Source organism: Gillisella vitis, assembly GCF_021559775.1.
In the GTDB taxonomy this organism is placed as follows: domain Bacteria; phylum Pseudomonadota; class Alphaproteobacteria; order Rhizobiales; family Rhizobiaceae; genus Allorhizobium; species Allorhizobium ampelinum.
Genome location: NZ_CP056047.1, coordinates 973861 through 1089203, shown reverse-complemented (window position 1 = coordinate 1089203; position 115343 = coordinate 973861). Strand labels below are relative to the sequence as shown.

At 57.3% G+C, this 115343-nt stretch carries 103 protein-coding genes and 7 tRNA genes (2 of these 110 only partly in view); 34 read left to right on the top strand and 76 right to left on the bottom strand.

Annotated elements, in window-relative coordinates; genetic code table 11:
* The 16 genes from rpoC to AVCG78_RS04940 all read right to left on the bottom strand — a co-directional run.
* Positions 1-3841: the 5' portion of a DNA-directed RNA polymerase subunit beta' gene (gene rpoC / locus AVCG78_RS05015; protein ID WP_060715708.1), read on the bottom strand. Its footprint begins 371 nt before the window's first position; the window shows 3841 of its 4212 coding nt (coding positions 1-3841); the start codon lies at positions 3839-3841; its stop codon lies beyond the left edge, outside the window.
* A 184-nt stretch (positions 3842-4025) separates the two neighbouring features.
* Positions 4026-8165, bottom strand: coding sequence for a DNA-directed RNA polymerase subunit beta (gene rpoB, locus AVCG78_RS05010; protein WP_015915731.1), 4140 nt, complete (start codon positions 8163-8165; stop codon positions 4026-4028).
* Positions 8166-8418: 253 nt separating this feature from the next.
* Positions 8419-8793: a 50S ribosomal protein L7/L12 gene (gene rplL / locus AVCG78_RS05005; protein WP_015915730.1), complete on the bottom strand. Its 375-nt coding sequence runs from the start codon at positions 8791-8793 to the stop codon at positions 8419-8421.
* A 68-nt stretch (positions 8794-8861) separates the two neighbouring features.
* The gene (gene rplJ / locus AVCG78_RS05000; protein WP_071204432.1) at positions 8862-9380 is read right to left on the bottom strand and encodes a 50S ribosomal protein L10; all 519 of its coding nucleotides are present in this window, start codon (positions 9378-9380) and stop codon (positions 8862-8864) included.
* A 344-nt stretch (positions 9381-9724) separates the two neighbouring features.
* Positions 9725-10420, bottom strand: coding sequence for a 50S ribosomal protein L1 (gene rplA, locus AVCG78_RS04995; RefSeq protein ID WP_015915728.1), 696 nt, complete (start codon positions 10418-10420; stop codon positions 9725-9727).
* 2 nt (positions 10421-10422) lie between these two features.
* Positions 10423-10854, bottom strand: coding sequence for a 50S ribosomal protein L11 (rplK, locus tag AVCG78_RS04990; RefSeq protein ID WP_015915727.1), 432 nt, complete (start codon positions 10852-10854; stop codon positions 10423-10425).
* Positions 10855-11000: 146 nt separating this feature from the next.
* The gene (gene nusG, locus AVCG78_RS04985) at positions 11001-11531 is read right to left on the bottom strand and encodes a transcription termination/antitermination protein NusG (protein ID WP_015915726.1); all 531 of its coding nucleotides are present in this window, start codon (positions 11529-11531) and stop codon (positions 11001-11003) included.
* A 16-nt stretch (positions 11532-11547) separates the two neighbouring features.
* Positions 11548-11748 carry a preprotein translocase subunit SecE gene (secE, locus tag AVCG78_RS04980; protein WP_015915725.1) on the bottom strand — a complete coding sequence of 67 codons (201 nt, stop codon included), beginning with the start codon at positions 11746-11748 and terminating at the stop codon, positions 11548-11550.
* A gap of 182 nt (positions 11749-11930) precedes the next feature.
* Positions 11931-12006, bottom strand: a tRNA-Trp gene (locus AVCG78_RS04975).
* A 121-nt stretch (positions 12007-12127) separates the two neighbouring features.
* Positions 12128-12781 (bottom strand): hypothetical protein, encoded by a 654-nt coding sequence (locus tag AVCG78_RS04970; protein WP_071204429.1) that lies wholly within the window; start codon positions 12779-12781, stop codon positions 12128-12130.
* A gap of 137 nt (positions 12782-12918) precedes the next feature.
* On the bottom strand, positions 12919-13776 hold the full coding sequence (locus AVCG78_RS04965; protein ID WP_071204427.1) for a 3-deoxy-manno-octulosonate cytidylyltransferase: 858 nt from the start codon (positions 13774-13776) through the stop codon (positions 12919-12921).
* 2 nt (positions 13777-13778) lie between these two features.
* Positions 13779-14468, bottom strand: a complete 690-nt coding sequence (locus AVCG78_RS04960; RefSeq protein WP_071204425.1) for a glycosyltransferase family protein — start codon at positions 14466-14468, stop codon at positions 13779-13781.
* Between the two features lie 267 nt (positions 14469-14735).
* Positions 14736-15911 (bottom strand): elongation factor Tu, encoded by a 1176-nt coding sequence (gene tuf / locus AVCG78_RS04955; protein WP_015915721.1) that lies wholly within the window; start codon positions 15909-15911, stop codon positions 14736-14738.
* Between the two features lie 500 nt (positions 15912-16411).
* Positions 16412-17026: a hypothetical protein gene (locus AVCG78_RS04950; RefSeq protein ID WP_071204423.1), complete on the bottom strand. Its 615-nt coding sequence runs from the start codon at positions 17024-17026 to the stop codon at positions 16412-16414.
* A gap of 172 nt (positions 17027-17198) precedes the next feature.
* A tRNA-Gly gene (locus AVCG78_RS04945) sits at positions 17199-17272 on the bottom strand.
* 25 nt (positions 17273-17297) lie between these two features.
* Positions 17298-17382: transfer RNA gene (locus tag AVCG78_RS04940), tRNA-Tyr, on the bottom strand.
* A 218-nt stretch (positions 17383-17600) separates the two neighbouring features.
* Here AVCG78_RS04940 and rlmB point away from each other — a divergent pair.
* From rlmB to AVCG78_RS04925, 3 genes are all read left to right on the top strand, one after another.
* Positions 17601-18482 (top strand): 23S rRNA (guanosine(2251)-2'-O)-methyltransferase RlmB, encoded by an 882-nt coding sequence (rlmB, locus tag AVCG78_RS04935; protein ID WP_015915720.1) that lies wholly within the window; start codon positions 17601-17603, stop codon positions 18480-18482.
* A 240-nt stretch (positions 18483-18722) separates the two neighbouring features.
* Positions 18723-18914, top strand: coding sequence for a hypothetical protein (locus tag AVCG78_RS04930; protein WP_041696466.1), 192 nt, complete (start codon positions 18723-18725; stop codon positions 18912-18914).
* A 223-nt stretch (positions 18915-19137) separates the two neighbouring features.
* Positions 19138-19287 carry a hypothetical protein gene (locus AVCG78_RS04925; RefSeq protein WP_174089660.1) on the top strand — a complete coding sequence of 50 codons (150 nt, stop codon included), beginning with the start codon at positions 19138-19140 and terminating at the stop codon, positions 19285-19287.
* Positions 19288-19351: 64 nt separating this feature from the next.
* Here AVCG78_RS04925 and AVCG78_RS04920 read toward each other — a convergent pair.
* A tRNA-Thr gene (locus AVCG78_RS04920) sits at positions 19352-19427 on the bottom strand.
* Between the two features lie 241 nt (positions 19428-19668).
* On the opposite strand from AVCG78_RS04920, the gene AVCG78_RS04915 reads away from it, so the two are divergent.
* Positions 19669-20442 carry an NAD kinase gene (locus AVCG78_RS04915; RefSeq protein WP_041696464.1) on the top strand — a complete coding sequence of 258 codons (774 nt, stop codon included), beginning with the start codon at positions 19669-19671 and terminating at the stop codon, positions 20440-20442.
* Positions 20443-20484: 42 nt separating this feature from the next.
* Positions 20485-21030 carry a hypothetical protein gene (locus tag AVCG78_RS04910; protein WP_234665076.1) on the top strand — a complete coding sequence of 182 codons (546 nt, stop codon included), beginning with the start codon at positions 20485-20487 and terminating at the stop codon, positions 21028-21030.
* A 6-nt stretch (positions 21031-21036) separates the two neighbouring features.
* Here the strand turns inward: AVCG78_RS04910 and pyrF are convergent, their stop codons facing one another.
* The 4 genes from pyrF to AVCG78_RS04890 form a co-directional block, all read right to left on the bottom strand.
* Positions 21037-21936: an orotidine-5'-phosphate decarboxylase gene (gene pyrF / locus AVCG78_RS04905; protein ID WP_071585274.1), complete on the bottom strand. Its 900-nt coding sequence runs from the start codon at positions 21934-21936 to the stop codon at positions 21037-21039.
* Between the two features lie 130 nt (positions 21937-22066).
* A protein-coding gene (gene prfB / locus AVCG78_RS04900; protein ID WP_139191396.1) for a peptide chain release factor 2 occupies positions 22067-23195 on the bottom strand; the annotation gives its coding sequence in 2 pieces (ribosomal slippage) (positions 22067-23125 and positions 23127-23195; 1128 coding nt in all).
* A gap of 104 nt (positions 23196-23299) precedes the next feature.
* Complete coding sequence (locus AVCG78_RS04895) at positions 23300-25756, bottom strand: penicillin-binding protein 1A (protein WP_071204418.1); 2457 nt, start codon at positions 25754-25756, stop codon at positions 23300-23302.
* Between the two features lie 325 nt (positions 25757-26081).
* Complete coding sequence (locus AVCG78_RS04890; RefSeq protein ID WP_071204508.1) at positions 26082-27302, bottom strand: N-acetylmuramoyl-L-alanine amidase; 1221 nt, start codon at positions 27300-27302, stop codon at positions 26082-26084.
* A 739-nt stretch (positions 27303-28041) separates the two neighbouring features.
* On the opposite strand from AVCG78_RS04890, the gene AVCG78_RS04885 reads away from it, so the two are divergent.
* Positions 28042-31110 carry an Rne/Rng family ribonuclease gene (locus AVCG78_RS04885; protein ID WP_071585275.1) on the top strand — a complete coding sequence of 1023 codons (3069 nt, stop codon included), beginning with the start codon at positions 28042-28044 and terminating at the stop codon, positions 31108-31110.
* A gap of 105 nt (positions 31111-31215) precedes the next feature.
* On the opposite strand, the gene AVCG78_RS04880 is transcribed toward AVCG78_RS04885, so the two are convergent.
* Both AVCG78_RS04880 and AVCG78_RS04875 read right to left on the bottom strand, forming a co-directional pair.
* Entirely contained in the window at positions 31216-31788 is a 573-nt protein-coding gene (locus AVCG78_RS04880) for a GNAT family N-acetyltransferase (protein ID WP_081355506.1), read from the bottom strand.
* A gap of 123 nt (positions 31789-31911) precedes the next feature.
* Entirely contained in the window at positions 31912-33069 is a 1158-nt protein-coding gene (locus AVCG78_RS04875; protein WP_139191395.1) for a pyridoxal phosphate-dependent aminotransferase, read from the bottom strand.
* A 312-nt stretch (positions 33070-33381) separates the two neighbouring features.
* Between AVCG78_RS04875 and AVCG78_RS04870 the strand changes: the two genes are divergently transcribed.
* The 5 genes from AVCG78_RS04870 to aat all read left to right on the top strand — a co-directional run bounded on the left by AVCG78_RS04870 (position 33382) and on the right by aat (position 37219).
* Entirely contained in the window at positions 33382-34137 is a 756-nt protein-coding gene (locus AVCG78_RS04870; protein WP_409065493.1) for a DsbA family protein, read from the top strand.
* A gap of 125 nt (positions 34138-34262) precedes the next feature.
* A complete protein-coding gene (gene aroQ, locus AVCG78_RS04865; RefSeq protein ID WP_156582642.1) occupies positions 34263-34700 on the top strand; it encodes a type II 3-dehydroquinate dehydratase in 438 nt (145 codons plus the stop codon).
* Between the two features lie 25 nt (positions 34701-34725).
* Complete coding sequence (gene accB, locus AVCG78_RS04860; RefSeq protein ID WP_015915707.1) at positions 34726-35214, top strand: acetyl-CoA carboxylase biotin carboxyl carrier protein; 489 nt, start codon at positions 34726-34728, stop codon at positions 35212-35214.
* A gap of 4 nt (positions 35215-35218) precedes the next feature.
* The gene (accC, locus tag AVCG78_RS04855; protein ID WP_015915706.1) at positions 35219-36571 is read left to right on the top strand and encodes an acetyl-CoA carboxylase biotin carboxylase subunit; all 1353 of its coding nucleotides are present in this window, start codon (positions 35219-35221) and stop codon (positions 36569-36571) included.
* 9 nt (positions 36572-36580) lie between these two features.
* Entirely contained in the window at positions 36581-37219 is a 639-nt protein-coding gene (gene aat / locus AVCG78_RS04850; protein WP_071204408.1) for a leucyl/phenylalanyl-tRNA--protein transferase, read from the top strand.
* Positions 37220-37249: 30 nt separating this feature from the next.
* Here the strand turns inward: aat and AVCG78_RS04845 are convergent, their stop codons facing one another.
* The 5 genes from AVCG78_RS04845 to gatB all read right to left on the bottom strand — a co-directional run bounded on the left by AVCG78_RS04845 (position 37250) and on the right by gatB (position 40924).
* Entirely contained in the window at positions 37250-37642 is a 393-nt protein-coding gene (locus AVCG78_RS04845) for a DUF2155 domain-containing protein (RefSeq protein WP_234617909.1), read from the bottom strand.
* A gap of 254 nt (positions 37643-37896) precedes the next feature.
* Positions 37897-38295 carry an NADH:ubiquinone oxidoreductase subunit NDUFA12 gene (locus AVCG78_RS04840; protein WP_015915703.1) on the bottom strand — a complete coding sequence of 133 codons (399 nt, stop codon included), beginning with the start codon at positions 38293-38295 and terminating at the stop codon, positions 37897-37899.
* Between the two features lie 100 nt (positions 38296-38395).
* Complete coding sequence (locus AVCG78_RS04835) at positions 38396-38857, bottom strand: GNAT family N-acetyltransferase (RefSeq protein ID WP_071204406.1); 462 nt, start codon at positions 38855-38857, stop codon at positions 38396-38398.
* A 39-nt stretch (positions 38858-38896) separates the two neighbouring features.
* Positions 38897-39415, bottom strand: coding sequence for a GNAT family N-acetyltransferase (locus tag AVCG78_RS04830; protein ID WP_071204404.1), 519 nt, complete (start codon positions 39413-39415; stop codon positions 38897-38899).
* A gap of 6 nt (positions 39416-39421) precedes the next feature.
* Positions 39422-40924 (bottom strand): Asp-tRNA(Asn)/Glu-tRNA(Gln) amidotransferase subunit GatB, encoded by a 1503-nt coding sequence (gene gatB, locus AVCG78_RS04825; protein WP_015915700.1) that lies wholly within the window; start codon positions 40922-40924, stop codon positions 39422-39424.
* Between the two features lie 346 nt (positions 40925-41270).
* Here gatB and AVCG78_RS04820 point away from each other — a divergent pair, with 346 nt between their 5' ends.
* The 3 genes from AVCG78_RS04820 to AVCG78_RS04810 are packed head-to-tail and all read left to right on the top strand — an operon-like array spanning position 41271 to position 43812.
* The gene (locus AVCG78_RS04820; RefSeq protein ID WP_081355508.1) at positions 41271-42038 is read left to right on the top strand and encodes a glycosyltransferase family 2 protein; all 768 of its coding nucleotides are present in this window, start codon (positions 41271-41273) and stop codon (positions 42036-42038) included.
* Positions 42031-42354 carry a lipid-A-disaccharide synthase N-terminal domain-containing protein gene (locus tag AVCG78_RS04815; RefSeq protein ID WP_015915698.1) on the top strand — a complete coding sequence of 108 codons (324 nt, stop codon included), beginning with the start codon at positions 42031-42033 and terminating at the stop codon, positions 42352-42354. Before AVCG78_RS04820 ends, AVCG78_RS04815 begins: the two co-directional genes overlap by 8 nt.
* Positions 42355-42369: 15 nt before the next feature.
* A complete protein-coding gene (locus AVCG78_RS04810) occupies positions 42370-43812 on the top strand; it encodes an ArnT family glycosyltransferase (RefSeq protein WP_081355509.1) in 1443 nt (480 codons plus the stop codon).
* A gap of 12 nt (positions 43813-43824) precedes the next feature.
* Here AVCG78_RS04810 and AVCG78_RS04805 read toward each other — a convergent pair whose 3' ends face one another.
* The 5 genes from AVCG78_RS04805 to AVCG78_RS04785 form a co-directional block, all read right to left on the bottom strand.
* Complete coding sequence (locus AVCG78_RS04805) at positions 43825-44343, bottom strand: GNAT family N-acetyltransferase (RefSeq protein ID WP_015915696.1); 519 nt, start codon at positions 44341-44343, stop codon at positions 43825-43827.
* Between the two features lie 96 nt (positions 44344-44439).
* Positions 44440-44919 carry a GNAT family N-acetyltransferase gene (locus tag AVCG78_RS04800; protein ID WP_174089658.1) on the bottom strand — a complete coding sequence of 160 codons (480 nt, stop codon included), beginning with the start codon at positions 44917-44919 and terminating at the stop codon, positions 44440-44442.
* Positions 44920-44923: 4 nt separating this feature from the next.
* On the bottom strand, positions 44924-46405 hold the full coding sequence (gatA, locus tag AVCG78_RS04795; protein WP_071204400.1) for an Asp-tRNA(Asn)/Glu-tRNA(Gln) amidotransferase subunit GatA: 1482 nt from the start codon (positions 46403-46405) through the stop codon (positions 44924-44926).
* 71 nt (positions 46406-46476) lie between these two features.
* On the bottom strand, positions 46477-46764 hold the full coding sequence (gene gatC / locus AVCG78_RS04790; RefSeq protein WP_015915693.1) for an Asp-tRNA(Asn)/Glu-tRNA(Gln) amidotransferase subunit GatC: 288 nt from the start codon (positions 46762-46764) through the stop codon (positions 46477-46479).
* Positions 46765-46927: 163 nt separating this feature from the next.
* Positions 46928-47632 carry a metal-dependent hydrolase gene (locus tag AVCG78_RS04785; RefSeq protein WP_015915692.1) on the bottom strand — a complete coding sequence of 235 codons (705 nt, stop codon included), beginning with the start codon at positions 47630-47632 and terminating at the stop codon, positions 46928-46930.
* A 144-nt stretch (positions 47633-47776) separates the two neighbouring features.
* Between AVCG78_RS04785 and ruvX the strand changes: the two genes are divergently transcribed.
* Positions 47777-48253, top strand: coding sequence for a Holliday junction resolvase RuvX (ruvX, locus tag AVCG78_RS04780; RefSeq protein ID WP_015915691.1), 477 nt, complete (start codon positions 47777-47779; stop codon positions 48251-48253).
* On the opposite strand, the gene AVCG78_RS04775 is transcribed toward ruvX, so the two are convergent.
* The 4 genes from AVCG78_RS04775 to AVCG78_RS04760 all read right to left on the bottom strand — a co-directional run bounded on the left by AVCG78_RS04775 (position 48208) and on the right by AVCG78_RS04760 (position 50991).
* Entirely contained in the window at positions 48208-48528 is a 321-nt protein-coding gene (locus tag AVCG78_RS04775; protein ID WP_071204396.1) for a DUF6105 family protein, read from the bottom strand. The two genes, ruvX and AVCG78_RS04775, sit on opposite strands and share 46 nt — an antisense overlap.
* Entirely contained in the window at positions 48525-48725 is a 201-nt protein-coding gene (locus AVCG78_RS04770; protein WP_139191394.1) for a hypothetical protein, read from the bottom strand. The genes AVCG78_RS04775 and AVCG78_RS04770 overlap by 4 nt, the downstream gene beginning before the upstream one ends.
* A gap of 133 nt (positions 48726-48858) precedes the next feature.
* Positions 48859-49287 carry a GNAT family N-acetyltransferase gene (locus AVCG78_RS04765; protein ID WP_071204394.1) on the bottom strand — a complete coding sequence of 143 codons (429 nt, stop codon included), beginning with the start codon at positions 49285-49287 and terminating at the stop codon, positions 48859-48861.
* A gap of 60 nt (positions 49288-49347) precedes the next feature.
* Positions 49348-50991: an acyl-CoA dehydrogenase family protein gene (locus tag AVCG78_RS04760; protein WP_015915688.1), complete on the bottom strand. Its 1644-nt coding sequence runs from the start codon at positions 50989-50991 to the stop codon at positions 49348-49350.
* Between the two features lie 307 nt (positions 50992-51298).
* Here AVCG78_RS04760 and AVCG78_RS04755 point away from each other — a divergent pair, with 307 nt between their 5' ends.
* The 4 genes from AVCG78_RS04755 to dprA are packed head-to-tail and all read left to right on the top strand — an operon-like array spanning position 51299 to position 55349.
* Positions 51299-52255, top strand: a complete 957-nt coding sequence (locus tag AVCG78_RS04755; RefSeq protein ID WP_060715742.1) for an aspartate carbamoyltransferase catalytic subunit — start codon at positions 51299-51301, stop codon at positions 52253-52255.
* Positions 52252-53541 (top strand): dihydroorotase, encoded by a 1290-nt coding sequence (locus tag AVCG78_RS04750; protein WP_156582641.1) that lies wholly within the window; start codon positions 52252-52254, stop codon positions 53539-53541. The genes AVCG78_RS04755 and AVCG78_RS04750 overlap by 4 nt, the downstream gene beginning before the upstream one ends.
* Positions 53542-53561: 20 nt before the next feature.
* Positions 53562-54191 carry a glycerol-3-phosphate 1-O-acyltransferase PlsY gene (plsY, locus tag AVCG78_RS04745; RefSeq protein WP_015915685.1) on the top strand — a complete coding sequence of 210 codons (630 nt, stop codon included), beginning with the start codon at positions 53562-53564 and terminating at the stop codon, positions 54189-54191.
* A gap of 6 nt (positions 54192-54197) precedes the next feature.
* The gene (gene dprA / locus AVCG78_RS04740) at positions 54198-55349 is read left to right on the top strand and encodes a DNA-processing protein DprA (RefSeq protein ID WP_015915684.1); all 1152 of its coding nucleotides are present in this window, start codon (positions 54198-54200) and stop codon (positions 55347-55349) included.
* Positions 55350-55502: 153 nt separating this feature from the next.
* Here the strand turns inward: dprA and AVCG78_RS04735 are convergent, their stop codons facing one another.
* Entirely contained in the window at positions 55503-55709 is a 207-nt protein-coding gene (locus AVCG78_RS04735; RefSeq protein WP_071204388.1) for a hypothetical protein, read from the bottom strand.
* 250 nt (positions 55710-55959) lie between these two features.
* Between AVCG78_RS04735 and topA the strand changes: the two genes are divergently transcribed.
* The 5 genes from topA (at position 55960) to rpmG (ending at position 63318) form a co-directional block, all read left to right on the top strand.
* Positions 55960-58674: a type I DNA topoisomerase gene (gene topA / locus AVCG78_RS04730; protein WP_071585279.1), complete on the top strand. Its 2715-nt coding sequence runs from the start codon at positions 55960-55962 to the stop codon at positions 58672-58674.
* A 98-nt stretch (positions 58675-58772) separates the two neighbouring features.
* Positions 58773-61049 (top strand): ribonuclease R, encoded by a 2277-nt coding sequence (gene rnr, locus AVCG78_RS04725; protein ID WP_234665097.1) that lies wholly within the window; start codon positions 58773-58775, stop codon positions 61047-61049.
* A 146-nt stretch (positions 61050-61195) separates the two neighbouring features.
* On the top strand, positions 61196-61651 hold the full coding sequence (locus AVCG78_RS04720; RefSeq protein WP_071204382.1) for a DUF983 domain-containing protein: 456 nt from the start codon (positions 61196-61198) through the stop codon (positions 61649-61651).
* 221 nt (positions 61652-61872) lie between these two features.
* Positions 61873-63057 carry an MFS transporter gene (locus tag AVCG78_RS04715; protein ID WP_071204380.1) on the top strand — a complete coding sequence of 395 codons (1185 nt, stop codon included), beginning with the start codon at positions 61873-61875 and terminating at the stop codon, positions 63055-63057.
* Between the two features lie 93 nt (positions 63058-63150).
* Positions 63151-63318 (top strand): 50S ribosomal protein L33, encoded by a 168-nt coding sequence (gene rpmG, locus AVCG78_RS04710; RefSeq protein WP_015915679.1) that lies wholly within the window; start codon positions 63151-63153, stop codon positions 63316-63318.
* 1038 nt (positions 63319-64356) lie between these two features.
* Here the strand turns inward: rpmG and AVCG78_RS04705 are convergent.
* Together AVCG78_RS04705 and AVCG78_RS04700 are read right to left on the bottom strand one after the other, a co-directional pair.
* Positions 64357-65727 carry a PleD family two-component system response regulator gene (locus AVCG78_RS04705; RefSeq protein WP_041696447.1) on the bottom strand — a complete coding sequence of 457 codons (1371 nt, stop codon included), beginning with the start codon at positions 65725-65727 and terminating at the stop codon, positions 64357-64359.
* A gap of 187 nt (positions 65728-65914) precedes the next feature.
* On the bottom strand, positions 65915-66286 hold the full coding sequence (locus tag AVCG78_RS04700; RefSeq protein ID WP_015915677.1) for a response regulator: 372 nt from the start codon (positions 66284-66286) through the stop codon (positions 65915-65917).
* Positions 66287-66621: 335 nt separating this feature from the next.
* Here AVCG78_RS04700 and AVCG78_RS04695 point away from each other — a divergent pair, with 335 nt between their 5' ends.
* From AVCG78_RS04695 to AVCG78_RS04680, 4 genes are all read left to right on the top strand, one after another.
* On the top strand, positions 66622-66837 hold the full coding sequence (locus tag AVCG78_RS04695) for a DUF3572 domain-containing protein (RefSeq protein ID WP_233741798.1): 216 nt from the start codon (positions 66622-66624) through the stop codon (positions 66835-66837).
* Positions 66837-67484, top strand: coding sequence for a hypothetical protein (locus tag AVCG78_RS04690; protein WP_071204379.1), 648 nt, complete (start codon positions 66837-66839; stop codon positions 67482-67484). The genes AVCG78_RS04695 and AVCG78_RS04690 overlap by 1 nt, the downstream gene beginning before the upstream one ends.
* A gap of 108 nt (positions 67485-67592) precedes the next feature.
* A complete protein-coding gene (locus AVCG78_RS04685; RefSeq protein WP_071204501.1) occupies positions 67593-68879 on the top strand; it encodes a DNA polymerase IV in 1287 nt (428 codons plus the stop codon).
* 249 nt (positions 68880-69128) lie between these two features.
* On the top strand, positions 69129-70364 hold the full coding sequence (locus tag AVCG78_RS04680; RefSeq protein ID WP_071204378.1) for a L,D-transpeptidase: 1236 nt from the start codon (positions 69129-69131) through the stop codon (positions 70362-70364).
* Positions 70365-70437: 73 nt separating this feature from the next.
* Here AVCG78_RS04680 and dnaE read toward each other — a convergent pair whose 3' ends face one another.
* The 6 genes from dnaE to AVCG78_RS04650 form a co-directional block, all read right to left on the bottom strand.
* Positions 70438-73926 carry a DNA polymerase III subunit alpha gene (gene dnaE / locus AVCG78_RS04675; RefSeq protein ID WP_156582640.1) on the bottom strand — a complete coding sequence of 1163 codons (3489 nt, stop codon included), beginning with the start codon at positions 73924-73926 and terminating at the stop codon, positions 70438-70440.
* Positions 73927-74507: 581 nt separating this feature from the next.
* Entirely contained in the window at positions 74508-75197 is a 690-nt protein-coding gene (locus AVCG78_RS04670; protein ID WP_071585282.1) for an ABC transporter ATP-binding protein, read from the bottom strand.
* Positions 75198-75211: 14 nt separating this feature from the next.
* Positions 75212-76519, bottom strand: a complete 1308-nt coding sequence (locus AVCG78_RS04665; RefSeq protein WP_015915670.1) for a lipoprotein-releasing ABC transporter permease subunit — start codon at positions 76517-76519, stop codon at positions 75212-75214.
* Between the two features lie 19 nt (positions 76520-76538).
* Positions 76539-77861: a proline--tRNA ligase gene (proS, locus tag AVCG78_RS04660; RefSeq protein WP_071204597.1), complete on the bottom strand. Its 1323-nt coding sequence runs from the start codon at positions 77859-77861 to the stop codon at positions 76539-76541.
* A 599-nt stretch (positions 77862-78460) separates the two neighbouring features.
* The gene (locus tag AVCG78_RS04655) at positions 78461-78730 is read right to left on the bottom strand and encodes a DUF1467 family protein (RefSeq protein ID WP_015915668.1); all 270 of its coding nucleotides are present in this window, start codon (positions 78728-78730) and stop codon (positions 78461-78463) included.
* 156 nt (positions 78731-78886) lie between these two features.
* Complete coding sequence (locus AVCG78_RS04650) at positions 78887-79480, bottom strand: TetR/AcrR family transcriptional regulator (RefSeq protein WP_071204598.1); 594 nt, start codon at positions 79478-79480, stop codon at positions 78887-78889.
* 157 nt (positions 79481-79637) lie between these two features.
* On the opposite strand from AVCG78_RS04650, the gene AVCG78_RS04645 reads away from it, so the two are divergent.
* Complete coding sequence (locus AVCG78_RS04645; protein WP_015915666.1) at positions 79638-80036, top strand: RidA family protein; 399 nt, start codon at positions 79638-79640, stop codon at positions 80034-80036.
* A 29-nt stretch (positions 80037-80065) separates the two neighbouring features.
* Here the strand turns inward: AVCG78_RS04645 and mce are convergent, their stop codons facing one another.
* The 21 genes from mce to AVCG78_RS04540 all read right to left on the bottom strand — a co-directional run bounded on the left by mce (position 80066) and on the right by AVCG78_RS04540 (position 99427).
* Entirely contained in the window at positions 80066-80470 is a 405-nt protein-coding gene (mce, locus tag AVCG78_RS04640) for a methylmalonyl-CoA epimerase (RefSeq protein ID WP_071204599.1), read from the bottom strand.
* Positions 80471-80591: 121 nt separating this feature from the next.
* A complete protein-coding gene (locus tag AVCG78_RS04635) occupies positions 80592-82259 on the bottom strand; it encodes a ribonuclease J (RefSeq protein WP_070167218.1) in 1668 nt (555 codons plus the stop codon).
* Complete coding sequence (locus AVCG78_RS04630) at positions 82256-83044, bottom strand: biotin--[acetyl-CoA-carboxylase] ligase (RefSeq protein WP_071204601.1); 789 nt, start codon at positions 83042-83044, stop codon at positions 82256-82258. Before AVCG78_RS04630 ends, AVCG78_RS04635 begins: the two co-directional genes overlap by 4 nt.
* Complete coding sequence (gene nuoN, locus AVCG78_RS04625) at positions 83041-84480, bottom strand: NADH-quinone oxidoreductase subunit NuoN (RefSeq protein WP_070150443.1); 1440 nt, start codon at positions 84478-84480, stop codon at positions 83041-83043. Before nuoN ends, AVCG78_RS04630 begins: the two co-directional genes overlap by 4 nt.
* A gap of 17 nt (positions 84481-84497) precedes the next feature.
* Positions 84498-86009 (bottom strand): NADH-quinone oxidoreductase subunit M, encoded by a 1512-nt coding sequence (locus tag AVCG78_RS04620; protein WP_071204602.1) that lies wholly within the window; start codon positions 86007-86009, stop codon positions 84498-84500.
* Entirely contained in the window at positions 86009-88000 is a 1992-nt protein-coding gene (gene nuoL / locus AVCG78_RS04615) for an NADH-quinone oxidoreductase subunit L (protein ID WP_071204603.1), read from the bottom strand. Before nuoL ends, AVCG78_RS04620 begins: the two co-directional genes overlap by 1 nt.
* A gap of 7 nt (positions 88001-88007) precedes the next feature.
* A complete protein-coding gene (nuoK, locus tag AVCG78_RS04610) occupies positions 88008-88316 on the bottom strand; it encodes an NADH-quinone oxidoreductase subunit NuoK (RefSeq protein ID WP_015915659.1) in 309 nt (102 codons plus the stop codon).
* Positions 88317-88348: 32 nt separating this feature from the next.
* Positions 88349-88963, bottom strand: a complete 615-nt coding sequence (locus tag AVCG78_RS04605) for an NADH-quinone oxidoreductase subunit J (RefSeq protein WP_015915658.1) — start codon at positions 88961-88963, stop codon at positions 88349-88351.
* A gap of 155 nt (positions 88964-89118) precedes the next feature.
* Positions 89119-89610 carry an NADH-quinone oxidoreductase subunit NuoI gene (nuoI, locus tag AVCG78_RS04600; protein ID WP_015915657.1) on the bottom strand — a complete coding sequence of 164 codons (492 nt, stop codon included), beginning with the start codon at positions 89608-89610 and terminating at the stop codon, positions 89119-89121.
* 40 nt (positions 89611-89650) lie between these two features.
* Positions 89651-90694, bottom strand: coding sequence for an NADH-quinone oxidoreductase subunit NuoH (gene nuoH / locus AVCG78_RS04595; protein WP_015915656.1), 1044 nt, complete (start codon positions 90692-90694; stop codon positions 89651-89653).
* Positions 90695-90706: 12 nt separating this feature from the next.
* A complete protein-coding gene (gene nuoG, locus AVCG78_RS04590) occupies positions 90707-92788 on the bottom strand; it encodes an NADH-quinone oxidoreductase subunit NuoG (protein WP_071204604.1) in 2082 nt (693 codons plus the stop codon).
* A gap of 282 nt (positions 92789-93070) precedes the next feature.
* Positions 93071-93802, bottom strand: coding sequence for a hypothetical protein (locus tag AVCG78_RS04585; protein WP_071585286.1), 732 nt, complete (start codon positions 93800-93802; stop codon positions 93071-93073).
* A gap of 44 nt (positions 93803-93846) precedes the next feature.
* The gene (gene nuoF / locus AVCG78_RS04580) at positions 93847-95151 is read right to left on the bottom strand and encodes an NADH-quinone oxidoreductase subunit NuoF (RefSeq protein ID WP_015915653.1); all 1305 of its coding nucleotides are present in this window, start codon (positions 95149-95151) and stop codon (positions 93847-93849) included.
* A gap of 3 nt (positions 95152-95154) precedes the next feature.
* Positions 95155-95955 carry an NADH-quinone oxidoreductase subunit NuoE gene (gene nuoE, locus AVCG78_RS04575; RefSeq protein WP_071204607.1) on the bottom strand — a complete coding sequence of 267 codons (801 nt, stop codon included), beginning with the start codon at positions 95953-95955 and terminating at the stop codon, positions 95155-95157.
* Positions 95956-95973: 18 nt separating this feature from the next.
* Positions 95974-96213, bottom strand: a complete 240-nt coding sequence (locus tag AVCG78_RS04570) for a hypothetical protein (RefSeq protein WP_071204608.1) — start codon at positions 96211-96213, stop codon at positions 95974-95976.
* A complete protein-coding gene (locus AVCG78_RS04565; protein WP_071204609.1) occupies positions 96213-97403 on the bottom strand; it encodes an NADH-quinone oxidoreductase subunit D in 1191 nt (396 codons plus the stop codon). Before AVCG78_RS04565 ends, AVCG78_RS04570 begins: the two co-directional genes overlap by 1 nt.
* A 19-nt stretch (positions 97404-97422) precedes the next feature.
* Positions 97423-98025, bottom strand: a complete 603-nt coding sequence (locus AVCG78_RS04560; RefSeq protein ID WP_015915650.1) for an NADH-quinone oxidoreductase subunit C — start codon at positions 98023-98025, stop codon at positions 97423-97425.
* Between the two features lie 17 nt (positions 98026-98042).
* Complete coding sequence (locus tag AVCG78_RS04555; RefSeq protein WP_015915649.1) at positions 98043-98630, bottom strand: NuoB/complex I 20 kDa subunit family protein; 588 nt, start codon at positions 98628-98630, stop codon at positions 98043-98045.
* A complete protein-coding gene (locus AVCG78_RS04550; protein WP_041697832.1) occupies positions 98621-98986 on the bottom strand; it encodes an NADH-quinone oxidoreductase subunit A in 366 nt (121 codons plus the stop codon). Before AVCG78_RS04550 ends, AVCG78_RS04555 begins: the two co-directional genes overlap by 10 nt.
* Before the next feature lie 225 nt (positions 98987-99211).
* Positions 99212-99288, bottom strand: a tRNA-Asp gene (locus AVCG78_RS04545).
* 62 nt (positions 99289-99350) lie between these two features.
* A tRNA-Asp gene (locus AVCG78_RS04540) sits at positions 99351-99427 on the bottom strand.
* Between the two features lie 504 nt (positions 99428-99931).
* On the opposite strand from AVCG78_RS04540, the gene AVCG78_RS04535 reads away from it, so the two are divergent.
* Positions 99932-100007, top strand: a tRNA-Val gene (locus AVCG78_RS04535).
* Between the two features lie 159 nt (positions 100008-100166).
* Here AVCG78_RS04535 and AVCG78_RS04530 read toward each other — a convergent pair.
* The gene (locus tag AVCG78_RS04530) at positions 100167-101000 is read right to left on the bottom strand and encodes a p-hydroxycinnamoyl CoA hydratase/lyase (RefSeq protein WP_071204610.1); all 834 of its coding nucleotides are present in this window, start codon (positions 100998-101000) and stop codon (positions 100167-100169) included.
* 11 nt (positions 101001-101011) lie between these two features.
* Positions 101012-102610, bottom strand: coding sequence for an AMP-binding protein (locus AVCG78_RS04525; RefSeq protein WP_071585287.1), 1599 nt, complete (start codon positions 102608-102610; stop codon positions 101012-101014).
* A 219-nt stretch (positions 102611-102829) separates the two neighbouring features.
* On the opposite strand from AVCG78_RS04525, the gene AVCG78_RS04520 reads away from it, so the two are divergent.
* Positions 102830-103348: a MarR family winged helix-turn-helix transcriptional regulator gene (locus AVCG78_RS04520; RefSeq protein WP_071204612.1), complete on the top strand. Its 519-nt coding sequence runs from the start codon at positions 102830-102832 to the stop codon at positions 103346-103348.
* On the opposite strand, the gene AVCG78_RS04515 is transcribed toward AVCG78_RS04520, so the two are convergent.
* The 6 genes from AVCG78_RS04515 to clpP form a co-directional block, all read right to left on the bottom strand.
* Positions 103349-104686: an MFS transporter gene (locus AVCG78_RS04515; RefSeq protein WP_071585289.1), complete on the bottom strand. Its 1338-nt coding sequence runs from the start codon at positions 104684-104686 to the stop codon at positions 103349-103351.
* The gene (locus AVCG78_RS27290) at positions 104683-104874 is read right to left on the bottom strand and encodes a DUF2256 domain-containing protein (RefSeq protein ID WP_409065492.1); all 192 of its coding nucleotides are present in this window, start codon (positions 104872-104874) and stop codon (positions 104683-104685) included. Before AVCG78_RS27290 ends, AVCG78_RS04515 begins: the two co-directional genes overlap by 4 nt.
* Before the next feature lie 333 nt (positions 104875-105207).
* Positions 105208-105483, bottom strand: a complete 276-nt coding sequence (hupB, locus tag AVCG78_RS04505; RefSeq protein ID WP_015915641.1) for a DNA-binding protein HupB — start codon at positions 105481-105483, stop codon at positions 105208-105210.
* Between the two features lie 327 nt (positions 105484-105810).
* Positions 105811-108231, bottom strand: coding sequence for an endopeptidase La (gene lon, locus AVCG78_RS04500; RefSeq protein ID WP_041696436.1), 2421 nt, complete (start codon positions 108229-108231; stop codon positions 105811-105813).
* Between the two features lie 587 nt (positions 108232-108818).
* Positions 108819-110096 carry an ATP-dependent Clp protease ATP-binding subunit ClpX gene (gene clpX, locus AVCG78_RS04495; RefSeq protein ID WP_015915639.1) on the bottom strand — a complete coding sequence of 426 codons (1278 nt, stop codon included), beginning with the start codon at positions 110094-110096 and terminating at the stop codon, positions 108819-108821.
* Between the two features lie 288 nt (positions 110097-110384).
* Positions 110385-111017, bottom strand: coding sequence for an ATP-dependent Clp endopeptidase proteolytic subunit ClpP (gene clpP, locus AVCG78_RS04490; protein ID WP_015915638.1), 633 nt, complete (start codon positions 111015-111017; stop codon positions 110385-110387).
* Positions 111018-111413: 396 nt separating this feature from the next.
* On the opposite strand from clpP, the gene AVCG78_RS04485 reads away from it, so the two are divergent.
* Both AVCG78_RS04485 and AVCG78_RS04480 read left to right on the top strand, forming a co-directional pair.
* Positions 111414-112649 carry a GGDEF domain-containing protein gene (locus tag AVCG78_RS04485; RefSeq protein ID WP_139191416.1) on the top strand — a complete coding sequence of 412 codons (1236 nt, stop codon included), beginning with the start codon at positions 111414-111416 and terminating at the stop codon, positions 112647-112649.
* Between the two features lie 44 nt (positions 112650-112693).
* Positions 112694-113938: a cytochrome P450 gene (locus tag AVCG78_RS04480; protein ID WP_071204616.1), complete on the top strand. Its 1245-nt coding sequence runs from the start codon at positions 112694-112696 to the stop codon at positions 113936-113938.
* Between the two features lie 11 nt (positions 113939-113949).
* Here the strand turns inward: AVCG78_RS04480 and AVCG78_RS04475 are convergent, their stop codons facing one another.
* A complete protein-coding gene (locus AVCG78_RS04475) occupies positions 113950-114294 on the bottom strand; it encodes a cupin domain-containing protein (RefSeq protein ID WP_071204762.1) in 345 nt (114 codons plus the stop codon).
* Positions 114295-114680: 386 nt separating this feature from the next.
* Between AVCG78_RS04475 and AVCG78_RS04470 the strand changes: the two genes are divergently transcribed.
* A protein-coding gene (locus tag AVCG78_RS04470) for a metallophosphoesterase (protein ID WP_071204617.1) crosses the window boundary here: on the top strand, positions 114681-115343 show its 5' portion. It continues 468 nt past the right edge of the window; only the first 663 of its 1131 coding nucleotides appear in the window; its start codon is at positions 114681-114683; its stop codon lies off the right edge, out of view.

Sequence of the window (115343 nt, the reverse complement as noted above, 5' to 3'; positions counted from 1 at the left end):
CCAGCTCGATACGGTCGACATTGTCGCCAACGATATACTGGCTGTCGCCGCTGTCGGTGATTTCGACCTTCTGCAGCATCTGGCGAACAATCACCTCGATGTGCTTGTCGTTGATCACAACGCCCTGCAAGCGATAGACTTCCTGGATTTCGTTGACCAGGTAGCTTGCCAGCGCCTCGACACCCTTGATCGCCAGAATATCGTGCGGAGCCGGATTACCGTCGAGGATATAGTCACCCTTTTCGATATAGTCGCCTTCCTGAAGATGGAAGGGCTTGCCCTTCGGGATCAGGTATTCGACAGGCTCGACACCGTCTTCCGCCGGCTCGATGATAACGCGACGCTTGTTCTTGTAGTCGCGGCCCAGCCGGATCGTACCATCGATTTCAGCGATGATGGCGTGATCCTTCGGACGACGGGCTTCGAACAATTCGGCAACACGCGGCAGACCACCGGTGATGTCCTTGGTCTTGGCGCTTTCCATTGGCGAACGAGCAAGAACGTCACCCTGGGAGACGCGCTGGCCGGGTTCAACCGACAGGATTGCATCGACCGACAGCTGGAACCGGGCTTCACCACCACGCGGAACCTTGAGCACATTGCCCTGAGTGTCCTTGATGACAATTGCCGGCTTCAGATCGGCGCCACGCGGCGTCGAACGCCAGTCGATAACCTGACGCTTGGTGATACCAGTGGATTCGTCGGTAGCTTCCAGAACGGAGATACCGTCGACCAGATCCTCAAAATGAACGACACCTTCCACTTCGGTCATCATCGGGCGTGTGTATGGGTCCCACTCAGCCAGACGCTGACCGCGCTTGACCTTGTCGCCATCGTCGACAAACAACTTGGAACCATAGGCAACACGCTGCGAGGAGCGCTCAACACCGCGTTCGTCCAGGATCGTCACCGCGATGCTACGGCCCATGGCGACATAAATGCCGTCAGAGTTGCGCAGCATGTTGCGGTTCTTGATCTGGATAGTCCCTTCATAGGAGGCTTCCAGGAACGATTGGTCAACCACGTTGGCCGTACCACCCAAGTGGAACGTACGCATGGTCAGCTGGGTACCTGGCTCACCGATGGACTGTGCGGCGATAACACCCACAGCTTCACCCATGTTCACAGGTGTACCACGGGCAAGGTCGCGACCGTAGCAGATCGAGCATACGCCGGTCTGAACTTCACAGGTCAGAGCCGAACGAATACGGATCGACTGAATACCAGCCTTCTCGATTTCGATGACATCGGCTTCAAGGATCATGCGACCAGCGTCAACGATCCGCTCACCCGTGACCGGATGATCGATATCGTCCAGCGCCGTACGACCGAGAACACGCACACCAATCGAAGCCACAACCTGACCGGCGTCAACAATCGCCGTCATGGTCAGGCCCTTGTCGGTACCGCAATCGACCAGATTAACGATGCAATCTTGGGCTACGTCAACCAGACGACGGGTCAGGTAACCCGAGTTCGCGGTCTTCAAGGCCGTGTCTGCAAGACCCTTACGGGCACCGTGGGTCGAGTTGAAGTACTCGTTAACGGTCAGACCTTCCTTAAAGTTCGAAATGATCGGTGTTTCAATGATTTCGCCCGATGGCTTGGCCATAAGACCACGCATACCACCCAGCTGACGCATCTGGTTCGGAGAACCACGCGCACCGGAGTGAGACATCATGTAAATCGCGTTCATCGGCTTTTGGCGGCCAGTTTCCGGATCGAACTCAACAGCCTTAATGCGGGCCATCATGTCTTCCGCAACCTTTTCAGTCGCCTTACCCCAGGCGTCAACGACCTTGTTGTACTTCTCACCCTGGGTGATCAGACCGTCGTTATACTGCTGTTCGTATTCCTTCACCAAGGATTCGGTGTCGCCAACGATCTTCACCTTGGAGTCCGGAATGACCATGTCATCCTTACCGAAGGAAATGCCAGCCTTACAGGCGTGGCGGAAGCCAAGCTGCATGATCCGGTCGCAGAAAATCACCGTGTCCTTCTGGCCGCAATGACGGTAGACCGTGTCGATCATCTTGGAGATGTTCTTCTTGGTCATTTCCTGATTGCAGGTGTCGAACGGCACGTTGACGTTCTTCGGCAGAAGTTCGCCAATCAGCATACGGCCCGGTGTGGTTTCGAAAATCTTCGAAACTGGCTTGCCTTCCGCATCCACGGTCTTGAAACGACCACGGATCTTGGAGTGCAGCGTCACCACCTTGTTTTCAAGGGCGTGATGCAATTCACCGATGTCGGAGAAGACCATGCCTTCGCCCGGCTCATTCTGGTTCATGATCGACAAATAGTAGAGACCGAGAACCATGTCCTGCGAAGGAACGATAATCGGCGCACCGTTTGCCGGATGCAGAATGTTGTTGGTGGACATCATCAACACGCGGGCTTCCAGCTGGGCTTCCAGCGAAAGCGGCACGTGAACAGCCATCTGGTCGCCGTCGAAGTCGGCGTTGAAGGCCGTGCAGACGAGCGGATGCAACTGGATGGCCTTGCCTTCAACCAGAATCGGTTCGAAAGCCTGGATACCCAGACGGTGCAGCGTCGGTGCACGGTTCAGCAGAACGGGATGCTCGCGGATAACCTCGTCGAGAATATCCCAAACTTCCGGCTTTTCCTTTTCAACCAGCTTCTTGGCCTGCTTGACGGTCGAGGAATAACCCTTGGCATCGAGGCGGGCGTAGATGAACGGCTTGAACAGTTCGAGCGCCATTTTCTTTGGCAGACCGCACTGGTGCAGCTTCAGTTCTGGACCGGTCACGATAACCGAACGACCAGAATAGTCGACGCGCTTACCAAGAAGGTTCTGACGGAAGCGGCCCTGCTTGCCCTTGAGCATGTCGGACAGCGACTTCAACGGACGCTTGTTGGCACCGGTGATGACGCGGCCACGGCGGCCGTTGTCGAACAGCGCGTCTACAGATTCCTGCAACATGCGCTTTTCGTTACGGATGATGATGCCCGGAGCGCGCAGCTCGATCAAACGCTTCAAACGGTTGTTACGGTTGATGACGCGACGATAGAGATCGTTCAGGTCGGAGGTCGCAAAACGGCCGCCATCCAGCGGAACCAACGGACGCAGGTCCGGCGGAATCACGGGAACAACCTTCATGATCATCCATTCAGGCCGATTGCCCGATTCCATGAAGTTCTCGACGATCTTGAGACGCTTCATCAGCTTCTTCTGCTTCAGGTCCGACGTGGTGTCGGCAAGGTCCTGACGCAATTCGCCGGCGATGCGTTCAAGATTCATCGAGGCAAGCATTTCAAAGATGGCTTCCGCACCGATCATGGCGGTGAACTGGTCTTCACCATATTCGTCCACAGCCATCATATACTCTTCTTCAGAGAGCAATTGATTCTGCTTCAGAGCGGTGAGGCCCGGTTCAGTCACGATGTAGTTTTCGAAGTAGAGAACGCGCTCCACATCCTTCAACGTCATGTCGAGCAGGGTCGAAATGCGCGAAGGCAGCGACTTCAGGAACCAGATATGGGCAACCGGAGCGGCCAGCTCAATATGGCCCATGCGCTCACGGCGAACGCGCGACAGGGTGACTTCCACGCCGCACTTTTCGCAGATGATGCCCTTGTACTTCATGCGCTTGTACTTGCCGCACAGGCACTCGTAATCCTTGATCGGACCAAAGATACGGGCGCAGAACAGACCGTCGCGCTCCGGCTTGAAAGTGCGGTAGTTGATGGTCTCAGGCTTTTTGATTTCGCCATACGACCAGGACAGGATCTTCTCCGGCGAGGCAATCGAAATCCGGATGGAATCGAAATGCTGCGCAGGGACCTGCGGGTTGAAAAGGTTCATGACCTCTTGGTTCATGCCTATCTCCTTGTGGGGCCAGGGGCCCTCAGCTTGGCGACGGATGTGGCCCTTCCCGGGAAGCCACACCGCGCCTTAAAACGACAATAACCGCTGAATGCGGCAAAAGTCCCCACGCCGGTTGATGTTTACAACTGGCGGAGGACGGCGCGCGCATCGAAACGCGCGCGCCCCACTGTCACTGTTATTCCGCAGCGTCCGGCAACGGGTTGACGGTATCGGCCGTCTCGAGTTTGGAATTCTCCAACTCGACCGACAGACCAAGCGACCGCATTTCCTTGACGAGAACGTTGAAGCTCTCTGGAATACCGGCTTCGAACGTGTCGTCGCCCCGCACGATGGCTTCGTAGACCTTGGTACGTCCGGCCACGTCGTCCGACTTCACCGTCAGCATTTCCTGTAGGGTGTAGGCAGCGCCGTAAGCTTCCAGAGCCCAGACTTCCATTTCCCCGAAACGCTGACCGCCGAACTGTGCCTTGCCGCCCAAAGGCTGCTGGGTGACGAGCGAATAAGGACCGATGGAGCGTGCATGGATCTTGTCGTCAACCAAGTGATTGAGCTTGATCATGTACATGTAACCAACGGTGACCTTACGGTCGAAGGTTTCACCCGTCCGTCCATCATAGAGAACCGACTGGCCGGACGTGTGCAGACCGGCGCGGGTCAACATTTCCGAAACGTCGCTTTCATGCGCACCGTCGAAAACCGGTGTAGCGATAGAAAGTCCGCTCTTGGCCTGATCAGCCAATCGCAGGAGCGATTCGTCGTCGAATCTGGCGACTTCGTCATGCGATTCACTGGCGTAGAGATCGACCAGTTCGGTCCTGAGCTCGGTGATGTCGAGATGCTTCTGGTAATCCTCAAGCATCTGCCCAATCTTGCGACCCATGCCGGCGCAAGCCCAGGCAAGGTGGGTTTCAAGAATCTGGCCGACATTCATACGCGACGGCACGCCCAGCGGGTTCAGAACGATATCGACATGCGTACCGTCTTCCAGGAACGGCATGTCCTCAACCGGAACGATGCGCGACACGACGCCCTTGTTGCCGTGACGGCCGGCCATCTTGTCGCCTGGCTGGATCTTGCGCTTCACAGCAACAAAGACCTTGACCATCTTCATGACGCCCGGAGGCATTTCATCGCCGCGCTGGACCTTTTCGACCTTGTCCATGAAGCGCTGCTCAAGGCGCGACTTGGATTCGTCGTACTGACCACGAAGCGCTTCCAGCTCGCTTTGAACCTTCTCGTCTTCAACGGCAAACATCCACCATTGCGAACGTGGATATTCAGAAATGACGGCGTTGTTGAGTTCGACGCCCTTCTTGAAACCCTTCGGACCGGCAATCGAAACCTGACCGCGCAGCGTGTCGAGCAAACGACCATAGACGTTGCGGTCCAGGATTGCCTGTTCGTCATCACGGTCCTTGGCGAGACGTTCGATTTCTTCGCGCTCGATGGCCATGGCGCGTTCGTCCTTTTCAACGCCGTGGCGGTTGAAAACACGAACTTCGACAATGGTCCCGAACGTGCCCGGAGGCATACGCATCGAGGTATCGCGAACGTCAGAGGCCTTTTCACCGAAGATGGCGCGCAGAAGCTTTTCTTCCGGCGTCATCGGGCTCTCGCCCTTCGGAGTGATCTTGCCGACCAGGATATCGCCCGGCTGCACTTCCGCACCGATGTAGACGATACCGGCTTCATCGAGGTTGCGCAGCGCTTCTTCCGAGACGTTCGGAATATCGCGGGTGATTTCTTCAGGCCCAAGCTTGGTATCGCGGGCCATGACTTCAAATTCCTCGATATGGATCGAGGTGAAGACATCTTCCGAAACGATACGCTCCGACATGAGGATGGAGTCCTCATAGTTGTAGCCGTTCCAAGGCATGAACGCGACAAGCGCGTTACGGCCAAGCGCCAAGTCGCCGAGGTCGGTCGACGGACCGTCCGCGATGATATCGCCCTTGTTCAGAATATCGCCGACGGCGACCAGCGGACGCTGGTTGACGCAGGTATTCTGGTTGGAACGCTGGAACTTCTGCAGGCGGTAGATATCAACACCGGACTTGCCGGCATCGAGATCTTCCGTTGCGCGGATAACGATACGCGTCGCATCCACCTGGTCGACCACGCCGCCACGACGGGCGCCGATAGCCGCACCGGAGTCACGGGCAACGATCGGCTCCATGCCGGTGCCGACAAACGGGGCTTCCGCGCGCAGCAGAGGCACAGCCTGACGCTGCATGTTGGAGCCCATCAGCGCGCGGTTGGCGTCGTCGTTTTCCAGGAACGGAATAAGAGCGGCGGCAACGGACACGAGCTGCTTCGGCGAAACGTCCATCAGGTTGATGGTGTCGCGCGGCGACAGCATCACTTCCCCAGCATGACGGCAAACGACGAATTCCTCGACGAATTTGCCTTCAGCGTTCAGCTCGGCATTGGCCTGGGCGACGTAATACTTGGCCTCTTCCATGGCGGAGAGGTAGATCACGTCCTTGGTCACCACGCCGTCGATGATCTTACGATACGGGCTTTCGATGAAGCCGTATTTGTTGACCCGGGCAAACGTGGCAAGCGAGTTGATCAGACCGATATTCGGACCTTCAGGCGTCTCAATCGGGCAGATACGGCCGTAATGGGTCGGATGCACGTCGCGCACTTCAAAGCCGGCGCGCTCGCGGGTCAGACCACCCGGTCCAAGAGCCGAAAGACGGCGCTTGTGGGTGATTTCCGACAGCGGATTGACCTGGTCCATGAACTGGCTGAGCTGGGACGAGCCAAAGAACTCACGCACAGCAGCAGCGGCAGGCTTGGCGTTGATCAGATCCTGCGGCATGACAGTATCGATTTCGATCGACGACATGCGTTCCTTGATGGCGCGCTCCATGCGCAGCAGACCCAGGCGATACTGGTTCTCCATCAATTCACCGACGGAACGAACACGGCGGTTGCCGAGGTTGTCGATATCGTCGATTTCGCCCTTGCCGTCGCGCAATTCAACCAGCATCTTGACCACGGCCAGGATGTCTTCCTTGCGCAGAACGCGCACGGTGTCGGCTACTTCGAGATCGAGACGCATGTTCATCTTGACGCGGCCAACAGCCGACAGGTCATAGCGCTCACTGTCGAAGAACAGCGAGTTGAACATGGCTTCTGCCGAATCCATGGTTGGCGGCTCACCCGGACGCATGACGCGGTAAATGTCGAACAGCGCATCCTGGCGGTTTTCATTCTTATCGGCAGCCAGCGTGTTGCGGATATAGGCGCCTACATTGATATGATCGATGCCCAGAACCGGGATCTCTTCAAAGCCCGCATCAAGAATGATCGGCAGGGTCTTTTCGTCGATTTCGTCACCAGCTTCGAGATAGATCTCACCGGTTGCGAAATTGACGATATCTTCGGCCAGATAATTTCCGTAGAGGTCCTCGTCAGTCGCCTTCAGCGCTTTCAGACCCTTGTCCTGCAACTGGCGCAGAAGACGCGGGGTGAGCTTCTTGCCGGCTTCGACAACGACTTCGCCGCTATCGGCATCGACCATGTCTACGAGGGTCTTGGAGCCCTTCAGCGTTTCCGCCTGGAACGGCACGCGCCAGCCCTTGCCATCGCGCTTATAGTCGGACTTCGAATAGAAGGTCGAGAGAATTTCTTCGCCGTCCATGCCCAGCGCCATCAGCAGCGAGGTCACGGGGATCTTGCGGCGGCGGTCGATACGGGCATGGACGATGTCCTTGGCGTCGAATTCGATGTCGAGCCAGGAACCACGATAAGGAATGACGCGGGCGGCAAACAACAGCTTGCCGGAGGAATGGCTCTTACCCTTGTCGTGGTCGAAGAACACGCCCGGCGAACGGTGCATCTGCGACACGATAACGCGCTCGGTGCCGTTGACGATAAACGTACCGTTATTGGTCATCAAAGGCATGTCGCCCATGTAGACCGACTGCTCCTTGATGTCCTTGATCGAGCGGGCGCCCGTATCTTCATCAATATCGAACACGATCAGGCGCAAAGTAACCTTGAGCGGTGCCGCATAGGTCAGGTCGCGCTGGCGGCATTCATCGACGTCGAACTTCGGCGGCTCGAATTCGTAGGACACGAATTCCAACATCGAGGCACCGGAAAAATCGGTGATAGGGAAGACGGACTTGAAAACGGTTTGAAGTCCCTCGTCGGGACGACCACCTTCGGGCTCGTCAACCATGAGGAACTGATCGTAGGATGCCTTCTGAACCTCGATGAGGTTCGGCATTTCTGCGACTTCTGGAATTTTTCCGAAAAACTTGCGTACGCGCCTGCGACCGTTAAAGGAAAGGGTCTGAGCCATCGTCGCTCCTTGTCAGTTTGCACCCGGGCCTGCAACAGACGAACACCGCTGGCCAGGCGGCTCCGTCAATCATGGATCATCAATCTCGTTCCAGTTCAGGCGGAAAGGCCGGTTTGCCTTGAGCGCCTGATCGGAACCATCCTCTTGAGAACCCATTACCCAAAAGCCGTTTTACCGGCTTTTGGGTAATAATTTCCGTCAGGAGAACGGCTCCGGAGAGAGTTTGCACCCTCGCCGGAGCCGAAAGTATGAATTACTTGACGTCAACCTTGGCGCCAGCGTCTTCAAGCTTCTTCTTCAGGTCTGCAGCTTCAGCCTTGGAAACGGCTTCCTTGACAGCCTTCGGAGCGCCTTCAACGAGGTCCTTGGCTTCCTTCAGGCCGAGGCCTGTGATCGCACGAACTTCCTTGATGACGTTGATCTTGTTTGCGCCGGCATCCGTCAGGATAACGTCGAATTCAGTCTTTTCTTCTTCAACAACGGCGGCAGCACCACCGCCGGCAGCAGCAACAGCCACAGGAGCAGCTGCAGATACGCCCCACTTTTCTTCGAGCAGCTTGGAAAGCTCAGCAGCTTCCAGAACGGTCAAAGAGGAGAGGTCTTCTACGATCTTAGCGAGATCAGCCATTTTACTAGTCCTTTATCAGTGTTCGGTTCGAAACGAACTGGTTTGGGTATGAACAGCGAAAAACCGCCTTACGCGGCTTCGTCCCTCTTGGCATAAGCCGCAAACACGCGAGCAAGCTGAGCTGCCGGTGCTTGAACAACGCCTGCGATGCGAGTAGCCGGGGTCTGAATCATGCCGACCAGCTTTGCACGCAGCTCGTCCAGCGAAGGCAGGGTCGCAAGCGACTTGACTGCATCCACGGAGAGCGTGGTTGTTCCCATGGAACCACCGAGAACAACGAGCTTGTCGTTGGTCTTGGCAAAATCCATGACGACTTTCGGAGCCGTGATCGGGTCGACGCTGTAAGCAATCAGCGTCTGGCCCTTGAAGAGATCTGTCATCCCTTCCGACTCCGTGCCCTGAAGAGCGATCTTGGCCAGACGGTTCTTCGCGACTTTGACGGTGCCGCCAGCAGCGCGCATTTTTGAACGGAAGTCGTTCATCTGCGCAACCGTGACACCAGCATAGTGGGCCACAACAACCGAACCAGAAGCCTTGAAGACTTCGTTCAGTTCTGTGACGAATTCGCGTTTTTCCGCTCTTTCCACTGTCTGTCTCCAGTAGACGGGACCGCAATCCTGCAGGCCCCATCGGGTTTGCCTTTGCCTCAAGGGATCTAAACTCGTCAGATCCCAAGCGACGCTTGAGGATCCTGTCCCCCCGCACTGTCACCCGAAGGCGTCAGGCACAAGGCACACAAGGCTCGAACCGACACTTCCGTAACGCCTTGGCGTCCGTGAAGAATTTCGGGTCTTACCCGTCTCATGCAGGCAGGATATTAAGGCCTTGCGACCGCCCACAATCTCGGACAGGAAATCCGGTTATAAAACCGGACATTCCCGGCCCCGAAGGACCGGGAATTCTTGAATACGGGGTGGAACACCCCGAAAAATTAAGCTGTGACCGACGAAGGGTCGATCTTGACGCCAGGACCCATGGTCGAGGAGATCGCTACGCGCTTGACGTAGTTACCCTTGGCGCCAGCAGGCTTTGCCTTGATGACGGCGTCAGCGAAAGCCTTGATATTTTCTTCAAGAGCCTTGGCTTCGAACGAGGCCTTGCCGATACCGGCATGGATGATACCAGCCTTTTCAACGCGGAACTCGACAGCGCCGCCCTTGGATGCCTTAACAGCGCCAGCAACGTCCATGGTCACAGTGCCAACCTTCGGGTTCGGCATCATGCCACGCGGGCCGAGAACCTTACCGAGGCGGCCGACCAGCGGCATCATGTCAGGCGTTGCGATGCAACGGTCGAAGTCGATCTTGCCACCCTGGACGATTTCGACTAGGTCTTCGGCGCCAACGACTTCTGCGCCAGCTGCACGGGCTTCATCAGCCTTTGCGCCACGAGCGAAGACGGCAACGCGAACGTCGCGGCCAGTGCCGTTCGGCAGATTGACAACGCCACGAACCATCTGGTCGGCGTGACGCGGGTCAACGCCCAGGTTCATAGCGATTTCGATGGTTTCATCGAACTTGGCAACGGCACGTTCCTTGACCATCGAAATGGCGTCGGACAGAGCAACCAGCTTGGTGGGATCAACGCCTTCGCGGATCTTCTGAATACGCTTTGCAAGCTTTGCCATGATCAACCTACCACTTCCAGGCCCATGGAGCGGGCAGAACCCTCAACCATTGCCATAGCGCCATCAACGTCGGCAGCATTTAGGTCCTTCATCTTGGCTTCAGCGATCGTGCGAACCTGAGCCTTAGTGATAGTACCAGCTTTTCCACCCTTGCCCGGAGTCTTAGAACCGGACTGGATCTTAGCTTCCTTCTTCAACCAGTAAGTCACCGGCGGCTGCTTCATGATGAAGGTGAAGGACTTGTCCTGGTAATAGGTAATGACGACCGGGATCGGCATGCCCTTTTCCATTTCCTGCGTAGCGGCATTGAACGCCTTGCAGAATTCCATGATATTTACGCCACGCTGACCAAGCGCAGGACCGATTGGCGGGGACGGGTTAGCCGATCCTGCCTTGACCTGAAGCTTGAGCTGGCCTGCAACTTTCTTAGCCATTTCTCTCTGCCTTTCTATCAGACCGGTTGCCCGGCCCACTCATGCCGGACATGCCGGCGGCTGCGGTTGCGTGGTGCGTATGAACGGTCCGGCTTAAGAGACCGCCGCACTCCCACGCGAAACGGGAGGTTTCCCTCCCGCAGCAATCAGACCTTTTCGACCTGACTGTATTCAAGCTCGACCGGTGTAGCGCGGCCGAAGATCGACACTTCGACCTTAAGGCGCGACCGCTCTTCATCGACATCCTGAACAACACCGTTGAAGGATGCAAAAGGACCGTCGGAAACGCGAACCTGCTCGCCGATCTCGAAGGACAGCGAGGACTTGGGACGCTCCACCCCCTCCTGAACCTGACCGAGAATCCGATCAGCCTCATAGTCAGGAATCGGAACCGGCTTATTGTCGGAACCCAGGAAGCCCGTGACCTTCGGGGTATTCTTGATCAGGTGGTAGACCTCATCGGTCAAATTCGCCCGCACCAGCACATAGCCGGGGAAGAATTTGCGCTCACTGTCCACCTTGCGGCCCCGACGAACCTCGACGACCTTCTCGGTCGGAACGAGAATCTTTTCAAAGAGATGTCCAAGACCCTTCTGACGAGCCTTCTCTTCGATCGATTCCGCAACCTTCTTTTCAAAATTCGAATATGCGTGGACGATATACCAACGTGCAGCCATGTTCGTTCCCGTCCTGTTAATTGCCGAGATTCAGGACAAGGCTCAAAACCCAGCCGATAACCTGATCCGCCGCAAAGAAAAACAGCGAGGCAAAAATCACCATGGCCAACACCATCAGCGTCGAGATCACAGTCTCGCGGCGCGACGGCCAGGTGACTTTGGACGTTTCGGAGCGAACCTGCTGCAAAAACGCAAATGGATTAGTCTTCGATGCCATCTAATGCCCACGCATTTACGGCACGTAAAGCTGAAAAGATCAGCCCCACGCACCGCGTGTCTGTTTGAGTGTTACATAAACGCCGATTCTCACTTTAACAAGGGCAAAACCGACATTTAAACAAATTCTACAACGCCAAAACCCACCAGCCGAAAAAATCAATTCCAACACTGTGTGAAAAATGGCAGGGGCAGTAAGGCTCGAACTTACGACCTGCGGTTTTGGAGACCGCCGCTCTACCAACTGAGCTATACCCCTATCTGCACGTCCGAGTGATGCGCCGATGGCGATCCCGTCCGTTGCTTGGCGCTCCGTTTAAGACGGTCGGTGACGATTGGCAAGAGGGTTTTTTGCACATTCAGGACAAAATACCATTTTCCTACCAGTGACGACTATAGCTCGCCCGGAAGGTCGTCGAAGGTGCATCGAGCAGATTGGTCATCGCGGCGGAAAGACCAACATCGCCGAAAACCTTTTTCTCAATACCGACAGACCCCGTCGTCGTCGCATCAAGCTGATCGATACCCGCCTCGCTGTAAAGCGACGCCGACCAATCCGGCATGGACAAATCCAGCCGCTGGCTTGCCGATAGCCCCGCCCCATCACCACTGACCCGGCGCACCTGGATAATGCGCGTCGAGCCAAGCGTGAAATCAGGCGTCAGTGTCCAGTTCCAGGCGCGTTCCATCGACAGGCTGGATGCACCCGTTGCGGGCGTGAAACTGGTATTGAGGTAGGTCGCAGGCCCATTCGTTTTGTCGCTCCCTTCCAGCCGCACCCGCCCCCAAAGCCGTAACGGCAGTGTGGATTGATCCACCTGCCCGCTCTTGGTGGCGATAACAGAGGTATCGACACCTATTTTCGGTTCAAAGGCATTACGCAACTGAACGCCGGTTTGAATAGCAACGCCGCTCGTGCCGTTGCGTGAGACGTTCCAGATCAGCGGTCGGCCAAAGTCGGCAGCCTTGCCAACCCAGGCAAATGGTAGAATCAAAAAAGGCGCAATCGCAACCGCGCACATCAGACGAATCATAGACGCATCTTTATGTGTTCAGGGTGGGCTCGGCCCCAGGCAAAGCGGGACGGTGTAGATAGTTATATCACTATGTTACAGGGCAGCTCTCGCAGCCGCAAGTCACGTTTTTGCGTTGCAGCATGACAAGGCTTTGATCAACTCTTCGCCTTTTTGGCGTTCAATCGCTGTTTTCTGGTTTTCGGCTTCAGCTTTTTGGAGAGCTGATAAAACCACCGCAGGATCTTGGTGACGGAAATCAGCTTATCGATTTCCTTGTTTGACCCTTCAAGGCGGCTGGCCAGCACGTCAGCAGCAGACAGCGCAACCGCCCCCTCGCTCAAGTCCGGAAATCGTTGCAGTAGCGCAGCATAAGCATTTTTTTCGGCTGCCCCTGGCGCGACCAGTTTGCCGGAATGGATGAACAATCGCAGCACGACTTGTTCGAATGTCCAATCATGCAGATGAAAGACTTTCCACTTCTCACTGCGCCGCGCTGAAAATCCATCCAACAGGATGGTCTTTTCGGGCAGGTGCTCACTCAGCCACAAGACCAAGGCAAAACCGCTGGTCGGAATATGATCTTCAGGGTAAAAACTGGAAAAATGGCTGGAGAGATCCAGATGGCCGACCGCAGCCCCCTCGAATTTTGTCGCATCACTGAACAATTCGCCAGGATGGGCCCTGACATTCATCACGCCCAGAAATTCATCGCCCGGAAAATAGCCAAGCACATTCTTGACTTCCTTGCGGTAAACGATGTTGGCGCCGACCGAACCACTGCGCGCCACCAGCAGAGACGGGCGATCGAACGGCTTGTCGAGAATCTTGTAGACCTTATTGAAAAAAACGAACAAGGCAGTTTGTGGCAGTTCGCGCCGCAGCCTGTCCACATTGGCCTCCTCGCTGTTGGCGACGAGGACAATGTGAGTGAAACGGCCGAGCAACGCCTGCCAGTCCGCAAAGGCCTGGATGCTAGCGGTCGTGGGGCGCCCGCTGCCGTTCTGGACTGTCATGGTCACAGGCTCTGCGTGACGTGCAGCATGCGTTCGCGGGCAGCAAACCACTCTTCTGCGTAATCGTCATTCTTGTATTGGTCGAAATAAGGGCCGCCATCGGTGAAATGGACGATCTTGGCGGCCGGGTCATGGTCATATTCGTTGACCAGATAATTCCAATGCAGTGGCAGCCCACCGATCAGGTCATCATTTTCAAGCCATTTGAACTGATGCAGTTGCAGACCGGTTGCGGTGTTGACGTAATCCTTGGTCAACGCCGTGCATTTGGCGTTATTGAACAGCATGACGCTCGACCAGTTCTTCTTTTCGTATTTGGTCTGAGTCTGACCGAGAAACTTGGTTTCCACCTTTGGCTGGTAGTCATGCTTGACACACATCACGGCGTAGCGGTCGTCGCGCAATGCCCAAAGCTCGGCGAGATCGGCGCGCGCCAGCATGTCGCAATCCATGAACATGCTCCAGCCCTGGTAATCGCTCAGATAAGGCACGAGAAACCGGGAGAAGGAAAACTCCGTCGATTGCAGTGGATTGCGCTCGCGCGTGAAAATACCGGCCAGATTGTCGAGGACGATGGGTGTGAAGGCGACGGGAATGGACGAATGTTCAAGAATGCTCTGCGCGAGCACATGATAGGCCACGACTTCCTTTGTATCGAAGCCAATGAAAATCTGAAGCTTGTTGTCCAACACCGCAACTCCTGAAATTGTACGTCTGTTTCTTTTAAAGGATAGGGACCGCTGCGGACAAGAGAACCAAGCGCTTAACTGCATTAGCCACCAAGAATTTGCAGTACGGCTTGCCGTTTTGCAGATTTTCTCATGGTCTCCATCGCAATAGCGTCCAATTTGAGGAAGGCGGCTCCTTAGAAACGTAATCAGTTCAACCGTAACGTCCTAAACGCAAAAACCCCGCTGTTGCCAGCGGGGTTCCATTTCATCCCCTAAGGGAAGAAATCATTATTCGATGATCGAAGCGACGATGCCGGCGCCGACGGTACGACCACCTTCGCGGATCGCGAAGCGCAGCTTTTCTTCCATGGCGATCGGAACGATCAGTTCAACCTGAACCGTGACGTTGTCACCAGGCATAACCATTTCCGTGCCTTCCGGCAGGGAAACAATACCGGTAACGTCCGTCGTGCGGAAGTAGAACTGCGGACGGTAGTTGGTGAAGAACGGTGTATGACGGCCGCCTTCTTCCTTCGTCAGGATGTAGGCTTCTGCCATGAACTTCTTGTGTGGCTTGACAGAGCCGGGCTTGCACAGGATCTGACCGCGCTCAACGCCATCGCGCTGTACGCCACGAACCAGGGCACCAATGTTGTCGCCAGCCTGACCCTGATCGAGCAGCTTGCGGAACATTTCAACGCCGGTAACGGTCGTCTTCGAGGTGGCGCGGATGCCGACGATTTCGACTTCTTCGCCAACCTTGACGATACCACGCTCAACGCGACCCGTCACAACCGTACCACGGCCAGAGATCGAGAACACGTCTTCGATTGGCATCAGGAACGGCTGGTCGATCGGGCGCTCAGGCGTCGGAATGTAGGAGTCAACTGCCGCCATCAGTTCGCGGATCGCGTCTTCGCCAATCTTCTTGTTGCTGTCTTCCAGAGCAGCCAGAGCCGAACCCTTGACAATCGGAATATCGTCGCCCGGGAAGTCGTAGGACGACAGAAGTTCGCGCACTTCCAGTTCGACCAGCTCCAGAAGCTCTTCGTCGTCAACCTGGTCAACCTTGTTCAGGAACACGACGATGGCGGGAACGCCAACCTGGCGAGCCAGAAGAATGTGTTCGCGGGTCTGCGGCATCGGGCCGTCAGCTGCCGAGCAAACCAGGATCGCGCCGTCCATCTGCGCTGCACCGGTGATCATGTTCTTGACGTAGTCGGCGTGGCCGGGGCAGTCAACGTGAGCGTAGTGACGGGCAGGCGTTTCATATTCGACGTGCGCCGTCGAAATGGTGATCCCGCGGGCCTTTTCTTCCGGAGCAGCGTCGATCTGGTCATACGCCTTGTATTCACCGAAATACTTCGTAATTGCTGCCGTCAGCGACGTCTTGCCGTGGTCAACGTGGCCGATCGTGCCGATGTTAACGTGCGGCTTGTTGCGCTCAAACTTACTCTTTGCCATTTGAATGCTTCCTGTGAACGTAAAAGGTTGACGCGGCGAACCGGTTTAGTGCCGCCGTTTAAGGCTTTCGGTCCGATTGCGCAAGCCATAAATGCGCATGGCCCAAAGCAGGTGCTTTGCGGGGGTGTCCAGCAGCGCAATTCCTGCAAATGCGCGTGATAACGGCACAGATCGCATATATGGAACCAGCTGAAAGAAAGTATGAAAAGCTGGAGCGGGTAGCGAGAATCTATATTTCAGTATAGGTCTTTGTAATCATTAGGTTTTTTACTCCTCCATTTCCACGATACCGTCACCGGGACCGCCAAATTAGTGAGCATTTAGGATGCCTATATGAGCCGCGTTGAGACGGCAAATGCCCTCTGAGGGCATCCACAATTATCTTGTGAATGCAACGAGTTAGCCCGCCGCCGAGGTCATTCGGCAGCGGGAATCAATTGCACATTAGCGATTTATGAAATGGTGGGGTGACGAAGACCATTTGACGGTATCGGATTTGCTCAGCCAGGACCTGCGCCAAGAACATCGGGCTTGCTCACGAACATATGCTTCGCATGTCCCAAATCTTGGGTTGTCAGATAGACTGCATCAGCCAACAGGGGAGATGACGGTGCTTTCTCATCGGCGTTATCGCTTCCATAGCGGAGCATGCTGCCACCTTGGAAATGCAGATTACCGAGGTGAGATATTGCCGCTTCGAGCCAGTTGGCTGGGTCGAAAAAACCAAGTTGGTCGTGGGTGGACAAGTCGTATGCTCCGTCCTGTCTCAGTGCCTCAGCAGCAATCTCCGCGTTAGCGAGCAAGCGGCCACGCAGCATTCCCCCATAAGGCTGACTTAGCATCGCGTTCAGGTCGTGTCCGTCTTTCGCGGATCGAGGCGGCTTAACACCGTTGAGATAGGCGCATGCCTTGACCATGCATTCGAGTGCGTGGGCCGATAGCTGAAGTGACGGCACCCAAAGGTATGTGAAGGCATCGTGCTCGACAGGCGGTCGGCTATCGGCGGTAGAGGTATGCTGCCGGTGGATCTCTTTGTTCAAGACGCAGGCTGCATACCCATACTGCTTGGCGAGGTTCGATAACCTCTGAAATTCCCGATCGAAGCCGTTGCTCATTCACCACTCCATGTATCCGACTTCTTCAACCAAGGATGTCAGCGAACAGGAATACCGACAAAATCTTGTGCTGTGACGGTATCCTGAGCGACACCGTGAGACAGCCGGGGTTCGAAAACACCCGCATTTCCTGGCCTTTTGAGGCTTTCTGATCTGTTAAGAGATGAGGAGTTGGAGCGGGTAGCGGGAATCGAACCCGCGTATTCAGCTTGGAAGGCTGCTGCTCTACCATTGAGCTATACCCGCGGCGGTTTTAGATCCAGGTGCGAAATGGTGGAGGGAGTTGGATTTGAACCAACGTAGGCTGAGCCAACGGATTTACAGTCCGTCCCCTTTAACCACTCGGGCATCCCTCCAGTATTTCGACCGGATCAAGCAACCAAGCTTACTATCCCGGAGCGTCGAACTTCGCTTTCAAGCTTGGCTCACCGCGTTCCGTGGCGGCTATATGACGGCCCGAAACGGAGATGTCAACACGCCTTAGACGGAAAATTTTCATGTTTTTTCCTCGTTCAGGCATCCCGGCAAACCCGGGGTCTCTATCCCCTGGCACGCAAGCCCGCTATAAGGCGCCATGAGCAAAGATAACCCAAACGACACGTCCGACCGCGACAGCCACTATGCAACTTTGCGCCGTCAGGTGCGGGATGCAAAGCGTGAGCGCGGCGAGATTCCCACCCCGCAACCGCAAAAACGGCGCAAGTCCAACGCCGATTGGACACCGCCGCCGATCGCCCCCGACCAGGTATTTTTATATGGCCTGCACACGGTGCGCGCCGCCCTCAACAATCCCGAACGCAAGCCGATCAAGCTGTCACTGACCCAGAATGCGCTTGTACGGCTGGAAATCGGCCCGGTCGATGCCCTGCCCTTTCCTGTGGAAATCGTCACGCCGCAGGATCTCGACAAGCATCTGGGGCCGGAAGCCATTCATCAGGGCGTCATGCTGGAGACCCGGCCACTGCCGCCTCGCCGTCTTGAAGCGCTGAAGGAAAGCCCGCTGTTGCTGGTGCTCGACCAGGTGACTGATCCGCATAATGTCGGGGCAATCATGCGCACCGCCGTCGCCTTCGGTGCTGGCGCAGTGATCACCACCATGCGCCACAGCCCAACCGAATCGGGTGTACTCGCAAAATCAGCCTCCGGTGCGCTGGAATTGATCCCTTATATCCAGATCACCAATCTCGCCGAGGCGCTGGGCGAATTGCACAAGCTCGGTTTCGTGTCCATCGGGCTCGATTCGGAAGGGCCACGCCCGCTGGAAGAGACATTCAGTGGTGACAAGCTGGCGTTGGTGCTTGGTTCCGAAGGCAAGGGCCTGCGCCAAAAGACCCGTGACACGGTCAACGCACTGGCGCGGCTCGACATGCCCGGTGAAATCAAATCGCTGAACGTGTCAAATGCGGCGGCTATCGCCCTCTATGCCTCGCGCCAATTCCTGCTGCGCCAAAGCTAACATCAGAGCGTCGGTTCCCCTGTCCTCGACCTCGGAACCGACGATATCCCAAGTCTTTTCAGGAATGCATCCCAGAGAATAGTGCCTCCGAGGCATCGCCCATCATTCCCGCCCGGTCATACGCCAATACTGCATGCTGATAGCATCGTGGTAAGTTTGACATTTGGCGAGACGACAAAATCTTCGGAACCAATGCCCAGCCCTATGGTTGTCCTTATGAACACAAGAAGGAGGATAACCATGCCAACCACAATTCCCGAAAGACCAGATGGCGCACCACGCGGCCCGCAGGGTACGCCCGGTATTCCAGACCGTAAGCAGGATGGAGCGGTAAAACCGCCAATCCAGGATCAGGGCGACACCAAAAATCCGAATGATCCGGTGCCGAGCCCGCCTTTGCTGCCAATTGGTGATCCTGCCGGAATGGCCTGACAAATATCTTTGAATAATCCCCGGCGCATTGTGAAGCGGCGGGGATTTCTTTGTATCCGTGGCCAGGCGATGCCATCCCGTTCATGGCCGTCACCGACTGTCACATCCACCGATTCCCGGTCCGCTGATTTTCTGGTCCATCGTAACCATGCCGCAAGCTTTGCGTGAAATAAATGCCGCCGATCATGCATGGCTGAATCATAGCCCATGAGAGGAGGCACCCATGAGCGACAATGTCATAAAATTCAGAAAACCCGTACCGCCGAAGCAACCGCGCCCGGGACTGCGCAAACTGGTGGTTGTTCTCTGTATTGTCGCGGCTTTCGCGCTCACCTGGGCTTATTTCGCGTTTATCGCACCCGGCGGGCTTTGAAGAAAGCCGCAGCTGCGCCGATCCTAGGATCGGCAGCTCAAACGATGGAATTGTTGTGAAAGAATGGTGCCCCCGGCAGGATTCGAACCCGCGACCCCCTGATTACAAATCAGGTGCTCTACCAACTGAGCTACAAGGGCAGTGGCGTCTGACTACCAGATTTTTCCGCGCTGTAAAGAGGCTATGATGAAAAAGCGTGATGCAGGATGGCTCAAGCCAGATCTGGCTGGGTCTGGTTTAGAACTGCCGCGTCTCCTCAAGGAGATCCATCGCGTTCCCCGTCCGCAACCCGGATTTCCAGGGTTTTAACAACGCGAAAAAACTTGGCGCAGGGTGAGTTTATCATGTACGAAGAAGGCCCTTTCCAACAGGTTTTTTCGCATGGCGCGTTCCTTCCGGTCGCTTTCTTTCGTCGCAACGAACACCCCGGAGGCGCTTGCATCCCGCGAAGAGCTGATTCGCACCTACGGATACACGCCACCCGAAGAGGCTGATGTGCTGGTCGTGCTGGGCGGCGATGGCTTCATGCTGCAAAACCTGCATGACACGATGAATTCTGGGCGGCTGATCTATGGCATGAACAGGGGCAGCGTCGGCTTCCTGATGAATGATTACCGGGTGGAAGACCTGCCGGAGCGAATCGCCATCGCTACCGAGAATGATTTTCATCCCCTGAAAATGACCGCACTCAGCGAAGACGGCACGCAAACCGTGGCGCTTGCCATCAACGAGGTGTCGTTGCTGCGGCAGTCCTATCAGGCGGCGAAACTGAGGGTACTGATCGACGGGCAAGAGCGCCTTGATGAGCTGATCTGCGATGGGCTGATGGTGGCGACACCGGTCGGCTCCACCGCCTATAATCTTTCCGCCCACGGCCCGATTCTGCCGCTCGATGCGCCTCTCCTGGCACTTACCCCCGTCTGCCCGTTTCGGCCCCGGCGCTGGCGTGGCGCCTTGCTTCCCGACCGGGTCACAGTGATGATCGAGGTTTTGGAGGAGCGAAAGCGACCGGTGAATGCCGTCGCCGACAATATCGAGGTCAAGTCGGTGCTCACCGTCCAGATCGAACAGGCCAAGGATATTACTGCGCGGATCTTGTCGGACCCCGATCATTCCTGGTCGGAACGAATCCTCGCCGAGCAATTTGCCAATTGAAACATATTGTGCAGCACAAAGGGCGTAAGCCGGAGTGAACCGATGCAGATGAAGGGACGCCTGGATTTTTCAGCATCCGCCACCGCTTTTGCCGTGGCACTGATGGTCTGCACCCTCCCCTTTTTGTTCACGAACAGCATTGCTTTGGCACAGGAAGCCGAAACGGTGCCGCCCGCCGTGACATTCCTGATCAGCGGTGGCTATTGGGAGGATCCCGGCACGGCAAACAGCACCGGCATCGTCAAAAGCCCCGGCGTCATCGACGCAAGTAAGGATGGGACACGGCGCGGCTATTACCGGCTCTACGCCCTGCGCCAGCCGGATCGCACCGCCAAGGTTTTCCTCAGCCAGATTTCCGTTACCGATCAAGGGCCACAGATTATCGACACCGTGGAATTGCAGGAAATCACCGATCTGCATGCCTATGTCACCGATATTCGCAGCGAAGATCCCTCCGGGGTTAATCGCGGCTTTGGCCTTTCGGCAATGGTCTATCTGAAGCAAGACGCCCGCTCGAACGATCCGGAGAGCTGGACGGTGGTGGTCGATGAATTCGGCGAAATCCAGGTCGAGCGTGAAAGCCACTGAGCGCAATCAGACCGCTCTGCTCCTTGGCCGGCTGTAATCATAGGCAATGGACTGCTTGAAACTGTCCAGCCTGCCGAGGATCAACTCGGCATACGCCCCCAGGGAAAGGCTTCTGTCTTCAACCTTCGTCAGGCCACGAGACACGGGGACCAGCAAGTCACCGGGTACGGTTCCACGCAAGGAGTGGATGGCCAGCGGATCAGCGCCTTGCGCACCCAATCCCGGTGCAAGAATGATCGAACGGGGCATAAATTGTCTAAGGCGACGGCCTTCGGCAGGAACCGTAGCACCGATGACCGCCCCAATGGCACTGAGATCACCGTCCTCAATCGTGTCAGGTATAAAACCACCAATCAGCCCCGCCAGCCGGTCCGAAATAAGCTGGTTGCCCGTCATCTTGTCCTGTAGCCAGCCTGCGCCCGGATTGGACGTGCGGCAGAGGACAAACAGGCCTTTGCCATGCGCCTGCGCGGCCTCGACAAAGGGCGCAAGCGTGTCGGGTCCCATCAGCGGATTGACGGTCAGGCAATCCGCCTCGAAGTCACCGCTTCCCCCTTCAGCGCCGGGAACCAGATAAGCCCTCGCATAGGCTGACGCCGTTGCGCCGATATCGCCACGCTTTGCATCGAGGATAACGCCAATGCCCGACGCCCGCGCTCGTGCCATACCCATAGACAGAGCCTTCAAGCCGTTGATGCCGCGAGCCTCGAAATAAGCCGACTGGAACTTGACGAAGCCGACATGCCCCTCGATCGTGTCGAGAAGAAAGTCCACATAGTCTTCGATCCAGCATCCATTGCCATTCTCGAAGACGGCGGGAACATCGCCCAGCGATGGATCAATTCCAGCGACCAGATCGCCATAATGCTCGACATTGGCTTTGACGATTTCAGTCCATGTCGGCATGAGGTGCTTTCCTTTTGCTCACGATCCGACAATCATTATACAAAAAAACCGCCTGAACAGAAGCTCAGACGGTTTGCATTTCACTGCGTGCAACAGGCGCGGCACAAGAACCGCAGAACATGGCCAGACATCAGTCGATATCGGAAACAGCATCGGCGCTGCCGCTGATGCGATGGGCGAGAGCGGCCTCCATGAAGGGGCTGATGTCGCCGTTCAGGACGTCGTCGGGCGCCGTGCTTTCGACACCAGTGCGCAGATCCTTGACCAACTGATAGGGCTGCAACACGTAGGAGCGAATCTGGTGACCCCAACCGATATCAGTCTTGGACGCTGCCTCGGCATTGGCGGCTTCCTCGCGTTTCTTCAGCTCGACTTCGTAGAGACGGGCGCGCAGCATGTCCCAGGCCTTGGCCTTGTTCTTGTGCTGCGACCGTTCCTGCTGGCAGGAGACTGCAATACCGCTTGGAATATGGGTGATTCGCACCGCCGAGTCCGTGGTGTTGACGTGCTGACCGCCCGCACCAGAGGAGCGATAGGTATCGATACGGCAATCGCTTTCGTTGATGTCGATCTGGATCGAATCATCCACCACCGGATAGACCCAAATGGAGGAAAACGATGTATGGCGCCGTGCATTGCTGTCATAGGGCGAAATGCGCACCAGGCGATGCACGCCCGATTCGGTCTTCATCCAGCCATAAGCATTATGGCCCTTGACCAGGATGGTGGCCGACTTGATGCCAGCTTCTTCGCCGTCATGCACTTCCAGCAATTCTACCTTGAAGCCACTGCGCTCAGCCCAGCGGGTATACATGCGCAACAGCATGTTGGCCCAGTCCTGGCTTTCCGTGCCGCCAGCACCTGAATGCACTTCGACATAGGTGTCATTGCCATCGGCTTCACCCGACAGCATGGCTTCGACCTGCAATTTACCGGATTCGGCCTTGAGGGCTTTCAGGCCTTCCTCGGCCTCCTTGACGATGCTCTCGTCGCCCTCTTCCTCACCCATCTCGATCAGCTCGATATTATCTTTCATCTGCTGTTCGAGACGGCGCACGCCGGCAATGCTGTCTTCCAACTGCTGGCGCTCGCGCATCAGCTTTTGGGCCTCAGCCGCGTCGTTCCAGAGGTTGGGGTCCTCTGCCTTGTTGTTCAACCAGTCCAGTCGTCTTACCGCCTGATCCCAGTCAAAGATGCCTCCTCAGCAGGCTTATGGCCTGCTTGATTTCGTCGACGACATTTTCGATTTCGTTACGCATGGGTCCTTTTCTCGGAATCTTGTTTTTCGATATCGTGCCCGGTCCATAATTGCCGATGCCCCGGAAGTAAAGTCCGGGGCATGGCGACAAGCTTGATCGTTCTGTTAAAACAGGCCGGGCGTCCCGGACTGAACGGCCTGGTTGACCTGCGGCGAGCTTTTCATGATCTCATCCGGCTGCATATTGCTGTCCATGCCGATCACCGAGAGGCTGTCGGCCGGGCCGGTGCCGGGCTTGAAGGCCTCAACAATCGTATCCGGATCGCCCACGACCGCCGCCATGCCGGTCTTGCGGTTGACGGCAATCATCTGCATACCGTCAGGCACCTTGAACTTGCTGGGCGGTGTGCCCTTCACTGCGGTCTGCATGAATTCATTAAATACAGGTGCTGACATCGAGCCCCCCGTCGCGCCCCGGCCCATCGGGGTCGGATTGTCGTAACCGATATAAACACCGGCGACGATATTCGGGGTGAAGCCGACGAACCATGTATCCTTCGCGTCGTTGGTGGTGCCGGTCTTGCCCGCCACGTCGCGGTCCAGCTTGATCTTGCCATAGGCCGTGCCGCGCTGAATGACGCCCTGCATCATCGAGGTGATCTGATAGGACGTCATCGGGTCTAGCACCTGCAACCGGTTATCGGCCAGAACCGGCTCATCCTGATTGTGCCATTCGTCGGCATTGCAGCCTTCGCAAATCCGTTCTTCATGCTTGAAGATCGTCTTGCCGTAGCGATCCTGGATCCGGTCGATCAGGGTCGGCTTGATCTGCTTGCCGCCATTGGCGATCACCGCATAGGCGGAGACCATGCGCATGACGGTGGTTTCCCCTGCCCCGAGAGACATGGACAGCACGGGCTGCATATGATCATAAATGCCGAAGCGCTCGGCATATTCGGCCACCAGGTTCATGCCCATGTCATTGGCCAGACGCACCGTCATCAGATTGCGCGAATGCTCGATGGCAAAGCGCAGCGTTGCCGGACCAATGGAACCGCCACCGTCGTTTTGCGGCCGCCAGACTTCGCCGCCGGACACGAATTCCACCGGTGCATCCAGCACCACGGAGGCAGGCGTATAGCCGCTATCCAGCGCCGCCGCATAAACAAACGGCTTGAAGGACGAACCCGGCTGACGCATGGCCTGTGTCGCACGGTTGAATTCCGACTGAGCGTAGGAGAAACCGCCAACCAGAGCCAGAACGCGGCCCGTATGCGGGTCCATGGCAACAAAACCGCCCTGGACTTTCGGCGGCTGCCGCAGGCGATAATTGGTGGAGGTATCGGCGCCGATCTTCTCGGCATAGACCACGTCACCGGGCTGCAAGACACCGTCAGGCGATTTGGCCGTCTTGCGGTCGCCGCGTCCCGATCGATAAGCCCAGTCCATGGCGTCGGCCTTGATGGTGCCTGTCAGACGCTCCGGCACGACTTTGCCCGCGCCGTCACGATCCGGTTTCAGACCGATCTGCACCTCGGTCTTGGAAGTAGAGAGTACGACCGCGACTTCCCATTCCGGCACGTCGGCAAGGCTGGCCACATCGGCCAGCGGCACGCCCCAATCGGACCCCATATCGATATGGGTGATCGGACCGCGATAGCCACGCCGTTCGTCATAGCTCAGCAAACCATCCTGAAGCGCCTTGCGGGCGGCGACCTGTAGCTCTGGATCGAGCGAGGTGCGTACGGAAAGCCCCCCTTCATAAAGGGACTTGGTGCCGTATTTATCGATAATCTGACGGCGCACTTCTTCGGAGAAATAATCCGAGGCAAACACATTCCCGCCACCGCGCCGCAGGTTGACGCCCAAGTCTTCCTTTTTAGCAGTGTCGCCATCGGCCTGGCTGACGAAACCGTTTTCCACCAACCGGTCGATAACCCAGTTTCGGCGCTCGATAGCAGCCTGGGTATGACGGTAGGGATGGTAATTGGCCGGGCCTTTAGGCAGAGAAGCAAGATAAGCGGTTTCGGCAATGGTCAGTTCGGTGACCGGCTTGTCGAAATAGGTCAGAGCCGCCGCAGCGATACCATAGGAATTCAGGCCAAAGAAAATCTCGTTCAGATAAAGCTCAAGGATCTTGTCCTTGGAATAGGCCTGCTCGATGCGGAAGGAGAGAATGGCCTCCTTGATCTTGCGGTCCATGGTCTGGTCGGACGACAGAAGAAAGTTCTTGGCGACCTGCTGGGTGATGGTCGAAGCGCCGACGGGACGGCGACCGGAGCCGAAATTCTGCAAGTTCACCAGGATGGCGCGGCCAAGACCCCAGATATCGACACCGGGATGGGTGTAGAAATTCTTGTCTTCCGCCGACAAGAAAGCCGCCTTCACACGATCGGGAATGGCCTGGATCGGCATGAACAGCCGCCGTTCATGGGCATATTCGGCAATCAGCGCGCCGTTACCGGCATGGACGCGGGTCATCACCGGCGGCGCATACCGGCTCAATACCTCGTAATCAGGTAGATCCTTGGTAATGGTCGTCAGATAGATGGCAGCAGCGGCTGCCGCGACAAGCGCGGCAACGGAAGCCAATCCGAAGAGATATCCAATCAGTCTTATCATCGTGAAGCTACCGGCAATCGCTTTCGGTTCGCATACGCCTGTATGTCAAGCATCGCTTATATCGTGGCGTTTTGCATACGACGCCACCAATTACAAGTCGGGAGGCGTATTGAACACCACCGCCCGGGTGTTTCCTGGTGTTGTTGTGACAATGTGCGTAAAATAGGGCCTCGCCCCTGTTACACACAGCCATCGCGATCAACTTTCATGTTTCCGCATTATTCTTCGATAGATCGGCACACGCAGAGGCATTCACAGTAAACACCGAGGCTTTGCCTTTAGAGCATTTCCAGCCAAAATGTATCGCGGTTTGGCGTCCCGAGCGTCAACCACCTTTGGCAACAAGCGGCTGACGATATTTCTTCACCGCCTCGGCGATCAGTTTCACCACTTTGCCGCGCCAGGCCGGATCGAGCAAGAGCTTCTCGTCCTCCTTGTTGGACAGAAACCCAAGTTCGAGCAGCACGGACGGCACATCCTGGGCCTGCAACACTCGGAATCCGGCAAAGCGATGCGGATTGTTGATCAGGTTGATCTGCCCGTCGAACGACGTCACCACCGATTTGGCCATGGCGATGGAAAAGGCCTGAGTCTCCCGCCGGGTAAGGTCCGCCAGGATATCGGAGACTTCCTGCGGTTCGGCGCTCGCATCGACACCGCCAACCTCGTCCGATTGGTTTTCACGCGCTGCCGCCGCTTCGGCGAGATGGTCGGATGCCTTGTCGGAAATGGTATAAACGGTCGCGCCGCGAATATTGGCATGGCCCAGCATATCGGCATGCAGCGAAATAAACAGGTTTGCGCCTTTCTGCCGGGCCAGCGTCACGCGCTGCGACAGGGACAGGAACGTATCGCCATCGCGGGTCAGGAAGGCCTTGACGCCCTTTTGCCTGTTAAGCTCGACAGCCAGCGCCCGGGCAAAGCCCAGCGTCACGGTTTTTTCCGGCGTATTGGTGGTCTTGCCTGTGGCCCCGGTATCGATACCGCCATGGCCGGCATCGACGGCAATCAGAAACTCGCCATCCGTCGCGGGCGCCGCCTGTTCTATGCGCGGGCTCTTGCCATTGCTGTAGGCATCGGCCTCCCAGGCCTGGGAGGCGACCAGTTTGGAAAATGTGTCATTATCGGTCATCTCCGCATCGAGAATCAGTCGAAATCCCTGCCCCTCGTCATTTTTACGAATGTCGGTGAGGACGAGTTTGGCAGGCCGCGCCGTGGTCAGCACGATACGCGAATGAGTAGCGTCGATGGAGCCGAAACGGATCTCCCGAAACAGGCCGCGGGCCACCAGTGCCTCGGCTGGAAAGGCAAAGACGGTGGCTGGCAGATCGACGACGATACGATCCGGATTGCCGATATAGCGCACGGTCGTTTCCGGCTTCTGGTCGAAATCCATGACGATACGGGTGCGGGCATCGTCACCGGCGATACGGGCCGTAAAAGCAGCAAGACGATCCGCCGAAAAGGCTTTTGCAGGCGCCAAGCCCGCGATAATACAGGCCAATAGCCACAGGATCGCCACGCCAGGCCGCTTGCCTTGCCTCATGCTTACCATCGTTGAACGCACCATCCGTCCATGCCGCGATACCATTTCGCTCACGCTTTGAAAGTCCCGATCATTCACACCCATCCTTCAAACCTGCCCGAACGACAGGACCGATTGGCAACTGGAATTACAACCACCGGCGGCACACGATGCAATCCTAACCACAAACCGGAGCGCGCATACCGACTATCCATCATTGCTCATCGCTGCACGCAAGTGCAACAATTCTAATCTATTGGTCTTATCAATATTATGGCAGGGCAGGCTTTGCCGCTTGCCAATGTGACACAGACGACATACAACAGAAATAAGGGTTAAAATTGTCGACGGGATAGAGTCATCCGACGGCTGCCAACCAAAACGGACCTGGCGCCATTTGTCTGATTTTTCATCCGCCGCCAAGGCATTTTTGTCCCGAAACTGAATCGTCCAGCTGGAATCTCCGGCAAAATAACAGGGCGGGAGACCGCCAAACGCTCTTTTGAGCATTCATTGGGCCTTATTAAGAGGCCTTTGTCATTGTCGCTTTTGTTTTGGTATTTGATGTCGTTGCAGCAGCCTTTGTCCGATGTTGTCCGCCTTGGGGCCTTTGATGCCCTGAACGCTGACGGACTGCTGCCAGGAAAGATACCGCAGACGAGAGCACCGATATCCGGCGCATCGCTCACGAGATCAGCCCCGCTTGGCACCAGGCCTGCGGCATTGCTCGCCACCGGTCGCGCCGAGGAGCAGAGCTTACATGGCAGACAAAATGCTAATCGATGCGTCTCACGAAGAAGAGACGCGCGTCGTTGTCGTTCGCGGTAACAGGATCGAAGAATTCGATTTTGAATCCCAGCATAAGAAACAGATCCGCGGCAACATCTATCTGGCCAAAGTCACACGGGTCGAGCCTTCCTTGCAGGCCGCCTTCGTCGATTACGGCGGCAATCGTCACGGCTTCCTGGCTTTTGCAGAAATCCATCCCGATTATTATCAGATCCCTCTTGCCGACCGTCAGGCCTTGCTGAAGGCTGAAGCCGAAGAGCATGGCCGTCACGACGACGGCGATTTCGAGCCGGTGCGCAGCAGAGATCCCGGCGAACGCGACCAGCCGGTGATTGCCGATCCGGCCGAATTCGCCAATGAAGCTGAAGAAGTCGCTGGTCTCGCCGTCAATCAGGCGGATGACGATCACGCGCAAACCACAGCCGAGCAGCCCGCAGATGCGCCGCAAGCCGAGGCGTCACAGACTGACGCAGTGCAGGCCGACGCAGTACCGGCTGAGCAGCAAGCAGACGAGGCAGCCCCCGAGGCCGCAGCAAAGCCCAAGGCACGCCGTCCGCGCAAGCCCCGCAAGAAGGCAGGCGAGGTTGAAGCCTCCGCAGAACCGGTCGCTGTCGAAAGCGACGAAACCCCGGATGACGGATCGAGCAATGGCAGCATGGCGGCCATGGTCGACACGGACTCCATCTCTGAAGAAACCGATAGCCGCCATCGTCATGACGATGATGACGACGATGATGATGATGACGGCGAGAAGGAAGAAATCGAATCCGTTGGCGCCGAAGACGCCATGGAAGAGGTTCCCGACCGGGTGCGCCGCACGCCGCGCAAGCAATATCGCATCCAGGAAGTTATCAAGCGCCGCCAGATCCTGCTGGTGCAGGTCGCCAAGGAAGAACGTGGCAACAAGGGTGCTGCGCTGACCACCTACCTGTCTCTGGCAGGCCGCTATTCTGTTCTGATGCCGAATACGGCACGCGGCGGCGGCATTTCGCGCAAGATTACCAACCCTGCCGACCGCAAGCGGTTGAAGGAAGTGGCCCGCGATCTGGAAGTGCCGCTGGGCATGGGCGTTATCCTGCGCACCGCAGGTGCCAATCGCACCAAGGTCGAGGTCAAGCGCGATTTCGAATATCTGATGCGTCTTTGGGAAAACGTTCGCACCCTGACACTGAATTCCACCGCACCTTGCCTCGTCTATGAGGAAGGCTCACTGATCAAGCGCTCGATCCGCGACCTGTACAACAAGGATATCAGCGAGATCGTGGTGTCTGGCGAAGAAGGCTATCGTGAAGCGAAAGACTTCATGAAAATGCTGATGCCGAGCCATGCCAAGGTGGTTCAGCCCTACCGCGACATTCACCCGATCTTCTCGCGCTCCGGCATTGAGGCCCAATTGGACCGGATGTTGCAGCCGCAGGTGACGCTGAAGTCCGGTGGTTATATTATCATCAACCAGACCGAAGCGCTGGTGTCCATCGACGTGAACTCGGGTCGTTCGACCCGCGAATATTCCATCGAAGACACCGCCCTGCAAACCAATCTGGAAGCCGCGGAAGAAGTGGCCCGCCAGTTGCGCCTGCGCGACCTTGCCGGTCTGATCGTCATCGACTTCATCGACATGGAAGAGAAGCGCAACAACCGCTCTGTCGAGAAGAAGCTGAAGGATTGCCTGAAAAACGACCGCGCCCGTATTCAGGTCGGACGTATTTCGCATTTCGGTCTGCTGGAAATGTCGCGTCAGCGCATTCGCGCCAGCGTGTTGGAATCGACCACCCAGGTCTGCCAGCATTGCTCCGGCACAGGCCTGATCCGCTCGCAGTCCTCTGTTGCCTTGCATGTGCTGCGCGGCGTCGAAGAATATCTGCTGAAAAGCACCACGCACGACATTACCGTGCGTACCTTGCCGGAAACGGCGCTTTACCTGCTCAACCACAAGCGCGGCTCGATTGTCGATTATGAAAACCGCTTCGGCGTGTCGATCATCATCGACTCGGATGCCAGCGTCGGTCACCAGCATTTCGCCATCGACAAGGGCGAGCCGGTTGCCAATCCGGTCCGCATCGAGACCTTGCTGCCGCTGATCAGTGAGCCGGAAGAGGACGATCCGATCATTGAGATCGAGGAAGAGGATGACGAGGACGTCGTCGAGGCTCCTGTTCAGGCACAGCCCGCATCCAGTGGCAATGCTGCAGCAAACGCCGCCGAAGACGGCAACCGCAAGCGCAAGCGCCGCCGCCGCCGCCGTGGCAAGAATGGCAATGGCCATGCCGATGGACAGCAGAATGCTGCCGGCGGTGACGAAGGCGACGATGACAGCGAAGGCGATGACGACGCCGAAGATACGGCAGAAGACCGCGATGATAGTGTCGAGGCCTCTGACGCTTCTGAAGACGGCAACAGCGAAAGCCAGCGCCGCAAGCGCCGCCGTCGTGGCAAGCGTGGTGGACGTCGTGGTCGTGATGAAAATGGCGTCAGCGCCGATGCCGAAGGCAATGATAGCGCCGAAGAAGACGATTCTGCGGAGGAGTCGGCGCAAGCCGATACCGATCAGGCTGCAGCCGTCGCTGCTGCACCGTCCGAAGCCGTTGCCGACAGCGTTGAGGTCGATGCTCCGGCGATAGAAGCTGTAAAAGCCGATGAGCCCGTGGCTGCCAAGCCGCGCCGGGCTCGCAAGCCGAAAGCGTCAGCCAAAACTGAAGCCGCCGATAGCGTGGAAACGGTAATGGAACCTGATGCTGCTCTGCCTGATGCTGTGGTTGTCGAAGCACCGGCTGCTGCTGCCGAGCCTGTGGCGACCTCCCCCGTCTCGGAAGAGCCGGCAGCAACAGCACCTGCTCAGGACGTCTCTGCGCCAGAGCCTGCATCTGAAGTCACAAGTGAGCCAGAGACCGTAAGCGATGCCAGTGCTGAAAAGCCGGTGCGCGCCAATCGGTCGTCCAATGTCAGCACATCCGAACCGGTCGTCACCTCGGTGACCAATGGCGACGACGCTCCGAAGCCCAAGAAGGGCGGATGGTGGCAGAAGCGCGGCTTCCTCTAGGAGGGACTTGCGTTTCAAACATTCAAAAACGGCCACGCCCCTAGCGTGGCCGTTTTCGTTTAATGGCAAGCGTTCATGAGCCTTACGGTCTGTGAAACGGTGTGATCAACCGAAATCTGGCGCCGCCACCGATGATGGCCTCATGCGGTTCATGACCAGCGTCGGTCTGCCCATATAGGTCACCTCACCCTTACGAATATAGCCGCTTTTCTCCGCAACCCGGATCGACGCATGGTGCTGTGGGTCGAAAAGGCAGACTGTTTCTCCTTGGGCAAAATGCCGGTCGCCCCAGCCAAGCGTGGCGGTGACGGCTTCGGTGGCAAGGCCCCGGCCATGGGCATCGGCAATCAGCACCCAGCCAATTTCCGGCACCTCATCCAAGGGCGGGGTGATATCGCGCTTGTAATTGGCAAACCCGACTTCTCCGAGAAAATCCCCGCTGGTCTGGTCTTCAACAACCCAATAGCCGAAAGATAGTGCCTGCCAATGGCCGATATAGCGCAGCAGTCGTGACCAGCTGTCGGAGCGGCTCGACGGCTTCCCGCTGATATAGCGCACCACTCTCTCGTCCGCCCACATCCGGGCCGATGCCTCGAAATCCTCCAGGCGATGGCCGCGCAATCGCAGCCTTTCGGTTTCAAGAACAGGCACGCGCGACAACATTGGCTCATCCTGCATTTGGCATCCCCTGCGTCCTCTGGAGTGATCCTGACAAACAGAATCAATCCTTTCACAGATTGATTCAAGAGCTTGCGACATTGAGTCTGAAATCGATCTCAAGCCATTGAAATCTCGGAAAACTCACGCAAGCCAGTTGGCGATGCGGTCGGTGGCATCGGTCAGGTCTGCCAGCGTTCCCGCATAGGAAATCCGCAAGGCCCGGTGACCTTCCAACGGGTCGAAATCCAGACCAGGCGTTGCCGCCACATGGGTTTGCGCCAGCAGTCTTCGGGCAAATTCCATGCTGTCATTGGTGAAGCGGCTGACATCAACATAGGCATAGAAGGCGCCATCCATGGGAGACAGCAGCGGCATGCCCAGCGCAGGCAGCCGAGCCTGGAGAAAATCGCGATTGGCGCGGCAACCGGCCCGGTACTCTTCCAATTCATCGCCTGCCTCAAGCGCAGCCATGGCGGCAATCTGCGATAATTCAGGCGCCGAAATATAGAGGCTCTGGGCCACGCATTCCACGCCACGCACCAATGCCGGGGGCAGGACCATCCAGCCGATCCGCCAACCGGTCATCCGATAATATTTGGAGAAGGAATTGATGACGACGGCGTCAGGCGCAAATTCTACCGCGCTCGCTTCCTCCACGCCATAGGTCAGGCCGTGATAGATCTCGTCGGAGATGAAGCTGACGCCGTTGTCGTCGCACCATAGCGCCAGACGCTGCAACGCAGCCCGGCCTGTGACCGTGCCGGTGGGATTGGCGGGGCTGGCCAGAAGTACGCCTTTCAGCCGCACGCCCGCCGCCCTCGCCGCGCGCTCCAGGCTATCGGGTGTCAGGGTAAAATCAGTCTCAGGGCCAACAGGCACTTCAATGACCACCAGTCCCAGCGCCTTCAGGATGTTGCGATAGGCGGGATAGCCGGGCCGGGCGATGGCCACCGCGTCCCCGGCCTCAAACAGCGTCAGAAATGCCAGGTTGAAACCCGCCGACGAGCCAGTCGTCACCATGATCCGCTCCGCCGCGACCTCCGTGCCGTGGCGACGACGGTAATAATCGGCAAGCCCCTGACGCAGGTCGGCACGGCCGAGAGCGTCGGTATAGCCGATCTGGCCCGCCCGCAAGGCCACTTCCGCCGCCCGGATCGCCCGCTCGGGCGCTGGCGCGCCAGGCTGGCCGACTGCCAGAGAAATCACCTTATGGCCAGTGGCCTTCAACCGGTTGGCCTCGGCCAGAATATCCATGGCGTGGAACGGTTCGACGGCACTGCGGGTGGAAAGCATAACCAAGATGGATCTCTTTCTATTCTCTAGGAGGCTGAAACAGAAATGCGCCTGACATTTGCCGCATTGCGCACCCTATCACAATGGGAAGAGCCATGCCGGAATGCGTTTTCCCGCTTTTCCCGGTCAGGGAATGAGCTACGGTCACACGTCCATTTCGAGGTGGATTGACCACGAAAATAACCGGACAGACTAGACCGCCAGCGCTGCGGCTGGCACAAAGCCCCAAGACCGGCTTGGCGGACATGCATGCCGCCGAAAACGCAGGCCAAAAATGATGGCCGAAGACAATGGCCAGAGACGAGGATTGACATGAAGATACGATTTTTTCGCACTGCCGTTTTGGCAACGCTCATTGCCTCGACCGGCCTTGGCGCTCCGGCTTACGCGCTGGATGACAAGCAGAAGCAAGAAATCGGCGACTTCATCAAGGAATATCTGATCGCCCATCCGGAAATCATGCTCGACGTGCAGGACGCCTTGCAAAAGAAGCAGGAAGAGGCCCGCGCCAGCCAGGCCTCCAGCGGCATTGAACGCAACAAGGCTGAGATCTTCAATTCGAAGGATGATATCGTCCTTGGCAATCCGAAGGGTGACGTTACCATCGTTGAGTTCTTCGACTATAATTGCGGCTATTGCCGCCATGCGCTGGCCGACATGGATACCATCCTGAAGACCGATAAGAATGTGCGGTTCGTCTTGAAGGAATTCCCGATTCTTGGGCCAGATTCGGTGGCCGCACACCGCGTTGCAGACGCATTCCGCAAGCTGGCACCGGAAAAATACAGCGACTTCCACCATGCCCTGCTTGGCAGTGAAGGTCGCGCCACGCAGGAAAGCGCCATCGATGCGGGTGTGATGCTGGGGGTTTCGGAAGCAGCCCTTCGTAAGGAAATGACTGACAGCCCCAATGACACGTCCGTCAAAAAGGTCTATCAACTGGCCCAGGACCTAGGCATCAACGGCACACCCGCCTATGTGATCGGCAATGAACTGGTTTCCGGTGCCATCGGCGCAGATGCTCTCCAGGAGAAGCTGACGAATGTTCGCACCTGCGGCAAATCAACCTGCTGAATCCACCAGATAGTCGCGATATCCAGCTGATTTTACAGTGAAGCCATAGGGAGAAAAGCGCAAAGGGCTTTTCCTTCAACGGATGCCGGTTTATAGGAGGCGGTCGAAAACGCGACGGAACAGCAATGAGCAGAACAATTTTCGTGCTGAACGGCCCCAATCTGAATGCGCTTGGCAAGCGGGAGCCCGGGATTTACGGCGGCAAGACACTGTCCGACATCGAAACGGAGTGCGTTCGGTTCGGTGAACAGCTCGGCATTGCCGTCGACTGCCGCCAGAGCAATCATGAGGGCGATCTGGTCGATTGGCTGCATGAAGCGGGCGATAAAGCTGCCGGTGTCGCGCTCAATGCCGGTGCCTATACGCATACATCAATCGCGCTGCATGACGCCATGCGAGCGATTGCTGTTCCGGTCGTCGAAGTGCATATTTCGAATGTCCACGCGCGGGAAGAATTCCGCCATACCTCAATGATAGCGCCCGCCGCCAAGGGAGTTATTTGCGGCTTCGGACCGCATTCCTACCTCCTGGCGCTGCAAGCGCTTGATAACCTCACACGATAGAACAAGAAATTCAGGGACAACCTCCATGGCAGAGAAGAAAACCGGCATCGATCAGGCGCTTATCCGCGAGCTGGCGAATATCTTGAACGAGACCGATCTGAGCGAGATCGAAGTGGAACAGGATGCGCTGAGAATTCGCGTTTCCCGCGCCGCGCCGCAAATGGTGGCTCCGCAGATGATGGCAATGCCGCAGATGCAGTATGGCGCGCCTTATGGTGCCCCGGCACCTGCCGCAGCACCTGCTCCGGTCGCGGTAGCGGCTCCTGCTGCCCGCGATCTGTCCAAAGCCGTAACGGCTCCCATGGTCGGCACGGTCTATATGTCCCCCGCCCCCGGTTCAAAGCCCTTCATCGAAGTCGGCTCGACGGTCAAGGAAGGCCAGACGCTGCTGATCATCGAAGCCATGAAGACAATGAACCAGATCCCTTCGCCTCGTTCCGGCAAGGTCGTCGAAATCCTCATCGACGATGCAAGCCCGGTCGAATATGGCGAAGCCATGGTCATCATCGAGTAAGCCGATGCCAGTCATCTCAAAAATACTCATCGCCAATCGCGGCGAAATCGCCCTTCGCGTGCTGCGCGCCTGCAAGGAGCTTGGCATTGCCTCCGTTGCCGTGCATTCCACAGCGGATGCCGACGCCATGCATGTACGCCTTGCCGACGAAAGCGTCTGCATCGGCCCACCACCCTCGCGTGACAGCTATCTGAACATTCACCAGATTGTTGCCGCCTGTGAAATCACCGGGGCGGACGCCGTCCATCCCGGCTACGGCTTCCTCTCGGAAAATTCCAAGTTCGCCGATATTCTCGACGCCCATGGCATTACCTTCATCGGACCGACCGCCGATCATATCCGGCTGATGGGCGACAAGATTACCGCCAAGGAAACCGCAAAATCCCTCGGCATTCCCGTGGTTCCAGGTTCTGCCGGCGAAGTGAAGCCGGAAACAGCGCTGGAGATCGCCCGTGAAATCGGCTTTCCGGTGCTGATCAAGGCAACGGCAGGCGGCGGCGGACGCGGGATGAAAGTCGCGAACACCGAAGCAGAGCTGGAAGAAGCCGTTTCCACAGCCCGTTCGGAAGCCGCTGCTGCTTTTGGTAACGACGCCGTCTATATGGAAAAATATCTCGGTACGCCCCGGCATATCGAAATCCAGGTATTCGGCGATGGTGAAGGCAATGCCATTCATCTGGGCGAACGCGATTGCTCGCTTCAGCGCCGTCACCAGAAAGTCTGGGAAGAGGCGAATTCGCCTGCCCTCACCCAGGAACAGCGGATGAAGATCGGCCAGATCTGCGCCGACGCCATGAAAAAGCTGAAATATCGCGGCGCTGGTACGATCGAGTTCCTCTATGAAAACGGTGAGTTCTATTTCATTGAAATGAACACCCGTTTGCAGGTGGAGCATCCGGTCACGGAAGCCATTACCGGCATCGATCTGGTCTATGAACAGATCCGCGTTGCATCGGGCGCAGGCCTGTCGGTGACGCAGGAAGAAGTGGAATTCCGTGGCCATGCCATCGAATGCCGCATCAATGCCGAAGACCCGCGCACCTTCACGCCGTCTCCGGGCACCATCACCCATTTCCACGCTCCAGGCGGGCTTGGGGTGCGGGTGGATTCCGGCGCCTATGCCGGCTACAAGATCCCGCCTTACTATGACAGCCTGATCGGCAAGCTGATCGTGCATGGTCGCACCCGCGAAGAATGCATGATGCGCCTGCGGCGGGTTCTCGATGAATTCGTCATTGACGGGATCAAGACGACCCTGCCATTGTTCCAGGATCTGATCAACAATCCGGATATTGCCAAGGGCGATTACGACATCCATTGGCTGGAGCACTATCTGGCCAAGACGTCCACGAAATAAGGACAAAGAATGGGGCGGCGCAGCAGCAAGGATAAAAGTATAACGCCCGATATCCTGTTGCGCGCCTATTCCATCGGCCTATTTCCCATGGCCGAATCCAGCGACGACCCGGAACTGTTCTGGGTCGAGCCTGACCTGCGGGGCATCATTCCCCTCGACAGCTTTCACTATTCCAAAAGCCTGGCCAAGATTATCCGACAAAAGCCGTTTGATATCCGCTTCGATACGGCTTTTGCAGCGGTTCTGGACAAATGCGCCGAGCCCGCACCGGACCGGCCCAGCACCTGGATCAACCAGACAATCCGCGATCTATACACAGCCCTGTTTCAGATGGGCCACGCCCATAGCGTCGAAGCCTTTGAAGGTGATGAGCTGGTCGGCGGCCTTTACGGCGTGTCCCTGGGGGCGGCCTTCTTCGGCGAAAGCATGTTTTCCCGCCGTTCCAACGCATCGAAAATCTGTCTTGTGCATCTGGTCGAAAGGCTACGGGCGCAGGGTTTCGTGCTTCTCGACACCCAGTTTACCACCGAGCATCTGAAAACATTCGGGGCGATAGATGTGGCGAAAGACGAGTACAGCAAGATGCTGGAAGAGGCCGTAACTATGGCCAATGTGCCGTTTTTATTGCCGGAAGAAATAAGTCCGTAACAAACAGCTTTCCAACATTCAGCTCTGGGCTTATTTCGCCGGTTTCGGCACGTCGGAGGTCTGCTTGCAATCCTTCAGCCAGACATCGTAGATCGGGTGCTCGATGGCGTTCAGCGCCGGGCTATCGGCAAACATCCAGCCTGAAAAGATCTGGCGAATGCGACGGTCCAGGGTGATTTCGTCGACCTGCACGAAGGCGTCGACATGCTGCGCCTCGGTTTCATCGCGGGAGTAACAGGCCTTGGGCGTCACCTGCAAGGCGCCGAACTGGACTGTCTCATTGAGATAGACGTCGAATTCGGTAATCCGCCCGGTTATCTTGTCCAAACCCGAAAAGACCGCGACGGCGTTGGAAATGCGGGCGGCATCGGCTGGAACAGTGGCCGTTATCGAGAACGCTACGGTGAGGCTGGTTGCTGCCAGAACCGCTCTCAACACCCTTTTCGTCTGTTTCACAGATCGTATTCCTGTCGTTTCCGGCCGTCGTCGCTCAGATGGGCCAATTTTCAAATGCGCCAGCAGTCGGACCGGCGGTCCGAATTGCAGACACGTCCACCCTATGCGCAAAAACAAATATCAGCAGGAAAACGCTGACAAACCCATGTACCGGAAATTTGTGGCCAAAACCGGAAGAGCGCATAACGCGTTAACACCGTCATGCGCTCACAAAATATCTGTTAGTTGCCGGGCGTCCAGGCGTCGTAGTCACCGGTGACGCGGGGACGAGCACCGGTTGCAGCAATCGAGCCCTGCGGACGATAGGCTTTGGCGGTGCCGGTCAGGTTCGCCTCATGCGGCTTTTCCCATTCCCGTGGCACGTAATTGTCCTTGGTGGGCGGCACGTCGGTGCGGTGATGCATCCAGCCATGCCAGCCAGGCGGAATGGCGGAGGCGTCAGCGTAGCCGTTGTAAATCACCCAGCGACGTTGCAAGCCGAAGCTGCTCATGCCGCCTTCATAGTAGACATTGCCAGCTTCGTCTTCGCCAACGCGCTTACCTTCACGCCAGGTGAAGAAACGGGTTCCGACGGTCTGGCCACTCCACCAGGTGAAAATCTGCAACAAAAGCTGCTTCATGTCTTTTCCTCGGCTCCGCCACGGTCCGGCGGCTTTCAATGATGATCTGCTTATGACGCCTTGACGAGCGCTTGTCCAGAGATTCGGGCCAAAGCCCTGTTCATTTCAACTTGAACTTGAAGCCAAAATGGCTCTTGCTAAAGCCCAACCGCTCGTAAAATCGATGCGCGTCGAGCCTCACTGCGTTCGAAGACAACTGCACCAGGCGTAGACCTTCAGCCCTAGCCCGTTCCAGGCAGAATTCGATCATTTGCGCACCAATCCCCTGCCCCCGGCAATCGGCCCGTGTCTGCACGGCCTCGACGATCATCGAAGACGAACCGCGCCCGGTCAATGTCGTAGTGATCATGGTCTGGAAAGTGCCAACCACCGCGCCATCACGCTCCGCAACATACAGAACTTCGTTGCTCGACGCGGCGATGCGCCGAAAGGCAGCAAGATAGTCCGGCAGGGCATCGGGGTCTGTGGTATCGCCGTGGCCACCAAGATCGTCAGCGGCAAATAGCGCAACAATGGCGACAATATCATTTTCTTGCGCCGGACGAATAATCAAGGGGAGCATGATGATCCTGAAGGTTTCGGGCTGACAGCTATAAATGCCCTAGAATGGCCCGGATAAAACATTGACCAGCGGCTTTTCCATGACCAGGCCTTCAATGCCGCTACCCGCCACCCCGCAGTTCTGGGTGCGATCGACCTCCACAAAGCCGTGAGTGGTGTAAAAAGCCACTGCACCTGTATTCTTCGGCTCCACGTCCAGCCGCAGGATCTCGGCGTCCGGGAAGCAGGTTTCCAGTTCGGCCAGAATGTCAGTGCCAATGCCCTGGCGGTGAAAGCTGGGATGGACGTACAGCTGATGCAGAATGGCGGTCTTGGCCATATTATCAGCCATGGCGGCAAAACCCATGCCGCCGAGGCGCTTGCCATCGTCAGCCACCAGAAATTCGCCGCCCTTTTTCGCCAGCCGCGCCTTCAGCGCGGCAGTCGAATGCCAGGTATCGATGATCTTCTGCACCTTGGCCACGCCATAGATGCTGTCATAGGTGGCATGCCAGGTTTCCGACAGCAGCACCCGCACCTTTTCCAGATCTCGGTCATTGGCGGTGCGGATGAAGAACATCGGACTTTACTCCTCCAGGCCGAGCTTGGCCTTGACCAGCGCCTGCACCGCCTGCGGATTGGCCTTGCCACCGGTCGCCTTCATCACCTGACCGACAAACCAGCCAGCCAGCGTCGGTTTGGCCAGCACCTTGGCAACCTGATCGGGATTGGCGGCGATGATTTCATCCACAGCCTTTTCAATCGCGCCTGTGTCGGTCACCTGTTTCATGCCCCGGCTCTCGACGATATCGGCGGGATCACCGCCTTCGTTGAAGACGATTTCAAACAGGTCCTTGGCGATCTTGCCGGAAATGGTCTCGGCCTTGATCAGGTCGATGATACCGCCGAGCTGGGCAGGTGAAACCGGAGTCTCTTCAATGCCTTTGCCGGCTTTGTTCAAGGCACCCAGCAGGTCGTTGATAACCCAGTTGGCGGCAATCTTGCCGTCCCGGCCCGCAGCCACGGCTTCGTAATAATCGGCAATCGCCTTTTCAGACACCAGCACCGAAGCATCATAGACGGAAAGGCCCAGGGAGGCGACAAAACGCGCCTTCTTGTCGTCGGGCAATTCCGGCAGATCCTTCTTCAAGGCCTGCACGAAGGCATCGTCGAATTCCAGCGGCAACAAATCGGGATCAGGGAAATAGCGATAATCATGCGCATCCTCCTTGGAGCGCATCGAACGGGTCTCGCCCTTGCCCGGATCAAACAGCCGGGTTTCCTGATCAATCGAGCCGCCATCCTCCAGAATAGCGATCTGGCGACGAGCTTCATATTCAATGGCCTGGCCGATGAAGCGGATGGAGTTGACGTTCTTGATTTCGCAGCGCGTGCCGAATTCGCCGCCCGGCTTACGCACGGAGACATTGACGTCGGCGCGCATCGAGCCTTCGTCCATATTACCGTCGCAGGTGCCGAGATAGCGCACGATCGAGCGCAGCTTGGTCATATAGGCCTTGGCTTCGTCAGATGAGCGCATGTCCGGCTTGGAAACGATTTCCATCAGCGCCACGCCGGAACGGTTCAGATCGACATAGGACATGGTCGGATGCTGGTCATGCATCGACTTGCCGGCATCCTGTTCCAGATGCAGCCGCTCGATGCCGATTTCGATATCCTCGAAATTCCCCTGACGATCGGGTCCGAGCGAAATGATGATCTTGCCTTCCCCGACAATCGGGTCCTTGAACTGCGAGATCTGGTAGCCCTGCGGCAGGTCGGGATAGAAATAGTTCTTGCGGTCAAAAATTGAACGCTTGTTGATTTTCGCCTTCAGGCCGAGACCGGTGCGCACCGCCTGGCGAACGCATTCCTCGTTGATAACAGGCAACATGCCGGGCATCGCCGCATCAACCAGCGACACATTGTCGTTCGGTGCGTTACCAAATGTCGTCGAGGCCCCGGAAAACAGCTTGGACTGGCTCAACACCTGGGCATGAACTTCCATGCCGATAACGATTTCCCAATCGCCGGTGGCGCCGGGAATCAGGCGTTTCGGGTCGGGGGTGCGCGTATCGACAAGGGTCATGACATGCTCTTTTCAGACCAATTCCGGCAAAACACGAGAGGTTTCGCCAAAGGAATTGCACAAACAGAAAGAAGCCGGAGCGGTCGGCAATCGGGAAAAAACAGCAATGCTCCGACAGGTGATTTTCATCTTCCCGGTTAGAACAAATGCGCGGAACGCGCAAGACGAAGCAGCATTGCCACCGCGCTTTGCGCAGCTTGGCACCGTTGAAAACCGGGCATGACCGGGCAAAATTGGGTCGGTCCTTTAAAATGCAGGGAAAAGCACCGGCAACAGGCGCTCAAGGCGGATGACGCGCCCTTGAAAACAGGCTATGGGGGCGGCATAGAAAGCCGTTGGAACAGAGATGACCGACCAGTCCCACCCCCATTTTGCCTCACCTCGTTTTGCCGTTGTCGTGCCCATGAAGAATGAGGCCGATAATATCGACCTGTTGATCGGGGAAATCGAGACGGCCTGTCAGGGTGAAGATTTCGAAGCGATCTTCGTGGACGACGGCTCAACTGATGCCACGCTTGCACGGCTGAAGCAGGCGGCCAGCGTCAAGCCATGGGTACGGGTGCTGCATCATCCCGTGTCCGGCGGCCAATCGGCGGCGATCCACTCGGGCGTCAACGCGGCGCGGGCACCGATCATCTGTACCATGGATGGCGACGGCCAGAACCCACCCTCGGAAATTCCCCGTCTTGTCGCGCCGCTTCTCGATACAAGTGCCGATAGCCACCTTGGGCTTGTTGCCGGTCAGCGGGCCAGACGGCAGGATACGCTGTCGAAGAAGGTTGCCTCGCGTCTGGCCAATGGCATCCGCCAAAGCATCTTGCAGGACAAGACCCGCGACACGGGCTGCGGGCTAAAAGCCTTTCGGCGCGATGCGTTTCTGGACCTGCCGTTTTTCAATCACATGCATCGCTATCTGCCGGCGCTGTTTTCCGCCTATGGCTGGCGGGTGGCGCATGTGGATGTCGGTCATCGGCACCGCCATGCCGGAACCTCCAATTATAACAATCTTCAGCGCGCCCTGGTCGGCATTCATGACCTGATCGGCGTCAGCTGGCTGATCAAACGCCGCAAGACCGTGCGCCCGCAGGATATCGGACCATCACCCCATGAATGATCTTCTCGCCTATTTCAAAATCCACGATACCGCCGACCTGATCTGGCTAGGGTTGGGCGTGCTGGCCCAGCTGATGTTTTCGTTGCGCTTCATCATCCAGTGGCTGGTGTCTGAAAAGCAGAAGCGCTCGGTCATTCCCGCCGCCTTCTGGTGGTTTTCGGTGATCGGTGGCATCATGCTGCTGGCCTATGGCATCCACCGCGGCGAACCGATCATCATGCTCGGCCAGGGGCTTGGCATTATCGTCTATATCCGCAACCTGATGCTGCTGCATCAGGGCCGCAAGACCGATCTGCCCTCCGAATCCAAATCCTGAACCCGGCGGTCCCAGATGCGCATCACCCTTCGTACCAGCGTCTTCCTTATCCTCGCGATTACGCTTTACCGCATCGTGATGCTGCATTTCGACGGCACAGACCTGTTTGTGGACGAGGCGCAATACTGGCTATGGTCCACCCATCTCGACTTCGGCTATTATTCCAAACCACCGATGATCGCCTGGGTGATCCATATGTTCACATTGATCGGTGGCAGCCAGGATATTTTCTGGGTCCGTGTGGCAAGCCCGCTGTTCCATATGGCAACAGCGCTGCTGCTAATCCCGGCAACGGCCCGCCTGACAGGCTCTGAAAAGGCCGGGCTGTGGACGGGACTGAGCTATGCGACCCTGCCGGGCGTGGCGCTGTCATCGGTTTTCATGTCCACCGACACGATCCTGTTTCCCTTCCTGGCGCTGACGCTGCTGTGTTATTCGCATCTGATCGAGCGCCGCTCGGCTGGCTATGCGGTTCTGATGGGCATCGCCATTGGCTGCGGCACTCTGTCGAAATACGCGATGCTGTATTTCGCGGCCACCGCGATCATTGCCGCCATCGCCCTGCCCAAAGCGCGCATCGCGCTGAGAGACACCATGCTTGCCATCTTCGCGGCAACCGTGGTCATTGCCCCGAATATCTGGTGGAACAGCACCCACGGCGGTGCCACCTTGAAACACACCTCCGAAAATGCCGATTGGCACGGGCTGAACTTCAAGATCGGCAAGGCGGCAGAGTTTCTCGGCAGTCAGTTCGGCGTGGTCGGACCGGTGTTGTTTGCCGCCCTGCTGATCGTGTTTTACCGGATGGTGTGGGGCCGTGCCTCTACCACCGAAAAACATCTGTTCATCCTGTCCTGGCCGATCATTCTCGCCATCGTTTTCCAGGCCTTGATGTCGCGCGCCTATGCCAATTGGGCAGCAACCGCTTACGCAGCCGGCACCATGCTGGCGGTCTGGTATCTGCTCCAGTCCTCGCCTCGGGCGCTGAAAATCTCGCTGGCGATCAACGGCATCATCGCCGTCGCCTTTCCGCTGCTGACGGCTTTTCCTCAGGACGTCACGACACCAAAAGGCCAATCGGTGCTGGCGCGTTATCTGGGACGGACCGATCTGAGCTGGGCGATTGCCACAACGGCTGCGAGGACCGGCACCGCGACCATCGTCGCTGATAACCGCGATATTCTTGCCGATCTGTTTCACACGCTGCGCGACGAGCCCTTCACCATCAAAGCCCGGACCGCCGGTGGTTTTCCGCGCAATTATTATGAGCAGGAATTTCCGCTGACATCGGCGCTCGGCACCGAAACCGTGCTGTATGTGACCGGAGCCAATGTCACTTGCCACGGCGCGGTGGTCGATCCTGTGGCAGACCTGACGCCCAAGGATGGCTATCTCATGGGACGCAAGCTGAAAGCCTACGCCATTTCCGCCAGTTGCCTGACCAACCAGCTGACATAAACGCATTGCGCCCTATTCGAACCCACCGCCGGGGCCATAGGTAAAGCTGCGTTTTTCAACGAGACGCTTCGACATGCCGACCGTTTCAACATCCCGGTCCAACTTCGGATTATAGACCACCGACAGCCAGTGGACACTATAGCCGTGGTGTTCAAAAAAACCGACGGCCTGACGGTTGCGGGCATGCGTTTCCAGATGTGCTTCCTCAAAGCCCAAGTGAACGATATCCTCCTCGATGGAGGCAAGCAGCGCCTTGCTATAGCCGCGCCGCTGGTAATCGGGATCGATCCAGAAATCGGAAATCTTGTCATCCAGATTTTCGCGCGCCGCCCAGCCGACGGGGTGGCCAGCATGTTCGACCACGGACATGGTGATCAGATTCGAGCGGGCGAAATTGGTAAATGCGCTGCGGGCAGTATCGACCATCGTCCGCGTTTCACCGACGGGAATCATCGCCTGTTCCCAGGCGCGAAAGCCGATATCGGCCAAAACCCCTGCTTCGTCGGAATGCGCGCTGCGAATCGTCGACATCGGCTCCTCACATGGATGATCGGTCGAGTAGATCACCGGGAATGCAACAGCGCCAGTGGCGTTAAGGTTTTATGAACACTTTGATGAGGAGGTGCTTCAGTAAAGCCGCCGCCGTAGCCGGACCTTGGGAATTTCCAGCTCCATGACGGCGTCGCGCTCCATACCCTGCCAGACTGTCTCGAAACCGCAGCTTTTATAAAGGGCCTGGGCAGCAAAATTGTTCTGGTGGGTGGAAATTCGGGCCTGTTTTACCCCTTCGCACCGCATTGTCTCGCAAAAGTGCAGCACCAGCGACCGGCCAATGCCACGCCGCTGATGGTCAGGCGAGATCCAGATATCGGAAATCACATCCCGCTCCGCCTCACGCGCGCCCCACCCGGCAATCGTCCCTTCGACCTCGGCGACAATGACATCCAGCGCAGGCTCAAAAGGGAAGCGCAAAAACGCTTGCTTGACCTTTTGCGCAATAGCCGGATCGGTCATGGTGCGATCCAGCGGTCCGGTGGAGCGCCAACTGTCCCAGCCGATGTGACCGACCATCTGCCGGTCAGCCTCCTCCATCGGCCTCAGGATCATCAGCCTACCACCACTGAGCGGGCGTGAACTTTCCGGCGGCCTGTTCGATGACATGGGCGGTTTTGAAAAGGGTTTCTTCCTCGAAGGGCTTGCCGATCAGTTGCAGGCCAAGCGGCAGACCCTTGGCGTCGAGACCAGCAGGAACGGACAGGCCCGGCAGGCCCGCCATGTTCAGCGTTACCGAGAAGATGTCGTTGAGATACATTTTCACCGGATCGGCGGCCAGATCCTTGTCGCCGATGGCGAAGGCCGAGGACGGGGTGATCGGTGTCAGGATCGCATCAACGCCTGCGGCAAACACCTGTTCGAAATCGCGCTTGATCAGCGTGCGGACCTTCTGGGCGCGCAGGTAATAGGCATCGTAGTAGCCAGCCGAAAGCACATAGGTACCCATCAGGATACGGCGCTGCACTTCTTTGCCGAAGCCCGCCGCGCGGCTCTTTTCATACATGTCGGCAATATCCTTGCCATCAACACGCAAGCCATAGCGCACACCGTCATAGCGGGCGAGGTTGGATGACGCTTCGGCTGAGGCGACAATGTAATAGGCTGGCAAGGCGTATTTGGTATGCGGCAGGGAAATATCGACAATCTCGGCACCGGCCTCCTTCAGCCAGGCCATGCCCTTCTGCCAGAGGGCTTCAATCTCTTCCGGCATGCCATCGACGCGGTACTCCCGGGGAATGCCGATCTTCATACCCTTGACGGACTGGCCGATAGCCGCCTCATAGTTCGGTGCCAGAAGATCAACCGAGGTCGTGTCCTTCTCGTCGATGCTGGCCATGGATTTCAAAAGGATGGCGGCGTCGCGCACGTCGCGGGCAATTGGACCGGCCTGATCGAGCGACGAGGCATAAGCAACAATACCCCAACGCGAGCAACGGCCATAGGTGGGCTTGATGCCGACAGTGCCGGTGAAAGCTGCCGGCTGGCGGATGGAGCCGCCGGTATCGGAAGCAGTGGCACCCGCGCAAAGCCGTGCAGCCACAGCCGCCGCCGAACCACCGGATGAGCCGCCTGGCACCAGCTTTTCCTCGGAGCCCGTGGCCCGCCACGGATTGACCACCGGACCATAGAAGGAGTTTTCGTTGGACGAACCCATGGCGAATTCGTCCATGTTCAGCTTGCCCAACATCACCGCGCCCTCGTTCCAGAGGTTCTGGGTAACGGTCGATTCGTATTTCGGCTTGAAGCCTTCGAGAATGTTCGAGCAGGCCTGGGTATGGACGTCGCGGGTGGCGAACAGGTCCTTGACGCCAAGCGGAATGCCCTCCAGCGCGCCAGCCTTGCCGGTGGCCAGCCGCGCATCCGAGGCCTTGGCCATATCGCGGGCAATCTCCGGCGTCACCGTCACATAGGCATTGATGGCGCCATTGGCAGCCTCGATGGCGCCCAGATAGGCATCGGTCAGCTCAACGGCGGTGATATCCTTGGAAACCAGCTTTTCGCGGGCTTCGGCAATGGTGAGGCTGGTGAGTTCGCTCATGAATACGGTCACTTTATAGTTGGCGCGGCTGCGTCGAGGGCGTCGATGGCTCGGTGGATAATCGCACCGGCTTATTCGACAACCTTGGGCACCAGGAAGAAATGGCGGTCGGTTTCCGGCGCATTGGCAACGATGTCATCGGCCTTGCCACCATCGGTGACGGCGTCCTTGCGCTTGCGCATCGCCATTGGCATGACCGACGTCATCGGTTCGACGCCATCGACATTCACTTCCGACAATTGTTCGACAAAGCCAAGAATGCCATTCAACTCCCCCATGACCCGCTCGGCCTCGTCTTCGGGCAGAGCAATACGGGCAAGCTTGGCGACACGCTTGACGGTGGCGAGATCAACGGACATCGGCATTCTCCAGATCGATTATCAGACCCGCTATAATCGCCGAACCGCGCCCGCGCAACGGGCAGGCTTTTACCACCCTCGAATTTTCACCCCTGGCCTCGCATTTTCGCCCCTAGAGAGAATGACCCAGGGGCGAAAACAACGATTTCAGCAAGGCATCATTTCACAGCGACAGCGTTTCGCCCGGCTTGGGTGCCTTGACCTCGGTTTTCGAGCCTTCCATGCCGCCCACGAATTTTTCCGGGGTCTGGTCGATGATCGGAAACGTGCCGTAATGGGCGGGGATAGCGGTCTTGAAGTTGAAGAATCGCTGGCAGGCAAGTGCTGCAACCGCACCGCCCATGGTGAAACGGTCACCAATCGGTACGATGCCAATATCGGGCTGATGCAATTCGTTGATCAGCGCCATATCGGAGAAAATATCGGTATCGCCCATATGCAACAGGGACGCTTCATCCTGGAAATGCAGCATCAACCCATTGGCATTGCCGAGCGCATGCGACACGCCATCCTCGGTGATCTGCGCGGAAGAATGCAGCGCATTGGTAAAGGTCGCAGTAAAGCCGCCCAGATCGATCGTGCCGCCTGTATTGCCCATCTCGATTTTGGACACACCCTTGGCACCAAGCCAGGCAGCGAGATCGGCATTGGCCAGCACGGTTGCGCCGGTATCCTTGGCAATCGCCACCGTATCGCCGACATGATCGCCATGGCCGTGGGTGAGCAGAATATGCGTGACGCCCTTGGTCATATCCTTCCTATCCAGCCCGGAAAAGCTGGCATTGTGGGTCAGGAACGGGTCGATCAGAATGGTCGCCTTGGCGGTTTCGAGACGAAAGGCCGAATGGCCGAGCCAGGTGAGTTTCATGGAATATCCTCTATGGATGAATGAAAATGGTTTGCCCGCCAAGACATATGGCATAAGCAGCGCAAGAAAAGACCAAACGGCGAGGATACCCCCGTATCCACACAGTTTGGCATGAACACACTATTCACATTTTGAGAAACAGTTATGGCGACCCTGGAAATCGAAGAACTGGCGCAAAGCCTGCAACCGGGTCAGGCCGTGGCGGGGCTCGATCTCGGCACCAAGACCATCGGTCTTGCCATGTCGGATCTCGGACGCCGGTTCGCTTCGCCGCGCACGGTGATCAAGCGGACGAAATTTACCAAAGACGCAGAGGTTCTGCTGGCCTTTGCCGCGAAGGAAAAAGTCGCCGCCTTCGTCATCGGCCTGCCGATCAACATGGATGGCTCTTCCGGGCCGCGTGTCCAGGCCACACGCGCCTTTGTGCGCGCTATGGCCGAGAAGACCGACATTCCCTTCGTCTACTGGGATGAGCGGCTATCAACAGTCGCGGCAACGCGCGCGTTGCTGGAAATGGACGTTTCGCGGGCCAAGCGTGCCGAACGGATTGATTCGGCCGCCGCCAGCTTCATTCTTCAAGGGGCGCTGGACAGGCTGTCTGGCCTTGCATCCACGCTCTGAAGCTGCCTTGCTTTCCACCAGGCAGCAATTTGCTTACGGCGGCGAAAGGCAACCAGACTGAATAGTACAGCGCTATCGATAACGATGGCACGCATGACCAGCGGCGGAATGCTTTCCGGCGCGATGCCCAGAACATTGCCATAGATGGTAAAGACCAGATCATGGGTCTGGCGGGTCAGCATGAAAAAGCCGAAGCTCATGTCGTTGAGCGACAGATAATACCAGCTTCCCAAAAGCAGGATTGGCCCGGCCCAGAAGATCAGCAGATATTTCATGCCAGCCTCCCCTTGGCGGATACAGATTGACGCGGCAGGAGATGGGCAAAAAGATCATCCGGTGCCTTCAGCACCAGCCAATTGATCGCCGCCATGGTGCACAGCACCAATGCTGGCACCGCAATATCCAATGCCAAAACGGCAAAAAACGCCATCATGACGCCCAGTGCCATATATTTCCGAAGGCCAGTCATCATTACCCGCCCCTATTGGTTGCATTCACCAGCAGAGTTAACGGTTAATGAATGCCGCACAACGTAAACCTTTTATTAAGGTTAATTTTGGGGGGATGGGGCTGTGGATAGATTTATTGCGGACGGAAATCCAATCTCAAAAGCGCTTTTTCAGAAAATATTGTCCATGGGCTTTTTCGCCTGCCTCAAGCTCGCCGAACAGCTGAAATCCTAGCTTTTCATAAAACGGACGGGCCTGAAAATCGAAGGTCTCCAGCCAGATCCCTTCACTTTCGTGTCGGCGGGCAATCGCCTCTGCTTCCTCCATCAGGCGTCGGCCAAGACCCAATCCCCGATAGGCTTCAGGCACAACAAGAAGCTTTACAAAACTCCATCCGTGATCCGTCAGACCATATAAACCGCCGATAACATCACCACTCTCCGGGTCCCGCAAAAGAATCGCGAATTCGACATAGAAAGCGTGCTGAGCCATCGCATTATTGTAGGTCAGCAAAGCATCGAGAATTGATGCCTTCTGCTGCGAAGTCACGTTATCCTCGACGATTTCAATACGGGGCACCCGCATGATGACGCCACCTCCTTGCGCGTATCAAGCTTTCTAAAAACGGAGTTCCGGAACCGCGTCTCAATCCACTGCCGGATACAGCAAATCAATCAAATACCGGCTGTCGAATCGGGCATCAAGCACGCCGTAGGTATTGCGCCAGCCGCCTGTCAGGCGTGTCTCAAGAAAGGCATCGGCGATCTTGCCCGCCCCCATGCGGTAAAGCTCGGCGGCGGCGGCGGCCAGCGCCATTTGCTCGACCAGCAGGCGGGCCGCACCTTCGTCGCGTTCGCAGAGCGCCATGGCGGCGCGCAGCACTTCGACGGTCTTGCGGCCTGATGGGCCGAGATCGCGTTCCAACTCGGCAAACACCATTTCGAACAGATCCTTGCCACGGGCCAGCACGCGCAGCACGTCCAGGGCCATAACATTGCCGGAGCCTTCCCAGATGGCGTTAACAGGGGCCTCGCGGTAATGGCGGGCAATGGCGCGTTCTTCCACATAGCCGCTGCCGCCGATGCATTCCATCGCTTCATAGATCAGCGGCGGCGCCATTTTGCAGACCCAGTATTTCACCACCGGCGTCATCACCCGTGCGTAAGCCGCATCGGCGGGATTGTCACGAGCACGGTCGAAAGCCTCGGCCAGCCGGAAGGACAGCGCCGTGGCCGCCGCCACATCCAAAGCCATATCGGCAAGAACCCTGGTCATGATCGGCTGGTCCACCAACTTCTTGCCGAACACCGAACGGCCCCGCACATGGTGGACAGCCTCGGCCATCGAAGCGCGCATGATTCCCGCAGACGCCAGTGCGCAATCGAGCCGGGTCAGGGTTACCATTTCCAGGATGGTGCGGATGCCGCCACCCTGCTCGCCCAGCAAAAAGCCGAAGGCATCGGTAAATTCGACCTCGGAGGAGGCATTGGAGCGATTGCCGATCTTGTCCTTCAGCCGCTGGAACTGCAAACCATTGGCCGAACCGTCTTCCAAAAGGCGCGGCACCAGAAAACAGCCGACGCCCTCAGGCATCTGCGCCAGCATAACGAACCCATCGCTCATCGGTGCCGACATGAACCATTTGTGGCCGGAGAGCCGGTAGATCCCCTCACCCACCCGTGTGGCGGTGGAGATATTGGCGCGCACATCTGTGCCGCCCTGTTTCTCCGTCATGCCCATGCCAATGGTAATGGCGGATTTCTGCATGGCGGGGCGGTTGGAACTGTCATATTTGCGCGAGAGAATCTTCGGCGCCCATTCCTTCTGCACTCGGGGCGAGCCCATCAGGGCGGCGACCGAGGCGCTGGTCATGGTCAGCGGGCAGAGATGGCCGCATTCAAGCTGGGCGGTGAGATAGAATCGCACGGCGCGGGCCTTGTGGTCCTGGCCGCGTGCATCCGCTAAATTTTCCCAGACGGAGGAATGCAGGCCGGTTGCCATGGAACGGCGCATCAGCGCGTGCCAGGCCGGATGAAACTCCACCACATCCAGCCGCTCACCGCGCGGCCCGTGGGTGCGCAGTTCCGGCGGATTGTGGTTGGCCATGCGGGCCAGTTCCTGCGCCTCGTGCGAGGTCACATAGCGGCCAAGCGTATCATATTCATCGCGCAGGTTGCGGCTGAGGCCGTTGGTAATATCGACCACCAGCGGATCGGTGCGAAAGGCGTTCACGCCGGACCAGGGCCTTGGCTGATTGAGTTCCAGCAATTTGTCTTCCGTACGGCTCATCCGCGTTCCAATTTTTATCTTTGTCTTACAGCAATGCCGCAAATCGATCTTTGTCGATGGTCTTTAACACGTTTGCGCGCATTTGCGACAGCATGGGTCGGGGCAAGCGACCAAAACGGGGGACAAAGGCTTGCACGTCTCAAGCAGGCTTGCTCCTGATCATCGCAGTCTTTATAGACCGCGCGACCCCTTCGGAGTCTCATGCTTTCACTACGAAGCGGAGAGACTCCAAAGCCTTTCGTTGTCGTTTGTCCTGTCGGAAAATCGGGCTCCATTTTTCCCTGACGAACTCTAGGAGAACATGCGCATGGTCTTCTTTCCCCATCGCCATCTGATTGGCATCAAGGGCCTTACCGAAACCGATATTACCTATCTGCTCGATAAAGCTGACGAAGCGGTAAAAATCAGCCGCCAGCGTGAAAAAAAGACCTCGACCCTGCGCGGTCTGACCCAGATCAACCTGTTTTTCGAGGCGTCCACCCGCACCCAGTCATCCTTCGAGCTGGCGGGCAAGCGGCTCGGTGCCGATGTGATGAACATGTCGGTCGGTAATTCGTCGGTCAAGAAAGGCGAAACGCTGATCGATACGGCGATGACGCTGAACGCCATGCACCCGGACGTGCTGGTGGTGCGCCATGCCTCAGCCGGTGCGGCAGCACTTCTCTCGCAAAAGGTCGCCTGCGCGGTGATCAATGCCGGCGATGGCCAGCATGAACATCCAACCCAGGCGCTGCTCGACGCGCTGACCATCCGGCGCGCCAAGGGCAAGCTGTCTCGGATCATTGTCGCCATCTGCGGCGACGTGCTGCATTCGCGCGTCGCCCGCTCCAATATTCTGCTGCTCAATGCCATGGGCGCGCGGGTCAGAGTTGTGGCCCCCGCCACGCTGCTGCCTTCGGGCATTGCCGATATGAGCGTCGAAGTCTTCCATGATATGAAGGAAGGCCTGAAAGGCGCCGATGTCGTGATGATGCTGCGCTTGCAGCGCGAGCGCATGGCAGGGTCGTTTGTCCCGTCGATTCGCGAATATTTCCACTTCTACGGGCTAGATGCTGAAAAGCTGAAAGCCGCCAAGGAAGACGCCCTGGTCATGCATCCCGGGCCAATGAACCGGGGGGTGGAAATCGCCTCCGATGTGGCCGATGGGCCGCAAAGCGTCATCGAAAGCCAGGTCGAGATGGGCGTCGCCGTGCGCATGGCCGTGATGGAATCGCTGCTGATCTCTGACAATAACGGCCCGCGTAGCGAAGGAGTTGGCGCATGAACAAGCCGCTTGTCTTCACCAATGCCCGCATTATCGACCCATCCCGCGCATTGGATGAGGTTGGCAGCATCATTGTCTCCGCCGATGGCCGCATTCTGGCCTCCGGTGCCGATGCCCGTAATCAGGGCGCGCCAGAGGGTGCCGAAATCAGGGACTGCAAAGGACTGGTCGCGGCACCGGGTCTGGTGGATGCGCAGGTGTTTGTCGGCGAACCCGGCGGTGAGCACCGCGAAACACTGGCCTCCGCCGGCAAGGCCGCAGCGGCTGGCGGCGTAACCTCCTTCGTGATGATGCCGGATACCGATCCTGTCATCGATGACATCGCCCTGGTGGAATTCATCAAGAACGCGGCGCGGGAAAAATCGCCGGTCAATATCTATCCGGCAGCGGCCCTGACCCGTCGGCTGCGCGGCGAGGAAATGACCGAATTCGGCCTGTTGCAACAGGCGGGCGCGGTCTGCTTCACCAATGGCCGCCATGGGCTGGATGATACGCTGGTGCTGCGCCGGGCGATGACCTATGCGCGGGAATTCGGCGCGGTGATTTCGCTGGAACTGCACGAAAAATATCTCGGCAATGGCGTGATGAACGAGGGCCTGTTTGCCAGTTGGCTGGGCTTGTCGGGCGTGCCGAAGGAAGCCGAAATCATTCCGCTGGAACGCGACCTGCGCATTGCCGGGCTGACGCGGGCAAAATATCACGCCGCCAAGATCTCGGTGCCGGGCTCGGTGGAGGCCATCAAACTTGCCCGCGCACGCGGCGCGAACGTCACCTGCGGCATTTCCATCAACAATCTGTCGCTGAACGAAAACGATATCGGTGAATACCGGACCTTCTTCAAGCTGGCCCCGCCGCTGCGGGCCGAGGATGATCGGGTGGCGATGGTCGAGGCCTTGGCAAGTGGCGATATCGACATCATCGTTTCAGCCCATGATCCGCAGGATGTCGATACCAAGCGCCTGCCGTTCGGCGATGCTGCCGATGGCGCGGTTGGTCTGGAAACCTTGCTGGCAGCAGCTCTCAGGCTGCATCATGCCGGTCAGGTGCCGCTGATGCGGCTGATCGATGCGATGTCCACCCGGCCTGCCGAAATTTTCGGGCTGGATGCCGGCACATTGAAGCCGGGCGCAAAGGCCGATATCGTGCTCATCGATCTGGACGAGCCATGGTTGGTTGCCAAGGAGACGCTGTTGTCGCGCTCCAAGAATACACCGTTCGAGGACGCCCGCTTCTCCGGCCGCGCTGTCGCCACCTATGTGGCTGGCCAACAGGTGTTTTCTCTTTAATTGGATTACAGGAGCCGGCCATGCCCAGCCTCGATTACAGTCAGGTGACGATCACTGCCCTTATCGCCTCGCTGGCGATTGGCTATCTGCTCGGCTCTATTCCTTTCGGACTGCTCCTGACCCGGATGGCGGGCCTGGGCGACGTGCGCAATATCGGTTCCGGCAATATTGGCGCCACCAATGTGCTGCGCACCGGCAATAAGAAGCTGGCCGCAGCCACACTGCTGCTGGATGCCTTGAAGGCAACGGCGGCGGCGCTGATCGCCCAGAAACTGTTCGGCTCCGATACGGTCCATCTGCCGGGCCTGCTTGGGGGCTTTGCTGCCTTTATCGGCCACCTGTTCCCGGTCTGGCTGGGTTTTAAGGGCGGCAAGGGCGTGGCCACCTATATCGGCACATTGCTCGGCATTTTTCCTTTGATGGTGCTGGTCTTTGCCATCGTCTGGCTGTCGATTGCTTTTCTCAGCCGCTATTCCTCGCTATCAGCACTGGTTGCAACCCTTGTTATTCCGGTTGCATTGTGGATACTTGGTCAGCCGGAAGCTGCCATGATCACCTCGGCGATGACCGTGATCACCTGGGGCAAGCACAAGGCGAATATTGAACGATTGATTTCAGGCACCGAGAGCAAGATCGGTAAAAAAGGATAGCACACCATGTCGGCAGGCGGTTCGGGACGCTCAGGTATCGCCCTGACGGAAAAACAACGAACCGCCTGGCTAAGGCTGATCCGCTCCGACAATGTCGGCCCGGCCACTTTTCGCGACCTGATCAACAATTTCGGCACCGCCGAACGTGCCTTGGACATGCTGCCCGAACTGTCGCAGCGCGGCGGCGCCACCCGTTCCATCCGCATCGCCACAGTGGCTGAGGCCGAACGCGAGCTGGAATTTGCCCGCAAATTCGGCGCGCGATTCGTCGGTATCGGCGAGCCGGACTATCCCCCGGCGCTGCGCCAGATCGACGCGGCGCCGCCGATTCTGGCGATGAAAGGCTTGGGCAGTACCGCCATCCGCCCCTCCATCGGCATTGTCGGATCGCGCAATGCCTCAATCAGCGGCGTGAAAATGGCAGCACTGCTGGCACGCGATTGCGGCACAACCGGCTACACCATCACATCAGGTCTGGCGCGCGGTATCGATGCGGGCGCGCATCGGGCAAGCCTGGACACTGGCACGATGGCCGCCCTGGCCGGTGGGCTCGACCGGCCCTACCCGCCTGAGAATGTCGATCTGCTGAAAGACATCTGGGATGGCAAGGGTGTGGCGATCAGCGAAATGCCATTTGGCTGGGAGCCTCGCGCCCGCGATTTTCCAAGACGCAACCGCTTGATTGCCGGGACATCCCTTGGGGTTGTGGTGATAGAAGCCGCCAGTCGTTCCGGCTCACTGATTACCGCGCGGCTGGCTGCCGATTTCGGACGGCTGGTGTTTGCCGTGCCGGGCTCGCCGCTCGATCCGCGCTGTCATGGTACCAATGGACTGTTGAAAAACGGTGCGACGATCACCACCGAGGCCCGGGATATTCTCGAGGCGCTATCCCCGCTCAGCAGTATTGACTTGTTTTCCCAGCCGCAGGTGGAAGAGCCGGTCTATGAAGAAAGCGAGACCTTCAACCAGCCACCCGGCGAACAGGATCGAAGCCGGATCATCGACGCGTTGGGCATAACGCCTGTTGAGGTCGATGATATCATTCGCCACACGCAATTACCGCCATCCGCCGTCTATCTGGTGATGCTGGAACTGGATATCGCCGGGCGCCTGCACCGTCATCCCGGTGGACTGGTTTCGATTGCACCGCTGGATTAAAGTTGGACTTCGCGCATTTCCGGCAAAAGCGTTTATCGATCTTGCGCCTCGAAATGCGTGAAAACGAAAGAAGCGATCGCCCGTCTGATTCAATCTAACCGGCCAGACTGTCAATCTAAAGTGAGGCTCACGCATCCACGCCTTGAACGATTTTCAAAGCGTTCTTTTGGCGTTTGAGATCATTCTTGGCGCTTTGTGGCGGCGTTGAAGGTCGCCGGCCTCTTCAAAAGCCATCTCGATCAGGTAGCACAGCATTTGCGCGCCCTCCTTTTCGGCAACCAGCCGCAATTCGCCCAGCATCTGGCGCACATAGGCTATGCTTTCCCGGCTATGAAGTTCCGCTGCGCCACTGCCCGTCATTACGTGTTCCCGTCGTGGAAATACAACCTGAATATGTATAATTGCTACCTATGCAACATATGATACAGAATTGATTTATGATTGCAATACCATTTTCATAAACTTTTGGTTGTGCAAACGTGTGATGGATAAAATGCATGAGGGGACTTGACCCCGGCGCAATCCCTGTCCATGTCGAACCATCGATGCTTGAACCCTCGCCAGAATCGACGCCATATGCAACAAACGGGGCCATGTTCAGAGAAACAGAATGAATGTAGTCGTTGTCGAATCCCCTGCCAAAGCCAAGACGATCAACAAGTATCTCGGACCGGGATATAAGGTGCTCGCCTCCTTCGGCCATGTCCGCGACCTGCCTGCCAAGGACGGCTCGGTCCTGCCGGATCAGGATTTCGAAATGCTATGGGAAGTGGACACCGCCTCTGCCAAACGCATGAAGGACATTGCCGATGCGATGAAGGGGGCCGACGCCCTGTTTCTCGCAACCGACCCGGATCGTGAGGGTGAAGCGATTTCCTGGCATGTGCTGGATCTCTTGAAGAAGAAGAAGGTGATCGGCGACAAGCCGGTGAAGCGCGTGGTTTTCAACGCCATCACCAAGAAAGCCGTGCTCGACGCCATGGCTGCCCCGCGTGATATCGATGGCGATCTGGTCGATGCCTATCTGGCGCGCCGTGCGATGGACTATCTGGTTGGCTTCAACCTGTCGCCGGTTCTGTGGCGCAAGCTGCCCGGTGCCCGTTCGGCAGGCCGCGTCCAATCGGTGGCCCTGCGGCTGGTTTGCGACCGGGAAAACGAGATCGAACGATTCGTCTCGGAAGAATACTGGAACCTGTCGGCGCTTCTGAAGACTCCACGCGGCGATGAATTCCTGGCTCGCCTGGTGTCCGCGGATGGCAAGCGCTTGCAAGCGCGCAGCGTTGGCAATGGCGACATGGCCAACCGGCTGAAAGACCTGCTCGACGGCGCCAACTATGTGGTGGAATCGATTGAGGCTAAGCCCGTCAAGCGCAACCCGTCGCCACCCTTTACAACCTCTACGCTACAACAGGCCGCCTCCTCCAAGCTCGGCTTTTCCGCCTCGCGCACCATGCAGGTGGCGCAGAAGCTTTATGAAGGCGTTGATATTGGCGGAGAGACCGTCGGTCTGATCACCTATATGCGTACCGATGGCGTGCAGATGGCCCCGGAAGCCATTGAGGCCGCCCGCGCCGCGATTACCCAGCAATTCGGCCCGCGCTATATGCCGGAAAAGCCGCGCTTTTATTCCACCAAGGCGAAAAACGCCCAGGAAGCGCATGAAGCCATCCGCCCGACCGATTTTACCCGGACGCCAGATCAGGTCCGCCGCTATCTCGATGCCGACCAATTGCGCCTCTACGATCTGGTCTGGAAGCGCGGCATTGCCAGCCAGATGGCGTCAGCCGAAATCGAGCGGACCACCGCTGAAATCCTCGCCGACAAGGCCGGTGAAAAAGCTGGTCTGCGCGCCGTTGGCTCGGTCATCCGCTTCGACGGTTTTATTGCTGCCTATACTGATCACCGTGAGGAAGGCGAAAAGAGCGACGACGATGATGAAGATGGCCGCCTGCCGGAGATCAACGCCCGCGAGGCGCTGGCCAAGCAAAAGGTCAATGCCACCCAGCATTTCACCGAGCCGCCACCGCGCTATTCGGAAGCGACCCTGATCAAGAAGATGGAAGAGCTTGGCATTGGCCGGCCCTCCACCTATGCCGCGACGCTGAAGACGCTCAGCGACCGCGAATATGTTGTTATCGACAAGCGTAAGCTGATCCCCGAAGCCAAGGGCCGTTTGGTGACGGCATTCCTGGAAAGCTTCTTCACCCGCTATGTCGAATATGATTTCACCGCCGATCTTGAAGAAAAGCTCGACAAGATTTCTGCCGGCGAGCTGAACTGGAAAGACGTGCTGCGCGAATTCTGGCAGAATTTCTTTGCCCAGATCGAAGGCACCAAGGAATTGCGCGTCACCAACGTGCTCGACGCGCTGAATGAGGCGCTGGCCCCACTGGTGTTCCCGAAGCGCGAAGATGGCTCGGACCCGCGCATTTGCCAGGTTTGTGGCACCGGCAATCTGTCGCTGAAGCTGGGTAAATACGGCGCCTTCGTCGGCTGCTCCAATTATCCGGAATGCAACTTTACCCGCCAATTGTCTGCCGATGGCGGCACGGAAGCCGAAGCCGTCGGCAATGAACCAAAAGCACTGGGTGAAGATCCGACAACGGGCGAACAGATAACTCTGCGGTCTGGCCGTTTCGGCCCTTACGTCCAGCGTGGCGATGGCAAGGAAGCCAAGCGCTCGTCCCTGCCCAAGGGTTGGTCGCCGACCGATGTGGATTTTGACAGGGCGCTGTCACTGCTGTCGCTGCCGCGCGAAGTCGGCCTTCACCCGGAAACCGGCAAGATGATGACTGCGGGGCTTGGCCGCTACGGACCTTTCGTGCTGCATGATGGCACCTATGCCAATCTCGATAGTATCGAGGATGTGTTGACCATCGGCCTCAACCGCGCCGTCACGGTTCTGGCTGAAAAGCAGGCCAACCCCGGTGGCCGTGGCCGCGCAGCACCTGCCGCCCTGAAAGAGATCGGCGATCATCCCGATGGCGGCGCGATTACCGTGCGCGATGGCCGCTATGGTCCCTACGTGAATTGGGGTAAGATCAATGCGACCATTCCCAAAGGCATGGACCCGCAAGCCGTGACCATGGAAGAGGCGATTGCCCTGATCGTCGAGCGCGCCGCCAAGGAAGGCAGCGGCAAGACCAAGGCGAAACCTGCGGCCAAATCCGCAGCCACCAAGAAAGCGCCTGCGAAAAAACCGGCTGCGAAAGCCACCAAGGCCGATGCGGATGACGCCGCCGACGCCAAACCAAAGAAAGCAGCTGCCAAGCCGAAGGCGACGAAGCCCAAGGCAAAGCCCGCCGCAAAAACAGAGAAAGCCTGACCTTGAGCAAATCCCCGCGACCCGACACCCGCAGCCTCACCAACAGAACGCGGAAGGCGGAGCTTGCGGCGCAAAAGGCGGCGGACAAAAATGAAACGGTGATCATTCACGGGGCGGTGCCGCCCCGTGAAATCCTGATGCAGTTCATCACCGACAATCCCGACCGGGCATCAAAACGCGAAATCGCCAAGGCTTTTGGCCTGAAGGGCGAAGCCCGTATTGAATTGAAGGAAGCCCTGCGGGCTTTGGAAGAAGACGGGCTGGTCAACAAGAACCGCAAGTCGCTGAGCCGACCTGGGGCATTGCCGCCCGTGACCGTTCTCGACATCACCACCCGTGACAAGGATGGCGACCTGATCGGGCGTCCCGCCGAATGGCCGGATGAACTGGGCGCTGCCCCTGCCGTTTCCATCCGCCAGTCCAGCGCGGACCGCGCCAAGGGCAAGACGCCGGTTGGCGGACTAGGCGACCGGGTTTTGGCAAAGATTTTCCCCTCCAAGGACCATATCGGTCCCGCCTATACCGCCCGGATCATCAAAGTGATCGACAAGCGGCGCGGCGCGCTTTTGGGCGTCTACCGTGAAATGGCCGGTGATACCGGCGGCAGGCTGATGCCGATCGAGCGGCGCGGCGAGGAAATGGTCATCGAGGCCGCCGATGTCGGCGACGCCCGCGACGGCGATCTGGTCGAGGTGGAAGTCGGGCGGCTCTCCAGCCGTCTGGGTCTTGCCCGCGCCAAGGTTCTGTCGGTGATTGGCTCGGTGGCATCAGAAAAAGCCATCTCGATGATCGCCATCCATGCCCATGGCATTCCACATATCTTCCCGCAATCGGTGCTAGACGAGGCCGATGCCGCCAAACCGGCCAGCATGGCGCATCGGGAGGACTGGCGCAGCTTGCCGCTGGTCACGATCGACCCGCATGACGCCAAGGACCATGACGACGCTGTTCATGCCGAGCCGGACCCCTCGCCCGATAATCCGGGCGGCGTGATCGTCACCGTGGCGATTGCCGACGTCTCCTATTATATCCGCAGTAAGTCGGCGCTGGACCGCGAGGCGCTGAAGCGCGGCAATTCGGTCTATTTCCCCGACCGGGTCGTGCCGATGCTGCCGGAGCGGATTTCCAACGATCTCTGCTCGCTGCGCGAGGGCGTTGACCGGCCTGCACTGGCCGTGCGCATGGTATTTTCTCATGAAGGCCGCAAAGCAGGCCATACCTTTCATCGCATCATGATGAAGAGTGCGGCCAAACTGTCCTACCAACAGGCACAGGCCGCTATTGACGGCAACCCGGATGACAAGGCTGGGCCGCTGCTGGAGCCGATCCTGAAGCCGCTTTGGGCCGCCTATGCGATCCTGAAGCGTGGCCGCGACCGCCGTCAGCCACTGGAACTGGACATGCCGGAGCGCAAAATCATCCTTAAAGCCGATGGCACAGTGGATCGGGTCTTTGTACCAGAACGGCTGGACGCCCATAAGCTGATCGAGGAAATGATGATCCAGGCCAATGTGGCCGCCGCCGAGACGCTGGAGAAGAAAAAACAGCCGCTGGTCTACCGCATCCACGATACGCCAACATTGGCCAAGCAGGAAGTGCTGCGCGAGTTCCTGGCCACCATCGGCTTTTCACTGGCCAAGGGCGGCAATCTGCGCTCCAATTCGTTCAATGGTATCCTCGCCAAGGCGCAGGACACGCCGCATCAGACCATCGTCAACGAAATGGTGCTGCGCTCGCAGAGTCAGGCGGTCTATAGCCCCGAGAATATCGGCCATTTCGGCTTGAACCTTTTGAAATACGCGCATTTCACCTCCCCCATCCGCCGCTACGCCGACCTGATCGTGCATCGGGCGCTGGTTGGCACGCTAGGGCTTGGCGAAGGCGGCATTACATCCGATGAAGAAGCGGCGCTGGCCGATGTCGCCGCCGAAATTTCCACCTTCGAGCGCCGCGCCATGGCAGCCGAGCGCGACACGATCAACCGGCTGATCGCTCACCATCTGGCAACACGGATCGGCGACGAATTCGACGGGCAGGTCTCAGGCGTCACCAAATCCGGCCTGTTCATCTCCCTGCCGCAATATGGCGCTGATGGCTTCATTCCGGTCTCAACGCTTGGCCGCGACTATTTCATCTACGATGAGGCACATCAGGCACTGACCGGCGAAAAGACCGGGCTTGGCTATCAATTGGGGGATAGCGTCAGCGTCAAGCTGGTGGAAGCCGTGCCGCTGGCCGGTGCCTTGCGGTTTGAAATCCTCAGCGAAGGCAAGAAAATGCCGACCGGCATCCGTTCCTTCCACAAGGCGACGCGGCGCGGACGGCCTGGTCCCGGCAAGACACCGGGAACAAGACCACCGCGTGGAAGGCGTTGAAACTACGCGCCGAGTTCGTATATCTGGGCTTCGTAAATGAAGCCAGTCGAAGCGCTTGTGCGCAAATGCCGCGATGAAATATCAACTTTCATGCCCCATCTTTGATCAAAGCCTATAGGATTTGATAGAAGTTCAGGAGGAACCGCATGTCTGTCAGCCAGTCTCCCCCCGTTATCCGCTTCGGCGGCGGCAAGGATGCGGTTCGCCCGCTTGGACGCTCCATTCTGCGCGGACTGATGTGTACCTGTCCCGCCTGCGGCTCCGGCCGCCTGTTCAAGGCCTTTCTGAAACCGGTAGACACATGTGCGACCTGCGGCGAGGATCTTTCCCACCAGAGGGCCGACGACCTACCGCCCTATATCGTCATCATGATCGTCGGCCATGTGCTGCTGGGCGGCTATATGATGACCGATCTGGTCTTCGTACTGTCGACCTGGGCGCATCTGGCGATCTGGACGCCGATTGCCGTCATCGTCTCTCTGTTGATCATCCAGCCCATCAAGGGCGGCGTGGTGGGGCTGCAATGGGCGCTGCGCATGCATGGCTTCGGAGACGAACCTGACGTAATCGAGGACTATGACGAGCGCTATCCGCCAAAGTAGCACCTCAAGCAAAGCCATCAGAAACCAGTGACGTCCGACGACGATCTGACTGCGGCAGTCCGTTTTTGCCTTAAACTGGTTTCGATTTTCACCATTATGGAGTAAAGGCCGGGGACCATTGGCAGATTATGAAATTCAATAGGCCTTTGTTGGCTTGGCATGATGCCTTGCGCTGTTGTCTGTCCCCGCGCATCGCGTGCAATTTCGTCTGAGGAACTTCCATGTCTGACACCAGAGACCCTGTTACCGGACATCGGGAAGAGATCCATTGGCCATCGCTGATTGCCGCAGTCTCATCGATTTCCGCTGTTGGCATTGCCATCGGGCTTGGGTTACCGCTTCTCAGCATCATTCTGGAAAAACGCGGTATTCCCTCCACCCTGATCGGGCTGAATTCAGCCATGGCAGGCGTTGCGGCGATGATTGCCGCGCCAATCACCACCAGGCTCGCGCACCGTGTCGGGGTGGCGCAGACCATGATCTGGGCGGTGCTGCTGGCAGCGCTCAGTTCGCTCGGCTTCTATTACGCCGAAGCCTTCTGGATGTGGTTTCCCCTGCGGCTGGTGTTTCATGGCGCCACGACGACATTGTTCATCCTGTCGGAATTCTGGATCAATGCCGCCGCGCCACCGTCGCGGCGCGGGCTGGTGCTCGGCATTTATGCCACGGTGCTATCGGTCGGTTTTGCAGCAGGCCCCTTGTTGTTTTCGATTGTCGGCAGTGAAGGCGTATTGCCCTTTGCCATCGGTGCGGTTGCCATCCTGATGGCAGCGGTGCCAATCTTCGTTGCCCGCAACGAAAGCCCGGCGCTGGATGAAAAGCCAGAGATGCATTTCTTCCGCTATATCTTCCTGGTGCCAACCGCCACAGCCGCCGTCTTCGTGTTCGGCGCGGTGGAAGTCGGTGGACTGTCACTGATGCCCGTCTATGCCACCCGTATCGGCTTCACAGAGGCCCAGTCAGCCCTGCTGCTCACTGTGATGGGGGTTGGCAACATGGTGTTCCAGATCCCGCTGGGCATGCTCTCCGACAAGCTTAGGGATCGCCGCTTGCTGCTCGGCGCCCTGGCGACGGTCGGTCTGATCGGATCGCTGCTGCTGCCGCTGATCTCCCATAGCTGGATGGCGATGGCCGTCATCCTGCTATTCTGGGGCGGCTGCGTCTCCGGCCTTTACACTATCGGTCTTAGTCATCTCGGCTCCCGACTCACCGGATCTGACCTGGCAGCCGCCAATGCCGCCTTCGTTTTCTGCTACGCCGTTGGCACGGTGGCCGGACCACAAGTCGTGGGTGCAGCGATTGACATGGGCGGAAATGCCGGTTTTGCCTGGTCGATTGCCGGCTTCTTTGCGTTATATGTGGTTCTTTCCGTCGCACGATTGTTTTTCAAGGGTGCGCGGGGTTGACTTTTCGGTGGCGATTTGTAGTTTCCGCCCAGATTTGCCGTGGGCCCTGAAGGTCGTCACGGCTTTGTGTTATTCATGTAAGGCAGGACGACCATGGCCAAGGCTACAACCATCAAGATCAAGCTGCTGTCGACAGCCGATACGGGTTTCTTCTACGTCACCACCAAGAACAGCCGTACGATGACGGACAAGATGACGAAGACCAAATACGACCCGATCGCTCGCAAGCATGTCGAGTTTAAGGAAACCAAGATCAAGTGATCCTGGTTCTTCGTAAGAAGATTGAAAAGCGCGCTCCATCCGGCGCGCTTTTTTATGCCGTTTTGAGGATGGGCCAGCACGCCACGCAGACCGACTTTAAAAGCCGAGCCCGATCATGCCTGGGGCAATAGGCGTAAGGACGCAGTCGGCGCGAGGACAGTGACCCTACGCATAGAGAGGGGCGCAGGTTAGAATGCATCGGAAACCATCTCGACCGCGAAACGCAGAACGCCGCCTCCGGACAAGGAAGCGGCGTTGGGAAGCGGCGTTGGAATGGGGGTCGGCGGGCATGCAATAACGGCACGAGGAACCGCTTGATAATCGCACACCTGCCGACCAACCCCACGACCCAGGAGATGCGGCGGACCTGAGCACCATGGGGTATTGGTTAAACCTGTTATTCGTCAGTTTTTACTGCTTAATTTCTCAGATCCACAGGGATCGATGGATATCTCTAAGCAGCTTATAAAAACGGCATTTATTAAGAACCACAGCACACGTTAAAGCACAGCTTGCTATGGATGCATCGTAGTTGTCCCAACTATGCGCATATGAAATAAAAAATCAACATTTTCTTAACCGTTGCATCTTTTCGATGTCGGCATGGTTAAATTCTGCTCATTTCCGCTTCGTAAAAACAAATAGAATTAACACCCCAGAGAGGCAAGTATTTTCTCTGAAAAACTCTTGATATCGACGAAAAATCGTCGTTATCAACAATTCGAAAAACATAACTTTCTATTGCACCTCCATTTCTATCCAAAACAGAGTACAAAAATAAAACTATACCCTTATTTATTTATGGTATATTTTTTATTTTTTTAAAAGAAAATAGACATGTATCGAGCACATCTACAAGCTCTCGGAAAAGTCCGGGCAAACATGGCTTTCCATGTCAGGAGCAAATTTTTGCCAAACAGGATCCTTGAACACGCGCATGGATGTAACGGAAAATCACGGCAGATGAATTTTTGATGATGCGGGAGAGCGGGCTCCACGTGACCCCAAACACAAAGGCACAGCTGTGCTGAAATTACTTTAGGCCGCCGCCGACACGACCCTGTTACGGCCCTCGGTTTTGGCCTGATAGAGCGCGCGGTCAGCCTGTCTTAACAATTGTTCCGGACTTGCGACCTCATCTCCCGCCGTAGCGATGCCAAGCGATGCCGTAACATTCAGTTCGCCGCCAGATTGCAACCGAAATGGCTTTTTCTCTACCATCTCGCGCAGGCGCTCGGCCACCGTACCGGCCATCTCTTGCGACGTATCCGGCATCACGACCACGAATTCCTCACCGCCATAGCGGCAGGCAAGATCGGCTCCGCGCACCGTAGCGCGAATACGAGCAGCAAACTCCCGCAGAACGTCATCGCCCGCCTCATGGCCATAGGTGTCATTGACCAGCTTGAACCGATCGATATCCACCAGACACACCGAAAGCGGCTGCTTGCGCAGACTGGAGCGCTCGAACAACACTTTGATGTGGGTATCGAGATAGCGCCGATTGTGAAGTCCGGTAAGATCGTCGGTCACCGCCAGTTCAATGGTTTGCTGCACGCTGCTGCGCAGCCTGTCATTATACCGTTTGCGGCGTAGCTGGGTCAGCGTGCGCGCCAGAAGCTCATTGGTGTCGACCGGCCGGACAATGTAATCGTTGACGCCCAGATCCAACGCCCGCACGATCAAGTATTCCTCGCCTTGGTCGGCAATCAGCAAAATCGGAATGAAGCGGGTGCGGTCCAGCGACCGCAGCTGCGAACACAGGCGCAGCGGATCGTAATCCTCCAGCGTGCCATTGACGATAACCAGGTCGAAATTGCTTTCCGCCGCCTCAAACAGCGCGGCCTGGGCGTCGGACATCGCAACAACATCGGCCACAGGCTTCAACGCCTTGATGATGCGCTCCTGCGAACTGGCGCGGCTATCGACCAGCAGAACCTGGCCGACCTCGTCCATACGACCGTCGCCGAGATGAATGTTGCTGTCTATGCCCATTTTCTGCGCCGTCTCGGCGCGGATGCGCAATTCATCGGAAAGGGTTTTCAGACGCACCAGACTTTTAACCCGGGAGATCAGTTGCAGATCGTTGACCGGCTTGGTCAGAAAATCGTCAGCGCCAGCCTTCAATCCCCTCACCCGGTCCGAAGGCTGGTCCAGTGCCGTGACCATCACCACGGGAATATGGGCCGTGCGCGGGCTGGATTTCAGCCGCTCGCACACTTCAAAGCCGTCAATGCCTGGCATCATGACATCAAGAAGGACGACGTCCACCTGGGTGCGGTCGCAGATATCCAGCGCCTTCAACCCGTCTTCCGCCGTCAATACCTCGAAATATTCCGCCAGCAGCCGCGCTTCCAACAGCTTCACATTGGCAGGAACATCATCAACAACCAGAATACGGGCTGTCATCAGCCATCACCCCTTGAAGCATGCCTGGCGCACACGCGCGACCGGCTCTGCATGAACATTGCGCCAACCCGACAGACTGGCACTTCAGATAGAATTCATAACTTCCAGAGCGCCGCGGTCCGTCAGGCATTTGACCAGATCTCACGGCGATCGCCTATGGGTTTGAGAACCCCGCGCTGCCTACGCCTCAGGCGTCGCCCAGATAGGTCTTGATCGTTTCCAGGAATTTTGGCACGGAAATCGGCTTCGACACATAGGCCTCGCACCCACCCTGGCGAATACGTTCCTCATCGCCCTTCATGGCAAAGGCAGTCACCGCGATCACGGGAATAACGTGCAGCTCGCTATCCTGCTTCAGCCATTTGGTCACTTCCAGGCCGGAAACTTCCGGTAGCTGTATGTCCATCAGGATCAGATCGGGATGATGTTTGCGGGCCAATTCCAGCGCTTCCATGCCGTTACGTGTCTGGATGGTCGCATAGCCCGACGCTTCGATCAGATCACGAAACAGTTTCATGTTCAGCTCGTTATCTTCAACGATCATCACCTTTTTCGGCATTTTCAATCCTTGCTTTCCCGCCCTCCATGGTGGATGACAGGCGTAACAGACATAAAGATTCATTCTTTTGTGAAATAGAATTTAGCGCGATTTGGTTGAGAAATAGGTAATTCCCCGGCACATTGCGACACAAGTCAGTCAAGACAATTTAACCGTGATAAACCGAAAATAACAACCGGTTTAAGCGAATTGACCGGATAGAACGAACTGCCGGACGAAACAAACGGGAATGGGCATAGACTGTGCGAGACAAAGTGACGATCAAGACGGTTTCAGCAGAGCATGCCGAACAAACGGCGATTGCCGTGCTCGGTTGGCTGGCGAGTGAGCCGGACATGCTGGGACGCTTTCTGTCCCTGACCGGCCTGGAGCCTCAGCAATTGCGCCTGGCCGTCAATGACCCGGAATTTCTGGCCGGACTTCTGGAGTTTCTCATGCAGCATGAACCGACCTTGCTGGAATTCTGCTCCGCCACACAGACCCGACCGGAAGATGTTATTGCAGCCTATCACGTCTATGTTCGGCCTGCACTTGATTCCGGTGAAATCTGATGGGCGAGATTGTCGACTTCAACCACGTTCAATTGGCGGACCGGCCATTGCTGATCAGCGACGTCGACGACGTCGTGCTGGAATTCCTGGTGCCCTTCGAGGCCTATCTCGACAGCCTGGGCCATCGTCTCTTGCCGAAATCCTTTCGACTGCATGGCAATATCGTGTCAGCCAAGGACCAGCTTGCGCTGGACGATCAGATCGTCACGGATCTCCTGCTGACGTTTTTCGAAAAGCAGGAAGAATGGCAGACCCCGTTTGGCGATGCCGTGGCCGTGCTGCAACGGATCGGCAAGATTGCCGATATTGTGTTTCTGACCGCCATGCCCCCCGCCTTTACCGCCCAGCGGCGCCGTCTGCTGGATCGGCTGGGGCTGGATTTCCCACTCCTGGCCACGGAAAGCCCAAAGGGACCAGTTGTGAAAGCCCTGCATGGCGACCGACCCCTGCCCTTCGCCTTCATGGATGACATGGCCCATAATCTCCATTCCGTGGGCGAGCATGCACCGGACTGCCTACTGGTGCAGATCGGGCCTCAGTCTGAAATTCATCGCCACGCGCCGCCGCCCGGCCCCCATGTATTGCGTGCCGACGATTGGCACGATGCCAGCGAGCGCGTTCTCCGCCATTTCCAGGCGCGGGTCTGATCCGCTTCCGTCTTTTACTTTTTCAGGCCATGGGGATTAGCAAGGGTTCCCCTTGCAGGCACTGAAAACCCGGCTTATGGTGGCGATGTTCAACATATGTTCTCGCCCATGTCTGCTGCGCCGCCCCTCCATTCCGGCTTTTGTCGTGATTGCCTTTCCCTACAGGCGGAAGGCAAGCGGAGATGCACGGCTTGCGGCAGCCCTCGCCTCGTCTATCACCCGGAACTGTTTAAGCTGACATTGGCCCATATCGATTGCGACGCCTTTTATGCCTCGGTTGAAAAGCGCGACAATCCAGACCTGATCGACAAGCCATTGATCATTGGCGGTGGTAAGCGCGGTGTGGTTTCCACCGCCTGTTACGTGGCCCGCATCCATGGTGTGCGCTCGGCCATGCCGATGTTCAAGGCGTTGGAAGCTTGCCCTGACGCCGTAGTCATTCCGCCGAATATGGAAAAATATTCCCGCGTCGGGCGCCAGGTCCGGGCGATGATGGAGGAATTGACCCCTTTGGTGCAACCCCTGTCCATTGATGAGGCCTTTCTGGAATTGAAAGGCACAGAAACCCTGCATCACGCGCCACCCGCCCTTGTGCTGGCACGGCTTGCCCGGCGTATTGAAAGCGAGATCGGCATCACCGTTTCCGTTGGCCTGTCCTATTGTAAATTTCTGGCGAAAGTGGCGTCCGACCTGCAAAAACCCCGGGGCTTTTCAGTCGTCGGCGAGGCCGAAGCGCTGGACTTTCTGGCGCCCCGCCCTGTCACCACGATCTGGGGCGTCGGCAAGGCCTTCGCCAGCACCTTGGAAAAAGACGGCATTCGCACCATCGGACAATTGCAAACCATGGAGGAAAGCGACCTGATCCGCCGCTATGGCAGCATGGGCCAACGACTGGCACGGCTATCGAAAGGCATCGACGACCGGGATGTCCATACCAATGACCCGGCCAAAAGCATCTCCGCCGAAACCACGTTCTTTGACGATATTTCCCGCCGGGAAGACCTTGTTCCCCATCTGCGCAAGCTCTCGGAGAAAGTCGCCTGGCGATTGAAAAAACAGGAACTGGCTGGACACACCGTTATCTTGAAGCTGAAGAGCGCCGATTTCAAATTGCGCACCCGTAACCGGCGCTTGGACGATCCCACTCAACTCGCCGACAGGATCTTTCGCACGGGCCTGCAAATGCTGGAAAAGGAAGCCGATGGCACGAAATTTCGGCTAATCGGTATCGGCATCAGCGATTTTGCCGATCCAAGCCTGGCCGACCCCCCGGATCTGGTCGATCCGGATGCCGCCCGCCGCGCCAAGGCGGAAGCCGCCATGGACCAATTGCGGATGAAATTCGGCAAGGGCATGGTCGAAACCGGCTTCACCTTCGGCAGCAATAAAAAATAGCCACTATCAAAGCGCCGTTGTCAAAGCATTGCCCGTCAACTTTGTGTGACCGGCCATGCCGGGTAAGCAATCGTTAAAGATCGACGTTTATTTTAGGATTCAGCCTGCACGCGGCTGCATCCTTTGTGCATTTTATAAAACGCACGGCGGTATAGGCGTTTACCAACTGATTTCTCGGCACATCGTTGCTCACATGATCAGGCGACCTTTTGAAGGCCCAGTTTTTCCCGGTTTACAAATGAGGGCACCATGACGGTCCGCACCATGTTTCGTTCGATGTTCCTGTCCGCTTCCCTGCTCGCGTTGAGCGCAGGCCTGTCGCAGGCCTCCGCCAGAGACGGCAGCGCATTGCAAATCATCGTGTCGAAACAGACGCAATCTCTCACGGTCTATGATGGAGACCGGATCATCGCCTCTTCGAAGGTTTCTACTGGTAAGGAAGGTCATACGACGCCGTCTGGAATCTTCTCGATCATCCAAAAGACGAAATATCACGAATCCAACCTTTATTCGAATGCGCCCATGCCCTGGATGCAACGAATCACCTGGTCTGGCGTTGCCTTGCATGAATCGAACAGCGTACCAAACCGGCCAGCCTCGCATGGCTGCGTGCGCCTGCCCGGCCAATTTGCGCGTGAGCTCTACGGCATGACCCGGCTGGGTGCGCATGTGCTGATCAGCGATGCTCCGGTTGCGCCCACTCCGATTGAGCACCCGTTCCTGTTCAGCCCGGCGCAACAACAGCAAGGCCCGCAAATCCTGTCCGACGCCCGCCTGCGCGGTACGGACGGCACCAGCGGCACAGAACCGGTAGAAGTGGCGATGGCCGATCTGCCCCGCCCCAAACCCCAGGCTACAATTAACGGACAACCACCTTTGAGCCTGTTGATCACGTTTCGGGGTGAAACCGAAACCATCCATGACGCCCAACTTCTGTTGCAGGATATGGGGTTTGAGACGGGCGGCCATGATGGTCATGCCGGCCCCCTGACCCGCACCGCCATCCAGGGCTTCAAACGGTGGAAACGTCTGCCCCTGAAGGGTCCGCTCATTACGCCGACGTTCCTGAGCGCTCTCTATCAAACTGCTGGCAAGCCGATGCCACCTGTTGGCCAAATCTATGTGCGGCAGGCCTTCAAGCCGGTCTTCGATGCACCTATTGTCATCGACCAGCCGGAAAAACAACTTGGCACGCATTTTTTCGCAGCGAAGCTGGAGAGTGCCGGTGGGAAGGCTCATTGGCAGGTGACCAGCCTTGAGCCAGCTTCCACGGTCTCAAATTCGTCGATTGTCACTATTGGCAAGGTGCAGCCAACCGCCTCCAATGGGTTGGATACGGTTCTCAATCGCATTCACATCCCGGAAGACATCCGCGAGCGCATTGAAACGACCATGACGACAGGCACCGTGATGACGATTACCGACCATGGGCTAAGCCCGGATACGGTCGACGGCACAGACTTCATCACCAACTTGCCGGGATAACGGCAATACCGAAATAATCCATGTCGCTTGAGCCCGGGCAGCGGTTTTGCGAGAGCGGCGCTACAAAGAGTGCCTATACCAATTCAACATCCACCACGCCCGGCGCGGACCGCATGGCGGCGGCGATTTCCGGGGTGATACGGAAACGTTGATTGAGTTCGACCTCGATTTCGCGGCGGCCATCTTCCTTGATCACCACGAAGGAAACCAGTCCATCGCCCTTGGTATTGAGATGGGCGGCGAGCGCCCGCAAGGGACTGGAATCGCGCAGATAGACACGCAACGTCTTTTGCATCTGCAAGGATTTTTCTTCCAAAGACTGCGCCGTCTGGATACGAAGACCAATGCCTTCCGGCCGTTCTTCTGCGGCAACCGTGATCACCAGTGACTTGCCCGATTCGAGCAGGTCGCGATACTGGTTCAAGCCTTCCGAAAACAGCACAGCCTCGAACTGGCCAGTGGCATCCGAAAAGGTCACGATGCCCATTTTGTTTCCGGTTCGTGTCTTGCGCTCCTGCTTTGAAATCACCGTGCCGGCCAGCCGACCCGCCGTCGCGCCCTGGCGCACAGCGCCGGAAAAGTCCGCGAAATTCTGCACGCGCATCTTTTCCAGCAGTGGTTTATAGGTGTCGAGCGGATGGGCCGAAAGATAAAAGCCCAGAACCTGAAACTCCCGCATCAGCTTTTCGGATGGCAGCCAGGGTGTATAGGTCGGAAAAGAAATCCGCTCCGGCCCTGTGGCGCCGCCAGAGCCGAACATGTCCGACTGGCCGCTGACGGCATTTTCCTGGGCGCGTTGCGCATAGCCGATGATCCGGTCCATGCCAGCCAGCAATTCAGGACGGTCGCGGCCAAAACAATCGAAGGCACCGGCAAAAATCAGGCTTTCAAATACCCGGCGATTGATCTGCTTCGGGTCGATCCGTAGACAAAAATCCTCGAGATCGGCAAAGGGCGTATCGGCGCGGACCGTTACGATATGCTCGACGGCTGCATCACCGACGCCCTTCAAGGCAGCCAGCGAATAGTAAATCCTGTTCGGCCCCGTCTGGAAGTGCCGGAAAGAAGTCTGAACCGACGGTGGCACGACCTCAATACCGAGACGCCCGGCATCCTGGCGGAAATCCACCAGTTTTTCGGTATTGGCCATATCGAGTGTCATCGACGCTGCCAGAAACTCCACCGGATAATGGGCCTTCATATAGGCGGTCTGGTAGGAGACAATCGCATAGGCTGCGGCGTGGGATTTGTTGAAGCCGTAATTGGCAAACTTTGCCAGCAGGTCGAAAATGTTGTCGGCCTGGGGCTTTGAGACGCCATTCTTCACCGCGCCATCGACGAAACGGGCGCGCTGCTTGTCCATTTCCTCCTTGATCTTCTTACCCATGGCGCGGCGCAGAAGATCCGCTTCACCAAGCGAATAGCCCGACAGAACCTGGGCCACCTGCATGACCTGTTCCTGATAGACGATAACCCCCTGGGTTTCCTTCAGAAGGTAATCGATGGTCGGATGGATCGATTCGATCTCCTCCTCGCCATGCTTACGGGCATTGTAGACGGGAATATTCTCCATCGGCCCCGGACGATAGAGCGCCACCAGCGCGATAATATCCTCGATACAGTCGGGTCGCATACCGATCAGTGCCTTGCGCATGCCGGCACTTTCCACCTGGAACACACCGACGGTCTCACCGCGTGACAGCATTTGATAGGTTTTTTCGTCGTCCAGCGGAATTGTCGCCAGGTCAATCTCGATATCGCGCAACCGGCAGAAATCCACGGCGGTTTTCAGCACTGTCAGCGTCTTCAATCCGAGAAAGTCGAACTTGACCAGCCCTGCCTGCTCCACCCACTTCATGTTAAACTGGGTGACCGGCATATCCGAGCGCGGATCGCGGTACATCGGCACCAGCTTGGACAGCGGTCGGTCACCGATAACGATACCGGCGGCATGGGTCGAGGCGTGGCGATAAAGCCCCTCGATCTTCTGGGCGATATCCAGAAGACGGGCAACGACAGGCTCCTTCTCCGCTTCCTCCTGAAACTTTGGCTCTTCTTCGATAGCCTTGGACAAGGGGGTCGGATTGGCCGGATTGTTCGGCACCAGCTTACAGATCCTGTCGACCTGCCCATAGGGCATTTCCAGCACACGGCCAACGTCGCGCAAGGCTGCACGCGCTTGGAGCGACCCGAAGGTGATGATCTGCGCCACCTGCTCGCGTCCGTATTTACGCTGCACATAACGGATTACCTCTTCACGGCGATCCTGGCAGAAGTCGATGTCGAAGTCGGGCATCGAGACGCGCTCAGGATTGAGGAAGCGTTCGAACAGCAAGGAGAACCGCAGCGGATCGACATCGGTAATGGTCAAGGCATAGGCGACCAGCGAACCCGCACCGGACCCACGGCCAGGGCCAACGGGAATGTCCTGGCTCTTGGCCCATTTGATGAAGTCGGCAACGATCAGGAAGTAGCCGGGAAATTTCATCCGCTCGATGACGCCGAGCTCGAAATCCAGCCGATCTCGATATTCCTTCTCATCATAGCCTGGTGCCATGCCAAGCTTTGCCAGCCGGTCATCCAATCCCTCGATGGCCTGGCGGCGCAACTCCCCAGCCTCGGCGCGCTCAGCCTCTTCCGGATCGTCGCTACCGCCGGTAAAGCGCGGCAGTATAGGGTTGCGGGTGTCGAGAACGAAAGAACAGCGGCTGGCAATCTCCACCGTGTTTTCAAGCGCTTCCGGCAGATCCCTAAACAAGGTCTGCATTTCCTTGCGGCTTTTCAGATAGTGATCCGGGGTCAGGCGAAACCGCCGGTCGTCGGAGACGATGGCATTATGGGCAACGGCCATCAGCGCGTCATGGGCATCATAATCGTCACGGCTCGGAAAGAAGGCCTCATTGGTGGCAACCAATGGAATATCATGATCATAAGCGAGCGCGATCATCCGGCTTTCATGCACACGGTCATAACCTTGGTGGCGCTGCAATTCGATATAAAGCCGATCTCCGAACAGCGATTTGAGCGTCTGAAGCCGCGACAGCGCCTGCGCTTGATGACCGTCCTTCACCGGCAGATCGACCGGACCGCCTGCTGCACCCGTCAGGGCGATCAGGCCATCCGTGCCGATCTCTTCCAACCAGGAGGCGGTGATATGCACAGACTGCGTATTATCGCCCTGGAGATAGGCACGGCTGACCAAGTCTACCAGCCGCTCATAACCCGCCGGATCGGCGGCGAGAAGCACAATGGCGGGATATTTGGCAAGAGAGCTATTGCCCCGCTTTTCCTCATTGGCGTCTTCCATATCGATGGACAATTGACAGCCAATGATCGGCTGCAAGCCATCGCCGAGCGCCTTCTGGGAAAACTCGAGCGCTATGAACAGGTTATTGGTATCGGTAATGGCAATGGCCGGTTGCTGATCAGACGCAACCTTGCTCAAGATCTTCTTCAGCGGCAGCGCACCTTCCAGCAGCGAATAGGCCGAATGCACTCTTAAATGGACGAAACCTGGACCCGCATTCACTACAGCTTGTCCGCTTGCGCCCATATCACTCATTGCATCCATCCTGCTTGCTTGTCGCCGCTGTGCACTGAAGATCGCCGCCATAAAACTTCCTCGTCAAACTGAAATCAGCCCACGGAAAAAGGAATGCAGCAGATGTAAAGTGTTACCGCGTCCAATGTGCATTTAACAAAACGCACAGCGCTGTATGGAGGTTATTGTCCTAGGTTTAATCCGCCATGTCCAGAAGACATAAAGCCTAACCGCGACCTATCCCCTTAAAGCGTCAGGCGCCTTTGGCAGACCCATCTAGATCAGGTCGCGCCAATACGATGCCTGGCATTTCAAAAAGCCATCGCCAGAACAGACAAGCTGGCGATAAAAACAGCCAGCGATGCGAATGCGGCGATGTCATGCAGAATGTCACTCATAGCTCACTCCTGTCTGGTTATGTATCCATTTTGTTCTCCTTTTGTTTGTTCGTCAACAGAAATTTTTTCCCGGAGTTTGTCTACCAAAACCGGTTTCCATTTTTCTCTGACAAACACTAAGCGCCATACGAAAAACCCGCCGATCAGATGATCGACGGGTTTTGATATCGCTGATGTAAAAACTCTTTTCAGACCCGTGGGCGATTACAAATCGAAATCGACGATTCTGCCGTCCTGGAGAGTGACACAGCGGTCCATCCGCCGGGCTAGTTCGTGATTATGGGTCGCGATCAACGCCGCAAGACCGGACTGGCGCACCAGAGCTTCCAGCGCGGAAAACACATAAGCTGCGGTTTCCGGATCGAGATTACCGGTCGGCTCGTCCGCCAACAGCAACAGCGGCGCATTGGCAACAGCACGGGCAATGGCCACGCGCTGCTGTTCGCCGCCAGAAAGCTCGGCGGGACGGTGATCACCGCGATGGCCGATGCGCATGTAATCAAGCAAAGCCTTGGCACGCTTGCTGGCTTCCGGAATGCTCAAGCCCGCAATCATCTGCGGCATCATGATGTTTTCAAGCGCCGAAAACTCCGGCAACAGGTGATGGAACTGATAGACGAAACCAATGCTGCTGCGGCGCATGGCCGTGCGGCCTTCCTCTGACAATTCATTGCAACGGGTGCCGCCAATCAGCACGTCGCCATCCGTCGGATGTTCCAGCAGACCAGCAATATGCAGCAGGGTGGACTTGCCCGTGCCCGACGGAGCAACAAGAGCGACGGTTTCGCCTTCGTATAATTTTAGCCCGGCGCCTTTCAGAATGGAAAGCTTGGTTTCGCCTTCCCCATAGGTGCGCGAAACCTCCGAAATTTCAAGAACAGGGTTGTTCGCCATGGATCCGCTGTTCCTTATTCGTAACGCAGGGCTTGTACGGGGTCGAGCCGGGCCGCCCGCCATGCCGGAAAGATGGTGGCGATGAAGGATAGGGTGAGCGACATGATAATCACCGAAACCGTTTCACCGAAGCTCATATCCGCCGGCAATTTGCTGAGGAAATAGAGTTGCGGATCAAACAACACCGTACCGGAGACCCAGGAGAAGAAATTCCGGATCGATTCGATGTTCAGACAGACCAGCACGCCCAGTCCAACGCCAGCGAACGTGCCAGCGATGCCGATGGCCGCACCCGTCATGAAGAAGATCCGAAGGATCGAACTTGAACTGGCGCCCATGGTCTTCAGAATGGCGATATCGCTGCTCTTGTCCTTCACCAGCATGATCAGGCCGGAAATGATGTTCAAGGCCGCGACGATGACGATCAATGTCAGGATCATGAACATCACATTACGCTCCACCTGCAAGGCGGAGAAGAAGGTCTGGTTGCGCTGGCGCCAATCGCTGATGAACACCTGACGGCCCGCTGCCGCCTCGACTTTGGGGCGCAGCTCATCGATGTCGTCAGGATTGGTGACGAACAATTCGATGGATTGCACCACGCCTTCCGCGTTGAAATAGAGCTGCGATTCTTCAAGCGGCATGTAAATGATCGAGGAATCATATTCCGACATGCCGATCTCGAACGTACCGGAAATCTTGTAGGATTTGACCCGCGGGTTGACTCCCATCGGGGTCACGTCCCCCTCTGGCGAGACCAGAGTGATGGAATCGCCCGCCTGCAAACCGAGATCGTTGGCCATGCGCGAACCGATCAGCACGCCCTGGCCGGATGTGAAGCCCACCATGTCGCCGGTTTTGATATTTGCCGCCACTTCCTTGAGCTTCAACAGGTCGTCGGGGCGGATGCCGCGCACCAACGCACCCGTCCCAGCCCCACCCTTGCCAGAGGCCAGCGTCTGGCCCTCGACCAGCGGCAGCGCCATGGTGACACCAGGGACGGCAGAGAATTTCTTGGCAAGATCGGCAAAGTCGGTAAAGGGACTGTCGACCGGCTGAACGATCATATGCCCGTTTATGCCGAGGATACGAGAAATCAACTCGGTCCGAAAACCGTTCATGACAGCCATGACGATAATCAGGGTCGCAACCCCAAGCATGATGCCGACAAAGGAAAAGCCGGCAATGACCGAAATCACCGCCTCTTTGCGCCGAGCACGCAGGTAGCGCCAAGCTACCATGCGCTCGAATGCGGAAAACGGCTTTGCGGATGATGGCACTGCGGTATCGCCTGCCGCAGAGCTTCCGGTTTCACTGCTCAATCTTGCCTCCTGGCGTCGCTCAACCGGCAAGACGGTTGATGGCGGCCTCGATGGTCATGGTTTCACGCTCGCCGGTTTTACGGTTCTTCAGCTCGACTTCGCCATTGGCGACCGACCTCGGACCGACGATCACCTGGTAGGGAACGCCGATCAGATCCGCCAGCGCGAATTTCGCACCGGCGCGATCATCGGTATCATCGAGAAGAACATCCTTGCCAGCCTTGGTCAGCGCCCCGTACACGGTGTCGCAAGCGCCATCGCAACCGGCATCCCCAGCCTTCATGTTGATGATGATGGCATCGAACGGCGCGACGGAAGCCGGCCAGATAATGCCATTTTCATCATGGGAAGCTTCGATAATGGCCGGAACAAGGCGGGTCGGCCCAATACCATAGGATCCCATGTGGACAAGATGTTCCTTACCATCAGGTCCCTGCACCTTGGCGCCCATCGGTTCGGAATATTTGGTGCCGAAATAGAAGATATGACCGACCTCGATACCACGAGCGGAAATTTTCGCGTCATCCGGCATGGCACCGTAAGCCGCCTCATCATGCATTTCCGAGGTTGCGGCATAGTGCGACGTCCACTCGTCAAAAATCGCCTGAAGGCCAGCAACATCGTCAAAATCGGTATCGGCAGGCGGAATGGCGCGATCCAGGAAGCTCTTGTGGCAAAAGACTTCCGATTCACCAGTATCGGCGAGAATGATGAATTCATGGCTGTGATTGCCACCGATCGGGCCGGTATCGGCGCGCATTGGAATGGCGCGCAGACCAAGCCGGTCAAACGTCCGAAGATAGGCGGCAAACATCTTGTTATAGGAGTGAATGGCGCCCTCCTTCGTCAAATCGAAGGAATAAGCGTCTTTCATCAAAAACTCGCGCGACCGCATCGTGCCGAAGCGCGGCCTGATCTCATCACGGAATTTCAATTGTATGTGATAGAGGTTCAGCGGCAGGGTCTTGTAGGATTTCACATAGGACCGGAAGATGTCCGTGATCATTTCCTCATTGGTGGGACCGTACAGCATGGGCCGGTCCTGCCGATCCTTAATCCGCAGCATTTCCTTGCCATAGTCGTCGTAACGACCGCTTTCCTGCCAAAGCTCCGCCGATTGCAGGGTCGGCATCAGCAATTCCACTGCTCCTGCCCGGTTCTGCTCCTGACGAATGATCGCATTGACCTTGTCCAGTACGCGTTTGCCCAGCGGCAGCCAGGAATAGATGCCCTGCGACTGCTGCCGGATCATGCCGGTGCGCAGCATCAGCCGGTGAGAAACGATTTCCGCTTCCTTGGGATTTTCCTTCAGGATAGGCAAAAAATAACGGGAGAGACGCATACCGACTTCCATTGGTGAGGCGAGCCGCATTTCGTGCGGAATCAGCCGTATATCTGGTTTTTCTTGAAGCCTTCTAACCGTTTCGCACACGGAAGAAAACCCGCCCCGTCCTTTTGTGCACGGCGGCGAAGGATAACAAGGCCCTGCGGCCCAATCTGCCTCATGCAGAGACATCTTAACGATCGGCTTGTTTTGGCTGGCTCATGACTGAACACCTGGCAAAAATACTGAGATCCAGCTCCAAAACCGGGGCAAATCACTTACGCCTGAGCATTCGCTCGCGGCTCAACCATGTCAAAATATTGACAAATCAGCAAAAATTTCCAGCTCAATTTCTTTTTTTAGAAAGCTGTAACAAAAATGCAAAAAGTTGATGACAAGTCTGCCTTGTTGAGCTAGTTTACGCTCACAAAACAGGCAGAAAGCTTAAATTTCTGCCGATTTCGCGGTTAAAGTCTTGGGAGGATCAGATCTTAGGCGCGGTCATTCGCAGCCCCTTAATTGGTGAAAGGTCACGCGACATTTCAATAACAAGGTCTTCGGGCCTTGTTTTTTTTTGCCCATACGGGTGCTGTCCGCTTACGGGACAGACCCACCGCTCAGCGAATATCAGGCATGACGTGCGGCAGGTCAGCAAAGCTGAAGCCGAAATAGCCGGACACGAAATTCCAGCCAAAAAAGATGACGGCAGCGACAATCGTCGTGGTACCCATCACCCGCCAGAAGCGGAATCCTGCTGGGGCGCTGGCCACGGTGCCTGGAACGATGGCGCTTTCTTCGTCCTGAGTCCGCACTCCAAAGGGCAGGACGGCAAACAGCGTAACCCACCAGAGAATGAAATAGATCGCTCCACCGGTAACCCAGGACATCACTCTTCCTCCCCGAAATGCACCCCGAACACAGTCGCAAGAGTGCAATCTACAGCATTGGGCCGAAAAGTGGAAACCGGTTTTCGGGAAAACCCGAGGCTATCGGCAGTACCTTTCACACCGTGATTGTTCAATCCGGCGGTGTGGGCAAACCGATCAAAGCGGATTGCGAAGCAAGCCTTCAGCCAGGGCGCGGAAAGCCTCGACCGCCTTTGGCAAGACATTTTCCGGATCATCGCTGGCCGCAATCCAAAGTGCCGCATCAAGGGCGGCCCCGCTCAGAAGCCGTGCAGCGGCTTCTGCATCAACCGGCTTTAGGACCTTTTGGGCAATAAGGGTCTCCAGGGCCCGGCGGGTTATCTGAAGACAGGTATTCTGGCTTGGCCATTTGGACGGGTCACCCAACACCGCGGGCCCGTCAAGCAACACGATGCGCTGGACTTCCGGATCCATTGCCATTTCGATATAGGCCACGCCCTCAGCCAGCAGGCGCTGCCAGTCTGTCGCGGCATGAGAACCGATTTGCTGGGCACGCACGGCCATTTCCGAATCGATCTGGTCGACAACCGCCGCCAACAGACCCCGCTTGTCGCCAAAGTTATGATAAAGCGCACCGCGCGTTAGCCCCGCAGCAGCGGTCAACTCGTCCATGGACGCCGCCGCATATCCCTTTTCAGCAAAGGCTTTTCGGCCTGCCGCAATCAATTTGATGCGGTTTTCCTCCATGGTTTCTCGTCGGGACTTTGCCATTCAGACCTCATTTCACATACGGTACGCATGTGAATTTGACATACGGTTCGTATACGGTTACCCTGGATACGAACCGTATACGAAATAACGGCTGCGTTGTGAAGCGTCGCGCAGACCCACTCACATTGTCATCCGATAACTCAGAAAAGAGAGAAAAATGACTGAGCGCGAAGCAATCTTTCCTGCCAATCGACATGCTCTTTACGAAGAACACGGTTATTCCGCCGCCATTCGCTCCGGTGACCTGTTGTTTGTCTCAGGTCAGGTCGGCAGCCTTGACGATGGAACACCTGAGCCTGATTTCAAGCGTCAAGTCCAACTGGCTTTCGAAAATCTCAAGGCCGTCTTGGGTGCTGCGGGATGCGGCTTGGAGGATATCGTCGATGTAACGACGTTTCACACGGACCCCGAACAGCAGTTTCCAATCATAATGCCTGTCAAGCAGGAGATCTTTCACAGCGCACCCTATCCGAACTGGACGGCCGTTGGGGTCACCTGGCTTGCCGGTTTCGATTTTGAAATAAAGGTCATTGCCCGTATTCCGAAAATTCATTGAAACCGAACCATCAAAGGGTCGAGGATGATCTAGAGTTGCTCGAGTTCGATCAATGTCCCATTAAAATCCTTGGGATGCAGAAAAAGTACCGGCTTGCCATGCGCGCCGATTTTCGGTTCACCATCTCCCAAAACGCGGGCACCTTTGGAGATCAGGCGGTCCCGCGCAGCGTAAATATCATCCACTTCATAGCAAATGTGGTGCATGCCACCATTGGGCGATTTCTCGAGAAAGGCTTTGATCGGGGAATGATCGCCCAGCGGCGCCAGCAGTTCGACCTTGGTATTTGGGAGTTCAACAAAAACCACCGTCACACCATGCTCCGGCAAGGCTTGAGCTTCGGAAACCGTCGCGCCAAGCGTGTCAGCGTAAGTCTCAACGGCAGAGCTAAGATCTGGCACGGCGATGGCGATATGATTGACCCGACCCAGCAAACGCTTCTCCCATATCTGCGCCCATAGAGCGCCATCATCACACGATGACTGGCGCTCTATGCATTGTTGATAGCTGAGGTATTCCAGCTCCAGAAATATCCCTTGCCAGTGACCCCGGCAATCAGACCTTGGTCACAAAAACCGTAACGACCGGCTTCTTGCCCCAGCACTCATTGGCCGTAGAGCGCACAGCACGACGGATACTTTCACGCAAAGCGCCAAGATCCTTGCGCCGCGTGCGCGGAATGCTCTCAACCGCGCTCAGCACCGCGTCATAGAGAATATCCTCCATGTCATCGCCTTCCAGATCTTCCGCTGGCAGGCCATGGGCAACCACTTCCGGATCGTCGCGGAATTCAAATCGTTCGTCCAGGAGGACACTGACCGAGACATGGCCTGCAAAAGACAGCTTACGCCGCTCACCAATGCCCATCTGCTCGAAATCGCCCAGCAGTTTGCCGTCCTTGAAGACCCGGCCATACGGCGCTTCACCGATGACTTCGGCAGGACCAGGCGCCAGCCGCAGGATGTCGCCATTGCGGACTTTCGGCACCTGAGCAATCCCCGCCTCCAGAGCCAGTTTCTGCTGCGCCGTTAGATGGGCCGCCTCGCCATGAACAGGGACGAGAATTTGCGGGCGCGTCCATTGGTACATCTGCAAAAGTTCGTTGCGACGTGGATGACCGGAGACATGCACCAGCGCGTCGCTATCGGTAACGATGGTGACGCCCTGCTCGATCAGGCCATTCTTGATATCGTTGATCGGCTTTTCATTGCCGGGAATAGCGCGAGACGAAAAAACAACTGTATCGCCTTTGGTCAGCGCCACGTTGCGCATTTCATCGCGGGACAGCTTGGCAAGCGCCGCGCGCGACTCACCTTGGCTACCTGTCAGGATCACCACGACCTTATCGCGGGGAATGTACCCATATTCGTCCTCGGCGATAAAAGGCTGCACGCCTTCCATCAGCCCGACATCGCGCGCCACACCCACGACCCGCTTCAAGGAACTGCCCAGCAGCAGCACTTCGCGCCCCGCAGCCTCGGCTGCCTTGGCAATCGAGCGGATACGTCCGACATTGGAGGAAAACGTGGTAATCGCCACGCGCCCTTCGGCCGTCTTGATGATCTTGCGCAATCCTTCCGAGACTTCCTGCTCGGAGGGCGAAACGCCCTCCCGCATCGCGTTGGTGCTATCGCACATCACCGCCAGTACACCCTCGTCACCAAGAGCGCGGAACCGCGCCTCATCGGTCAGCGGGCCAAGCGACGGCGCATGGTCAATCTTCCAGTCTCCAGTATGGATGACATTGCCAAGCGGTGTGCGAATAATCAGCGACATCGGCTCGGGAATGGAATGGTTGACGTCCGAAGCCTCGACAACAAAGGGGCCGACATGGACCTTGTCGCCTGGCTTGAAGGGCGTTACCGGAATTTCAGCCCGGGTTCCCTCATAATTCCGCTTGGCTTCCAACATGCCAGCGGTAAAACCCGAGGCATAGACCGGCACATTCAGGCCCGGCCAGATATCGTTTAGCCCGCCATAATGATCTTCATGCGCGTGGGTGATGAAGATCGCCTTGAGCCTGTTTTTCTGCGAGAGAACGAAGCGGATGTCAGGCAGCACCAGATCCACACCAGGCAGATCGGGACCAGGGAAGGTCACACCGCAATCCACCATGATCCATTCCCGGTTCTTCGGCGGGCCAAAGCCGTAAAGCGCCAGGTTCATGCCGATTTCACCCACGCCGCCCAGCGGCAGAAATACCAGTTCGTCTGTCTTTGTCATTCTTTCCTTGGCCCATTCGGCTCGAAAAACACATCTCCCGCCGCAACTGGCGTGATGCCTAGCGAGCCCCGGTCGAGCAATAATATCCCTTTATCATCGATTCCTGAAAACACACCGGAAATCGACCGATCCGGGAGATTGACGGTGATTTTCTCACCGATCCCACAAGCCACCTGCCGCCAGCGCTGCATCACGGCCTTGACGCCACGGCCCCGATCCCAGAGCGCCAGTGCATCGGCCATGGCGGCGAAAAGATGCGTGAAAAGCTCATCAGGCGTAACGGCTGCGCCATGCTCGGCGAGCGAGGCCGTGGGATACGGCGTTTCAGTGGGTTTGAAAAGAAGATTGATGCCAATACCAATGACCAGAGCGTTTCGTCCACCCGGTGTCCGCTCCGCTTCCAGCAAAATGCCGGAGGTCTTGGCACGACCAATCAGCACATCATTCGGCCATTTGATTTCCAAAGGCGGCGCACCCGACGGCAACACGACGCCAATCGCATCATGCACGGCCACAGCCACAGCCAAGGGAAGCGAAGCTAAATCGGCCAAAGGCGCCGGATCGATCAATAAAAGAGAGCTGTAGAGATTGCCGGGCTCCGAGGCCCAAGGCCTGCCACGACGCCCTCGCCCGCCTGTCTGGCGGTTGGCTGTGATCCAGAGATCTCCCGGATCACCGTCACGGGCTCTGATCAAGCATTGCTGGTTGGTGGAATCCACCTCGTCCAGCGCAATATGTCGGAAGGCGTCGAGCGCCTTCCGACGATGGGTGGAATAGTCGCTCAACGGAACAGAGTCGCTGCCGCTGCCGACGCCGCACTGCCGATCGGTCCGCCGATCAACACATAGGCAATGACAAACAGACCGGACAGGCCAAAGACCACCCGCAACGTGCCAGACGTCGCGGCAAACTCGATCTTGGCATCGTCGAACCACATGACCTTGACGAGCCGCAGGTAGTAATAGGCGCCGATAACCGAGGCCAGAACACCGATGATCGCCAGGGCATACAGATGTGCCTCGATAGCCGCCAGGAAGACGAAATACTTCCCGAAGAAGCCAGCGAGCGGCGGAATACCAGCCAGCGAGAACATCAGTGCCGTCAGAACAAACGCCATGAACGGACGGGTCTGCGACAGGCCAGCCAGATCATCCACTGTTTCAAGCGCTTCCCCCTCCTTGGTCCGCATCGCCATGATGCAGGCAAAGGTACCGAGGTTCATGATCAGGTAGATCAGCATATAGAGCAGAACGCCCTCGATGCCCTGCTTGGAGCCAGCGGCCAGGCCGACCAGAGCGTAACCCATATGACCAATGGAGGAATAGGCCATCAGGCGCTTGATATTGCGCTGGCCGATGGCGGCTACCGAACCCAGAACCATGGAGGCGATCGCGATGAACACGACGATCTGCTGCCATTCAGCGGTGATCGGCTGGAAGGCGTCGATGACGATACGCACCAGGATCGCCATAGCGCCAACCTTTGGGGCTGCTGCCAGAAAAGCTGTGACAGGTGTCGGCGCGCCTTCGTAAACGTCCGGCGTCCACATATGAAACGGAACGGCGGAAATCTTGAAGGCAAGACCGGCAAGCACGAAAACCAGACCGAAAATAAGTCCGAGATTGGTGTGACCAGCGGCCAACACGGCAGCGATCTTGTCGAACTCGACATTGCCGGTAAAGCCGTAGACCAGCGACATGCCGTAGAGCAGCATGCCCGACGACAGGGCACCAAGCACGAAATATTTCAGACCGGCTTCCGAAGACCGTGCGCTGTCGCGGTTCATGGCGGCGATGACGTAGAGCGCCAAAGACTGGAGTTCCAACGACATATAAAGAGAGATCAGGCTATTGGCCGAGATCATCAACAGGATGCCGAGGGTGGCCAGCACCAGCAAGACCGGAAACTCGAACTTGTCGAGATCGTTGGCGCGTGCCTGACCGAACGCCATCACCATGGTGGTGATCGAACCGATCAGGGCCAGGACCTTCATGAAACGGGCATAGCCGTCGGAGATATAGGCACCGCCGAAGGCGACACCGTCGGCGGGCATCAACAGGATCCACGCACAGGCGGCGGCGAGAAGCGCAACCGCCAGGCCTGTCACCAACGAGGTCTTGTTGGTGAACACGCCGATCATCAGCAATACCAGCGCGCCAACCGCAAGCAGAAGCTCCGGCGTGACGAGATGCAGGCTTGCAAGGAGAGTTTCAGCATTCATGTCCAATGATCCTGTCGTCAGTTCACCAGGAGCGCAACATTTTGCGCAACCTGCAGAGCAGCGGTGTAGTTATTCAAAAGCGCATCCACCGAAGCCGTCGTCACGTCGAAGATCGGGGCCGGATAGACACCGAACAGGATGGTGAGCGCGATCAACGGATAAAGCGTGACCTTTTCGCGGAACGACAGATCGAGAAGCGCTTTCAGGCTCTCCTTGTCCAGCGCTCCGAAAACGACCCGGCGATAGAGCCAGAGCGCATAGGCCGCCGACAGGATAACACCGGTGGCAGCAAACAGTGCCACCCAGCTATTGGCCCGGAACGCACCGATCAGCGTCAGGAATTCGCCGATAAAGCCCGAAGTACCAGGCAGCCCAACATTGGCCATGGTGAAAATCATGAAGGCCAGCGCGTATTTCGGCATATTGTTGGCGAGACCGCCATAGGCGACGATTTCGCGGGTATGCATGCGATCATAGATCACGCCGACGCAGAGAAACAGCGCGCCTGAGACGAAACCGTGGCTGATCATCTGGAAAACCGCACCCTGAAGACCTTGGGTATTGGCAGCAAAGATACCCATCGTCACATAGCCCATATGGGCAATGGAGGAATAGGCAATCAGCTTCTTCATATCCTCCTGCATCAGCGCCACAAGCGAGGTGTAGATGATGGCGATAACGGAGAGCGCAAAGACCGCCGGTGCAAAATAGTCGGAGGCAAGCGGGAACATTGCCAGCGAAAAGCGGATGAACCCATAACCACCGAGCTTCAGCATGATCCCCGCCAGAATGACCGAACCAGCGGTCGGCGCCTGGACGTGGGCATCGGGAAGCCATGTGTGAACAGGCCACATCGGCATCTTCACCGCAAACGAGGCGAAGAACGCCAGCCATAGCACCGTCTGTAAATGCGGTGGGAATTTATGAGCCAGAAGCGCTGCGATGTCGGTCGTACCGGCATCCCAGTACATTGCCATGATCGCCAGCATCATCAGCACCGAGCCGAGCAGCGTATAGAGGAAGAACTTATAGGAGGCGTAGACGCGATCCTTGCCACCCCAGACACCGATGATGATGAACATCGGGATCAGGCCAGCTTCGAAGAACACGTAGAACAGCACGATATCGAGCGACACGAATACGCCGATCATCATCACTTCAAGGATGAGGAAGGCGATCATGTATTCCTTGATCCGCTTCTGGACCGATGTCCAGCTGGCGAGCACGCAGAACGGCATGAGGAAGGCCGTCAACACCACGAACAGCATGGAAATGCCATCGACGCCGAGGTGATAAGCGATGCCTGTACCAAGCCAGGGATGATTTTCCACCATCTGGAAGCCTGGATTGGCGTTATCGAAGCCGATCCAGATAAAGAGCGACACAATAAAGGTCGCAACCGTCGTCAACAGCGAAATATTGAGAACGTTCCGGCGTCCGGATGGGGTGTCGCCATTCATCAGCAGCAGCAGGGCAACCCCGACCAGCGGCAGAAAGGTGACCGTTGAAAGAATTGGCCAATCGGTCATCAGATCGAACTCCCTAGCATCATCCAGGTAATAAGCGCTGCAATCCCGAGCAGCATCGCGAACGCATAGTGGTAGAGATAGCCGGATTGCAGCCGGACAACCCGCTGCGTCAGACCTGCGACCCCGGCAGCAACGCCATTCGGGCCATAGGCATCGATCGTGGCAACATCGCCCTTCTTCCACAGGAACCGGCCAAGCGCCTTGGCGGACCGTACGAAGAGGAAGTCATAAAGCTCGTCGAAATACCACTTGTTGAGCAGGAATTGGTAGAGAAGCCACTGGCTTTGTGCCAGTTTCTTCGGCGTTTCCGGCGACTTGATATACATGTACCAGGCGGTGACCAAGCCGACGAGCATGGCAACAAACGGGCTGAGCTTCACCCAGGTCGGGACGTGATGGACCTCTTGGAGCACTTCATTATGCGCACCGGTAAACAGCGCGCCCTTCCAGAACTCGGCATAGGCTTCGCCGAAGAAATAGTCATGGAAGATGAAGCCAGCAAACAAGGCACCCGTCGTCAACAGGTAAAGCGGAACAAGCATGACCTGAGGAGATTCATGCACATGATGCATGACTTCATGCGAGGCGCGCGGCTTGCCAAAGAAGGTCATGAACGCCAGGCGCCAGGAATAGAAGCTGGTGAACAGGGCCGCAATAACCAAAAGCACGAAGGCAAAGGTTGAAACGCCTGTGCTGGCAGCAAAGGAGGATTCGATAATCGCATCCTTCGAGAAGAAGCCTGCCGTACCGATCATCGTTCCCGGAATACCAACACCTGTCAGCGCCAGATTACCGATGGTCATCGCCCAGAAGGTCACGGGGATATGCTTGCGCAGCCCACCCATGTGACGCATGTCCTGTTCGCCATCCACCGCATGAATGACCGAACCGGCACCAAGGAACAACAAGGCCTTGAAGAACGCATGCGTGAACAGGTGGAAAATGGCAGCGCCATAGGCGCCGACGCCGAGCGCCACGAACATGTAGCCGAGCTGCGAGCAGGTCGAATAGGCAATCACCCGCTTGATGTCGTTCTGCACGAGACCAACGGTGGCCGCGAAGAAGGCCGTGATCGCACCGACGATGGTGACGACCGTTAGGGCGTCCGGCGACAGTTCAAAGACCGGAGACATGCGGGCAACGAGGAAGACCCCGGCGGTAACCATGGTTGCCGCGTGGATCAGTGCCGAAACCGGTGTCGGCCCCTCCATCGCGTCCGGCAGCCAGGTATGCAGCAGGAACTGCGCCGACTTGCCCATGGCCCCCATGAACAGCAGCAGGCAGGCTGCGGTGACCGCATGGCCCTTGTCAAGATGCATACCGAACAGATTGATGACAGCGTCACCGGCAGGTGCGCCTTCGGCTGGCAGATATGTCTGGGCCGAAGCGAAGATCGTCTCGAAATTGATCGATCCGAACAGAACGAACAGCGTAGCGATGCCGAGAATAAAGCCGAAGTCGCCGACACGGTTGACGATGAAGGCTTTCATGGCCGCAGCCGTTGCCGACGGTTTCTTGAACCAGAAGCCGATCAGCAAATAGGATGCCAGACCGACGCCTTCCCAGCCGAAGAACATCTGCAGGAGATTGTCTGACGTGACCAGCATCAACATTGCGAAGGTAAACAGCGACAGATAGCTGAAGAAGCGCGGGCGATGCGGATCGTGATGCATGTAGCCGATGGAATAGAGATGCACCAGCGTCGAGACGCTGTTGACGACGACCAGCATGACCGCTGTAAGCGTGTCGATCCTCAGCGCCCATTCAACGTCGATGCCGCCGACCTGAATCCAGCGTAAAACTGGAACCTTGATCAGCTCAGAATGACCGAAGCCCACCGAGATAAACACGTACCAAGACAGGGCCGCAGTCAGCACCATGAACCCTGTCGTGATGAATTCCGATGCCTTGGCGCCGATCTGGCGACCGAACAGGCCGGCGATGAGCGCGCCAAGCAACGGAAGAAAGACGATTGTCTTATACAATAGCATAGCCGTATCAGCCCTTCATCATGTTGACGTCTTCAACGGCGATCGATCCGCGGTTGCGGTAGAAGACAACGAGGATAGCAAGGCCGATCGCGGCTTCCGCAGCCGCGACGGTCAGGATAAACAGCGCGAAAACCTGGCCGACGATATCATTGAGGAATGACGAGAAGGCCACCATGTTGACGTTTACCGCCAGAAGAATGAGTTCCACCGACATCAGGATAACGATGATGTTCTTTCGGTTCAGGAAGATACCGAAGACGCCCAGCATGAACAGGATCGCGCTGACGGTGAGATAATGGGAAAGTCCGATTTCCATTGTTCGTTTCCTTGAGATCCCTTGCCTTCAGCTCAGATGCCCTGGCCGGGCTTGACCTTGACCACCTTGATGGCAGTCGCCGGTCCACGTGCAACCTGGTGTGCAATATTCTGCCGCTTGATGTGCTGGCGGTGACGCAGCGTCAGCACGATAGCGCCGATCATGGCCACCAGCAGCACGAGGCCGGCGATTTGGAAGAAGAAGACATAATTGGTATAGAGCACATCACCGAGCGCGGCCGTGTTCTGACGGTCCGCCAGTGCCGGAATCGGCATGGTGATCGCCTGCTTTGCAGCTGGGGAAATCGCCGAGCCGCCGATGACGAAGATCAGTTCAGCTGCAACGATGGCGCCGATCAAGGCCGCCAAGGGACCATATTTCGAAGCCCCTGCCCTCAATTCCGTGAAGTCGATGTCCAGCATCATCACCACGAACAGGAAGAGCACTGCAACCGCGCCGACATAGACGACCAGCAGGATCATCGCCAGGAACTCGGCACCCGTCAGCATGAACAGACCAGCCGCGTTGACGAAGGTGAGGATGAGGAACAAAACCGAATGAACCGGATTGCGTGACGAAATAACCATGAACGCCGACGCAACCGCGACAAAGGCGAAAAGGTAGAAAAAGATTGCCTGAAGACCCATGATGGTGCCTTTTCATCTTCCTCAGGAGCGCGGCGCGGCCGTGTCCCATGAAATGCCAGTGGTCCGGGCCGGACCAGCCATGCATTTCGTTTCAATTTCAAACCGGGACGGACAGATCTTGCCCAACCGCCATCGGTTTCCTCAAAAAGACGATCTCAGCGGTAAGGGGCATCCTGCGCAAGATTGCGCGCGATTTCCCGCTCCCACCGATCTCCATTGGCCAGAAGCTTGGCCTTGTCGAAATAGAGTTCTTCGCGTGATTCCGTCGAGAATTCGAAATTCGGACCTTCGACGATCGCATCGACCGGGCAGGCTTCCTGGCAGAAGCCGCAATAGATGCATTTTACCATGTCGATATCGTAACGAACCGTGCGGCGCGTGCCATCGTTGCGGCGCGGGCCGGCTTCGATGGTGATCGCCTGGGCCGGACAGATCGCCTCGCATAATTTGCAGGCAATGCAACGTTCCTCGCCATTGGGATAGCGGCGCAACGCATGCTCGCCGCGAAAGCGCGGGCTGACAGGGCCTTTCTCAAACGGATAGTTCACAGTCGCCTTCTGCTTGAAAAAGTAACGCATCGATAGGAAAAATGCGTTGACGAACTCTTTCAGAAACAGCGAGCGGACAGCCTGGGAAACACTTGCCATCTTCAAACTCCAATTCTGCCGAAATCTGCGGGGTGAAGGCTCATGCCCAGCCCCCAAGCTTCAGCACGAATGCAACAATGACCACCATGGCCAGCGACAGCGGCAGGAACACTTTCCAACCCAGGCGCATCAACTGGTCATAACGGTAGCGCGGAACGATCGCCTTGGTGATGCCGAACATGAAGAACACCAGCGTCGCCTTGAGGATGAACCAGATAATACCCGGCACCCAGTTGAGTACTGCAATGTCCAACGGCGGCAGCCAGCCACCCAGAAACAGAATGGTGGTCAGGGCGCACATCAGCACGATGGCTGCATACTCACCCAGCATGAACATCATGTAAGGGGTCGAGCCGTATTCGACCATGAAGCCGGCGACCAGTTCGGATTCAGCCTCAGGCAGGTCGAAGGGAGGACGATTGGTTTCCGCCAGCGCCGAGATGAAGAAGATCACAAACATCGGAAACAGCGACAGCCAATGCCAGTCCAGCAGCGAGGCCGGCATTCCCATCATCGTGCCGAGACCATGGTTCTGGGAATTGACGATGTCGGTGAGGTTCAGAGATCCCGCACACAGCAGCACCGTGACGATGACGAAGCCGATCGACACTTCGTAGGAGACCATCTGAGCCGCAGAGCGCAGGGCACCGAGGAATGGGTATTTCGAGTTGGACGCCCAGCCCCCCATGATGATGCCGTAGACTTCCAGCGAGGAAATCGCAAACACATAGAGAATGCCGACATTGATATTGGCAATCACCCAGCCCTGGTTGAGCGGAATAACCGCCCATGTCGCCAGAGCGAGCGTCACTGCCACCAGCGGCGCCAGCAGGAAAACGGCCTTATTGGCGCCAGCCGGAATGATCGGTTCTTTGAACACGAATTTCAAAAGGTCGGCGAAGGACTGGAAAAGCCCCCATGGACCCACCACATTCGGACCACGGCGCAATTGCACCGCCGCCCAGATCTTGCGGTCTGCCAACAGGATATAGGCAATGAACACCAGCAGGCAGACCAGCAGCAGCAGGGACTGGCCGATCATGATGGCCGCCGGCCACACATAGGTAGAAACGAAACTGTCCATGGTCCCTTGCCCTTACTCTGCCGCAGCCTTGAAATTGTTGCGGGCCAATGCCGAGCACTCGGCCATCACCGCAGACGCGCGTGCAATCGGGTTTGTCAAATAGAAGTCTTTGATCGGAGACGCAAACCCGGATTGGGTCATGTTCCCGCCTTTTTTCGCCAAGGCGTCGATTTCCGCCGGATTGCCTGCGGCAATCTCGTCAAGCGCGGCAAAATGAGGATAGACCTGATAAAGCTTCTGTCGCAGTTGGCCAAGCGAATCGAACGGCAGCTTCTTGCCGAGCACGTCCGAAAGCGCGCGCAGCACAGCCCAGTCTTCGCGAGCCTCACCCGGCGCGAAACCAGCGCGATTGCCGAGCTGGACGCGACCTTCCGTATTCACCCAAGTGCCCGACTTTTCCGTATAGGCGGCAGCCGGCAAGATAACATCGGCATTCTGGGCGCCGTTATCGCCATGCGAACCAATATAGACAGTCAGCTTTGCGGTCTTGGCCGACAGATCCAGTTCATCTGCGCCGAGCAGGAAGAGGACATCCATTGCACCAGGCATTTCTGCGGCCGTCTTGCCCCCCTGCCCCGGCACGAAGCCAAGATCGAGGCCACCGACGCGCGACGCTGCGGTATGCAGAACACCGAAGCCATTCCAGCTCTCGCTGACAGCACCGACGGCAACAGCAAGCGCAGCGACCTGAGCCAGCACGGCAGCGCCGTCACCACGGGTCAAAGCGCCCTGGCCAATGATGATCAAGGGCTTGGCAGCCGTCTTCAATGCATCAAAGAAGTTGTTCTTGCCAGCAACCAAATCGGAAAGCGTATCAGTACCCGCACCCAGATAGCTATAATCATAACGCAGATCAGCGTTTTCGCCGATTACGCCGATCGGGAAGCCACCACGACGCCACCGCTTGCGGATACGCGCATTCATGACCGCCGCTTCAAGGCGCGGATTGCAACCGATCAACAACAGCGCGTCGGCATCCTCGATACCCTCGATGGTGGAGTTGAGGATATAGGACGAACGGCCGAGAACAGGATCGAGCGCCGTGCCGTCCTGGCGACAATCGTAGCTGGTGGAACCAAGCGAAGTCAGCAGTTCCTTCAGTGCATACATTTCCTCGACGGATGCCAGATCACCAGCAATCGCGCCGATCTTCGAGCCGTTGGTAGCCGAGACGGCAGTCTTGATTTCGGCGAAGGCTTCTGGCCAGGTTGCTGGCTGGAGACGTCCATTGCGCCGCACATAAGGCCGGTCCAGACGCTGGGTCTTCAATCCGTCCCAAATGAAGCGGCTCTTGTCGGAAATCCACTCTTCATTGATGCTGTCATTGACGCGCGGCATGACACGCATCACTTCACGACCGCGCGTATCGACGCGGATCGCCGAACCCAGCGCATCCATCACATCGACCGATTCGGTCTTGCCCAATTCCCACGGACGGGCCGTGAAGGCGAAGGGCTTGGAGGTCAGCGCACCGACCGGGCAGAGATCAACGACATTGCCCTGCAATTCCGAGGTCATTGCCTGTTCGAGATAGGTGGTGATTTCGGCATCCTCGCCACGACCGATCAGGCCGAGTTCGGCAATGCCGGCCACTTCGGTGGTGAAGCGGACGCAGCGCGTGCAGTGAATGCAACGGTTCATCACCGTCTTGACCAGCGGCCCGATATATTTGTCCTCGACGGCGCGCTTGTCCTCGCCATAGCGGGAACTGTCGATACCGAAGGCCATGGCCTGGTCCTGCAAGTCGCATTCGCCGCCCTGGTCACAGATTGGACAATCGAGCGGGTGGTTGATGAGGAGGAACTCCATCACCCCTTCGCGCGCCTTCTTGACCATTGGCGTATTGGTATAGACTTCCGGCAACTCGCCATTCGGGCCACCGCGGATATCGCGCACGCCCATAGCGCAGGAGGCTGCCGGCTTTGGCGGGCCGCCCTTCACCTCGACAAGGCACATACGGCAATTGCCAGCGACCGAAAGCCGCTCGTGGAAACAAAAACGCGGAACTTCGGCACCCGCTTCCTCGCACGCCTGAAGCAGCGTGAAATGATCGGGAACCTCGATCTCCTTACCGTCGACTTTCAGCTTTGCCATATTCGCCTTCCTGTCTCACGTCCATCGCAGCCGCCGCTTCTTCAGTCCGGCCAGGAAAACCGCACAGGATTTTCCGCTACGCATGTCTCAGTTCTCGACCGCTCGCCTGCTTTGCATCCCATCAGTCAAGGTGGGATGCATGGCGGCAGAGCGCCCTCAATTCATCCAATAGGCCTTCGCCCATCTTTTCTGTGCAGTGCTTCATACATGAGACACAAAACACGTCGTAACACATTCTATCTCAATCACAATTCACAAACCGTCGCCGCCACACCCGCCTAATCAAGCACCGGTCAGCTTGCGGGCCTGTCCGATCCAGTCATCACGCAGGATGCGACCGTCGAGACCAAGCTCCGCATCAATCCGTGCCGCATCTTCGGGCGCCCAGGTGGCGATATCATCAAGGCCATGAACACCCAGTTTACTGAGCATTTCCTGAACCTTCGGCCCGACACCGCCGATTGCCTTAAGATCCGCCTTCTTGCCGCGCCGCCGGGCGGGCTTGACGGCAACAGGCGCCGCCTTCACTTCGGGCTCCTCTACAGGTGTCACAGGCGCGACTGTCGGCTTTTTGGCCGAACGCACTGCCGGGCTTTTTACCGGCTTGGCAGCCTGCGGCTTGCTCTTGGTTTTTGCGACTGGACGGCGTGCGGGTGCTACTTTGGGCTGAACCACTGCATCCGAAACCGGAGCACCGACGGGCTGCAGCTGCGTTTCAGGCTTCAAATTGACCTCTGAAACGGATGCGGCAGCAACCTGATGATCAGCTTTATCTTCCGGCACATCGTCCTTCGTCCGACGGGTGGGCTTGTCCATCATTGTTTGCATGGAACCGAGCATCACACCGGTCATCTGGGTGGCAAAACCGAAACCAAGCACCGTGGCAGCCGCAAAGGCAGCCATCGGGTTGGCCATCAAAGCATGCAGCGACGATCCGGCCATCTCAGCACCGCGGCTGGTGTCAGCCGGCTTTGCCGATGCATCAGTTCCCGTCCGTTTCGAAGCCTCAACCATCGCATCACCTTTGTTACTCGGCACCACTGTAACCGGAGCCTTCGTTACTCAGCCGCTTCCATGACCGCGCCATGGTCCATGGCCTTGCGGGTATAGTCATCAATCCTGGCCTCGATCTCAGGCCGGAAATTACGGATCAGACCCTGGATCGGCCAAGCAGCCGCATCGCCAAGCGCGCAGATCGTATGACCTTCGATCTGCTTGGTGACCTGGAACAGCATGTCGATTTCGCGCTTCTGGGCATTGCCCTTCACCATGCGCTCCATCACCCGCCACATCCAGCCGGTCCCTTCACGGCACGGCGTGCATTGGCCGCAGCTCTCATGCTTGAAGAACTGCGACAGCCGGGCAATCGCCTTGATGATATCGGTGGACTTATCCATGACGATAATCGCTGCGGTACCGAACGAGGATTTCACATCACGCAGCCCATCGAAATCCATGGGGACGTCAATAATATCTTCCGCCTTGACCACCGGACAGGACGCACCGCCGGGAATGACAGCCAGAAGATTGTCCCAACCGCCGCGAATGCCGCCGGCATGCCGCTCGATCAGTTCGCGGAACGTGATCCCCATGGTCTCTTCAACCGTGCAGGGCTTGTTGACATGACCGGAGATCATGAACAGCTTGGTGCCAACATTGTTCGGGCGGCCAAAGGACGAGAACCAGCCAGCGCCACGACGCAGGATGGTCGGCGCAACCGCGATCGATTCGACATTGTTGACCGTCGTCGGGCAGCCATAGAGACCCATATTGGCCGGGAACGGCGGCTTCAGGCGTGGCTGGCCCTTCTTGCCTTCAAGGCTTTCAAGAAGAGCCGTTTCCTCGCCGCAGATATAGGCCCCTGCGCCATGGTGAACGTAAATGTCATAATCCCAGCCGAGCTTGTTGTTTTTACCCAGCAATCCATATTCGTAGCATTCGTCAATCGCAGCCTGAAGGGCTTCGCGCTCGCGCATATATTCGCCGCGTACATAAATATAGGCGGCGTGGGCGCCCATGGCGAAACCGGCGATGACACAGCCTTCCAGCAGCGTATGCGGATCATGGCGCATGATTTCCCGATCCTTGCAGGTGCCGGGCTCGGATTCATCGGCATTGACGACCAGATAATGCGGGCGACCGTCGCTTTCCTTCGGCATGAAAGACCACTTCAGACCCGTTGGAAAGCCTGCGCCGCCACGACCGCGAAGACCCGAGGCCTTCATTTCATTGATGATCCAGTCGCGACCCTTTTCCAGGATCTGCTTGGTCCCGTCCCAGTGGCCGCGGCTCATCGCGCCTTTCAGGGACTTATCCTTGAGGCCGTAGATATTGGTGAAAATGCGGTCCTTATCCTGTAACATCTCTCACCCCTTGGCCTTGTCGGCAGTGTCGCCGGAGACTTTCGCATTCTCGCTCGCTGCCGGTTTGTCGGTAGCAGGCGTCTTCAGCTTCGGATCGGTAACCGGCGTATCGGTGACCGGGCGGGCTGCGTTGGATGGAGGAACCGTTGCCTCATCCTGCCCGGATTGCCCCTCGCCCCAACGGACCGGAGTGATCTCTTCCGTCAGGCTGGTCAGGCCGCCTTCAGGCGCAGAAAACACCCGCTCGATCTGCGGGCCTGTCTTGACCTCTACACCCTTGCCGGCTTCGAAGGCGTCAATGATTTCTTCGAGACGCTCAGGTGTCAGATCCTCATAAGCGTCCTTGAAAATGATCACCATCGGCGCGTTGACGCAGGCACCCTGACACTCGACTTCTTCCCAGGACAGAGTCCCGGTTGAATTACGCTCCAGAGGCTCTGGATGGATCTTTTTCTTACAGATTTTCATCAGCTCTTCCGAGCCGCGCAGCATACAGGGCGTGGTACCGCAGACCTGGATATGGGCTTTGGTACCGACCGGCTTCAACTGGAACTGAGTATAAAAGGTCGCCACTTCGAGCACGCGGATATAGGGCATGTCGAGCTTGTCCGCGACGAATTCGATCGTCGCCTTGGTAACCCAGCCATCCTGCTCCTGCGCCCGCATCAACAGCGGGATGACAGCGGATTGCTGACGACCCTCCGGATATTTGCGGATGGTGGCTTCGGCCCAAACGGCATTTTCCTCGCTAAAAGCGAAGGATGCGGGCTGGAATTGATCTTCGGCTAAACGACGAACGGACATACTTCCTCACGCCTTATCTCAGTTTTTGAACAGAAGACCTTGATGCGTCGCCATGACAGCATCCCGGCCTGCGTTCAGATTGTCCTTCTCGCGGACGCTGACGAGCAATGCGGCAGAAAGCCCGATTGCCGCCTGCAGAGCAGACGGCCTGGCGGGACAGTGCCGGTCGGTCCCAGCGGATTGCAATGCGTAGCGCCAACCTGCAACCGACGTTGCAAGACGAGCACCACACTGCCGATCCGAAAGGATAAGCTGCATCAACGATCCACCTCACCAAAAACGATGTCGAGAGACCCCAGCACCGCCGTTACGTCAGCAAGCTGATGACCGCGCGACATGAAGTCCATGGCTTGCAGATGCACGAACCCAGGAGCGCGGATCTTGCAGCGATACGGCTTGTTTGTGCCGTCCGCTACCAGATAGACCCCGAATTCACCCTTCGGCGCCTCGACGGCCGCATAAACTTCGCCAGCCGGTACGTGGAAACCTTCAGTGTAAAGCTTGAAGTGATGGATGAGCGCTTCCATCGACCGCTTCATCTCACCCCGTTTCGGCGGCACAACCTTGCCATCCACAGAAGAAACCGGGCCAACGCGCGCATCGCCGAGCAGGCGATTGACGCATTGCTTCATGATCTTCACCGATTCGCGCATTTCCATCATGCGGATCAGATAGCGGTCGTAGCAGTCGCCATTCTTACCGACCGGAATATCGAATTCCATATCGGAATAGCATTCGTAAGGCTGCGAGCGGCGCAAATCCCAGGCTGCACCCGAACCGCGAACCATCACACCAGAGAAGCCCCATTTCCAGGCATCTTCCAGGCTGACGACGCCGATATCGACATTGCGCTGCTTGAAAATCCGGTTCTCGGTCAACAGTCCCTCAATATCATCGAGAACTTTCAGGAAAGGGTCGCACCAGGCACCGATATCCTCGACCAGTTGGGCCGGAATATCCTGGTGAATGCCACCGGGACGGAAATAGGCGGCATGCATGCGCGCGCCAGAAGCCCGCTCATAGAACACCATCAGTTTTTCGCGCTCTTCGAAGCCCCAGACCGGTGGCGTCATCGCACCGACGTCCATCGCCTGCGTGGTGACGTTCATGATATGCGACAGGATACGGCCTATTTCGGAATAAAGAACCCGGATCAGCTGGCCGCGGATCGGAATTTCCAGGCCGAGAAGCTTTTCCACCGCCAAGCAATAGGCATGTTCCTGGTTCATCGGCGCGACATAGTCCAGCCGGTCGAAATAGGGCAATGCCTGCAAGTAGGTCTTGGCTTCAATCAGCTTTTCGGTACCACGGTGCAAGAGGCCGATATGGGGATCGACACGCTCGACGATTTCACCGTCCAGCTCCAGCACAAGACGCAAAACGCCGTGTGCGGAAGGATGTTCGGGGCCGAAATTGATCGTGAAGTTACGGACGGAATGTTCAGTCATGGTCTCGCCTTCCGTTCCCTTACTTCGCGGCTTTTTCATCGCCGGGCAGCACGTAATCCGTGCCTTCCCAAGGCGAAAGAAAGTCGAAACTACGGAATTCCTGCTTCAACTCAACCGGTTCATAAACCACCCGCTTGACCGTGTCATCATAGCGGACTTCAACAAAGCCTGTCAGCGGAAAATCCTTGCGCAGCGGATGGCCTTCAAAACCGTAATCAGTCAGCAGACGACGCAGATCCGGATGACCGGTAAACATCACGCCATAGAGATCCCAGGCCTCGCGCTCAAACCAGTCGGCACCCGGAAACAGCGGACAGATCGACGGAACCGGCTTGTCTTCGCTGGTGGACAGCTTGACGCGGATGCGCTGGTTCTGCTTCGGCGCCAGGAAGTGATAGACAACCTCGAAACGCTCGACACGCTCGGGATAATCCACACCGCAGATGTCGATAATATTGATGAAGCCGCAACGGGCGTCGTCACGCAGGAAAGTCACCAGCGCATAGATATTTTCGACGGTCGTGGTGACCGTCAGTTCACCAAAGGCAACGGTGCTCGACAAAGCAAGACCACCGCTGTTTTCGGTGATGTGGGATGCCAGCACTTGCAGGGCTTCACTCATCTTGTCGGTCCCTCGCCTTAGCGCTCGATCGTGCCGGTGCGGCGGATTTTCTTCTGAAGCAGCAGGACGCCATAGAGCAGCGCCTCTGCCGTGGGGGGACAGCCCGGCACATAAATGTCGACAGGCACGACCCGGTCACAACCCCGGACCACGGAATAGGAATAGTGATAGTAGCCGCCGCCATTGGCACAGGAACCCATGGAGATCACATAGCGCGGCTCCGGCATCTGGTCATAGACCTTGCGCAAGGCGGGCGCCATCTTGTTGGTCAGGGTTCCCGCAACAATCATCACGTCCGACTGGCGCGGAGATGCACGCGGTGCAACGCCGAAGCGCTCCATGTCGTAACGCGGGCCGGACGCCTGCATCAGGCCTTCGACGGCGCAGCAGGCCAAACCAAACTGCATCCACATCAATGACCCGGTACGCGCCCAGGTGATCAGAGCCTGGGTTGAGGTGACCAGAAACCCCTTGTCAGCCAGTTCATCATTGATCTCGCCGAAAAAAGTGCTGTCATTGCCAACCGGCTTGCCGGTGGCAGGGTCCAGAATACCCTTGGGCTGTGGTGCAACCAGGGTCTGGTGATCGCTTTGGCTCACTCCCATTCCAGGGCTCCCTTCTTCCATTCATATATAAATCCGACGGTCAGCACGCCGAGAAACACCATCATCGACCAGAAACCGAACCAGCCGATCGCACCAAAGGAGACCGCCCAAGGAAACAGGAAGGCAACTTCAAGATCGAAGATGATGAAGAGAATCGACACGAGGTAGAATCGGATATCGAACTTGATGCGGGCATCGTCAAAGGCGTTGAAGCCGCATTCATAGGCCGAAAGCTTTTCCGAGTCGGGCGCCTTGAATGCCACGGCAAACGGCGTCACCAAAAGGGCAATGCCGATAACCATCGCAATTCCGACGAAAACCACGATCGGAAGGTAGGAACTGAGGAGTTCAGTCATCGTATCCATCCTTGCTTGTCAAAACGCCGGGCGACGTTCACGGCAGAATACCGACAAGCCAAAAAGACTGTTGCAACGAGCCGTTGGTTAGCGCAGCCAGCGCCCGTGCGCAAGTGCGCTTCCCGCATTTCGCACATGCACACAAAGACTTTAACACCAAGAGCGAAGGCCGGTATAGAGCACTTCGCAATTCACACAAAATAACAGCTTGGAAAGATAAAGAAATGGCGCGAGTGACGGGGCTCGAACCCGCGACCTCCGGCGTGACAGGCCGGCACTCTAACCGACTGAGCTACACCCGCGCATTGACGATGCCGTGTCAAGGGCATCTGAATGGAAAGCCATTCACTTTTTAGTACCAGGATGGCGCGAGTGACGGGGCTCGAACCCGCGACCTCCGGCGTGACAGGCCGGCACTCTAACCAACTGAGCTACACCCGCAATTTCCTGGTGGGAAGCTTGCTTCCCCGCTTACCGATCGTCATGTGCCGTTCGATGAGCGGCTAACTAAGTGGTTCCTTGGTGGGTGTCAAGCAGCATTGAAAACAAAAACGTGACAGAATGATTTTTCGCTGTTGATGGATAAAAAACACCGGCGATTGTGCAGCGGCACACTGATCGAAGCAGACAGGAAGAAACCGCAGATCAAACCGCGCTGTCCTTATCCATCACCTGCCTTAGCCCTGCGGCGCGCAGACCGTCCTGGGCTTAACATTCTTTCTCAGCCGCCAGTCCAGACATGAGGCGAAACACCAAGGCACCGCAGAAGCCCCTAGCCTGTTGACAACAGAAGACCCCTTAAGCCCGGAATTGCGGGATTTTTTACCCAACCGTCATCTTGCCGTCGCAAAAAAACAAAAAAAAGCAAAAAACCCTCTTGCGGTTTTTTCAGCGACCGAATAGATCACAGCCACCGACGCGGCGGGCACGACCCGATGACGCGAAGGGCGATTAGCTCAGTTGGTAGAGCGCCTCGTTTACACCGAGGATGTCGGGAGTTCGAGTCTCTCATCGCCCACCATTTTTCCCTGTACATTCGATATTTGTGTAATTTAGGTGGCCAGCCAACGCAGCTTTGTGTCTCGTTTTTTGGACGAGTTTCGCCGAGCTCGGCAAAAAAAGACCCGCAGGTGATTCCGCGGGTCTTTCATTCCTATGAATTATCGATGCTTTCGGGAGTTTATTTCCGTTTGTAAGCGCCAAGGCCGGGGCGATAGGTCTTGTCATCCAGGAACTGTTTCAGGCCCTCGTCACGGCCCCGGGTCTTGTCCAGCAGCAGCATTTGCTCCAGCTTGGCATAGATATAGTCGTCGGCCAGTTCCCAGGGCATGTTGCGGACGCGCTTGAACGTGTCCTTGGCGGCTTTCATTGTCACAGGATTTTTCTCGAGCAGGCTGGCGCAGAGTTTGCGTACGCGGGTTTCCAGCTCTTCCAGTGGCACCGATTCGTTGACCAGGCCCATATCGCGGGCCTTTTCGCCACCAAAGGGCTCACCGGTCATGATGTAATACAGCGAATCACGGTGATTCATCACCTCGGCAACAGCCCGGGTCACATTGCCACCCGGCAGAATGCCCCAGTTGATTTCCGAGAGCCCGAAGGTGGCTTCATTGGCGGCAATCGCCAGATCGCAGGCGACCAGCGGATTGAAGGCTCCGCCGAAGCACCAGCCATTGACCATAGCGATGGTTGGCTTTTCGAAATAGGTCAGGCGCTGCCACCACCCGCCCGATTGGCGGCGGCTTTTCAGAGTTGCATGGCGGGGCTTGTCGTCATTGTCACGGAAATATTGCTGAAGATCCATGCCGGCAGACCATGAGGTTCCTGCACCACGCAGGACAAGCACACCGCAACGGTCGTCGGCTTCCAGTTCCTCAAGGATTTCCGCCATGCGGATATTCAGAGCCGGGTTCATCGCATTGCGTTTTTCAGGCCGATTGAAGGTCACGAAGGCGATTCGGTCTTCGATGTCGACCAACACGGTGTCTGCGTCGGATTTTTCTGCAACTGTCATGGTATGTCTCCTTATGCGCCGGGCTGTCCGGACGCCGGTGTCGAACTGGATGAAAGGTGAGTGTAGGATTGGCGCAAAATGTGCTTCTGCACCTTGCCGGAAGCCGAACGGGGAATGGCATCCACAAACACCACGTGTTTGGGCCGTTTGAAGCTGGCAAGCCGATCAGCGCAATGGCGTAGGATATCGTGATCACGTAGGCCGTCGTTGCCAGCGACGACCAGTGCCAGGCCGACCTCGCCCCATTCGGCATGGGCAAGGCCCATGACTGCGACATCGGCAACGCCGGGATGGGCGGCAATCGCCGCTTCAACCTCAGCAGGATAGACGTTTTCACCGCCGCTGATATACATGTCCTTCAGGCGATCAGCGAGATAGACGACACCGTCCTGGACCCGCGCCATATCGCCGCTGCGAAACCAGCCATCGGTGAAGGCAGCCTCGGTCAGGTCCGGACGGTTCCAATAGCCCTCTGTGACGCTTGGTCCTCGTAGCCAGATTTCACCGATCCCGCCATCGGTGACATCGGCACCATCGAAATCAACAACCCGCGTTTCAAGCAAGGGAGCCGCAAAACCGATACTACCCGGATGACGGGCGATGAGTTGGCGGTCGAGCGGCATATGATAGGCCGTGCCGGTTTCGCTCATCCCATAGCCATTGACCAGGGCAATGCCGTCATCGAGAAAACGCTCGATCAGCACCGGTGGCAAGGGCGCGCCACCCAGAAAGATCGCCTTCAGACCCTGCAATGCAGCCGGGTTCCAATTCGGCGAGTTCCGCAACGTACTGGCCATTTGCGGCACACCACAATAGTGGCTCACGCCGATTTGGGTGTCCGCCATGGTGGCAATCGTGCGTTCGGCGATGAAGCGGTCAGAAATGACCAGCCGGGCGCCCATCACCATTGCGGTGCGCGCCAGGGCCACCAACCCGATCGTGTGGAAAAACGGCAAGTCGCAAAGCACGACCGATTCCGGCGTCACCTCACCGACGAAAGCAAAATTCAAGGCGGAGAAAAACAAATTGCGGGCATTAAGCAGCACGCCCTTTGGCACGCCTGTCGTCCCGGATGTGTAGAGAATCACGCATGTACGGTCGGCAGATGAATAGCGAGGTGCGATTGGCTCCAAAACCGAGGCCTTGTCCAGAAAGCCTCCCTTGCCGGTCACATCAAGGCTTTCGACCTCGAAGCTGCTACCGGCTTCGGCAAATTCCGCGTCGTACAGCAACAGCGTCGGTTCGCAGTCGGCAAGAATCAGCGAAATTTCTCGGGCGCTCAAGCGCCAGTTCAATGGCACGAAGATCGCACCGATCCGCTGGCAGGCAAAACAAACCGCGAATTGAGCAGTGGAATTGCGTCCGAGATAGGCAATACGGGCTGGGCTGTCCTGCCCCGTCCCTGCCCTTGCGATCACATCGTCAAGAGCGGCGGCGCATCGCGCGATCAGCGTATCGAATTCAGAAAATGTCAATGATTGCCCGGTTGCCAGCTCCATGACGGCTGGCCGATCTGGACCGCTATTGGCGCGGAACCGGACAGGATCCTCCGCGACCATGCCAGCAAACGCCGAAGTCTCGCGCAAACCTGCGCCACCATAGTACGACATATATCCTCCCTGGCCAGTTCTCCCGACGGCCATTTAGTATGTATTACATATTATATTATCTTTCTCGAGGCACAAGTGAAATCTGCGGAATGCACAGGTCAAATATGGCACTTTGCCTTTTGGGCTTATGGGTTTATCACCGGATAGAGCCGTATCTTATCAGGCTGGAGATGCTACACATCCTCAACCTGAAGGCATTATCGAACATGGATTGAGCGCATGGACGGACCGGAACAGCCGACTGACGATTTCGAAACCCCGGAATTTTCCGGAACTGTGGCCTTCGGCGACCTGGAAAAAGTTCTTGGCTTTCATTTGCGGTTGGCCAATGTGGCGGTGTTCCAGGATTTTCAGGCGACCATGTCGGGGCTGGCTTTAACCCCGAAGCAATTTGCCGTGCTGGAATTGATCGACAACAATGCTGGGGCCAGCCAGATCGATTTTGCCCAAAGCCTGCGCATGGACAAGGCGACCATGATGGCGCTGATCAACAAGCTTGAAGGCCGGGGCGCCGTCGAGCGCCGGCCCTCCCAGGTGGATCGCCGGCGCCAGGAACTCTTCGTAACCGAGGAAGGCCAGCGTGTTCTGGCCGCGGCGAAAGAGCTTCGCCATGGCCATGAAGCCCGTTTTACCGAGCGATTTTCGAAAGACGAGCTTGCCCAGCTGCTGTCTTTTCTGCGGCGCATCTATCAGGATGGTCGCGCCCTGCCCAAGCCATCCATGACGCCACAGACCTGATCATGATGGGTTTGATATTTCCCTCTGGCGCTGCTCGATTTTCTGTCGAGTGGCTTGCTGGTGCGTGCTGTCGATGGAAAACCGCCACATAAGAGCGATGGCGAAAAGCTTGAACAGGATCGGCAAGAAAGCATAAAGCGCCGACAAGACCGAAAGCGCCTGCCCGCTTTGGGCGCCGCCTTCCGGCTGGAAGCCTGCCAAAGCCAGTAGCGGAAAGACAATGCCGGAAGAGAGCGCCAATGCCAGCTTGGTGACGAAACTCCAGGCGGCGAAATAAAGCCCGGATCGCTGTTCTCCCGACGCCAGTGTGTCCTGATCGATCACATCGGCCTGAATGGCTGGCGGCAGCGCCAGATCAAAGCCGAGCAAGACGCCCGTCACCACGCAGATGCCGAGAAACAGCCAGGCGTCTCCCGGCCCCAGCAGGCCGGCCAAGGCAAAGATCGCGCAGCTGAGCAGCATGGCCCAGCACCAGGCCCTGTGCTTGCCCAGCCGCCGCGCCACGAAAACCGCAAGTGGCACGCCGGCGACCGCCGATAAGAAATAAGCAAACAGCAAAGGCCCTTGAAGCTCAGGCGCCTCCAACCGCGCCGCGACGAAATAAAGAAACAGCGAAGCGGGGATGGCATTGGCCAGAGAATTCATCAAGAAGGCCATGGCCAGCCGCAGAAAGGCGCTATTGGCCAGCAGAAAGCCCGCTCCTGCCTTCAGAGAAAGCCGGGTTTTCGAAAAATCCACCGGTTCCGCCACGCGCCATACCGCAATGGCACCAAAGATTGGCAAGAGCACCGCCACCATAACAGCAATCGCATTCAGGTCCGGCTGGGCGCCTGTCGTGGATGCCTGCCCCAGGAAAGGCAGCGAGATGGCGAGCAGCGTGCCGAGTAGCGTCGTACCCTCACGCCAGGCCGAAAGCCTGACCCGGCCATCGTAGGAGGTCTCGAGTTCGGCACCCCAGGCGGTATAAGGCAGGCTTGTCCAGGTACTGCCGATCGACAGAAGACAGCCCCAAACCACCAGATGCGCAAGCCCTGCCCCTTCCGGTGGGTTGAACAGCATGAAAGCGGAGACCGCCGTCAGCGGCAAAGACAATAGAAAGAACAGACGGCGGCGACCATACCGACCGGGAATCCGGTCCGCGAGCCAACCGATCAGCGGATCGGTTATCGCATCCAGACAGCGAATGGCCAGCAAAGCGGCCCCAATGGCCGACAGAGCAATACCAAACCGCCCGGCATAAACGGACGGAACGATGATATAGAGCGGCAAAGCAATGGCCGCCAAAGGCAGGGCCGGAAGCGCGTAAAGGAGCAAAGTCAGGTTTGATAGTTGTTTCATGAGGTGTGTGACACTCTCGACACGGCTTTCCGACCTATCCGATGCGACACCGAAAAACTATCGCATTGGGCCGTCTCCAATTCTCGGCTCGCTGCCCTGCGGTTACGGCAGCGCTCGGAACAGAAGCGAACTTCCTCCCAGCAGCGCGCCCACTTTTTACGCCACGCGAAAGGCCTGTGGCAGGCCACGCAGAGCTTGGTCGGGAGATCGGCTTTCTTCGTGACCACGGGCGCCTCTCTGATGGACCATTGGCAGCTCGTTTGCGGCAGCCATTTTGTATTGAACTCAATGCTATTTCGAAGCAGCGACCATCTTGGATCAGTGAAACGGCAACGAGATGCCTCCTTCCTGCAAAAAGACAAAAAACCCGGCTTGAGAGCCGGGTTTTCGGTAGAACTGGTATATTTGTCGCTAGAGTCTGTCAGGTTCAGATTGAACCAGACAGACTCTAGCTACTCTTGTTTTCGTTTGTCTTTTCGGGAAAACCGGTTTCCACTTTTCCCTGACAAACTCTAGCAGGATCAGCTGTTAACAGCGTCCTTCAGGCCCTTGCCGGCCGTGAACTTCGGAACGTTACGGGCCGGAATATCAACTTCCGCGCCAGTCGAAGGATTGCGGCCCTTCGAGGCTTCGCGATGGGAAACCGTGAAGGCGCCAAAACCGGCGAGGCGAATGTCGCCACCATTCTTCAATTCCGCCTGGACGGTGTCGAAGACGGCGTCCACGGCGGAAGCTGCGTCGGCCTTGCTGAGACCGGCCTTATCGGCAACTGCGTTTACGAGTTCGGACTTGTTCATGTTTCCACCCTTTCTGTATGACATGAATATCAAAGCGGCGAAGATGCTAACGCATCCCCGCATCGAGGAACCGCGACCACCGCAAAGCGCCAGGCGCCCGAGAGGATCACAAAGCAATACCGACCGCCATTTTCGATGGCCTCCGGCATGACTCAAAAATTCCAAGTCGGGCGGACAATACTCATGCCCATGCCCGTCGCAAGCCAAAAGCACCGCAATCGCCTGAAAAACAAGGCTTCTGGTGATGTTTGCACAAAAAAGGCTGGCCCGAAGGCCAGCCTTTTCGAAGTTTTCCCGCCAATTGGGCAGGATCGTGGCAAAGACGGCTCAGTGCGCCACGGTTGCGCCTGAATCATCGACACCTTCAACAGTGCCGACGGCAGGCGTTTCCACCGTGCCATCCCACTCGATCGGCTCAGGTATGCGCACCAGCGCATGAGCAATCACCTCACCCATCCGGGCGACCGGGACGATCTCAAGATTGTTCTTCACATTGTCTGGAATATCCGCCAGATCCTTGGCGTTTTCTTCCGGGATCAGAACCTTCTTGATGCCACCGCGAAGAGCGGCCAGCAGCTTTTCCTTCAAGCCACCAATCGGCAAGACGCGACCGCGCAGGGTGATCTCACCCGTCATCGCCACGTCCTTGTTGACCGGAATGCCCGTCATGATCGAAACAATGGCGGTTGCCATTGCCACACCCGCCGACGGACCGTCCTTAGGCGTCGCACCTTCCGGCACGTGGACGTGAATGTCCGACTTGTCAAAGCGCGGAGGCTCAATTCCGAAATCGACGGCGCGCGAGCGGACATAGGATGCCGCCGCCGAAATCGATTCCTTCATCACTTCCTTCAGATTGCCGGTCACCGTCATGCGGCCCTTACCCGGCATCATCACACCTTCAATGGTCAGCAATTCGCCGCCCACTTCCGTCCAGGCAAGACCGGTGACGATACCAACCTGATCCTCGCCTTCGGCCTCACCATGACGATAGCGCGGCACACCGAGATAATCGTTGATGCTGGCCGCCGTGACGGCAACAGAGGTCGACTTGCCCTTGATGATCTCGGTCACAGCCTTGCGGGCGACCTTCATCAATTCACGCTCGAGACTGCGCACACCTGCCTCGCGGGTATATTGCTGGATGATCGAGACGATCGCATCATCCGCCAGCGAGAACTCTTCCGGGCGCAGCGCATGTTCCTTGATCGCCTTTGGCAGAAGATGCCGCTTGGCAATCTGGAGCTTTTCATCCTCGGTGTAACCGGCAATCCGGATGATTTCCATGCGGTCCATCAGCGGGCCAGGAATATTCAGCGTATTCGCGGTCGTGATGAACATCACGTTGGACAGATCGTATTCGACCTCCAGGTAATGGTCCATGAAGGTCGCGTTCTGTTCCGGATCCAGCACCTCAAGCAGAGCCGATGACGGATCGCCACGGAAATCCTGGCCCATCTTGTCGATTTCGTCGAGCAGGAATAGCGGGTTGGACCGTTTAGCCTTCTTCATCGACTGCACGACCTTGCCGGGCATGGAGCCAATGTAGGTCCGGCGGTGACCGCGGATCTCGGCCTCATCACGCACGCCACCCAGCGCCATGCGGACATATTCACGTCCTGTGGCCTTGGCAATCGAGCGGGCGAGCGAGGTCTTGCCGACGCCCGGAGGACCGACGAGGCACAGGATAGGACCCTTCAACTTGGTGGCACGGGCCTGCACGGCCAGATACTCGACGATCCGTTCCTTGACCTTGTCGAGGCCGAAATGGTCCTCATCCAGGATCTTCTCGGCGGCGTTGAGGTCGATCCGCACCTTGGACTTCTTGTTCCAGGGCAGGCCGAGCAGCCAGTCGAGGTAGTTACGCACGACTGTGGCTTCCGCCGACATCGGGCTCATATGCTTGAGCTTTTTCAGCTCCGCATCAGCCTTGTCCTTGGCTTCCTTGGACAGCTTGGTCTTGGCAATGCGCTCTTCCAGTTCGGCCATCTCGTCGCGGCCTTCCTCGCCGTCGCCAAGTTCCTTCTGAATCGCCTTCATCTGCTCGTTCAGGTAATATTCGCGCTGGGTCTTTTCCATCTGGCGCTTGACGCGCGAGCGAATACGCTTCTCCACCTGGAGAACGGAAATTTCGCCCTCCATGAAGCCGAGCGCTTTTTCAAGCCGGGTCTTGATGCTCACCGTTTCCAGCATTTCCTGCTTTTCGGTGATCTTGATCGACAGATGTGAGGCAACCGTATCGGCCAGCTTCGAATAGTCTTCGATCTGACTGGCAGCCCCCACCACTTCCGGCGAGATCTTCTTGTTGAGCTTGACGTAATTTTCAAACTCCGACACCACAGACCGGCTCAGAGCCTCGACTTCCACCGGATCTTCGGCGGGTTCGGGCAACAGATCGGCATGGGCCTCGTAGAAGTCCTCACGTCCGGTATAGCCAGAGATCCGGGCGCGCGCCTTGCCCTCGATCAGCACCTTGACGGTGCCGTCAGGCAATTTCAAAAGCTGCAATACATTGGCGACAGTGCCAACCTCATAGATGGCATCGGCCGATGGATCGTCATCGCTTGCATTGATCTGGGTGGCCAGCATGATCTGCTTGTCGGAGCCCATGACTTCTTCGAGGGCACGAATAGACTTCTCGCGCCCTACGAAGAGCGGCACGATCATGTGCGGGAACACCACGATGTCACGCAGCGGCAATACCGGATAGGTATTGGTTTCGCCGGTGACAGAGGTCACTTTAGTCATTCCAGTTCCTTTCATCGTCCCGTTGCCGGGACCCAAATCCGCGCTCAAAAGCCGCGGGGGACATGGTCCTGTCTCACCGGTTAAAGTGGAGACCCAAGAGCTAAAATTCAAGCCTTTGTGCCCTGTGCCACCACCGTGGCGCAACAGCTTGAGGCCTGTTGCATGATTCCGGCTCAGACCCATCAGGGTCGAGCCCATCATGCTGAAACACAATACAAACGGTTGATTGACGCGACAGCAAGCAACAACAAAACGCACCGGCGCTGCCCGACCACGGCGACCGAAGCCGCCCTACCCTGATGCGCACGCCAGGCATTCCAGCATCCGAAGATATCAAACACTCGCCTGGGGCAAACCTGCCTTCGACCGAATCTGTCACATCGCGCGAAGCACCTTGTAATAGTCATAAACTATTCAAAAACGCCCTGCAAACGACTTAGAGTTTGGCAGGGAAAAGTGGGACCCGGTTTTCCCGAAAAGACAACCGATGAGAAACGTAGATCAAAGCACCTAAACGCCCCCCACCCCGAAGAAACGCCGAAGCCCGCACGCGGCGGGCTTCAAAGCTGTTCAGAGATTGCGGAGGTTCACGCCGAAGCGTTGGCCTTTTCTTCCTGGCGATCCGCATAGATGTAGAGCGGACGGGCGGCACCGCGCACCACTTCATCGGAAATCACCACTTCGCGCACGCCTTCAAGCTCAGGCAGTTCGAACATCGTGTCGAGCAGGATCTTTTCCATGATCGAACGCAGGCCGCGAGCGCCGGTCTTGCGGGTAATCGCCTTGCGGGCGATTTCGCGTAGCGCGTCCTCGTGGAAGGACAATTCAACGTCCTCCATTTCGAACAGGCGCTGATACTGCTTGACGAGTGCATTCTTTGGCTCGGACAGGATCTGGATCAGCGCGTCCTCGTCCAGGTCTTCCAGCGTCGCCAGAACCGGCAGACGACCGATGAATTCCGGGATCAGGCCGAACTTGACCAGATCTTCCGGTTCCAGTTCGCGCAGCACTTCGCCGACGCGACGATCTTCCGGCGACACAACCGTCGCACCGAAGCCGATCGAGGTCTTTTCGCCACGAGCCGAGATGATCTTGTCCAGACCGGCAAAAGCACCACCGCAGATGAACAGGATATTGGTCGTATCCACCTGCAGGAATTCCTGCTGCGGATGCTTGCGACCGCCCTGGGGAGGAACCGAAGCCACAGTGCCTTCCATGATCTTCAGCAGCGCCTGCTGTACGCCTTCGCCAGACACGTCGCGGGTAATCGACGGGTTGTCGGACTTGCGGCTGATCTTGTCGACTTCGTCGATATAGACGATGCCGCGCTGGGCGCGCTCGACATTGTAATCGGCCGATTGCAGCAGCTTCAGGATGATGTTTTCAACGTCTTCACCGACATAGCCGGCTTCCGTCAGCGTTGTCGCATCCGCCATGGTGAAGGGCACATCGATGATGCGCGCCAGAGTCTGGGCAAGATAGGTCTTGCCGCAACCGGTTGGCCCGACCAGCAGGATGTTTGACTTCGCCAACTCCACATCGCCACCCTTGGAGGCATGCGAGAGGCGCTTGTAATGATTGTGGACAGCAACGGACAGGATCTTCTTGGCCTGTCTCTGGCCGATCACATATTCGTCGAGGATCTTGATGATGTCCTGCGGTGTCGGCACGCCATCGCGCGACTTGACCATCGAACTCTTGTTTTCCTCGCGGATGATATCCATGCAGAGTTCGACGCATTCATCGCAGATGAAAACCGTCGGGCCGGCAATCAGTTTCCGGACCTCGTGCTGGCTCTTGCCGCAGAACGAACAATACAGGGTATTCTTCGAGTCACCGCCGTTGCTTCCGCTGACCTTGCTCATAACTTTTTCCTTCCAGCACGCCGCACCGCCATTTACCGGCTCGCGGTCTAGTCATGTCGCCCGATACCGCACGCCCGGCCATCCGGGCGAAATTCGGTTCAGAGGTACTATTCAGCTCTCAAAAGTCACATTCATGAGCTGACGGCAACGAGAACCTCTGAGAATATTCAGGCTATGTCATAAAAGCTCAACATAGCCTTAATAACTATTAGCGCTTTCGGCGGCAGTTTAAACCCCCTGGATGGATCCGGCCTTGCGTTTCCATCGAAAGCCCACCGCCAAAAGACATCAAGAAGGCGTTACCCCTTCGATTTCGGAGCGCGTCGTCAGGATCTTGTCGATCAGACCCCAATCCTTGGCTTCCGTGGATTCCATGAAGTGGTCGCGGTCAAGCGTGTGCTCGACTTCTTCCAGCGTGCGGCCAGTGTGCTTGACATAAACCTCGTTCAAGCGACGCTTCATCTTGATGATGTCGCGGGCATGACGTTCGATGTCGGAGGCCTGACCCTGGAAACCGCCGGACGGCTGATGCACCATGATGCGCGCATTGGGGGTCGCAAAGCGCATGCCCTTTTCGCCGGCCGCCAGCAGCAGCGACCCCATCGAGGCGGCCTGGCCGACGCACAGCGTCGAGACGGCCGGACGGATGAACTGCATCGTATCGTAGATCGCCATGCCAGCAGTCACGACACCGCCGGGAGAATTGATATAGATCGCGATTTCCTTCTTCGGATTTTCCGCTTCCAGAAACAGCAACTGGGCGCAGACAAGCGACGCCATATGATCCTCGACCGGTCCGGTCAGGAAAATGATGCGCTCCTTCAACAGACGCGAGTAGATGTCGTAGGACCGTTCGCCGCGATTGGTCTGCTCCACAACCATAGGCACCAGAGCCATGGCGGTATCAACTGGATTTCTCATGTCCGTCCTTTTCAACCCATTCCCGAAGCCTGTCAGGCCCGATGCCGATCCGGGCTGAGGGAATCAATTCAAATGCTGTCAATCCCTACATAGAGTGTTCGCCCCCAACACTTCAAGACGCGAGCACACGATATCCTTAATCGCTTGCATGGATTGGTTCTCGCATTCTCGCTGTTTTACCGAAAGCGGCCCGTGGGCGGCGGCTTGCCCAGCCAAGCCATACACAGAAAATCGATAACATGGTGAATAGGGCGTGATAGGTCCAATCGGAATTTGCAACCAAAAGAAAAAATCGATTATGATTGCCGCGAAATCATCCCGGCTTTCGTTCGGAAGCATAAAACCAGAGAGTGACGAGGGCCGACCGCCTTGCTCGACATCAAGACAGCTTTTTTGATGTGGGGGACCCAGGCGATCACGCTGGCGGTCCTGCTGATCACCATATGGCTGCGTGCGCCACAGCATCGCTATTACGGTTACATGGCCATCGGGTTTGCCTGTCACGGCATTGGCGCAATGCTGATCGCGCTTCGCAACGACCTGCCGCCGCCTGTGGCAATTTACGGCGGCAATGCCATTGTGCTGTGCGGCTTCTGTTTCTGGATCTGCGCTTTGCGGCTGTTTGACGGGCGCAAACCCGGCTGGTGGATCGCGGCACCGCTGCTGCTCTGGGGCCTCGTCCTGATCCATCCGGTCATACGGGATACCTACGCCTATCGTCTGGCGACCCATCAATTTGCCAGCATGCTTTGCTTCGTGATGCTCGCGGTCACGGCCATGACGTCGCGCATGACAGCACGGAAATATCGTCGGATGCTCGCGGCCTTGTGGACCCTGCAAGCGCTGTCATGTGCGGTGATCGGTTCCGCCAGCCTGATCGGCATGCCGGAAGGCCAGCACGAGGTTGCCCTCAGCGATTATATCGGCCTGTTCGTTATTGTCTGCCTGGTATCGGCCATGGTGCTTCTGGCCCGAATCGTCATGGACCGGAACGAACGGGAACTGAAGCAATTGTCGCGCACCGATCCCCTCACCGGCGCGCTGAACCGGCGTGGTCTGATCGAGACCGTAGGCGAGCTGAAACACACGGTCGCCAGAGACCGGCTTCTGGCACTTCTGGTGTTCGATCTCGATTATTTCAAACATATCAATGATACATTCGGCCATCAGGCGGGTGATACTGTCTTGTCCAGCTTTGCGCAGATGACAGGTGGCGCGCTTGGCAATGACGCGATTTTCGCCCGCTCCGGCGGCGAGGAATTCTGCGCCGTCATGGCTGTTGCGGACCTGCGCCAAGCTGCCGGTGTTGCCGAGCGGATCCGCTACATGATTGCCTCAACACCGATCACCACAGAACAGGGCGTTGTCAGGCTGACCACCAGCATTGGCCTCTCAGCGGCCACTGTCGAGGCCTTCGACTTCGATACAGCCATGCGTCAGGCCGATCACGGCCTCTATACGGCCAAAGCAGATGGCCGTAACAGAACTGCCGTGGCACGCGGGGAAACCGTTTTTTGCCTGACGCCCAACGAGGAACGCGGCACACCGGCGGCAATCGACAATGAAGCAGACCGTCAGGTCGCAGCCCTGCGCCGTCTCAGCCAGCGTTCGACACAGCAACATCTCGAGTGAGGAGGCTGTTTCAGCCTCGTCAAGAAAGCATCCACGAACCGATCATGCCGCACTCCTCGTTTTTCTCCGTCGATCCCCACCAGAGATCGGTCAGTCTCGACACGGGTCATCCCGGTTTTTTCGAAGCCCCGAATGCGGTCTATGCCACGCTACATGCCCAGGCACCGACATTTTTCTGGCGTGAACAGCAGCAATGGTTTTTCACCGGTTACGATCTGGTCAGTGGTTTGTTGCGCGACAAGCGGTTCGGTCGGCAGATCCTACAGATCGCCAGCCGTGAAGAGCTGGGCTGGCCGGAGCCCGCCGCCCATACGAGAGCCTTCGATGCTGCCGAGGCATGGTCACTGCTGGAACTGGAGCCCCCGGAACATACACGGCTGCGGACGCTGGTTAACCGCGCTTTCGTATCCCGCCATGTCGAGAAAATGACGCCGGATATTCTCGCGCTCGCCAACAGGTTGATCGATGATTTCGAAGCGCAAGGCAAAACGGAATTGCTGTCTTCCTTCGCCGAAATCATTCCGGTGACGATGATTGCCAGGATGATCGGCATTCCCGACGAGATGGGGCCGCAATTGCTGGCCTGGAGCCATGATTATGTCGGCATGTATGTGTTCAACCGCACCCGCGCCCATGAGGATGCCGCCGAGCGCGCGGCCCGGGAGTTTTCCGATTATCTGCGTGGTGTCATTGCCGAGCGCCGCAGCGAGCCGCGTGACGACCTGCTCAGCCACATGATCCATACCGAGCATAAGGGCCAGTATCTCACCGATGACGAGCTGATCTCAACGACCGTGGTCCTGCTCAATGCCGGACATGAAGCGACCGTCCACCAGATCGGCAATGCGGTGCGGATCATTCTCGAAAGCGGGCTGGACCCAACAGGATTGTTTGGCGATACAGCCGCCACCGAGCGCACGGTCGAGGAATGTCTGCGGATCTGCGCGCCGGTGCATATTTTCCAGCGCTATTGCCTGGAGCCTTGCGAGATCGATGGTGTCTCCTTCAGCCGAGGCGATAAAATCGGCCTGATCCTGGCTGCGGCCAATCTCGACCCACGCAAATTTCCAGATCCTCTGACCTTCAAGCCGCAGCGCAGTGACGGTGCCAATCTTTCTTTCGGCGCTGGCATTCATTTCTGCATCGGTGCGCCACTCGCCCGGCTGGAACTGTCACTGGTGCTGCCGCTGCTGTTCCAGCGCCTGCCAGGTCTGGCGCTGGCAGGCACCCCAAAAGTCAAGGATCTCTATCATTTCCACGGGTTGGAAAAGCTCGATCTCGTCTGGTAACAGCAGTCACCTCAAAAACGAACGACGTAATCCTTCGTCGTGGTTTCCACCACTTCCCAAAGACCAGTGAAGCCGGGCCGCAGAATCATCCTGTCACCCTTGCGCAGATGCATCGGCTCGCCACCGTCTTCCGTGACGATGGAATAGCCTTCCAAAACGGAAAAATATTCCCATTCGTCGTAGACGATTCGCCACGTGCCGGGTGTGGATTGCCAGACCCCGGCATAGAGCCCTTGACCGGGCTCATCGATACTCCAGGTCAGGAAGCGCGGATCTCCGGCGACCAGCCGGTCCGGGGCGGGAGCGCCCTCTTCCGGCTGAACGGCGGATAAATCGAAGCGAAGCGATGTCATCATGATCTCTGTCTCGCACATCCATTAAATGGGGTTCATCAATGCCATCAATTGTCGGCAATGCTGATTTGATTGCAGAATAGACTTGGCTGCGCCAAATGTCTCCACCAAGACAGCGATTTCCGCGTCTGTACGGCAGCAAGCTGCATGATTTCCTTCTACAGCCGTAACCCGTTTAAAGACTCATGCAGCAGCAGAGATCCAGATCGGTGTTTTCACCGTTGTAGTCGATACGCTCTTGTCTAACGGACTGGTGCGAACAACATTCAAGGCCTTGACCAAATCAAGTCGCTACATGCTGCGATATCCGATCGTGACAGTGAAGAAGCCGGAAACAACAGCACGGAACAGGTCGCGTTGCCCGTCTACACCCCGAAAGAATAGAATTGATGTTTCATCTGATTTTTGGACTTCCCTGGCTGATCGTCGCCATCCGCTTCATCCAGCCCTTGCCCTGGATCTGGTCGGCGAAGGTGGCGTTGGCGGTTCTTCTGTTGATCGCCTCGCAATATCATTTCTTCAGCCGCCTCTCGTCCGGTTCGGTGTTTTCGCCCGAGTTTCCCCGCCCGCTGATCATCGCGTTCAATCTCCTGTTTGGTGCGATCATCCTGCTCGCCGTGTTCCAGATCGTGCTGGACGTTATTTCCCTTGTGATCATGCTGTTCAAGGGCAATTTCCCATCGATTCCGGCCAGTCTGCGATATGCCCTTGGAGGCGTAGCGCTGTGCCTTTCCGCATACGCGGTCAGCCAGGCAATCCGGGTACCGCCGTTAAAGGACATCGAAATTCCAATTGCAGGACTACCACCGGCATTTGACGGCTACCGCATCGTGCAACTGACCGATCTCCACATCAGCCGCCTGTTCCCCGCCCGCTGGACCGAGGAGGTCGTATCGAAAACCAACGGGCTCGATGCCGACCTCATCGTCATCACCGGAGACTTTATCGACGGTGACGTTGCCAGCCGGCAGGATGATGTCGCACCGCTTGCAAACTTGCGGGCGCGCGACGGCGTCTATGCCATTCCTGGCAACCACGAATACTTCTTCAAT

Coding starts and splice junctions, on each gene's coding strand:
- rpoB (WP_015915731.1), bottom strand. CDS start 8,165: ATGGCTCAGACCCTTTCCTTTAACGGTCGCAGGCGCGTACGCAAGTTT.
- rplL (WP_015915730.1), bottom strand. CDS start 8,793: ATGGCTGATCTCGCTAAGATCGTAGAAGACCTCTCCTCTTTGACCGTT.
- rplA (WP_015915728.1), bottom strand. CDS start 10,420: ATGGCAAAGCTTGCAAAGCGTATTCAGAAGATCCGCGAAGGCGTTGAT.
- rplK (WP_015915727.1), bottom strand. CDS start 10,854: ATGGCTAAGAAAGTTGCAGGCCAGCTCAAGCTTCAGGTCAAGGCAGGA.
- nusG (WP_015915726.1), bottom strand. CDS start 11,531: ATGGCTGCACGTTGGTATATCGTCCACGCATATTCGAATTTTGAAAAG.
- secE (WP_015915725.1), bottom strand. CDS start 11,748: ATGGCATCGAAGACTAATCCATTTGCGTTTTTGCAGCAGGTTCGCTCC.
- AVCG78_RS04970 (WP_071204429.1), bottom strand. CDS start 12,781: ATGATTCGTCTGATGTGCGCGGTTGCGATTGCGCCTTTTTTGATTCTA.
- AVCG78_RS04965 (WP_071204427.1), bottom strand. CDS start 13,776: ATGACAGTCCAGAACGGCAGCGGGCGCCCCACGACCGCTAGCATCCAG.
- tuf (WP_015915721.1), bottom strand. CDS start 15,911: ATGGCAAAGAGTAAGTTTGAGCGCAACAAGCCGCACGTTAACATCGGC.
- AVCG78_RS04950 (WP_071204423.1), bottom strand. CDS start 17,026: ATGAGCAACGGCTTCGATCGGGAATTTCAGAGGTTATCGAACCTCGCC.
- rlmB (WP_015915720.1), top strand. CDS start 17,601: ATGAGCAAAGATAACCCAAACGACACGTCCGACCGCGACAGCCACTAT.
- AVCG78_RS04930 (WP_041696466.1), top strand. CDS start 18,723: ATGCCAACCACAATTCCCGAAAGACCAGATGGCGCACCACGCGGCCCG.
- AVCG78_RS04925 (WP_174089660.1), top strand. CDS start 19,138: ATGAGCGACAATGTCATAAAATTCAGAAAACCCGTACCGCCGAAGCAA.
- AVCG78_RS04915 (WP_041696464.1), top strand. CDS start 19,669: ATGGCGCGTTCCTTCCGGTCGCTTTCTTTCGTCGCAACGAACACCCCG.
- AVCG78_RS04910 (WP_234665076.1), top strand. CDS start 20,485: ATGCAGATGAAGGGACGCCTGGATTTTTCAGCATCCGCCACCGCTTTT.
- pyrF (WP_071585274.1), bottom strand. CDS start 21,936: ATGCCGACATGGACTGAAATCGTCAAAGCCAATGTCGAGCATTATGGC.
- AVCG78_RS04895 (WP_071204418.1), bottom strand. CDS start 25,756: ATGATAAGACTGATTGGATATCTCTTCGGATTGGCTTCCGTTGCCGCG.
- AVCG78_RS04890 (WP_071204508.1), bottom strand. CDS start 27,302: ATGAGGCAAGGCAAGCGGCCTGGCGTGGCGATCCTGTGGCTATTGGCC.
- AVCG78_RS04885 (WP_071585275.1), top strand. CDS start 28,042: ATGGCAGACAAAATGCTAATCGATGCGTCTCACGAAGAAGAGACGCGC.
- AVCG78_RS04880 (WP_081355506.1), bottom strand. CDS start 31,788: ATGCAGGATGAGCCAATGTTGTCGCGCGTGCCTGTTCTTGAAACCGAA.
- aroQ (WP_156582642.1), top strand. CDS start 34,263: ATGAGCAGAACAATTTTCGTGCTGAACGGCCCCAATCTGAATGCGCTT.
- accB (WP_015915707.1), top strand. CDS start 34,726: ATGGCAGAGAAGAAAACCGGCATCGATCAGGCGCTTATCCGCGAGCTG.
- accC (WP_015915706.1), top strand. CDS start 35,219: ATGCCAGTCATCTCAAAAATACTCATCGCCAATCGCGGCGAAATCGCC.
- aat (WP_071204408.1), top strand. CDS start 36,581: ATGGGGCGGCGCAGCAGCAAGGATAAAAGTATAACGCCCGATATCCTG.
- AVCG78_RS04840 (WP_015915703.1), bottom strand. CDS start 38,295: ATGAAGCAGCTTTTGTTGCAGATTTTCACCTGGTGGAGTGGCCAGACC.
- AVCG78_RS04835 (WP_071204406.1), bottom strand. CDS start 38,857: ATGCTCCCCTTGATTATTCGTCCGGCGCAAGAAAATGATATTGTCGCC.
- AVCG78_RS04830 (WP_071204404.1), bottom strand. CDS start 39,415: ATGTTCTTCATCCGCACCGCCAATGACCGAGATCTGGAAAAGGTGCGG.
- gatB (WP_015915700.1), bottom strand. CDS start 40,924: ATGACCCTTGTCGATACGCGCACCCCCGACCCGAAACGCCTGATTCCC.
- AVCG78_RS04820 (WP_081355508.1), top strand. CDS start 41,271: ATGACCGACCAGTCCCACCCCCATTTTGCCTCACCTCGTTTTGCCGTT.
- AVCG78_RS04815 (WP_015915698.1), top strand. CDS start 42,031: ATGAATGATCTTCTCGCCTATTTCAAAATCCACGATACCGCCGACCTG.
- AVCG78_RS04810 (WP_081355509.1), top strand. CDS start 42,370: ATGCGCATCACCCTTCGTACCAGCGTCTTCCTTATCCTCGCGATTACG.
- AVCG78_RS04805 (WP_015915696.1), bottom strand. CDS start 44,343: ATGTCGACGATTCGCAGCGCGCATTCCGACGAAGCAGGGGTTTTGGCC.
- AVCG78_RS04800 (WP_174089658.1), bottom strand. CDS start 44,919: ATGATCCTGAGGCCGATGGAGGAGGCTGACCGGCAGATGGTCGGTCAC.
- gatA (WP_071204400.1), bottom strand. CDS start 46,405: ATGAGCGAACTCACCAGCCTCACCATTGCCGAAGCCCGCGAAAAGCTG.
- gatC (WP_015915693.1), bottom strand. CDS start 46,764: ATGTCCGTTGATCTCGCCACCGTCAAGCGTGTCGCCAAGCTTGCCCGT.
- AVCG78_RS04785 (WP_015915692.1), bottom strand. CDS start 47,632: ATGAAACTCACCTGGCTCGGCCATTCGGCCTTTCGTCTCGAAACCGCC.
- ruvX (WP_015915691.1), top strand. CDS start 47,777: ATGGCGACCCTGGAAATCGAAGAACTGGCGCAAAGCCTGCAACCGGGT.
- AVCG78_RS04775 (WP_071204396.1), bottom strand. CDS start 48,528: ATGAAATATCTGCTGATCTTCTGGGCCGGGCCAATCCTGCTTTTGGGA.
- AVCG78_RS04770 (WP_139191394.1), bottom strand. CDS start 48,725: ATGATGACTGGCCTTCGGAAATATATGGCACTGGGCGTCATGATGGCG.
- AVCG78_RS04765 (WP_071204394.1), bottom strand. CDS start 49,287: ATGCGGGTGCCCCGTATTGAAATCGTCGAGGATAACGTGACTTCGCAG.
- AVCG78_RS04760 (WP_015915688.1), bottom strand. CDS start 50,991: ATGAGCCGTACGGAAGACAAATTGCTGGAACTCAATCAGCCAAGGCCC.
- AVCG78_RS04755 (WP_060715742.1), top strand. CDS start 51,299: ATGGTCTTCTTTCCCCATCGCCATCTGATTGGCATCAAGGGCCTTACC.
- AVCG78_RS04750 (WP_156582641.1), top strand. CDS start 52,252: ATGAACAAGCCGCTTGTCTTCACCAATGCCCGCATTATCGACCCATCC.
- plsY (WP_015915685.1), top strand. CDS start 53,562: ATGCCCAGCCTCGATTACAGTCAGGTGACGATCACTGCCCTTATCGCC.
- dprA (WP_015915684.1), top strand. CDS start 54,198: ATGTCGGCAGGCGGTTCGGGACGCTCAGGTATCGCCCTGACGGAAAAA.
- AVCG78_RS04735 (WP_071204388.1), bottom strand. CDS start 55,709: ATGACGGGCAGTGGCGCAGCGGAACTTCATAGCCGGGAAAGCATAGCC.
- topA (WP_071585279.1), top strand. CDS start 55,960: ATGAATGTAGTCGTTGTCGAATCCCCTGCCAAAGCCAAGACGATCAAC.
- AVCG78_RS04720 (WP_071204382.1), top strand. CDS start 61,196: ATGTCTGTCAGCCAGTCTCCCCCCGTTATCCGCTTCGGCGGCGGCAAG.
- AVCG78_RS04715 (WP_071204380.1), top strand. CDS start 61,873: ATGTCTGACACCAGAGACCCTGTTACCGGACATCGGGAAGAGATCCAT.
- rpmG (WP_015915679.1), top strand. CDS start 63,151: ATGGCCAAGGCTACAACCATCAAGATCAAGCTGCTGTCGACAGCCGAT.
- AVCG78_RS04705 (WP_041696447.1), bottom strand. CDS start 65,727: ATGACAGCCCGTATTCTGGTTGTTGATGATGTTCCTGCCAATGTGAAG.
- AVCG78_RS04700 (WP_015915677.1), bottom strand. CDS start 66,286: ATGCCGAAAAAGGTGATGATCGTTGAAGATAACGAGCTGAACATGAAA.
- AVCG78_RS04695 (WP_233741798.1), top strand. CDS start 66,622: ATGCTGGGACGCTTTCTGTCCCTGACCGGCCTGGAGCCTCAGCAATTG.
- AVCG78_RS04690 (WP_071204379.1), top strand. CDS start 66,837: ATGGGCGAGATTGTCGACTTCAACCACGTTCAATTGGCGGACCGGCCA.
- AVCG78_RS04685 (WP_071204501.1), top strand. CDS start 67,593: ATGTCTGCTGCGCCGCCCCTCCATTCCGGCTTTTGTCGTGATTGCCTT.
- AVCG78_RS04680 (WP_071204378.1), top strand. CDS start 69,129: ATGACGGTCCGCACCATGTTTCGTTCGATGTTCCTGTCCGCTTCCCTG.
- dnaE (WP_156582640.1), bottom strand. CDS start 73,926: ATGAGTGATATGGGCGCAAGCGGACAAGCTGTAGTGAATGCGGGTCCA.
- AVCG78_RS04670 (WP_071585282.1), bottom strand. CDS start 75,197: ATGGCGAACAACCCTGTTCTTGAAATTTCGGAGGTTTCGCGCACCTAT.
- proS (WP_071204597.1), bottom strand. CDS start 77,861: ATGCGTCTCTCCCGTTATTTTTTGCCTATCCTGAAGGAAAATCCCAAG.
- AVCG78_RS04655 (WP_015915668.1), bottom strand. CDS start 78,730: ATGTCCTGGGTTACCGGTGGAGCGATCTATTTCATTCTCTGGTGGGTT.
- AVCG78_RS04650 (WP_071204598.1), bottom strand. CDS start 79,480: ATGGCAAAGTCCCGACGAGAAACCATGGAGGAAAACCGCATCAAATTG.
- AVCG78_RS04645 (WP_015915666.1), top strand. CDS start 79,638: ATGACTGAGCGCGAAGCAATCTTTCCTGCCAATCGACATGCTCTTTAC.
- AVCG78_RS04635 (WP_070167218.1), bottom strand. CDS start 82,259: ATGACAAAGACAGACGAACTGGTATTTCTGCCGCTGGGCGGCGTGGGT.
- nuoN (WP_070150443.1), bottom strand. CDS start 84,480: ATGAATGCTGAAACTCTCCTTGCAAGCCTGCATCTCGTCACGCCGGAG.
- AVCG78_RS04620 (WP_071204602.1), bottom strand. CDS start 86,009: ATGACCGATTGGCCAATTCTTTCAACGGTCACCTTTCTGCCGCTGGTC.
- nuoL (WP_071204603.1), bottom strand. CDS start 88,000: ATGCTATTGTATAAGACAATCGTCTTTCTTCCGTTGCTTGGCGCGCTC.
- nuoK (WP_015915659.1), bottom strand. CDS start 88,316: ATGGAAATCGGACTTTCCCATTATCTCACCGTCAGCGCGATCCTGTTC.
- AVCG78_RS04605 (WP_015915658.1), bottom strand. CDS start 88,963: ATGGGTCTTCAGGCAATCTTTTTCTACCTTTTCGCCTTTGTCGCGGTT.
- nuoI (WP_015915657.1), bottom strand. CDS start 89,610: ATGGCAAGTGTTTCCCAGGCTGTCCGCTCGCTGTTTCTGAAAGAGTTC.
- nuoH (WP_015915656.1), bottom strand. CDS start 90,694: ATGGACAGTTTCGTTTCTACCTATGTGTGGCCGGCGGCCATCATGATC.
- nuoG (WP_071204604.1), bottom strand. CDS start 92,788: ATGGCAAAGCTGAAAGTCGACGGTAAGGAGATCGAGGTTCCCGATCAT.
- AVCG78_RS04585 (WP_071585286.1), bottom strand. CDS start 93,802: ATGGTTGAGGCTTCGAAACGGACGGGAACTGATGCATCGGCAAAGCCG.
- nuoF (WP_015915653.1), bottom strand. CDS start 95,151: ATGTTACAGGATAAGGACCGCATTTTCACCAATATCTACGGCCTCAAG.
- nuoE (WP_071204607.1), bottom strand. CDS start 95,955: ATGTCCGTTCGTCGTTTAGCCGAAGATCAATTCCAGCCCGCATCCTTC.
- AVCG78_RS04570 (WP_071204608.1), bottom strand. CDS start 96,213: ATGCAGCTTATCCTTTCGGATCGGCAGTGTGGTGCTCGTCTTGCAACG.
- AVCG78_RS04565 (WP_071204609.1), bottom strand. CDS start 97,403: ATGACTGAACATTCCGTCCGTAACTTCACGATCAATTTCGGCCCCGAA.
- AVCG78_RS04560 (WP_015915650.1), bottom strand. CDS start 98,025: ATGAGTGAAGCCCTGCAAGTGCTGGCATCCCACATCACCGAAAACAGC.
- AVCG78_RS04555 (WP_015915649.1), bottom strand. CDS start 98,630: ATGGGAGTGAGCCAAAGCGATCACCAGACCCTGGTTGCACCACAGCCC.
- AVCG78_RS04550 (WP_041697832.1), bottom strand. CDS start 98,986: ATGACTGAACTCCTCAGTTCCTACCTTCCGATCGTGGTTTTCGTCGGA.
- AVCG78_RS04530 (WP_071204610.1), bottom strand. CDS start 101,000: ATGACAGTTGCAGAAAAATCCGACGCAGACACCGTGTTGGTCGACATC.
- AVCG78_RS04525 (WP_071585287.1), bottom strand. CDS start 102,610: ATGTCGTACTATGGTGGCGCAGGTTTGCGCGAGACTTCGGCGTTTGCT.
- AVCG78_RS04520 (WP_071204612.1), top strand. CDS start 102,830: ATGGACGGACCGGAACAGCCGACTGACGATTTCGAAACCCCGGAATTT.
- AVCG78_RS04515 (WP_071585289.1), bottom strand. CDS start 104,686: ATGAAACAACTATCAAACCTGACTTTGCTCCTTTACGCGCTTCCGGCC.
- hupB (WP_015915641.1), bottom strand. CDS start 105,483: ATGAACAAGTCCGAACTCGTAAACGCAGTTGCCGATAAGGCCGGTCTC.
- lon (WP_041696436.1), bottom strand. CDS start 108,231: ATGACTAAAGTGACCTCTGTCACCGGCGAAACCAATACCTATCCGGTA.
- clpX (WP_015915639.1), bottom strand. CDS start 110,096: ATGAGCAAGGTCAGCGGAAGCAACGGCGGTGACTCGAAGAATACCCTG.
- clpP (WP_015915638.1), bottom strand. CDS start 111,017: ATGAGAAATCCAGTTGATACCGCCATGGCTCTGGTGCCTATGGTTGTG.
- AVCG78_RS04485 (WP_139191416.1), top strand. CDS start 111,414: ATGTGGGGGACCCAGGCGATCACGCTGGCGGTCCTGCTGATCACCATA.
- AVCG78_RS04480 (WP_071204616.1), top strand. CDS start 112,694: ATGCCGCACTCCTCGTTTTTCTCCGTCGATCCCCACCAGAGATCGGTC.
- AVCG78_RS04475 (WP_071204762.1), bottom strand. CDS start 114,294: ATGATGACATCGCTTCGCTTCGATTTATCCGCCGTTCAGCCGGAAGAG.